General features: G+C 58.9%; 122 protein-coding genes (2 of these 122 running past the window's edge). 47 read left to right on the top strand and 75 right to left on the bottom strand.

What is annotated here, in order from left to right; translation table 11 throughout:
* From ACYZT6_RS04005 to ACYZT6_RS03890, 24 genes are all read right to left on the bottom strand, one after another.
* Positions 1-321 carry the 5' portion of a phage head closure protein gene (locus ACYZT6_RS04005; RefSeq protein WP_462025815.1) on the bottom strand. 18 nt of this gene lie to the left of the window's left edge, so only the first 321 of its 339 coding nucleotides appear in the window; its start codon is at positions 319-321; its stop codon lies beyond the left edge, outside the window.
* Entirely contained in the window at positions 318-650 is a 333-nt protein-coding gene (locus tag ACYZT6_RS04000; RefSeq protein ID WP_462025814.1) for a head-tail connector protein, read from the bottom strand. Before ACYZT6_RS04000 ends, ACYZT6_RS04005 begins: the two co-directional genes overlap by 4 nt.
* Positions 647-847: a hypothetical protein gene (locus tag ACYZT6_RS03995; protein ID WP_462025813.1), complete on the bottom strand. Its 201-nt coding sequence runs from the start codon at positions 845-847 to the stop codon at positions 647-649. The genes ACYZT6_RS04000 and ACYZT6_RS03995 overlap by 4 nt, the downstream gene beginning before the upstream one ends.
* Positions 848-889: 42 nt before the next feature.
* The gene (locus ACYZT6_RS03990) at positions 890-2,050 is read right to left on the bottom strand and encodes a phage major capsid protein (protein ID WP_462025812.1); all 1,161 of its coding nucleotides are present in this window, start codon (positions 2,048-2,050) and stop codon (positions 890-892) included.
* A complete protein-coding gene (locus ACYZT6_RS03985; protein ID WP_414923270.1) occupies positions 2,050-2,724 on the bottom strand; it encodes an HK97 family phage prohead protease in 675 nt (224 codons plus the stop codon). The genes ACYZT6_RS03990 and ACYZT6_RS03985 overlap by 1 nt, the downstream gene beginning before the upstream one ends.
* Positions 2,725-2,741: 17 nt before the next feature.
* On the bottom strand, positions 2,742-4,013 hold the full coding sequence (locus ACYZT6_RS03980; RefSeq protein ID WP_414923269.1) for a phage portal protein: 1,272 nt from the start codon (positions 4,011-4,013) through the stop codon (positions 2,742-2,744).
* Complete coding sequence (locus ACYZT6_RS03975) at positions 4,013-5,734, bottom strand: terminase large subunit (protein ID WP_462025811.1); 1,722 nt, start codon at positions 5,732-5,734, stop codon at positions 4,013-4,015. Before ACYZT6_RS03975 ends, ACYZT6_RS03980 begins: the two co-directional genes overlap by 1 nt.
* A complete protein-coding gene (locus ACYZT6_RS03970) occupies positions 5,734-6,219 on the bottom strand; it encodes a phage terminase small subunit P27 family (RefSeq protein ID WP_462025810.1) in 486 nt (161 codons plus the stop codon). Before ACYZT6_RS03970 ends, ACYZT6_RS03975 begins: the two co-directional genes overlap by 1 nt.
* A gap of 159 nt (positions 6,220-6,378) precedes the next feature.
* Positions 6,379-6,753, bottom strand: a complete 375-nt coding sequence (locus ACYZT6_RS03965) for an HNH endonuclease (protein ID WP_462025809.1) — start codon at positions 6,751-6,753, stop codon at positions 6,379-6,381.
* Positions 6,744-6,923 (bottom strand): hypothetical protein, encoded by a 180-nt coding sequence (locus ACYZT6_RS03960; protein WP_462025808.1) that lies wholly within the window; start codon positions 6,921-6,923, stop codon positions 6,744-6,746. Before ACYZT6_RS03960 ends, ACYZT6_RS03965 begins: the two co-directional genes overlap by 10 nt.
* Before the next feature lie 70 nt (positions 6,924-6,993).
* Positions 6,994-7,188: a DUF7940 domain-containing protein gene (locus ACYZT6_RS03955; protein WP_462025807.1), complete on the bottom strand. Its 195-nt coding sequence runs from the start codon at positions 7,186-7,188 to the stop codon at positions 6,994-6,996.
* Between the two features lie 3 nt (positions 7,189-7,191).
* The gene (locus ACYZT6_RS03950; RefSeq protein WP_462025806.1) at positions 7,192-7,524 is read right to left on the bottom strand and encodes a phage holin, lambda family; all 333 of its coding nucleotides are present in this window, start codon (positions 7,522-7,524) and stop codon (positions 7,192-7,194) included.
* A gap of 345 nt (positions 7,525-7,869) precedes the next feature.
* On the bottom strand, positions 7,870-8,565 hold the full coding sequence (locus ACYZT6_RS03945) for a hypothetical protein (RefSeq protein WP_462025805.1): 696 nt from the start codon (positions 8,563-8,565) through the stop codon (positions 7,870-7,872).
* Positions 8,566-8,568: 3 nt separating this feature from the next.
* A complete protein-coding gene (locus tag ACYZT6_RS03940; protein WP_462025804.1) occupies positions 8,569-8,883 on the bottom strand; it encodes a hypothetical protein in 315 nt (104 codons plus the stop codon).
* A complete protein-coding gene (locus ACYZT6_RS03935; RefSeq protein WP_462025803.1) occupies positions 8,880-9,110 on the bottom strand; it encodes a hypothetical protein in 231 nt (76 codons plus the stop codon). The genes ACYZT6_RS03940 and ACYZT6_RS03935 overlap by 4 nt, the downstream gene beginning before the upstream one ends.
* Positions 9,111-9,112: 2 nt before the next feature.
* Complete coding sequence (locus tag ACYZT6_RS03930; protein WP_462025802.1) at positions 9,113-10,393, bottom strand: tyrosine-type recombinase/integrase; 1,281 nt, start codon at positions 10,391-10,393, stop codon at positions 9,113-9,115.
* A 167-nt stretch (positions 10,394-10,560) separates the two neighbouring features.
* On the bottom strand, positions 10,561-10,695 hold the full coding sequence (locus tag ACYZT6_RS03925; RefSeq protein ID WP_462025801.1) for a hypothetical protein: 135 nt from the start codon (positions 10,693-10,695) through the stop codon (positions 10,561-10,563).
* Positions 10,692-11,123, bottom strand: coding sequence for a VRR-NUC domain-containing protein (locus ACYZT6_RS03920; protein ID WP_462025800.1), 432 nt, complete (start codon positions 11,121-11,123; stop codon positions 10,692-10,694). The genes ACYZT6_RS03925 and ACYZT6_RS03920 overlap by 4 nt, the downstream gene beginning before the upstream one ends.
* Positions 11,124-11,229: 106 nt before the next feature.
* Positions 11,230-11,532 (bottom strand): nuclease domain-containing protein, encoded by a 303-nt coding sequence (locus ACYZT6_RS03915; protein WP_462025799.1) that lies wholly within the window; start codon positions 11,530-11,532, stop codon positions 11,230-11,232.
* Positions 11,529-11,750 (bottom strand): DUF3310 domain-containing protein, encoded by a 222-nt coding sequence (locus tag ACYZT6_RS03910; RefSeq protein WP_150637337.1) that lies wholly within the window; start codon positions 11,748-11,750, stop codon positions 11,529-11,531. Before ACYZT6_RS03910 ends, ACYZT6_RS03915 begins: the two co-directional genes overlap by 4 nt.
* Complete coding sequence (gene dnaB / locus ACYZT6_RS03905) at positions 11,750-13,129, bottom strand: replicative DNA helicase (RefSeq protein WP_462025798.1); 1,380 nt, start codon at positions 13,127-13,129, stop codon at positions 11,750-11,752. Before dnaB ends, ACYZT6_RS03910 begins: the two co-directional genes overlap by 1 nt.
* Positions 13,122-13,919: a replication protein gene (locus tag ACYZT6_RS03900; protein WP_462025797.1), complete on the bottom strand. Its 798-nt coding sequence runs from the start codon at positions 13,917-13,919 to the stop codon at positions 13,122-13,124. The genes dnaB and ACYZT6_RS03900 overlap by 8 nt, the downstream gene beginning before the upstream one ends.
* Positions 13,916-14,137, bottom strand: coding sequence for a hypothetical protein (locus ACYZT6_RS03895; RefSeq protein ID WP_462025796.1), 222 nt, complete (start codon positions 14,135-14,137; stop codon positions 13,916-13,918). Before ACYZT6_RS03895 ends, ACYZT6_RS03900 begins: the two co-directional genes overlap by 4 nt.
* A gap of 170 nt (positions 14,138-14,307) precedes the next feature.
* Positions 14,308-14,499 carry a hypothetical protein gene (locus ACYZT6_RS03890; protein ID WP_462025795.1) on the bottom strand — a complete coding sequence of 64 codons (192 nt, stop codon included), beginning with the start codon at positions 14,497-14,499 and terminating at the stop codon, positions 14,308-14,310.
* Positions 14,500-14,598: 99 nt separating this feature from the next.
* Here ACYZT6_RS03890 and ACYZT6_RS03885 point away from each other — a divergent pair, with 99 nt between their 5' ends.
* The 4 genes from ACYZT6_RS03885 (at position 14,599) to ACYZT6_RS03870 (ending at position 16,588) form a co-directional block, all read left to right on the top strand.
* Complete coding sequence (locus ACYZT6_RS03885) at positions 14,599-15,240, top strand: LexA family protein (RefSeq protein WP_462025794.1); 642 nt, start codon at positions 14,599-14,601, stop codon at positions 15,238-15,240.
* A 390-nt stretch (positions 15,241-15,630) separates the two neighbouring features.
* Positions 15,631-15,981: a response regulator transcription factor gene (locus tag ACYZT6_RS03880; protein ID WP_462025793.1), complete on the top strand. Its 351-nt coding sequence runs from the start codon at positions 15,631-15,633 to the stop codon at positions 15,979-15,981.
* Between the two features lie 45 nt (positions 15,982-16,026).
* Positions 16,027-16,410 carry a response regulator transcription factor gene (locus ACYZT6_RS03875; RefSeq protein ID WP_462025792.1) on the top strand — a complete coding sequence of 128 codons (384 nt, stop codon included), beginning with the start codon at positions 16,027-16,029 and terminating at the stop codon, positions 16,408-16,410.
* 16 nt (positions 16,411-16,426) lie between these two features.
* Entirely contained in the window at positions 16,427-16,588 is a 162-nt protein-coding gene (locus ACYZT6_RS03870) for a hypothetical protein (protein WP_462025791.1), read from the top strand.
* 3 nt (positions 16,589-16,591) lie between these two features.
* On the opposite strand, the gene ACYZT6_RS03865 is transcribed toward ACYZT6_RS03870, so the two are convergent.
* Positions 16,592-16,864 (bottom strand): hypothetical protein, encoded by a 273-nt coding sequence (locus ACYZT6_RS03865; RefSeq protein WP_462025790.1) that lies wholly within the window; start codon positions 16,862-16,864, stop codon positions 16,592-16,594.
* A 554-nt stretch (positions 16,865-17,418) separates the two neighbouring features.
* On the opposite strand from ACYZT6_RS03865, the gene ACYZT6_RS03860 reads away from it, so the two are divergent.
* The 19 genes from ACYZT6_RS03860 (at position 17,419) to fdxA (ending at position 29,989) form a co-directional block, all read left to right on the top strand.
* The gene (locus ACYZT6_RS03860) at positions 17,419-17,709 is read left to right on the top strand and encodes a hypothetical protein (protein WP_462025789.1); all 291 of its coding nucleotides are present in this window, start codon (positions 17,419-17,421) and stop codon (positions 17,707-17,709) included.
* A complete protein-coding gene (locus ACYZT6_RS03855) occupies positions 17,706-18,020 on the top strand; it encodes a hypothetical protein (protein WP_462025788.1) in 315 nt (104 codons plus the stop codon). Before ACYZT6_RS03860 ends, ACYZT6_RS03855 begins: the two co-directional genes overlap by 4 nt.
* Positions 18,017-18,349, top strand: coding sequence for a hypothetical protein (locus ACYZT6_RS03850; protein ID WP_462025787.1), 333 nt, complete (start codon positions 18,017-18,019; stop codon positions 18,347-18,349). The genes ACYZT6_RS03855 and ACYZT6_RS03850 overlap by 4 nt, the downstream gene beginning before the upstream one ends.
* Before the next feature lie 34 nt (positions 18,350-18,383).
* A complete protein-coding gene (locus tag ACYZT6_RS03845; protein ID WP_462025786.1) occupies positions 18,384-18,986 on the top strand; it encodes an Lcl C-terminal domain-containing protein in 603 nt (200 codons plus the stop codon).
* Between the two features lie 76 nt (positions 18,987-19,062).
* Positions 19,063-19,683 carry a DUF1566 domain-containing protein gene (locus ACYZT6_RS03840; protein WP_462025785.1) on the top strand — a complete coding sequence of 207 codons (621 nt, stop codon included), beginning with the start codon at positions 19,063-19,065 and terminating at the stop codon, positions 19,681-19,683.
* A 53-nt stretch (positions 19,684-19,736) separates the two neighbouring features.
* Complete coding sequence (locus tag ACYZT6_RS03835; RefSeq protein ID WP_462025784.1) at positions 19,737-20,093, top strand: four helix bundle protein; 357 nt, start codon at positions 19,737-19,739, stop codon at positions 20,091-20,093.
* Between the two features lie 211 nt (positions 20,094-20,304).
* Positions 20,305-21,465: an RNA-directed DNA polymerase gene (locus ACYZT6_RS03830; protein WP_462025783.1), complete on the top strand. Its 1,161-nt coding sequence runs from the start codon at positions 20,305-20,307 to the stop codon at positions 21,463-21,465.
* Between the two features lie 7 nt (positions 21,466-21,472).
* Positions 21,473-22,396, top strand: a complete 924-nt coding sequence (locus tag ACYZT6_RS03825; RefSeq protein ID WP_462025782.1) for a DNA cytosine methyltransferase — start codon at positions 21,473-21,475, stop codon at positions 22,394-22,396.
* Positions 22,393-22,920, top strand: a complete 528-nt coding sequence (locus tag ACYZT6_RS03820; RefSeq protein ID WP_462025781.1) for a hypothetical protein — start codon at positions 22,393-22,395, stop codon at positions 22,918-22,920. The genes ACYZT6_RS03825 and ACYZT6_RS03820 overlap by 4 nt, the downstream gene beginning before the upstream one ends.
* Before the next feature lie 13 nt (positions 22,921-22,933).
* Positions 22,934-23,467: a hypothetical protein gene (locus ACYZT6_RS03815; RefSeq protein ID WP_462025780.1), complete on the top strand. Its 534-nt coding sequence runs from the start codon at positions 22,934-22,936 to the stop codon at positions 23,465-23,467.
* A gap of 53 nt (positions 23,468-23,520) precedes the next feature.
* Complete coding sequence (locus ACYZT6_RS03810; RefSeq protein ID WP_462025779.1) at positions 23,521-23,952, top strand: hypothetical protein; 432 nt, start codon at positions 23,521-23,523, stop codon at positions 23,950-23,952.
* 4 nt (positions 23,953-23,956) lie between these two features.
* A complete protein-coding gene (locus tag ACYZT6_RS03805; protein WP_462025778.1) occupies positions 23,957-24,355 on the top strand; it encodes a hypothetical protein in 399 nt (132 codons plus the stop codon).
* Positions 24,356-24,401: 46 nt separating this feature from the next.
* Positions 24,402-24,737 carry a hypothetical protein gene (locus tag ACYZT6_RS03800; RefSeq protein ID WP_462025777.1) on the top strand — a complete coding sequence of 112 codons (336 nt, stop codon included), beginning with the start codon at positions 24,402-24,404 and terminating at the stop codon, positions 24,735-24,737.
* Positions 24,734-25,192: a hypothetical protein gene (locus ACYZT6_RS03795; protein ID WP_462025776.1), complete on the top strand. Its 459-nt coding sequence runs from the start codon at positions 24,734-24,736 to the stop codon at positions 25,190-25,192. The genes ACYZT6_RS03800 and ACYZT6_RS03795 overlap by 4 nt, the downstream gene beginning before the upstream one ends.
* A 52-nt stretch (positions 25,193-25,244) precedes the next feature.
* The gene (locus ACYZT6_RS03790; protein WP_462025775.1) at positions 25,245-25,676 is read left to right on the top strand and encodes a hypothetical protein; all 432 of its coding nucleotides are present in this window, start codon (positions 25,245-25,247) and stop codon (positions 25,674-25,676) included.
* Positions 25,677-25,720: 44 nt separating this feature from the next.
* Positions 25,721-25,915, top strand: coding sequence for a DUF4224 domain-containing protein (locus tag ACYZT6_RS03785; protein ID WP_314638169.1), 195 nt, complete (start codon positions 25,721-25,723; stop codon positions 25,913-25,915).
* A 12-nt stretch (positions 25,916-25,927) separates the two neighbouring features.
* Positions 25,928-26,905 (top strand): tyrosine-type recombinase/integrase, encoded by a 978-nt coding sequence (locus ACYZT6_RS03780; protein ID WP_462025774.1) that lies wholly within the window; start codon positions 25,928-25,930, stop codon positions 26,903-26,905.
* A 77-nt stretch (positions 26,906-26,982) separates the two neighbouring features.
* Positions 26,983-29,523 carry a DNA mismatch repair protein MutS gene (gene mutS, locus ACYZT6_RS03775; RefSeq protein ID WP_462029905.1) on the top strand — a complete coding sequence of 847 codons (2,541 nt, stop codon included), beginning with the start codon at positions 26,983-26,985 and terminating at the stop codon, positions 29,521-29,523.
* A 142-nt stretch (positions 29,524-29,665) separates the two neighbouring features.
* A complete protein-coding gene (gene fdxA / locus ACYZT6_RS03770; protein WP_274073301.1) occupies positions 29,666-29,989 on the top strand; it encodes a ferredoxin FdxA in 324 nt (107 codons plus the stop codon).
* A gap of 472 nt (positions 29,990-30,461) precedes the next feature.
* Here the strand turns inward: fdxA and rpoS are convergent, their stop codons facing one another.
* The 8 genes from rpoS to ACYZT6_RS03730 form a co-directional block, all read right to left on the bottom strand.
* Positions 30,462-31,469, bottom strand: a complete 1,008-nt coding sequence (gene rpoS, locus ACYZT6_RS03765) for an RNA polymerase sigma factor RpoS (protein WP_403106961.1) — start codon at positions 31,467-31,469, stop codon at positions 30,462-30,464.
* 106 nt (positions 31,470-31,575) lie between these two features.
* Positions 31,576-32,433 carry a peptidoglycan DD-metalloendopeptidase family protein gene (locus ACYZT6_RS03760; protein ID WP_462025773.1) on the bottom strand — a complete coding sequence of 286 codons (858 nt, stop codon included), beginning with the start codon at positions 32,431-32,433 and terminating at the stop codon, positions 31,576-31,578.
* 211 nt (positions 32,434-32,644) lie between these two features.
* Entirely contained in the window at positions 32,645-33,280 is a 636-nt protein-coding gene (locus ACYZT6_RS03755; RefSeq protein WP_462029904.1) for a protein-L-isoaspartate(D-aspartate) O-methyltransferase, read from the bottom strand.
* 41 nt (positions 33,281-33,321) lie between these two features.
* Positions 33,322-34,071: a 5'/3'-nucleotidase SurE gene (gene surE, locus ACYZT6_RS03750; RefSeq protein WP_131059177.1), complete on the bottom strand. Its 750-nt coding sequence runs from the start codon at positions 34,069-34,071 to the stop codon at positions 33,322-33,324.
* Positions 34,059-35,117: a tRNA pseudouridine(13) synthase TruD gene (gene truD, locus ACYZT6_RS03745; protein ID WP_462025772.1), complete on the bottom strand. Its 1,059-nt coding sequence runs from the start codon at positions 35,115-35,117 to the stop codon at positions 34,059-34,061. The genes surE and truD overlap by 13 nt, the downstream gene beginning before the upstream one ends.
* A complete protein-coding gene (ispF, locus tag ACYZT6_RS03740) occupies positions 35,114-35,587 on the bottom strand; it encodes a 2-C-methyl-D-erythritol 2,4-cyclodiphosphate synthase (RefSeq protein WP_462025771.1) in 474 nt (157 codons plus the stop codon). The genes truD and ispF overlap by 4 nt, the downstream gene beginning before the upstream one ends.
* Positions 35,588-35,630: 43 nt before the next feature.
* Complete coding sequence (gene fghA, locus ACYZT6_RS03735; RefSeq protein WP_462029903.1) at positions 35,631-36,482, bottom strand: S-formylglutathione hydrolase; 852 nt, start codon at positions 36,480-36,482, stop codon at positions 35,631-35,633.
* 85 nt (positions 36,483-36,567) lie between these two features.
* Positions 36,568-37,680, bottom strand: coding sequence for an S-(hydroxymethyl)glutathione dehydrogenase/class III alcohol dehydrogenase (locus tag ACYZT6_RS03730; protein WP_027924991.1), 1,113 nt, complete (start codon positions 37,678-37,680; stop codon positions 36,568-36,570).
* 107 nt (positions 37,681-37,787) lie between these two features.
* Between ACYZT6_RS03730 and ACYZT6_RS03725 the strand changes: the two genes are divergently transcribed.
* The gene (locus ACYZT6_RS03725; RefSeq protein ID WP_462025770.1) at positions 37,788-38,684 is read left to right on the top strand and encodes a LysR substrate-binding domain-containing protein; all 897 of its coding nucleotides are present in this window, start codon (positions 37,788-37,790) and stop codon (positions 38,682-38,684) included.
* Positions 38,685-38,830: 146 nt separating this feature from the next.
* Here the strand turns inward: ACYZT6_RS03725 and ispD are convergent, their stop codons facing one another.
* The 23 genes from ispD to rpsB form a co-directional block, all read right to left on the bottom strand.
* A complete protein-coding gene (ispD, locus tag ACYZT6_RS03720; RefSeq protein WP_462025769.1) occupies positions 38,831-39,538 on the bottom strand; it encodes a 2-C-methyl-D-erythritol 4-phosphate cytidylyltransferase in 708 nt (235 codons plus the stop codon).
* The gene (gene ftsB / locus ACYZT6_RS03715) at positions 39,535-39,813 is read right to left on the bottom strand and encodes a cell division protein FtsB (RefSeq protein ID WP_008028992.1); all 279 of its coding nucleotides are present in this window, start codon (positions 39,811-39,813) and stop codon (positions 39,535-39,537) included. Before ftsB ends, ispD begins: the two co-directional genes overlap by 4 nt.
* A gap of 171 nt (positions 39,814-39,984) precedes the next feature.
* On the bottom strand, positions 39,985-41,274 hold the full coding sequence (gene eno / locus ACYZT6_RS03710; protein ID WP_131059171.1) for a phosphopyruvate hydratase: 1,290 nt from the start codon (positions 41,272-41,274) through the stop codon (positions 39,985-39,987).
* Positions 41,275-41,430: 156 nt separating this feature from the next.
* On the bottom strand, positions 41,431-42,276 hold the full coding sequence (gene kdsA, locus ACYZT6_RS03705) for a 3-deoxy-8-phosphooctulonate synthase (RefSeq protein ID WP_462025768.1): 846 nt from the start codon (positions 42,274-42,276) through the stop codon (positions 41,431-41,433).
* Between the two features lie 5 nt (positions 42,277-42,281).
* Positions 42,282-43,913, bottom strand: a complete 1,632-nt coding sequence (locus tag ACYZT6_RS03700) for a CTP synthase (RefSeq protein WP_131059170.1) — start codon at positions 43,911-43,913, stop codon at positions 42,282-42,284.
* Positions 43,914-44,187: 274 nt separating this feature from the next.
* Positions 44,188-45,516: a tRNA lysidine(34) synthetase TilS gene (gene tilS / locus ACYZT6_RS03695; protein WP_462025767.1), complete on the bottom strand. Its 1,329-nt coding sequence runs from the start codon at positions 45,514-45,516 to the stop codon at positions 44,188-44,190.
* Between the two features lie 147 nt (positions 45,517-45,663).
* A complete protein-coding gene (locus ACYZT6_RS03690; RefSeq protein ID WP_010462799.1) occupies positions 45,664-46,611 on the bottom strand; it encodes an acetyl-CoA carboxylase carboxyltransferase subunit alpha in 948 nt (315 codons plus the stop codon).
* A 139-nt stretch (positions 46,612-46,750) separates the two neighbouring features.
* Positions 46,751-50,272, bottom strand: coding sequence for a DNA polymerase III subunit alpha (gene dnaE, locus ACYZT6_RS03685; RefSeq protein ID WP_462025766.1), 3,522 nt, complete (start codon positions 50,270-50,272; stop codon positions 46,751-46,753).
* Positions 50,273-50,355: 83 nt separating this feature from the next.
* Positions 50,356-50,994, bottom strand: a complete 639-nt coding sequence (rnhB, locus tag ACYZT6_RS03680) for a ribonuclease HII (RefSeq protein WP_462025765.1) — start codon at positions 50,992-50,994, stop codon at positions 50,356-50,358.
* Entirely contained in the window at positions 50,991-52,121 is a 1,131-nt protein-coding gene (gene lpxB / locus ACYZT6_RS03675; RefSeq protein ID WP_462025764.1) for a lipid-A-disaccharide synthase, read from the bottom strand. Before lpxB ends, rnhB begins: the two co-directional genes overlap by 4 nt.
* Positions 52,122-52,123: 2 nt before the next feature.
* Positions 52,124-52,900: an acyl-ACP--UDP-N-acetylglucosamine O-acyltransferase gene (gene lpxA, locus ACYZT6_RS03670; RefSeq protein WP_131059164.1), complete on the bottom strand. Its 777-nt coding sequence runs from the start codon at positions 52,898-52,900 to the stop codon at positions 52,124-52,126.
* Positions 52,897-53,337, bottom strand: coding sequence for a 3-hydroxyacyl-ACP dehydratase FabZ (gene fabZ, locus ACYZT6_RS03665; RefSeq protein ID WP_007907157.1), 441 nt, complete (start codon positions 53,335-53,337; stop codon positions 52,897-52,899). The genes lpxA and fabZ overlap by 4 nt, the downstream gene beginning before the upstream one ends.
* Positions 53,338-53,445: 108 nt before the next feature.
* A complete protein-coding gene (lpxD, locus tag ACYZT6_RS03660; protein WP_462025763.1) occupies positions 53,446-54,501 on the bottom strand; it encodes a UDP-3-O-(3-hydroxymyristoyl)glucosamine N-acyltransferase in 1,056 nt (351 codons plus the stop codon).
* A gap of 3 nt (positions 54,502-54,504) precedes the next feature.
* Positions 54,505-55,008: an OmpH/Skp family outer membrane protein gene (locus ACYZT6_RS03655; RefSeq protein WP_010462812.1), complete on the bottom strand. Its 504-nt coding sequence runs from the start codon at positions 55,006-55,008 to the stop codon at positions 54,505-54,507.
* Positions 55,009-55,053: 45 nt separating this feature from the next.
* The gene (gene bamA, locus ACYZT6_RS03650) at positions 55,054-57,444 is read right to left on the bottom strand and encodes an outer membrane protein assembly factor BamA (RefSeq protein ID WP_462025762.1); all 2,391 of its coding nucleotides are present in this window, start codon (positions 57,442-57,444) and stop codon (positions 55,054-55,056) included.
* Between the two features lie 74 nt (positions 57,445-57,518).
* Positions 57,519-58,871 (bottom strand): sigma E protease regulator RseP, encoded by a 1,353-nt coding sequence (rseP, locus tag ACYZT6_RS03645; protein WP_462025761.1) that lies wholly within the window; start codon positions 58,869-58,871, stop codon positions 57,519-57,521.
* Positions 58,872-58,924: 53 nt separating this feature from the next.
* Positions 58,925-60,115, bottom strand: a complete 1,191-nt coding sequence (ispC, locus tag ACYZT6_RS03640; RefSeq protein ID WP_462025760.1) for a 1-deoxy-D-xylulose-5-phosphate reductoisomerase — start codon at positions 60,113-60,115, stop codon at positions 58,925-58,927.
* Positions 60,112-60,918 (bottom strand): phosphatidate cytidylyltransferase, encoded by an 807-nt coding sequence (locus ACYZT6_RS03635; protein WP_462025759.1) that lies wholly within the window; start codon positions 60,916-60,918, stop codon positions 60,112-60,114. The genes ispC and ACYZT6_RS03635 overlap by 4 nt, the downstream gene beginning before the upstream one ends.
* Complete coding sequence (gene uppS, locus ACYZT6_RS03630) at positions 60,918-61,673, bottom strand: polyprenyl diphosphate synthase (protein WP_461979908.1); 756 nt, start codon at positions 61,671-61,673, stop codon at positions 60,918-60,920. Before uppS ends, ACYZT6_RS03635 begins: the two co-directional genes overlap by 1 nt.
* 13 nt (positions 61,674-61,686) lie before the next feature.
* Positions 61,687-62,244 (bottom strand): ribosome recycling factor, encoded by a 558-nt coding sequence (gene frr, locus ACYZT6_RS03625; protein WP_131059158.1) that lies wholly within the window; start codon positions 62,242-62,244, stop codon positions 61,687-61,689.
* Entirely contained in the window at positions 62,241-62,984 is a 744-nt protein-coding gene (gene pyrH / locus ACYZT6_RS03620; protein WP_003172271.1) for a UMP kinase, read from the bottom strand. The genes frr and pyrH overlap by 4 nt, the downstream gene beginning before the upstream one ends.
* Positions 62,985-63,193: 209 nt before the next feature.
* On the bottom strand, positions 63,194-64,057 hold the full coding sequence (tsf, locus tag ACYZT6_RS03615; RefSeq protein WP_461957435.1) for a translation elongation factor Ts: 864 nt from the start codon (positions 64,055-64,057) through the stop codon (positions 63,194-63,196).
* A gap of 191 nt (positions 64,058-64,248) precedes the next feature.
* Positions 64,249-64,986, bottom strand: coding sequence for a 30S ribosomal protein S2 (gene rpsB, locus ACYZT6_RS03610; protein WP_007907989.1), 738 nt, complete (start codon positions 64,984-64,986; stop codon positions 64,249-64,251).
* A 373-nt stretch (positions 64,987-65,359) separates the two neighbouring features.
* On the opposite strand from rpsB, the gene map reads away from it, so the two are divergent.
* From map to ACYZT6_RS03565, 9 genes are all read left to right on the top strand, one after another.
* A complete protein-coding gene (gene map / locus ACYZT6_RS03605) occupies positions 65,360-66,142 on the top strand; it encodes a type I methionyl aminopeptidase (protein WP_462025758.1) in 783 nt (260 codons plus the stop codon).
* Between the two features lie 50 nt (positions 66,143-66,192).
* Positions 66,193-68,895: a [protein-PII] uridylyltransferase gene (locus ACYZT6_RS03600; protein ID WP_462025757.1), complete on the top strand. Its 2,703-nt coding sequence runs from the start codon at positions 66,193-66,195 to the stop codon at positions 68,893-68,895.
* Positions 68,896-69,050: 155 nt separating this feature from the next.
* Positions 69,051-70,250 (top strand): succinyldiaminopimelate transaminase, encoded by a 1,200-nt coding sequence (gene dapC, locus ACYZT6_RS03595; protein WP_462025756.1) that lies wholly within the window; start codon positions 69,051-69,053, stop codon positions 70,248-70,250.
* 358 nt (positions 70,251-70,608) lie between these two features.
* The gene (locus tag ACYZT6_RS03590) at positions 70,609-71,256 is read left to right on the top strand and encodes a zinc metalloprotease (RefSeq protein ID WP_462025755.1); all 648 of its coding nucleotides are present in this window, start codon (positions 70,609-70,611) and stop codon (positions 71,254-71,256) included.
* A gap of 110 nt (positions 71,257-71,366) precedes the next feature.
* Entirely contained in the window at positions 71,367-72,092 is a 726-nt protein-coding gene (locus ACYZT6_RS03585) for a M12 family metallopeptidase (protein ID WP_462025754.1), read from the top strand.
* A 391-nt stretch (positions 72,093-72,483) separates the two neighbouring features.
* Positions 72,484-72,846 carry an ArsC family reductase gene (locus ACYZT6_RS03580; protein ID WP_462025753.1) on the top strand — a complete coding sequence of 121 codons (363 nt, stop codon included), beginning with the start codon at positions 72,484-72,486 and terminating at the stop codon, positions 72,844-72,846.
* A 33-nt stretch (positions 72,847-72,879) separates the two neighbouring features.
* A complete protein-coding gene (gene dapD / locus ACYZT6_RS03575; protein ID WP_462025752.1) occupies positions 72,880-73,914 on the top strand; it encodes a 2,3,4,5-tetrahydropyridine-2,6-dicarboxylate N-succinyltransferase in 1,035 nt (344 codons plus the stop codon).
* A gap of 159 nt (positions 73,915-74,073) precedes the next feature.
* Positions 74,074-75,279 carry an aminotransferase class V-fold PLP-dependent enzyme gene (locus ACYZT6_RS03570; RefSeq protein WP_462025751.1) on the top strand — a complete coding sequence of 402 codons (1,206 nt, stop codon included), beginning with the start codon at positions 74,074-74,076 and terminating at the stop codon, positions 75,277-75,279.
* On the top strand, positions 75,276-75,680 hold the full coding sequence (locus tag ACYZT6_RS03565; RefSeq protein ID WP_462025750.1) for a SufE family protein: 405 nt from the start codon (positions 75,276-75,278) through the stop codon (positions 75,678-75,680). The genes ACYZT6_RS03570 and ACYZT6_RS03565 overlap by 4 nt, the downstream gene beginning before the upstream one ends.
* 114 nt (positions 75,681-75,794) lie before the next feature.
* Here the strand turns inward: ACYZT6_RS03565 and tcdA are convergent, their stop codons facing one another.
* The gene (tcdA, locus tag ACYZT6_RS03560) at positions 75,795-76,607 is read right to left on the bottom strand and encodes a tRNA cyclic N6-threonylcarbamoyladenosine(37) synthase TcdA (protein ID WP_462025749.1); all 813 of its coding nucleotides are present in this window, start codon (positions 76,605-76,607) and stop codon (positions 75,795-75,797) included.
* 218 nt (positions 76,608-76,825) lie between these two features.
* Between tcdA and ACYZT6_RS03555 the strand changes: the two genes are divergently transcribed.
* The 4 genes from ACYZT6_RS03555 to ACYZT6_RS03540 all read left to right on the top strand — a co-directional run bounded on the left by ACYZT6_RS03555 (position 76,826) and on the right by ACYZT6_RS03540 (position 82,051).
* Positions 76,826-79,417 (top strand): glycosyltransferase, encoded by a 2,592-nt coding sequence (locus tag ACYZT6_RS03555; RefSeq protein ID WP_462025748.1) that lies wholly within the window; start codon positions 76,826-76,828, stop codon positions 79,415-79,417.
* Between the two features lie 220 nt (positions 79,418-79,637).
* Positions 79,638-80,789, top strand: coding sequence for a succinyl-diaminopimelate desuccinylase (dapE, locus tag ACYZT6_RS03550; RefSeq protein WP_462025747.1), 1,152 nt, complete (start codon positions 79,638-79,640; stop codon positions 80,787-80,789).
* Complete coding sequence (locus tag ACYZT6_RS03545; protein ID WP_462025746.1) at positions 80,789-81,598, top strand: putative RNA methyltransferase; 810 nt, start codon at positions 80,789-80,791, stop codon at positions 81,596-81,598. Before dapE ends, ACYZT6_RS03545 begins: the two co-directional genes overlap by 1 nt.
* A gap of 75 nt (positions 81,599-81,673) precedes the next feature.
* Complete coding sequence (locus ACYZT6_RS03540; RefSeq protein ID WP_462025745.1) at positions 81,674-82,051, top strand: hypothetical protein; 378 nt, start codon at positions 81,674-81,676, stop codon at positions 82,049-82,051.
* 119 nt (positions 82,052-82,170) lie between these two features.
* On the opposite strand, the gene ACYZT6_RS03535 is transcribed toward ACYZT6_RS03540, so the two are convergent.
* Positions 82,171-82,380, bottom strand: coding sequence for a cold-shock protein (locus ACYZT6_RS03535; protein WP_042557861.1), 210 nt, complete (start codon positions 82,378-82,380; stop codon positions 82,171-82,173).
* A gap of 234 nt (positions 82,381-82,614) precedes the next feature.
* On the opposite strand from ACYZT6_RS03535, the gene plsB reads away from it, so the two are divergent.
* From plsB to ACYZT6_RS03510, 5 genes are all read left to right on the top strand, one after another.
* Entirely contained in the window at positions 82,615-85,098 is a 2,484-nt protein-coding gene (gene plsB / locus ACYZT6_RS03530) for a glycerol-3-phosphate 1-O-acyltransferase PlsB (RefSeq protein ID WP_462025744.1), read from the top strand.
* A gap of 109 nt (positions 85,099-85,207) precedes the next feature.
* Positions 85,208-85,804 (top strand): hypothetical protein, encoded by a 597-nt coding sequence (locus ACYZT6_RS03525; protein ID WP_462025743.1) that lies wholly within the window; start codon positions 85,208-85,210, stop codon positions 85,802-85,804.
* A 152-nt stretch (positions 85,805-85,956) separates the two neighbouring features.
* On the top strand, positions 85,957-86,322 hold the full coding sequence (locus ACYZT6_RS03520) for a YbaY family lipoprotein (RefSeq protein ID WP_462025742.1): 366 nt from the start codon (positions 85,957-85,959) through the stop codon (positions 86,320-86,322).
* Between the two features lie 76 nt (positions 86,323-86,398).
* The gene (locus ACYZT6_RS03515) at positions 86,399-86,797 is read left to right on the top strand and encodes a YbaY family lipoprotein (protein ID WP_462025741.1); all 399 of its coding nucleotides are present in this window, start codon (positions 86,399-86,401) and stop codon (positions 86,795-86,797) included.
* Positions 86,798-86,824: 27 nt separating this feature from the next.
* Positions 86,825-87,514, top strand: a complete 690-nt coding sequence (locus ACYZT6_RS03510; protein ID WP_462025740.1) for a DUF4197 domain-containing protein — start codon at positions 86,825-86,827, stop codon at positions 87,512-87,514.
* A gap of 34 nt (positions 87,515-87,548) precedes the next feature.
* Here the strand turns inward: ACYZT6_RS03510 and ACYZT6_RS03505 are convergent, their stop codons facing one another.
* The 3 genes from ACYZT6_RS03505 to ACYZT6_RS03495 form a co-directional block, all read right to left on the bottom strand.
* Positions 87,549-88,895 carry a Fic family protein gene (locus ACYZT6_RS03505; protein ID WP_462025739.1) on the bottom strand — a complete coding sequence of 449 codons (1,347 nt, stop codon included), beginning with the start codon at positions 88,893-88,895 and terminating at the stop codon, positions 87,549-87,551.
* Positions 88,896-88,991: 96 nt separating this feature from the next.
* Complete coding sequence (locus tag ACYZT6_RS03500; RefSeq protein ID WP_462025738.1) at positions 88,992-92,057, bottom strand: efflux RND transporter permease subunit; 3,066 nt, start codon at positions 92,055-92,057, stop codon at positions 88,992-88,994.
* Between the two features lie 6 nt (positions 92,058-92,063).
* Positions 92,064-93,164, bottom strand: a complete 1,101-nt coding sequence (locus ACYZT6_RS03495) for an efflux RND transporter periplasmic adaptor subunit (protein WP_462025737.1) — start codon at positions 93,162-93,164, stop codon at positions 92,064-92,066.
* A 94-nt stretch (positions 93,165-93,258) separates the two neighbouring features.
* Here ACYZT6_RS03495 and ACYZT6_RS03490 point away from each other — a divergent pair, with 94 nt between their 5' ends.
* Positions 93,259-93,903, top strand: coding sequence for a TetR/AcrR family transcriptional regulator (locus ACYZT6_RS03490; RefSeq protein ID WP_462025736.1), 645 nt, complete (start codon positions 93,259-93,261; stop codon positions 93,901-93,903).
* A gap of 108 nt (positions 93,904-94,011) precedes the next feature.
* Here the strand turns inward: ACYZT6_RS03490 and ACYZT6_RS03485 are convergent, their stop codons facing one another.
* Entirely contained in the window at positions 94,012-94,794 is a 783-nt protein-coding gene (locus ACYZT6_RS03485; protein WP_010462878.1) for a class I SAM-dependent methyltransferase, read from the bottom strand.
* A gap of 93 nt (positions 94,795-94,887) precedes the next feature.
* On the opposite strand from ACYZT6_RS03485, the gene ACYZT6_RS03480 reads away from it, so the two are divergent.
* Positions 94,888-95,508, top strand: a complete 621-nt coding sequence (locus ACYZT6_RS03480) for an energy transducer TonB (RefSeq protein WP_462025735.1) — start codon at positions 94,888-94,890, stop codon at positions 95,506-95,508.
* 16 nt (positions 95,509-95,524) lie between these two features.
* Here the strand turns inward: ACYZT6_RS03480 and ACYZT6_RS03475 are convergent, their stop codons facing one another.
* The 7 genes from ACYZT6_RS03475 to ppc form a co-directional block, all read right to left on the bottom strand.
* Entirely contained in the window at positions 95,525-96,193 is a 669-nt protein-coding gene (locus tag ACYZT6_RS03475) for an extensin-like domain-containing protein (protein ID WP_462025734.1), read from the bottom strand.
* Between the two features lie 29 nt (positions 96,194-96,222).
* Positions 96,223-97,044 (bottom strand): isocitrate lyase/PEP mutase family protein, encoded by an 822-nt coding sequence (locus tag ACYZT6_RS03470; protein WP_462025733.1) that lies wholly within the window; start codon positions 97,042-97,044, stop codon positions 96,223-96,225.
* Between the two features lie 33 nt (positions 97,045-97,077).
* Positions 97,078-97,938, bottom strand: a complete 861-nt coding sequence (locus ACYZT6_RS03465; protein ID WP_462025732.1) for a DUF72 domain-containing protein — start codon at positions 97,936-97,938, stop codon at positions 97,078-97,080.
* Positions 97,938-98,243, bottom strand: coding sequence for a hypothetical protein (locus tag ACYZT6_RS03460; protein ID WP_462025731.1), 306 nt, complete (start codon positions 98,241-98,243; stop codon positions 97,938-97,940). Before ACYZT6_RS03460 ends, ACYZT6_RS03465 begins: the two co-directional genes overlap by 1 nt.
* Before the next feature lie 274 nt (positions 98,244-98,517).
* Positions 98,518-99,192, bottom strand: a complete 675-nt coding sequence (gene tsaB / locus ACYZT6_RS03455) for a tRNA (adenosine(37)-N6)-threonylcarbamoyltransferase complex dimerization subunit type 1 TsaB (protein WP_462025730.1) — start codon at positions 99,190-99,192, stop codon at positions 98,518-98,520.
* Positions 99,193-99,285: 93 nt separating this feature from the next.
* Positions 99,286-99,933, bottom strand: a complete 648-nt coding sequence (gene adk / locus ACYZT6_RS03450; protein ID WP_462025729.1) for an adenylate kinase — start codon at positions 99,931-99,933, stop codon at positions 99,286-99,288.
* 288 nt (positions 99,934-100,221) lie between these two features.
* Positions 100,222-102,852: a phosphoenolpyruvate carboxylase gene (gene ppc, locus ACYZT6_RS03445; protein ID WP_462025728.1), complete on the bottom strand. Its 2,631-nt coding sequence runs from the start codon at positions 102,850-102,852 to the stop codon at positions 100,222-100,224.
* Positions 102,853-103,067: 215 nt separating this feature from the next.
* Between ppc and ACYZT6_RS03440 the strand changes: the two genes are divergently transcribed.
* From ACYZT6_RS03440 to ACYZT6_RS03430, 3 genes are all read left to right on the top strand, one after another.
* Positions 103,068-103,412 carry a pilin assembly protein gene (locus ACYZT6_RS03440; RefSeq protein WP_462025727.1) on the top strand — a complete coding sequence of 115 codons (345 nt, stop codon included), beginning with the start codon at positions 103,068-103,070 and terminating at the stop codon, positions 103,410-103,412.
* Positions 103,413-103,786: 374 nt separating this feature from the next.
* Positions 103,787-104,200, top strand: a complete 414-nt coding sequence (locus ACYZT6_RS03435; RefSeq protein ID WP_462025726.1) for a DUF4398 domain-containing protein — start codon at positions 103,787-103,789, stop codon at positions 104,198-104,200.
* Between the two features lie 55 nt (positions 104,201-104,255).
* Positions 104,256-105,044 (top strand): OmpA family protein, encoded by a 789-nt coding sequence (locus ACYZT6_RS03430; RefSeq protein ID WP_462025725.1) that lies wholly within the window; start codon positions 104,256-104,258, stop codon positions 105,042-105,044.
* A gap of 227 nt (positions 105,045-105,271) precedes the next feature.
* Here ACYZT6_RS03430 and ACYZT6_RS03425 read toward each other — a convergent pair whose 3' ends face one another.
* The 6 genes from ACYZT6_RS03425 to lysS all read right to left on the bottom strand — a co-directional run.
* Positions 105,272-105,601 (bottom strand): hypothetical protein, encoded by a 330-nt coding sequence (locus ACYZT6_RS03425; RefSeq protein WP_462025724.1) that lies wholly within the window; start codon positions 105,599-105,601, stop codon positions 105,272-105,274.
* Positions 105,598-106,512, bottom strand: a complete 915-nt coding sequence (locus tag ACYZT6_RS03420; RefSeq protein WP_403105010.1) for an alpha/beta hydrolase — start codon at positions 106,510-106,512, stop codon at positions 105,598-105,600. The genes ACYZT6_RS03425 and ACYZT6_RS03420 overlap by 4 nt, the downstream gene beginning before the upstream one ends.
* Before the next feature lie 148 nt (positions 106,513-106,660).
* Entirely contained in the window at positions 106,661-107,938 is a 1,278-nt protein-coding gene (locus tag ACYZT6_RS03415) for a flavohemoglobin expression-modulating QEGLA motif protein (RefSeq protein WP_462025723.1), read from the bottom strand.
* Positions 107,939-107,974: 36 nt separating this feature from the next.
* Positions 107,975-108,535, bottom strand: coding sequence for a hypothetical protein (locus ACYZT6_RS03410; RefSeq protein WP_462025722.1), 561 nt, complete (start codon positions 108,533-108,535; stop codon positions 107,975-107,977).
* A 158-nt stretch (positions 108,536-108,693) separates the two neighbouring features.
* Positions 108,694-109,410 (bottom strand): TetR/AcrR family transcriptional regulator, encoded by a 717-nt coding sequence (locus tag ACYZT6_RS03405; RefSeq protein ID WP_461979841.1) that lies wholly within the window; start codon positions 109,408-109,410, stop codon positions 108,694-108,696.
* 102 nt (positions 109,411-109,512) lie between these two features.
* On the bottom strand, positions 109,513-110,465 hold the 3' portion of the coding sequence (gene lysS, locus ACYZT6_RS03400) for a lysine--tRNA ligase (protein ID WP_462025721.1). 550 nt of this gene lie beyond the right edge of the window; 953 of the gene's 1,503 nt are visible here — the last part of the coding sequence; the start codon falls outside the window, past its right edge; it ends in the stop codon at positions 109,513-109,515.

Raw genomic sequence — 110,465 nt, 5'->3', positions numbered from 1 at the left:
CTTCGCCACCAAAATGGTGAGGTATTCAAGGCCCGAAACAGGATCGGGCATTGGCTGCCCCTGAATGTTGTATACGTCGCCCCGGTGGAGGATGCGCATCGTCGGCAGCACGCCGGGGCGGTACCGGATCACCATGCGCCCAGATGCTTCGGACTGTCCCGCCTGAGCTGCGATCAGGTCGCGAGCACTGAGCGGTTCGACCGAAGCAGGAACCTTCTCCCACACCGTCGTCCATCCCTCGATCTCTTCGCCGGTCCCCGGATCCTGTGCAGGGCCAAGCGCCTGAAAAGTGATCCGGTGACGCAAATCACCGGCTCTCACGGAACCACCACTGGGTCGGGTGGCCCGGACCAATTCCGAGACGACCAAAGCAAAGACTCAACGGCCATCGGTACTTCGGCGGTAATGGTGCCGATCACGACCGCCTCCCGATTCGCGAACGAATGCCCAATGAGCAGTAGCAACGCGGCTTTGAAGCTGGCTGGAAAATCGTTCACATCCAGCAGCTTGGGGTTGTCACAAAACCAGAGTGCCCAAGCCAGTGCCGACTCAGCGTAAAGAGCAATGAGGTCATCTTCATCCTCATAGTCCAAACGCAAGTGCTTGCGAATCAGCTCGATCGGGAGCAGATCAGCAACGGCAACGTTCATTTTTTTACCGCCTTTTCCTTAGGCTTGGGTTCCGCTTCGGCCTTTGGGGGGGCTTCTGCATCATCATCGACATACTCGGCCAGCTTCATGCCGACCAGCGCTTCGGCGATGTCGTCAGCGACAGGACGGACCTCATGCTGGTCGAAGGTGCCACCGTTGAAATGGGAGAACTGTTGGAGAGCGCGAATCTTTTTCATCGGTCAAACAGGAGCGGTTGCCCGCCCCTGCCTCGCTGGCGATCAGGCTGCAGGTGCAAACGCACCCTTGATGATCGCGGTTGGACGATAGTGAGCCAGCGCCAGGCGCTCTTCGCACAGGATGGTGAGCATGTTTTTCACGAAGTTGTCGCGGTCTTCGCGGCTGACTTCGACGGTGGCGTCCATGCGATCCCATACCTGGGACGCCAGATCGAAGCCACCGACGGTGAAGGTGCCCAGCGCCTGCGCCTTGGTGGCCACAACAGGAAGACCCCACATGACCTTGGCAGCGAACGCAGCCGGGCCGCCGAAGATGTAGCGACCTTCTGCGTCTTTCAGCAGTGCAATCGCGTGCCAATCGCGCGGGTTCAGGATGATGCCGGAGGCTTCAAACTCGGACTCGCTGGTCTGGAAGATTGCGTGGGCAATCTGGTCCGCGCGGGTGTCGCCAGTAGCATTCAGGGCGGCATCGTACGCGGTGGCCACCTGGTTCAAACCGGTGAGGTTGTCGCCGGTGCCGTCACCGTTCAGCAGCTGGGTTTCTTCAACCAACGCCAGACCGAACAGCAGACGGTTGTTGACGTAGGATTCCAGCATCGGTGCGTCATCCATCACCTGACGCGAAGCCTGGATCCAGTGAGCGATGGTCTTCACGTTCGCGGTCTGCTTGGTGAAGGTCAGGTTCGACTCGGGCTTCAGTGTGCCCTCGGCAACCGGTGCAGCGCTGTTCGTGAACACGTTCTCGCGAACATACTCGAGCGAGTTCGAACTGATCCGGCCCTGAGCGAGCAAGTCGCGGATGGTCAGGCGGCGAAGGCCTGGCATCAGGATGCCCGGGTTCATCTGGGCTTGGATCAGCGAGCCAGCGGAGCCAGCCGTGCTGCCCAATACCTTGTCGAAACTTTTCACGTCGACCTTACCCGAGGATTTGCCGTCCCACGACTTGTTCAGGTCGATGGCGGTTTGCGCGGCAAAGCTCTTCTTGTTTTCCGGATCGTCCAGATTGCCGCCGGACAGCTTCTGCTCCAAATCGAACAGTCGAGTACCAGCGGATTTCAGTTCGTCCTGAACGGTGGTCAACTCGCCTTGCAGCTTTTTGCTGACCTCACCGGTATCGGTGATTTCTTTTTTCTGCGCATCGAACAGCTCAGTCATTCGAGTCTGAGCGGTCTCGATGGCTTTCTGAATTTGTGCCAAGTCCATTATTTCTGCTCCAGCGATGGAAATGTTTTCAAGCGCTCCAGGAGCGCGGCGATTTCTGATTGGTCGCCGCCTTCGGAATCACTCCGAACCGCGGACTTGATGCGGGCGATAAACGCCTGCGCTTCGGACTTGGAAAGGCCGGCTGAATCTCTCAACCAGTTTTCCGCATCGCGGATGCTTTCGATGGTGTCCATGCTTTTCAGGGTGGACACGGTGGCCAGTTCATTGGCAGGGAAGGTGCAGATGCTGATTTCGTTGAGGCGGGACACGCTCTTGAATGAGTAGCCCGTCTCGATCGGGGTGACATCCCCTTTTGCGGCTGAAAACCCGACCGACATACCGCCCACAGTGCCGTGGATCATTGCGGCCTTGAGCGCGTCCGATTGCGGGTTGCCCGGGGTAAGCTCGCCGCGAACGTGAAGGCCGGTGCCGTCCTCCGCCAGATCGAGCCATTTGCCGACAGGAATCTCATTGCGCCGATGGTTGAAGAACATGGCCACCGTGCGGGACTGGCTCTTCAGGGCCTGGGCAAATGCGCCGGGCTCAATGATGTCGCCGTCGCCGTCGATGACACTGAAGACGCTCGCGTAGCCTTCAAAAATGCCCTGGGCACCGTCCTTGGCGAACTTGATAGAGGCCTGGTCGAAGGCCAGCGTTTTGCAAATACTCGGCATTTCAGCCTCCAGAAAAACTAAACCCCGCTGGGTGCGGGGTTCGTTTGGCCAAGTTGGGTAAGCGGTACGTTTTGCGATTGCCGTGTCGCAACATCCCCACCGGGAAGTGGCGGCCGGTTATCAAGCCGTCGGCCTTCGTTGACCGTCAGCAGTCCGGAGTCGACGTTGGTCTTCAAGTAGTTCGCTCGGGCCGTGGAGTCACCACGCAGCAGACCTTCCAGATTGTGCTCCGCATGCAGGCGGCCGACTTGGTTCGGCTTGAGCAGCCAGCGCTCGATCGCGTACTCCCAACGATTCAGGTATGGCGATAGTGTGTATTGAAGAAATCCGAGATTTTGCTGCTCGATGCCGGTGCCCCAACTGGTGGACTTTTCAACATCACCGACCATGTGGGGCGGCACGCCGAAGAATCGCGCCAGTTCGCTGACCTGGAACTTTCGGGCTGACATGGTCTCCGCATCCTGCGGACTTACCCCGATCGCCTGGGTGGTAAAGCCACCTTCCAAAATCCACAAACGCTTGCGAACAGGTCCGCCGGATATCTCCTTGAAGTTCTCTTCGAGCTGCGCCCTCTGCTCCTTGTTGAGCACCTTTCCATCGCCGGTCATCAGCAATTGGGGCGACTTGGCACCATTGGCGTAAAACTCTCGCTGCTGGTCTTCCATCGCCACCGCAACGCCAGCGGTCTTCGCGGCGAAAGCAATAGGTGAAAGGCCGACCAGTCCATTGAATCCAAACCCTTTGAGGTGAAAGATTTCAGACGGCTTGAAGTCGGCGTACTCGGTGTCTCGTTTGTACCGGTAGACCACCCGGTCGTTTTCAAGCCTGACGTCCATGTTCACGGACATGAGCGGTAGCAGGCTGATGACGTCGCCGGCGCTGTTGCGCTCGATGTGAGCGTAGGAATTACCGTAGTAACAGAGCTGCATTGTCATGGCCTCGCGAAATTCCACGGCGGTCATGTACTGATTGGGGGAGTACCGCAGCAGGCGTGCCAGGAGGTTATCCATGCCCACCTTGGTACGGTTGTCGTCTTTCGTTTCGTAGACGTCCAATGGCAATCCCGCTGTAACGCTTGAGATCAAACGCACACAGGCGAATACCGTAGCGATTTGCAGAGAGCGTTCGTCGTTAACGACCGAATCCCCTACCACTCCGGATGCGGACACTGGTCCGGTCTGAGATCCCTTTTCCGGCGTCGACAGTCGGCCGCCGACAAAGAAGCTCGCCATGCGCGCCCACAGGGGGCTGCGAGTGCGCAGGTCAATGCTGTAGTCGGTGTCTGCCATTACATACTCATCGGTCTGGAGAGGAAGTCGTCGACAGAGCCCTGCACGTCTGCGTTAGCCAGGATGCGGCCTATCGTCATGATCAGCGCGACAGCGCCGTCGATCTTGTTGTCATCACCCTGCTTGATGGGTCGCACCACGTCGTCGTTGCCGGGCATGTTTTTGCCGATCACGTTGGCGATGCACCAGGTCATGATGGGGTTACCGTCGTGATGGAATCGGCCGGCGGTGATCGCCGCCTCGAGTTCCTTCATCGGGTCCGACATGTTGGTGTAGTTCTGCGTGATGGTGATCGGATTGAAGCCCTCGTCGTCCAGGTCATGACTCAAGCCGGTCGCGCCGTGCGGGTCAATTGGCGACTCGCGCAGCGGCGCGTGGTGATTCGCCTCCTTGGTGTCCTCAAGGATTTCGCGGTAATCGATCTCTGCGCCGTCGGTTACCTCCAGATGCTTGGAGTTCACCCAGGCTTGGAACCGTTCGGACATGCGCTTGTTATCGGTGTTGAACGCGGTGTCATACGGCACCCAGAATTTCGGGGCCACGCTGTAGTAGTGGGTCTTGCCATCGATGACCCGCCAGAACAAACGTGCCCGTGAGTTCATGTCCAGCTTGCGAGCCAGGTCGAAGCCTGCAATCCACTCCTGCCCCTCGAACTGCTCGAGCGTGAGCGTGGTGTCTTCGCACGATTTCCAGTCCTCCATGTTGAAGAAGCCGGATTTAGCGCTGACCCAGAGGTTCAGGTGCTTCGTTTTGAAGGTGTTCGCGAAGCGTGCCGATCGAATCGCCCTGGCTTGCTGGCTCTCCAAGTACTCTTGGAACACCGAGACGCCGTGGTTCGGGTTGGCCTTGGCCAGCATCTTCGGATCGGTCCAGTCGTCACCCTCGTCGAGCGTCCAGATCCAGCCGAACAACTCTTCATCAGGGACAGTGCCTTCCAGCATCTCGATGACCTGGCGGCGCTTGTCGTAGCACGGGCCTTCGATGTCGGCACCGGCGGTGGTGATGATGAACATCAGCGGCTGCCGACGGGCGCCCATACCGGTGAGCATGGTGTCGTACTGAGCCGACGTTGGGTGTTCGTGGTATTCGTCGACGATCGCACAGCTAGGTGAAGCGCCGTCGCCCGGGTTGCCAATCAGCGGCTCGAAGCGGCTGAAGTCCCTGGGGATGTTCATGTTCGAGGCGTTGACCTCGATGCCGGCGGCCTCAATGAGGTGCGGTGACTTGCTGACCATCAGCTTTGCTGGTCGGAATACCTCCCAGGCCTGCTTTTCTGTGGTCGCACCGGCGTACACCTCGGCGCCGAACTCGCCATCGGCCACGAACATGCTGATGCCCACGCCACCCGCGACAACGGATTTTCCGTTCTTCCGAGGCACTTCCCAGTAGCTTTCGCGGAACCGGCGGTGCCCGCCTTTCTTCTTGACCCAGCCAAACGTGACGGCCAGGCCGAACAATTGCCAAGGCTCCAGGCTGATGAGCTGACGCTTGAACGCCCATTCGCCCTTGGTGTGCGGCAGCAACTGAATCAGCTTTAGCTTTTTCTCTGCTTTGACCGGGTCAAACTTGAATCGAAACCCGCGCTTGCGGCTGGCAGCCAGGTCGTCGAAGTGACGTTGCACTGCCTGGTGGATGTAGCGGCACGCCGGAACCTTGCCGCGCAACACGGAACGCCCCCACACCATCGCCTTATCGACATTGGCATGCAGGGCTTTAGTCATCAGGAACTCAGTAGTTTGGCGAACTCGTTGGTGGAGGACTGCTTGTTGCCACCGATGATCCGTGTGCGGCTCGCCGGGTCGAGACCGAGCAGCGATCCAAAGGTGACCAGTTGGCGCATAGATTCATTCGCAGCGGTGAGCGCGGGGTTTTTCATCGGGCTGCCCTGGGCGGACTCGACGACGATGCCGAATTTCTGGACGGCTTCCTCCGACATACGCCACTTGTCATAGGCGGTACAGAACGCTTCCACGTTGTGCAGATCGGTCAGCGCAACAACTTTTTCCCTGAGTAATTCAGGAATAAGCATCTTCCACATAGTGGCGGCGCGTTCGCTCAACCACTCCGGAGGATCGATATTTCGGACGTTAGTGAACTGAGGCTCATCATTGTTGAGAGCCCGCTTTCCGGGGTTCCCAGCAAGTTTTTTCTGAGCCGTCGGCTTGGGTTTGCGACCACGGCCGGCGACCGTGGCGGTGCCTCCCATCGCGCAACTCCTGATTTTTTAATTTCGCGGGTGTAAGAAAACGATTGAGGGCGCGGTCTAGAAGCCAAAGACCCTGGACTTTCGACCCTCCCCCACCCCCTGAGCGCGAACTCGTCTCATTTGATCGAATTTCGCTGTTTTCCCGAGGTTTTTTTGCATTCAGCGCCGCGCATTGCCGAACCCACCGTCCTCGGCGGCCGTCTTGGCCGAGTGGCACGGGCCGCACAGGCTCTGCCAGTTGGTCTTGTCCCAGAACAGAGCCATGTCGTTCCTGTGCGGGATTATGTGGTCCACGTCGGTAGCCACAACCACCAACCCTCGCGCCGTGCAGTGTCGGCACAGCGGGTGCTTGGCAAGGAACCCGGCGCGGGCTTGCTGCCACTTGTAGTTGTAGTGGCGCTTGGTGCTGCTCTCCCGAGGCTTGGCCCGGGCCGCACTCTTCAGTAGGTGAGCGTGCTCATCACAGTAGCGAGGGTTACGGGTGAGTGTGTTGCAGCCCTGAGCGTTGCATGGCTTCTGCGGCCTCAGCGGCATGGTGAGCCGTCCATGTAGGTCCGGACCGGCGCATCAGGATCTTCTGGCTCATCCTCGCCCATCGCCTGGATCAGCAGGTCTAGCCTCTCGGCCACCTGACTCATTGACTCGGTTGTGCTCTCTTGGGCTATCACCAGTCTTTCCAGCAATGAGATCAATAGATCGTTCATACGCCACCTTGCTCCACTTCTTGATCCAATCGCGCCGGGCGGCGCATCCCGTGCACGCCATCACCATCCCCTACTTGGTCAGCTTCGGTTGCAGCACGACCCGGGCAATCATCACCAGGAGGCCCAGCACGCCATACGCAATCGGGGGCAACACTGCCTGAAGTGATGGCATCAGTTGCTCAGCCACCCCAAGGGCAGCGATTGCCCCGCCAGCCTGAACGCTGGTCATGCTCAGTGCTAGTTTCCAGTTGTCGATCAGTTGCATGGGTTACTCCTGCCGCTTGGGCAATTTGAAGTCGGTGAATCGGTCAGCCAAGGCGGCAACCTTCTTCACGCCGAGGGTGCCGATACAGGCGCCGACGGCAGCTGCAAGGCTCGATGGGAGGTTGAAGTATTCGAGCAGTGGGAATGCCCCGGCGGTGATCGCGCCACACAGGCACGACTCAAGCAGGGCCTGTCGCCGGCTGCCTCCACCGTAGATGACACGCAAGAAGGCGATCCAGCACGAAAGCGCAGCGGCATAGAACATTGGGGCGTGCTGGCTGAGCCAAGCCATGACGATGAGCCAGGTCTCTGGGTTCTTCTCTGGCATATGTGACATCCGGCATCCTCCCTTGCGGGGAGCGAAGTAGATCCGGCTCCAGCAGCACTCCCAGCTCGGAGCAATGGGTGTGGTGGAGCCGAAAACGAAAAAGCCCCGGCAAATGCCGAGGCTTGGAATGGGTGCAGATGGCCGGCGCTGATCCCCGGCTTGCTTTGTCTACGCGTTGGTCTGTCGGTCCACCATCAAAGCAGATCCCGCTCTCTGCACATCAGCCTGTGCATACACCTGCATAAAGCAAAAAGCCCAGCGGTTAGCTGGGCTTCTTTGTCACTCCTCTACACGCGCAGGAATGACAGGATGGGATAAATACTGATGGAACGATGGATCAGTGTCAATAGGCCTTCACGCTGCCTCTTCAGAAATAATCAAACCCTCAAAGTCGAAGATTTCCCCAGCAACACACAGAGCCTCATTCACCAAGCTGTCGAGGGTCATGTAAATGTTGCGGCGCCATTCTCGGCGTGTCGACTCGGGCCGGCCTTCGGGGTCCCAGGTGTTCATGTCATAGAAGCTCTTCGGCAAGACGATCATTGCTGCTGCCCGCGACTCAACACGTTTCTTAGCTGAGCGCTCGGCGGCCACGGCGGACGCTATCAACGACTCGCGGCGCCAATCAGGAGCATCGATAGGGATCGTCACCGTCACTGTCTGAGGAGCTTTCGGGTCTGCTCCTTTGAGTTTGGGAACCGCCCAAGCAGTAACGGCCTTAAAAACGAACAGCTGTGGCGCCGGCGAGCTAATGAGAAGTCTGATATCGGCGATTGCCTGGACCTTCTTCGCCTTGTCGGTGCTGAACTTCGCGGTCAAAGCGCTCATATTCTTCTTTTCAAGGCCGTGATGCAGTCGGGCAGCCACCCAGCAATCAGCCTGGGCGCGATCGATGGTTTCACCTGGTGCGCAGCTGAACAGCGAGCGCAGGTCGCGCTGCTCCTCTTCGTGCGGACTATAAAGCTTCTGCCAGGCCTGCTTGCTGGTGTTATCGATCGCTTCAGCTGCAAGAGCCGATACGACGCCGCCAAGTACGCTTTGATAGATCATCGCTCAATCCCCTGTGAAGTTCGATCCGCCGGCACCGCGGCGGTTGTTCTGTTCGTATTGTTCGTGGGCGCCGCCCTGCCCCTGCTTTGCCCTGACCAACTCGGCGGTAATGTTGCGCAGCTTCAAACTGAGCTGCTGCACCAGGTCGGGCAGCGGTATCGCCTCTCCAGTGGTCGCGCAGACCCAGCCCGAAGCGTTGCACTGGACGCAATCCAGCTGATGGAACACTCCGCTGATGACCGTGGCGCCGCGGCAGATCCCGCACACCATGAGTGGCTTCGCTTCGCGACGGAATGCTGGTCCGTGCGACTTCTTCATGCGGCACCTACAAGCCAGTCGGCGGCGGCATCGAGACTGAACGGAACCTGATTGCTGTCGATATCGAAGCTGTGCCCACCGAGCATGACGACGTGCAAGCGGCGGAATTCGTCGAAATGAAGCATGCAGACCATGAACACTTTGGACCGGTCGAAAGCTGGCTTTTCAACCCTGTTCAAGGCGGTCGCCATGGAGAGGGCGAAGGCGCTGTGCTCTGAAATGTGCATTTTTAAACCTCGCCTATGGTTGATTCTTGAAGGGCCTCGCAGGCCATGTGTTCCGTGGCTTCCGGGGCATTACCGGAATCTCCTAATCTATTGCCGGTCAATCCGTGAATCAGGTCAAAACCACGCTGGTCTAAATGCGCATGCCACTTCTCCAGGGCATCGCGCTTGCGACTCATCACGTCTGACTGGACGTACACCTTCACGTTGTGGCCCATGGAATGGTTGATCAGCAGCTCACTGATCAGATAGTCAATGCCGATGTCCGCCCAGCCGGTACGCGCCACCTTGCGCAGGTCGTGACTGGTCCACTCTCCCTTGCCCAAGCGTGTGAACACGGCGCTGGCTTGGCCTTCGCTCAGCGGCTTTCCGTTGCGTGCCGGGAACATGTACTGACCGTCATATCCATTGGCGTACTGCCACTCGCGGTACCGGATCAGGATCGCGCACAGTTGCTCGGTCAGCGGCAGGTGATGCTCGACACCGGTCTTGGTGTGATCGCCGGGGATGAACCACTCACGCTCGGCCAAGCTGATGTGCGGCCATTGGGTCAACCGGCTTTCACCGATGCGCGTCCCGTGGCAGAGCATCAACAGGGCCAGCATCGCGTCACGCGGCGTGGTGCCGAAGACCTCGGCCAACTGCTCCAGCAACTCAGGCAGTTGCACGCCGCGCAGCCTGGACGGCTTGATTCCGACCTTGGCCTTGGAGAAGTCGCTGAACTTGATACCCGCCATGGGGTTGGACGAGATCAGGCCCAGCTTGAACGCCTGACGGAAGGCCAGGGCCAGCAACTGGAACACCAGGCGCACGTAGTCGATGGACAGCGCCTCCTGCAATGGCCACATCAACTGGCTGTCGAGGGCGGCCTTGTCGACGGCGGTCAGCGGCAGATCGCCAAGGCGCTGGATCAGGTGGCACTTGATCGCCGAGGCGCCGGTCTTCTTGCGCTTGCTCGACAGGTTGCGGTCACGGGCCATTCGTTCGGCGTACCAGGTCAACAACTCGCCGACGGTCGCCCACTTCGACAGGCTGGAGCCCTCGCCCGCTTCAAGACGCAGACGGATCGCTGGGAGCGCGGCCACCACCTGCTTGGTGTTCAGGTCCGGGTATTGGCCGATCAAGTTCCAAGCGCCTTTACCCACCAGATACCAGGAAGCCCGGGCGCGATCCCTGTTGAAGCGCAGGTACAGGCCGCGGTTGTCGGTATCGCGCAGATCGCGGATTGTGCCAGCAGCCTGGCGCTTGATCTCGGCGTCGGACATCTTCACGGCGGCGCTGCTCATGCAACCACCTCACGCGACTTCTGATTCTCAGGGGTGAAGTCACCACGGAGCGGGCGCAAGTGCTGCGGAGATACGCCTGCCAGACTGCTGATGATCTTTCCACCCACTGTATTCCGAGCGAGGTCTTCGCCGGCGACAATCCAAAGCCCGTCTGCGCCCGCGTCGAACTAGCCATCTTCCCAGAACAACGAACCGAACGGCGGGATGTACGCCACCAATTCGACCGATCGCCCGATGTTCTCGGTGACGGAAAATGCTCCGATGATCAGCGCCGGATCACCCTGGTTCAGTTGCGTGCTCATACGGCCACCACTGTTGGTGCCATGCGCAGGTAGGCGCGGATCTGCTCCATCGCATCGAAGTGACCACGGCACACCACTGCCAAATACCCCTGGTCGTTCAGCTTGCGAATCCACTTGTGCTGACTGTCCGAGATGGGGGCGGCATTGGGCGGTGTCGCCTTGAACTCGATGTACAGGCCGAAGTACCCACCGCGGGCCATGGTCAGCACCAGGTCGGGAACACCGGCGGCTACACCTTGGCCCTTCAAGTCGGCCGCTACTTTCTTCAGCCGGTGCCCACCGTTCGGGACGTGATAGATCAGGTCAGCCACATCAGGCATACGGATTCGCAGCTCGGTGATGAGTGCGGCCTGCTCCAGCCCTTCGCGGTCCACACGCTTAGCGCGAACCGGCTTCGGCTTAAACAATTTCATTGAGGCAGCCTTCATCGGCGGTCACCCCGCGCACGGCGCTGCCGGCGATCAATCAGACCGCACGCTTCGCGGAGCACCCAACAGGCGAGGATCATCAATACGAGCAAGGTTTTTGGGTCGATCATGCTGCCCCCTTCACGGTCAGTATTCCGGCCCGGATCAGGGCCTCGTGTGTTTCGGCGATGGCGCGCGGCATGTCCTGCCAATCGATGTCACCGACGGCGCGCCCATCGATGACGTCATGGCAAGCACTGCACGCGTAAACGGCGACAGTGTCGAAGCCCTTCATGCCCATGCCCTTCTGGCCACATGGAAGGTGAGCGAGCACGGTGGTGGCTGGGTCGAAGTTGCAAACGCCGGACTTGCGGACGGTGCAGTCCTGGCCGTTGGCGGAGGCGCGAAGCTTCTTCGAGGTCACTTTCATTCCGGATCCCTCGCTTTCTGCTCGAGCTCGATCAACAACTCGAGGAAGTGCTTGGCTTTCTCCAGATCGGCGAGCCCGCCCTTGTCACGCCACCGCGTCACATACTTGATGACGCTGCCCTCCGCGAAAGGGATGCCATTCGCGTGGATGTATTCGATCGGCTGGATCTTTAGCGACTTGTAATGCCCGCCCGACACCTGTTTTTCGAGAGCGCTCATCAGAACTTTTCCTTATTGGCGTAGCGGCGAGACAATGGGGTGAGCTTTTCCGAGTGCTCGACAGGCACTGGCGCCCACCCGGCGGCAAGATTTTCAAAACGGTTGTGCTGGCCAAGGAAGGCAGCGCGAACCGTGCCGGTCTCAACGTCTCGACCTTTACCTATGATGATTTCGGCAATGCCTTTGGACTCGCTGTTCTCGTTGTAGACCTCGTCGCGGTACACGAAAAGAATCACGTCAGCGTCTTGCTCGATGGCACCTGACTCCCGAAGGTCTGAGGGGACCGGCCGCTTGTTGGGGCGTTCCTCGCACTTGCGCGAGAGCTGACTGAGCAGCACAACAGGGACGCCGAGCTCCTTCGCCAGCAGCTTGCAGCCTCGACTGATGCTGCTCACTTCCTCCGTGCGATTTCCGCCATCACCTTCAACCAATTGGAGGTAGTCGATCATCAGCAGATCGAGGCCGTAGCGCATCTTGTGGCGGCGAGCCAGTGAGCGAATCCGGCCGATAGTCGAGCCAGCGCGATCGGCGATGTACAGCGGCGCGCTGCGCAGAAGACCGGCCGCCGCCGCAAGTTCAGTGCCGTGGCTCTGACAAGCCGTGCCGTTCTTCACCAGATTGAGAGGTATGCGACCCTCGGAAGCGACTGCACGGTCGAGCAATTGGCCCTTGTTCATCTCCAAGCTGATGACGAGTGCAGATTTGGACTGCCGCACAGCGGCGTGCACTGCAAAGCCCATGGCTAGCGTGGTTTTGCCCATGGCTGGGCGCCCGGCAACGATGTACAGATGGTCGGGCTGCAGGCCGCCGAGCCTATCGTCGAGATCTTTTAAACCAGTGGAAAGACCGATAAGGGTTTCGCCGCGGGCATGGCGATCGTGCCGGTCCTGCCAAACTTCCAATTGATCCAGAAGAACGTCGCCGACCTTGACGATATCGTCATCACCGGCCCCGCAATCAATCGCCATCGCTGCAGCCTGGATCGCGGCGATTTTTGTTTGTGTGTCCTGGGTTCCTTGGGATATCTCCATCGCCTGACTGCCGAGTTCGTACAGAGCACGGTCGATGGCTCGTTCGCGGACGATCGCGGCGTAGGTGCCAGCACTGGCAACGCTAGGTGTGTTTTTAACAATTTCAGCGCAATAGGCGAAAGCTGGCGAACCGTCACCCAGGCTGCCGACGTAGTTGCCGACCGTTAGGAAATCAATCGACTGCCCAGCCGCCCGAACCGCCATGATGCCGCGGTAAACCTCGGCATTCTCGGGAAAATAAAACGCCTCTGGAGAAAGGTCTTCAGAAAGGGTGTCGATCAGATCAGGGCGCTGCATCATGGCGCCGAGAAGACCGTGCTCTGCCTCGATGTTGAAGGGATCACGCATTGTAATTGCCCTCCACAACCTTGACGAAGTTGCGAGGAGCGATCAGCCAGTCGAAGGTGGCGCGGAAAGGCTTGGTGTTGAACCGACCTTCAACCTTGCCCATCAGAAAATCGGACGACTTTACGGTTTCGAAAAACTCACGCCAGAACGCCAGGTCACGATGGGCATCATGCTCGCGCCACCGGCTTTGCAGATGCTGAATCCGAGTTTTGTTGATCAGGGCTACGCCTGGGAGTTCGTTCAGGATTTCGTGGTACAGGTCGACAATGGCCCGATGAGGGCAAGCATCCTGTTTCGTCCTGGACACTTTGGCCGGCATCTCTTCCGGTTGGCGCTTGGCGTCGACGACTACCTCGTCAGAGGTAGTATTTGTATTTGTGTCTTTATTGTGTGGTGGAAACGCCACAAAGGACGTGGTAGAAACGCCACACTGTGGCTCTTTCTTGGTGGTGGTTTTCCGGTTGTTTTTGGCGTCTATCCGCCACGCATTCACCGGTGAAATTCCGATAGGAGCCTTGCTCCCACCATCACGATAAATCACACGTTGACGCAGCAGCTCACCAATGATGCGCGAAACGTCCTCCCGGTGGATGCTGGCCATCTCGGCAATGTAGGAAGCCGCTATGCGAGCGCTGGCGACGTTGTAGCCTGCGGTCTGGCGATGGATAGCCAGGGCGACACGAAGCTCTCTCCCTGACAGGTCAGCGCGGATCAGCGCGCCATAAAGATCGTTGTCCATCCGGGTAAAGCCCCCCGGGTTACTTGCGTGAAGTTGAATGACGTTGCTCATGCTGAAGCCTGCTGTACCGGTGCAAGAGACGCCTTCAAGTGATCGAGACACTCACGGCGACACTGGGATTTCGACTGTCGGGAGTACTGGCTGCGAACCAGTAATGCGGCATTCATCGCGGCGGATTGGTGGTCGATACGAAGTCGCGACACGTTTTGCGATTGACTTAAAAGTGTCGCGATATGGCGGGTATTGCCGGGGGTGATCTGGTTGTGCATAATCGGCTCCACATGTTGTTGCTGTTAAAGAAGCCGGTCTAGCCACCGGCTTTTTTTCGTCTGCGCTTTTTGTACTGTATGGATCACCAGCTAAAGCAATTCACTTTCGGTTTACTTGGTCAACGTTGATAATTGGCCCATCATCAGCGGATGAACGGCTGGGAAACGAATTACGCGACAGCGCGTCTGGCTTTCAAAACCCTTTTATGAAGGGCCACGATGGCCTTGCCGACCTCGTAACGGGCACTCCCGCCTTTCGTGATTCTGAAAATGGTCGGCTGGGTCGTCTCGCACTGTTCGGCGATTCGAGCCTGGCTCCAGCCGTGCTGCGCCAACTCGGCCAGCATTTCTGTAATGGTCATAAGGGCCTACCAATGCGATTTGTAATATCTGCGATAATACGCAACCGAATTACAACAGGCAATACACTTCGACCTCCTTTAATACGCCGGGTCGAACAAATGACGATCGCAGTGCGGCTGCGCACAAAAATGTTGGAAAAGGATCTATCGGAAAATGAGCTGGGGCGCCGCTCGGGTGTACCTCAACCAACGATTCATCGAATTTTGAACGGTGATAGCAGTACGCCAAGAAAGGCCACACTCGAAAAGCTCGCCCGCTCGCTTAGCGTCACACCCGAATGGTTGCTGTTTGGTCCTGCCCACGGGAATGTGCTATCTGTTGCGCAACCCTACAAGGAAGCCAAGGAGTATCCTTTGATTAGCTGGGTCGCTGCTGGTGTTTGGACGGAGTCTTGCGATAACGGACAGCCGTATGAAAGGATCGCATCTGACGTAAATGCTGGGCCGAATGGCTATTGGCTTGAGGTCCAGGGTGATTCCATGACCCCCGTACAGGGGAATGGTTTTACGCCAGGTATGCGAGTGTTGATCAAGCCCGAAGGGTTCGATCTGGTCAGTGGTAAGTTCTACATTGCAAGGCTTCGGACCGACGGCGAGAAGACCCTGAAGCAATACGTACGTGATGCAGGAGTCGAGTACTTGAAGCCGCTGAACCCGGATTATCAAATGCTCGTGATGGACGACTCGGTAGAAATCATTGGCCGCGTGGTCGATGTGAAGTACCCGAACTCCTTCCTCTAGCGGCTAAGCAACACCCTTCATTTCGAAGCTCCAACTCGAAATCCCCGCCGACAAGCGGGGATTTTTTTCACCTATGCAAAAAGTTATTCGCTTTCGCATTAAAAACTGTTGACCGTTTTAATTCACAAACGTATTGTTTGTCCATCGCCGGATAACAACCGGCCAGATGGAAGGCAGCGATGAACCGGCCTCAACGGTTCAGAGGGTTGGCAACTGACCCGGGTGCGCAGCGTAAAGCACCGAAAGCAGTTATCCGGCGGACTGAGTCGCGGCCGGAGCAACAACTTGATAGAGCCCGTACCGCGCCAGTAGCGCCGAAGGGACAAGGACATTTTCACTGATGCACCTGGTTGGCCGGGTGCATTGGGAAAGTAACCGGGAGTCACGACGATGGAAGAAACAATCATCAGCGGCGATTGGCAAGGATATCTGGGGCGAGGTCTAGCGCCGCGGGAGATTCAGTTCCTCCTTCTGGTTGCCCAAGGGCTTACAGCAAAAGAAATTGCAAAGGACTTCGGGGTTGCCCCGAGCAGCGTTGCCAAAAGACTTTCCAGTGTGATGTTTAAGCTCGGCGTGCACAGGCAATCAGCAATGGTCGCAGAAGCAATGAAGCGACAGATCATTTGTCCGGCCTGTGTCGCCATCGCCGCCGTAATAGCCATTCAAGCAATGATCGACGATCAGTCCTTTCGACCTAATCGAAGAGTGACCGACCGGCGAATCCAACACCTCAGCCCATGAGGTCTGGCGACAGGCAGATTGGGATAACGACCGGGAGTCAAGACGATGGAAACAACAATCATCAACGGCGCATGGAAGGGTCATCTCGGTCGCGGACTTGCACCGCGAGAGCTTGAGTACCTGCTGTCGGCTGCCCAAGGCATGACTGCAAAGGAGATTGCCAGGGCGTTTGGCATTGCGCCTGGCACCGTCGTGAAGCGCCTGTCGAACGCCATGTTCAAGCTAGGCGTAAGTCGCCAGACGGCAATGATTGCTGAGGCTATGCGCCGGCAAATCATCTCACCCGCTTGCTTCATTCTCGCAGCACTGATCGCCATGCACTCGATGTTCGACGGCGAAGCAATGCGTAGAGATCGGCGCGTACCTGAGCGGCGAATAGCTCAGGTGCGAATGGTTAAGCGAGCCGAAGCATATTACCAAACAGCGTGATCAACCGGAGAAAGCCATGAGCCACGAAGCAGCAACAGCCTTGCTGGAATCCAGCGCCACCAACTACGAACGAAACGCCGTCATCCAGGAGAAGGAAGGACGGTACGAAGATGCGGCCCATAGCCGGACCAACGCCGCCGAATACCGGAAAGCGATCGAAGCTCTCGAAGTTGAATAAGCATCACTGCTGCACCTTGGCGACAGGGTGCAGCGGGATGACAACCAAGAGGAAACAGATATGCCAGCTCCAAAGCGCCCAACTGCTGCACAACTGCAAAAACAGGTGGACAACTGGAACGCAAAACACCCAGTCGGGACCATGGTCAGCTTCGAAAATATCGTCGGCCGCGGTGAAACACATCGCGGAGCGACACGAGATGAGGCTTCGGTCGCTGGCGGGCACAGCGCCGTGATCTTTCTGGAAGGCAAAAGTGGCTTTGTTGATCTGGGCCACTGCACGGTCGTGGCTTGACTCATCACTTCTGCCCATTCGCTGAGTGGGCAGCGGGATGGCGAAAGCCTACGGAAATGGGCGAACTACACGTATGAACCCCATATAAAAGTAATGGTGACGTGGATGTCCGGTGCAAGCCCGGGCCCGAGCACCTGGTACTCCCCAGCACCAGGCCGCATCGGAGTGTGATCTGTGACGAAGCATCTAAGCGCGGTGACGTGGTTGCGAATCAGCAGGTCGCCCTTGTTGAGGATGAGACGGACCCGCCAGATCACACCCCGATGCGGACGAAACCCCGGCTTATACCGGCCACCTGCATGCAACAAACCAGAGAACGGCGAGCGCCCACCAAGATGCCAACGGCGCGCATTGGAGGATGACCATCATGAAATAGACCAGAGCCCAACGATTACTGCATCTGTGAAAGGCCCGAACGTCCACGGGCCTTTCTTTTGCCTGCCTTTATCCGTCAGCACTCTCCCTGCGCCCAACGGCAAAAAGCAGACCGGCCGAGTGCTGACGAATACACGCAACCCCACACCGAGGGATCAGCCATGCAAATGCATCCATCCATGCAAGCGCGAGTCGAAGGCAACATTGCCCTGTACATCCGCGCTACGGCGGCCACCGCCGAGTTCTACTCAATGATTGGCAAGGAGGCACCAGTGAATGCCGTTCGCTTCCAGGTCGTCACCAAAGGCGATAACGCCTATCACGTCATCGAGCGGGCCACCGGCAAAGTGAAGGGGTTCCGCTTCAGCTGGAAGGCGGCGATCAACCTGGCGCAGGTGCTGGAAGCGCGGGCCGACGGCGCGAAGGTGAACATCGATGGGTGGGGCAAATGATCGGCGTGCCAATGCCCAACCCGCGAGACTCGATCATCGCCGAACTGAATCAGAAGATGGATCACTTCTTCGGCGCCGGTAAGACGATCGAGGAAATCCCGCCCGGTATCAGTGCGGATGTGCCGATGTTCGGTGCCACACCGCACAGCCTGAAACTGCGTGCAGCCCGTGACAAGGACGCGCCGAGGCTTCAGGAGCTGGCAGCTGCGGGAAAGACCGTAGTCGAAGCGGCCAAGGAAATGAGCATGCTTGCCAAGCGAGCCCGACTTATCGCCCGGGAAAACAACATCAAGTTCGCCGAGCCATCGTGAAGCGGATCAGCAACCTGGTGCGCCAGCGCAGACGACAGACATGGCTGGATCTACCGGCCACGGAATTGAAGAGGCAGGCCATGGCCATGACCGCGCTGGAGCGCAAACAGGAAGAACGGAAGCGAAACAAAATGACCGAGGAACAGCGGCTCGAAAGACTGCTGTCCCGGCGCATCACGACTGATCTGTTTCACAACACCGACCTTGCTTTGAAGCGATCGATGCAGCGGTCCGGCATTGAGGAAGAGCAAGACCTGCTCACTCGATTGATCCACGCCGCAGACCGTATGACCGACCAACAACTTGAAGAACATATTCGCATCTCGTGACAAGTAAGCGTGACAACAACCCCCGAGGATTCCCATGAAAGCCAAAACGATTTCAATCGTGATCGACGACATCAAGATCAAAGGTCCTTCTGAGCGAATGGCTCAGTTGTTGATTGCTGGTCTGATAACTCAAGCGCTGCCGCCAGCGGCGAACGTTCAACCGGTCACAGTCCATTCAGTGCCCGCGCTGGGTGCTGAGTGGCCAGGCCAAGGCGGCTTCAACGGCGGGCTGGTAGCGGCTCGCGGCGACGTCCCGGCGCACTACCTGATCATCGCAAAGGAAGACATCGGCGCCCACGAGTGGGGCGGTCGTGGCAAGGAGTCTGGCGGTACCAGCAAGGCCGATGGATTGGCCAACAGTGAGACGCTCCAATCTGAAGGCGGTCATCCGGCTATTGAGGCAGTAGCTGCCTACACCACTGAAGGCCACACAGACTTCTATCTGCCAGCCTGCGCCGAACTGTACCACTGCTGGGTCAACGTGCCGGAACTGTTCGCCAAAGACACCTGGTACTGGTCGAGTTCGCAGCGCTCCGCCAACTACGCGTTCGACATGCACTTCGCTGGTGGCAGTCAGACCAGCTTCGGCAAGGGCCTCGAGCTCCGCGTCCGCCCCGTCCGCAGATTCTTTATTTAATCCTTCAATCATTCGTTCTTGATCGGCACCGGGCGCAGCAGCGCCTTTTTTGTTGCCTTCGAAAAGAGGAAAGACCATGTCCGCAGCAGCTCAAGCAGCACCAGCAGTGACCGTCCCTGAAATTGGCCAGCCCTTTGGTGGCGGCTTCTTCTCCGGCATCACCCGCGACCCGGACACCGGCAAGCGCTACCTGAACATCACCGCCGGTGCCGAGCATGAGCTGGAAGGTGAGTGGGGCAAATACGGCGAGAAGATCGAAGGCGCCGACAGCTTCACCAACAGCCGCGCCAACACTGAGGCGATGGCAGCCGCCGGCAGCAAACTGGCGCAGCAGGTGCTGGCTCTGGATATCAGCGGCTTCACCGACTGGGCGATCCCGGCGCGTGACGTGCAGGAGCTGCAGTATCGCCACTTCAAGCCGACCACCGAAGCTAACTGGGAGTACAGCCGCAGCGGTGACAACCCGAACAGCGAGCCTGTCGGTCTGCTGCATACCGAAGAATCACCCGCTCAGACCACGCTGGCCGCCTTCCAAGCTGGTGGCGCTGAAGCCTTCAAGGACACCTGGTACTGGTCGAGTTCGCAGCGCTCCGCCGACACCGCATTCACCATGGACTTCGGTGTTGGCTTTCAGACCAGCTTCGGCAAGGACGACGAGCTCCGCGTCCGCCCCGTCCGCAGTCAATTGATTGATTAATTTGCTTATTTAACCCGGCCGCTTGCGGCCGGTTGCTCTTGGAGAGCGCGCCCATGGCGATGCATACGGACTTGCAGATCTACAAGGTTTCCCTTGGCCTGCTTCAGATGGCCACAAACCTTACCCGCAACATTCCCCGAGACTTGAAGCAGTCGCTCGGGAAGCGCGTCATCGATGAGTGCATCGACGTGCTGATGTTGATTGCCCGGGCCAACTCGACTCGGGACAAGCATCCACACCTGACTTTGCTGGTCGAGAAGGTTCAGGTGATCGAGTTCCTGATGCGGCTCTTCAAAGAGAGTCGGTTCATCAGCGTCCCGCAGCATGCCAATGCGATAGAGGTCACCACCTCGATTGGCAAACAGGCCAACGCCTGGAAACGTTCCACCCCAACCGCGCCCGCCACCTGAGAGCCACGGCTTTCAGGTCTGTGCGAATTGAATCTGGTCGTGCCGCTGACCTCTGGGTCACCGCCATGCGCATCAGAGATACCGACGGTCTAAAGCGTCCGTGCAGGTCTCGCGCAGTTTCCTCGCTGATCGGCTCTGCCTTCGGCTTGGCGACGTAGATAGCACGATAGGTCGCAGCGCTCCGCCAACAACGCATTCAACATGAACTTCGATGATGGCAATCAGAACAACAACGACAAGAACAACGAGCTCCGCGTCCGCCCCGTCCGCAGATTCGAATGTTGGTCCCTTCCCGTTCAGCGAGCTTGTCCAGGCTTACTACGACTGCCGTCGCTCCAAGCGCAACAGCGCCAGCGCGCTGGCTTTCGAGATGGATCTGGAGTGCAACCTGATGGAGCTGCACGACGACCTGCTCGCCGGCACCTACCGGCCAGGCCGTTCGATATGCTTCGTGGTCACCCGGCCGAAAGCCCGCGAGGTATGGGCTGCCGCCTTCCGGGACCGCGTCGTCCACCACCTGCTTTACAACCGTGTGGCACCGCGCTTCTACGCCAGCTTCATAGCGGACAGTTGTGCATGCATTCCCGGGCGCGGCACCCTGTACGCCGCCACCCGGCTTGAGGCAAAGATCCGCAGCGCCAGCCAGAATTGGTCGAAGCCCTGCTTCTATCTCAAGCTGGACCTGGCCAACTTCTTCGTCGCGATCGACAAAGAGGTCCTGCGCCGGCAGCTGGCCGCCAAGATCACCGAACCCTGGTGGCTGGCACTCGCTGAACAGATACTGATGCACGACCCTCGCGAAGACTACGAGGTGCGCAGCCCGGCTCATCTGTTCAACCGGGTTCCGCAGCACAAGCGGCTCACCGCGCAACCTGCTCGCCTCGGCCTGCCAATCGGCAACCTGTCGTCGCAGTTCTTCGCCAACATCTACCTCGACGCCTTGGACCAGTTCGCCAAGCACAAGCTCGGCGCCAAGCATTACGTCCGCTACGTCGATGACTTTGTGTTCCTGCATGAGTCCCCGCAACAGCTCAACGCCTGGCTGGCACAGGTCGAAGCGTTTCTGCCAAGCCTTGGCGCCAAGCTGAACCCCACGAAAACCATTCTCCAACCGGTAGATCGCGGCGTCGACTTCGTTGGCCACGTCATCAAGCCGTGGCGGCGATCAACGCGAAAGCGATCGGTGGCTCAGGCCCTGAAGCGAACAGCCGCTGCCCCCGCCGAGGATCTTCGTGAAACCGCAAACAGCTACTTCGGCCTGCTCAGTCAGGCCAGTCACAGCGAGAAAGACCGGGCCGCACTGGCTCGCATCGTCCTGAAGCGCGGAAACGCAGTCAACGGCGCACTGACCAAAACCTACTCGAGACGGTAAACACACCATGACAACAGCTATCGATTTGTTCGCCGGTCTTGGCGGATGGTCTACCGGCGCCCGAAACGCTGGCATCGAAGTTATCTGGGCCGCGAATCACTGGCCGGTTGCGGTTGAGTGGCACAGCGCCAACCACCCGGACGCGATTCACATCTGCCAAGACTTGCACCAGGCGGATTGGTCGAAGGTTCCTGCGCACGACATCATGCTGGCCTCGCCCTGCTGCCAAGGACATTCGAAAGCCCGAGGCAAGCAGTCCGGCAATGCGCAGCACGATGCATCTCGGTCGACAGCCTGGGCAGTTGTTTCGGCCGCCGAATTCCACCGGCCAGAAGTGGTGCTGGTCGAGAATGTCGAAGAGTTCACGGCATGGGCTTTGTACCCTGCATGGTCCCAGGCAATGGCGGCGCTCGGCTACATGATCGCGCCCCACGTCGTTGATTGCGCCGATCTCGGTGTGCCTCAGCACCGAGTGCGGCTGTTCCTGATCTGCACGCGAAGCAAGGCACCGCTCAACCTGCAGCTGCACCAGCGCAAGCATGTTCCAGCCTCATCCTTCATCGACTTCGACGCCGGCAACTGGAGCAAGGTCGTAAAGCCTGGGCGAGCAGAGTCGACGCTGCTCCGCGTGAAGAATGGTCGAGCCCGCTTCGGCGACCGATTCATCATGCCCTATTACGGATCCGGTTCAGGCCTGACCGGCCGAAGCTTGGAGCGCCCGATCGGGACCATCACCACGCTTGACCGGTGGGCTCTGGTGCGCGGCGATGAGATGCGGATGCTGTCAGCGAATGAAGCCCTGGCCGCCATGTCGTTCCCGGCCGACACGAAGCGTCCTGACAATCATCGGCAAACCATGCACATGGCCGGCAACGCGGTACCGCCGCTGGCTGGACAACGAATTATCGAAGCTATGCTGGAGGCCGCATGATCAATCTCTTCTGGCGCTTGGTCGCCAAGCTGCTTGCCCGCCCGGCCATTGCCGCCTGGCTCATCGCCCGCGCCAAGCGCACGCCTTACCTGCACATCATGTCCGCCGACGGCGCCGAGATGTACATGGGCCGCTGGTGGCTGTTCAACCCCTACTCCCGCACCACGCATAAGCCGGCGCTCTGGTGGTGCCCGTGGTCATTCCGCATCCACCACATCATGCGGCCAGACGAAGACCGGGATCTGCATGACCACCCGTGGAACGCCAGTACGATCATCCTGCGCGGCTTCTACAAAGAGCAGCGTCGTCATTTCTGGACAGTCGGCGGACACACTGACCTCGACTACTGGCGCGAACCCGGCGACACCGCCCGCCTGATGCACGGCGAGTACCACCGCATCGACGAGGTATCGCCCGGCGGCGTAATCACCCTGTTCATCACCAGCAAGTGGCGTGGTGACTGGGGCTTTCTGGTCAACGGCGTCAAGGTCCCTTGGCGCACCTACACCGGCACTGACAATTGAAGGGAGATGGATGATGAGCGCAATAAAGCGTTACGGGCATCACTGCCTACTGGTCGAAGGCACCCCGGAGATAATGAAGCTTTTCCCGCAGATGTTTGTTTACGTTCTGGCCGCAGACTGCGACCGGGTCACCGCTGAGAGTGACGCCCTGCAGCTGCGCCTGAACGCAGCGGATCAGCGCATTGATGAAGCAGAGGACCTAGTCCGAAGGTCCATTGCAGCCCTTGAAGGAGAAGGCTGGAAGCAACTCGAAGCGGATCTTCATCGCTTTGTTCAGCCCTCCACCAAGGATGCCGCCAAAGCCGATGGCCCCCTCACTGATGAGGGAGCCCTGCCCGCCACCCAGCGCACGGATGAGGTTCAGTTCAAGGGCATGATCGAGACAGGGTGTGGCAACTTCGCTGTAATGATTGACAAGGCGAACGCCCACTACGGCTGGACCTTCAAAAGACATCCCGATGGCATGTGGGTATCCGGTCGCGTTGCAACTCCAGCCGAGATGCAAGCCGCGATTGCGCACGCACGATTCACAACCCTGCAGCTGTAACTCCCTCCCCCTTCAAAGTCAGCCGCTATAGCGGCAAAGGACAGGTATAGCCCATGGAAAACGCAAAGGCCGGCCCTGACCACTACCGCTACATCGATTCGATAGGGCCAGACGGCCTGACCGTAACGATGCAGACCTGGGTGGCATACGCCGAAACCCCAATGTGCTGGTATCTGCTTAGTGAGCAAGACCATGACCGCTTAACGCGTGGCTGGCTGAGTGCAACAGGTGCCAAAAAGGCGCGGAAGCGCGTACTCAAGCATCAGTATTTCTCATCAAGGTGCTTCGCCTACCCAGACAAAGAGCGAGCGGTGAATTCGTACAAGTGCCGAAAAGAGTGGCAGATACGGCATGCCACGCTCTCGCTGGAGCGTGCCAAGGCCGCCATCGGTTACTTCGGTGACTCGACTGTGACAGTGACGGATCCGCCCAGCTCCGCCGTTATTCCGAGCGAATACATCCAAAACTCATTTGCGTGGGAATGACGCCATGACCGACTACACCGAACTGAAACGGCTGGCCGAGGCTGCCAAGAACGATTGCGGCGACTACGTGGCGCTGAATGATTACGGGATGGCGGTACCACCTGCAGCGGTGCTTGAGCTGATCGCCGAGCTTGAGCGCAACCAACGCATGCTTCTTGCGGCTTGCATGGACCTGGGCGCGATTGGCAGTGCCCTGAACGCCGACATGAATAGCGACGGTGAAGAGCTGTTGTCGATGGTCGTGGACTTGAAGGATGACCTGGATAAAGAGAAAGCCCTCTCCAAGGGTTGGTACGAAAACTGGAAGGGCACGATTGTAGAGCGCGACCTACTTAAAGCTGAGCGAGACAACCTGCGCGAAGATCGTGACGGCCTCCTTGAAGCGGGGGCACACCTTCTATGATCGCCCTCGCCTACATGGCCTGGCTCATCTACTCGGGGCCACGGTGATGACCGAACAAAAAACCAGAGAATTTTACTCTGCCGAGCAAGCTTCTCAGCATGCCGTCGACTGGTGCAGGCGCCATCCCGCGTGGCGCCGTATCTGTGATATTCCGGATCACTCCGTGTTCATAAAAGCCTATGACGAAATTCCGAAACGCGAACGCGCCTACTGGGACGAGAACGGCGGCGAGGAATGCTGGCGAGAATTCGGGATCGCGGGAAGCAAGGTGCCTACGGGGTTCATCTCTGGAAAGGGCGAGTTTTTCGACAACGTTCTCAAAGTGCCTCTCCATCACAACATGATGATGGTGTTTCGCGTGGGCAGGAGCTGGAGGCCATGAGTGACGCACCGATCGAACCGCAGGAATATTTATACGGCGTGAAGGTCGTGCAGATCGAGGACATCCGCGTAGCTCGCGGCATGACCCGGCGCCCTGCTTCCTCCTGCCGGCACAAGCAACTCGTCTATGACGAAAAAGAGCGGCGAGTCTGGTGCAGTGATTGCGAGGCGAAGGTCGAGCCATTCGACGCGTTCACCAGCCTGGTTGAGAAGTTTAGCGCCGCGGCATCCCGTATTAATCGCCGCTCGGCGGAGCTGGCTGAGGCTGAGAAGTTCCAGATCCGAAGCCGCGCCGCCAAGGTGATGGACGAAGCCTGGCGCAGCACGAAGATGGCGCCGCTCTGCCCTCACTGCAATACCGCGATTCTCCCCGAAGACGTCGCCGGCGGCGTGGCCAGCACATCGAAAGCTTTGGTTACCGCCGCACGTAAACGCCAGCAGATAACCAAGTCCTAACCCCTTTTCCACCCTACCAGTCTGCCGGTGAACGGCGGGCGAGGAATTCTGCATGTCTGAGAAAACTGTTAAATCCATCATGGAACAAGCCCAAGTGTTCGCCAGCAGCTGGTCAATGGTTGGCGGCCCCTTCGCTGCCGACGACCAGCTTGAGCGGGCCGAAGATGAAAAATTAGAGCTCCGGAAAATGGTCATCGGCGCACTCGAAGGTTCGGTCGGCGCTCCGCAGGATGTGGGCGAGATGATCGAATCACTGCTTGCCTGGCACAAACGCCAGGCCGACCAGTTGCAGATGGTCATCGACAACTCCAAAGAAGGCACGACTCTTCAGCTTGGGACCGATGACCCGGTCGAGTTTGTGCTCTCGAAAGATATGGCCAAGGGGTTGCGCATAGGCCTCGTTCTCGCGCTGGAGCGCCTTGGAAAGCTGCCTATCAGCGTCAGCCATGACGGTGAAGACGACCCCGATTTCGACGACGAATAATCCCTCCCTACCTTCTGCCGCCACGCGCGGCATGGAGCATCATCATGTTTCTGACCGCTGAAGAAGTGGCCGATCTCACCGGCTACACGAAGCCTGGTGCCCAGATCAAATGGCTACAGGCTGAAAAATACGGGTTCGCCGTGGATGGCTATGGCAAACCCAAGGTGCTGCGCCAGGTTGTCATCGGGCGGCTCGGTGGTATTCAATCGAAGAAAGGCCCGGAACTCCGGCTCGCATAAGGAAAGCAGAGAATGCGCCCTCGCAAGAAAGACCGGCACCTGCCGGCGTGCATGTACCAGAAGCACGGGGCTTACTACCTGGTGCGCAAAGGAAAGTGGCAGCGCCTGGGCACGGACTTCCAGGACTCACTGGTCGCCTATGCCAAGGCAATCGACAAAGGCAATCAGGGCGGCATGGGCAAGCTGATTGATGATGCCCTTGCCTACATGGCACCGAAGCTTTCCGCCAATACCGTCAAACAATATGAGGCCGCGGCGGTCCGCCTGAAGGAAGCTTTCGCCGACTTCGAGCCGCGCGAGGTGCTGCCCCGCCACGTGGCCGCGCTTAAAATGCACATGGCCAGCACGCCGAACATGTCGAACCGGGTGATTTCTTTTCTGAGGATGGTTTTCGTGTACGCGCTGGAGAGTCAGCTGGTGGACTCAAACCCCTGCACAGGGATTCGGCGGCACGCGGAAAAGCGGCGCGATCGTTATGTAAACGATGCTGAATTCGCAAGGATCTGTGAGAAGGCGAGCCCGAACATGCGGGTCATCTATGAGATGTGCTATCTGACCGGTCAACGGATCAGCGACGTGCTGTCCATCCGCCTTTCAGATATCAGTGAGGAAGGTATTGCATTCAAGCAGCAAAAGACTGGTGCCCGGCTCATCGTGCGGATGAGTCCGGATCTGGAAGCCTTGGTCGCTCGGATCAAATCGCTGCCCCGGACGATCCGTGGGCTGACATTGTTCTGCTCGCCGCGCGGCGGGAAGCCAGTTCATTACAGCTCAGTGAAAGACGCCTTCAAGCTGAGCTGTCAGAAGGCTGGTGTTGTCGGCGCAACGCTGCACGACCTCAGAGCGAAGTCGCTGACCGACACCGACAAGCAGGGCAACAATGCCCAGAAGCTTGGCGGCCACACTGACGCGAAGATGACGGCACGCTACCTGCGCCTGCGAGAAACGGACATCGCCGAGCCGCCTACAATGCCGAAAAAATCCCTGTAGTATTAGACAATTGCCCCGTGTCAAATAGACAGACTGAGCCAAAGCCTTTGAATATCGACGTTTCCAGCCACACCCCAATGATGCAGCAATACTGGCGCCTGAAGAACCAGCACCCCGACCAGCTGATGTTCTACCGCATGGGCGACTTCTACGAGATCTTCTATGAAGACGCGAAGAAGGCCGCCAAGTTGCTGGACATCACCCTGACCGCCCGTGGGCAGTCAGCCGGTCAGGCGATTCCGATGTGTGGGATTCCTTACCACGCCGCCGAAGGTTACCTGGCGAAACTGGTCAAGCTCGGCGAGTCGGTGGTGATTTGTGAGCAGGTCGGCGATCCGGCGACCAGTAAAGGGCCGGTGGATCGTCAGGTGGTGCGGATCATCACGCCCGGTACGGTCAGCGATGAAGCGCTGCTGGATGAGCGTCGGGATAACCTGATCGCGGCGGTACTGGGCGACGAGCGTCTGTTCGGCCTGGCCGTGCTGGACATCACCAGTGGCAACTTCACCGTGCTGGAAATCAAAGGCTGGGAAAACCTGCTGGCGGAACTGGAGCGGGTCAATCCGGTGGAGCTGATGATCCCGGATGACTGGCCGAAGGACCTGCCGGCGGAAAAACGTCGTGGGGTTCGTCGCCGTGCGCCGTGGGATTTCGAGCGCGACTCGGCGCTGAAAAGTCTTTGTCAGCAGTTTTCCACCCAGGACCTGAAGGGTTTTGGCTGCGAAAACCTGACCCTGGCCATCGGCGCCGCCGGTTGCCTGCTCAGTTACGCCAAGGAAACCCAGCGCACCGCCCTGCCGCACTTGCGCAGCCTGCGTCATGAACGCCTGGACGACACCGTGGTGCTGGACGGCGCGAGCCGTCGCAACCTGGAACTGGACACCAACCTGGCGGGCGGGCGCGACAACACGCTGCAATCGGTGGTCGATCGTTGCCAGACGGCCATGGGCAGCCGTCTGCTGACGCGTTGGCTGAACCGTCCGCTGCGCGATCTCACCGTGTTGCTGGCGCGCCAGACCTCGATCACCTGTCTGCTTGACGGTTACCGTTTCGAAAAACTGCAACCGCAGCTCAAGGAAATCGGTGACATCGAGCGGATTCTGGCGCGGATCGGCCTGCGTAATGCCCGCCCTCGTGACCTGGCTCGCCTGCGCGATGCGCTCGGCGCACTGCCTGAGCTGCAAGTGGCAATGACTGAGCTGGAAGCGCCGCACATCATTCAACTGGCGAAGACCACCAGCACTTACCCGGAACTCGCGGCACTGCTGGAAAAAGCCATCATCGACAACCCGCCGGCGGTGATCCGTGACGGCGGCGTGTTGAAGACCGGTTACGACAGCGAACTCGACGACCTGCAATCGCTCAGCGAAAACGCCGGGCAATTCCTGATCGATCTGGAAGCACGCGAAAAGGCTCGTACCGGTCTGTCGCACTTGAAGGTCGGTTACAACCGCATTCACGGCTACTTCATCGAGTTACCGAGCAAGCAGGCCGAGTCGGCGCCGGCCGACTACATCCGCCGCCAGACGCTCAAAGGTGCCGAGCGCTTCATCACGCCGGAACTGAAAGCGTTCGAGGACAAGGCGCTGTCGGCCAAAAGCCGTGCCCTGGCCCGCGAGAAGATGCTTTACGAAGCGCTGCTCGAAGACCTGATCGCCCAGTTGCCGCCATTGCAAGACACCGCCGCCGCCCTGGCCGAACTGGACGTGCTGAGCAACCTTGCCGAGCGCGCCCTGAACCTCGACCTGAACTGCCCGCGCTTCGTCGACGAGCCGTGCATGCGCATCACCCAGGGTCGTCACCCGGTGGTCGAGCAAGTGCTGACCACGCCGTTCGTGGCCAACGACCTGAGCCTTGACGACAATACGCGCATGCTGGTGATCACCGGTCCGAACATGGGCGGTAAATCCACTTACATGCGTCAGACCGCGTTGATCGTGCTGCTGGCGCACATTGGCAGTTTCGTGCCGGCGGCCAGTTGCGAATTGTCGCTGGTGGACCGCATCTTCACCCGGATCGGCTCCAGCGATGACCTGGCGGGCGGACGATCGACCTTCATGGTCGAAATGAGCGAAACCGCGAACATTCTGCACAACGCCACCGAACGCAGCCTGGTGCTGATGGATGAAGTCGGGCGCGGCACCAGCACCTTCGACGGCCTGTCCCTGGCCTGGGCCGCCGCCGAACGCCTGGCCCATCTGCGGGCGTATACACTGTTCGCCACCCACTACTTCGAGCTGACGGTGCTTCCGGAGGCGCAACCGCTGGTGGCCAACGTTCATCTCAATGCCACCGAGCACAATGAGCGCATCGTGTTCCTGCACCACGTGCTGCCCGGGCCTGCCAGCCAGAGCTACGGCCTGGCGGTTGCGCAACTGGCCGGTGTGCCGAGCGAAGTGATCGTGCGTGCTCGCGAGCACTTGGGTCGACTGGAAGCCACCGCTCTTCCGCATGAAGTTCCGAAGCCAAGCAAAGGCAAACCGGCCGCGCCGCAGCAGAGCGATATGTTTGCCAGCCTGCCGCATCCAGTGCTGGATGAACTGACCAAACTGGATCTGGACGACATGACACCGCGTCGCGCGCTAGAAATGCTCTATACACTAAAGACACGGATCTAACGCACTTGCCTGCAAGCTGTTAGAATCTCGCGCGGTTTGGGATGCTGCTGGCTAATAGCCTGGCCTGCAGACTATCGCTCCCAAACCTGGCGACCCCAACGTGAAGGGGCTCCGCTGCCGCCGCCTGAGGAGAAAATTAGAAATGACCTTCGTCGTCACCGACAACTGCATCAAGTGCAAGTACACCGACTGCGTAGAAGTCTGTCCGGTGGACTGCTTTTACGAAGGCCCGAACTTCCTGGTGATTCACCCGGATGAGTGCATCGACTGCGCACTGTGCGAACCAGAATGCCCTGCCGTGGCCATCTTCTCTGAAGATGAAGTACCTGCCGGCATGGAAAACTTCATTCAGCTGAACGTTGAGTTGGCCGAAATCTGGCCAAACATCACTGAGCGCAAAGATCCATTGCCCGATTCCGCTGAATGGGATGGCAAGCCAGGCAAGATCGAACACCTCGAACGCTGATTACCCCCGCGTTCTGGAAAAGGCCCCTCGCGGGCCTTTTTGCTTTTCTGCAGGCGAAAAAAGGGGCGGTTTGACCCGCCCACATTTTTTCCCTATTCCCTGTGTTCCTTTTCATCGTCCTGATGAATCGCTTCCTGCGATGTCCCTTCCCCTCATCCTTGAAGGGCGTGTCTGTCCGTCGACACAGTTCAGATACTAGAGAATTCCCCACCAACAGCAATCGGCCAAAATCAGCAAAACTCTTTGTCATACACTTTTAATATTCAATAATAATCATATAAATCAACTAGATAGCCATACGAGCGCAGGAAGATGGATGACTGCCACCCTGTAAAAATAACGAACACTTACGAAAGAGTAAGCCAAGACTTACAGCGCAAGACTACAAACCTGAGTCGCATGCTCCCTTTCTCCCAGGCATAAAAAAACCCCGAACCAGTCGGGGATTTTTTATGCCACTCAAGCTTGTCGCTTACTGAAACAGCGACTCGCTCGACAGGCCGTTCTTCTCGAGAATCTCCCGAAGACGTTTCAGGCCTTCTACCTGAATCTGTCTGACCCGTTCCCGGGTCAGGCCAATTTCCAGGCCCACATCTTCAAGCGTGCTGCTCTCGTGACCGCGCAAGCCGAAGCGGCGCACCACCACCTCGCGTTGCTTGTCGGTCAGCTCCGAAAGCCATTGATCGATGCTCTGGGACAGGTCGTCGTCCTGCAACAGTTCACATGGATCGGTTGGGCGGTCATCCGTGAGGGTGTCCAGCAGGGTTTTATCCGAATCCGGACCCAGCGAGACGTCGACCGAAGAAACCCGCTCGTTCAAGCCGAGCATGCGCTTGACCTCCGCCACTGGTTTTTCCAGCAGGTTGGCAATTTCTTCAGGCGAGGGTTCGTGATCGAGTTTTTGAGTCAGCTCCCGTGCAGCCCGCAGGTACACGTTAAGCTCTTTGACCACATGGATCGGCAACCGGATGGTCCGGGTCTGATTCATGATTGCGCGCTCGATGGTCTGACGAATCCACCAGGTCGCGTAGGTCGAAAAGCGGAAGCCGCGTTCAGGGTCGAATTTCTCCACCGCCCGGATCAGTCCGAGGTTGCCCTCTTCGATCAGGTCCAGCAGCGACAGCCCACGATTGACGTAACGTCGGGCGATTTTCACCACCAGCCGCAGGTTGCTTTCAATCATGCGCTTGCGCCCAGCCGGATCACCACTTTGCGACAAGCGCGCAAAATGAACTTCTTCTTCCGGGGAGAGCAATGGGGAAAAACCGATTTCATTGAGGTACAACTGCGTGGCATCGAGTGCCCGCGTGTAATCGATGTACTTGTGTTGCTTTAACGAAGCGGAGTGTTTGGATTTGGCACGAACGGAAGGTGGAGCAGCCCCTTCATCATTCGACATCGAATCCGTATCGATGCCGGTCTCCATAAGGAGAACCTCATCGTCGATGTCAAACTCCGGCACTTCTTTACTGAGAGCCATTGTTATAGTCCTTTGGTGAGTTCGACCCCAAGCTCAAGCGGCGCCTTTATCCTTGGCAACGCTGGAGCCTGTCCCCTCTACGTGACGGAACAGGCTGGCTAACAAATCAACGACGTGGCAGGAATTGCAGCGGATCTACAGGTTTACCTTGTCGGCGAATCTCAAAATGCAGTTTCACCCGGTCTGTACCCGTTGACCCCATTTCGGCAATTGTCTGTCCGACCTTGACCTGCTGCCCCTCCCGAACCAACAGCCTGCGGTTATGTCCGTAGGCACTGACGTAGGTATCGCTGTGTTTGATGATGACTAATTCGCCGTAGCCCCTTAAGCCACTCCCGGCGTATACCACCGTCCCATCAGACGCAGCTAAAACAGGCTGTCCCAAATCCCCGGCGATATCAATTCCTTTATTCAAACTACCGTTTGAGGAGAACTTTCCAATCAGAATGCCATTAGATGGCCATCCCCAGCCGGTCGGGGCCGGGCCGGCTGGCGGCATCGGAACGGGGGTCGGCTTGTTGGCGACGGACGGTGCAACCACCGTTGTGCTCGTAGTTGCGCCATTCGGCTGGCGCCGAATTACCGTGGTTTTCAGCGTCGACGAAGGTGTTGAATCGGTAGCGCTGGCGATCGGCGCCGGGGTTGAACCGGTGCGACCATCGAAGCGAATTGTCTGACCCGGATGAATCGTGTACGGCGTAGGAATATTGTTCCGTGCGGCGAGGGCTTTGTAGTCCCAGCCGTAGCGAAAAGCGATCGAGAACAACGTATCTTTTGGTCGAACGACGTACTGACCCGTGGTCACCGCCGGACGCTGGGCGACTGCCTTGTTGCGGTCGACGACACGCACATCGCTCGTTTTGGAACTGGAGCAACCGGCCAGCAAGGTGCTCAAAACGAGGCCAGTCACCAGGCGCTGAAAGCTCTTTGTACCCATACGCTGCGCAATGACTGTGAGACTCACCCGCCGCTCCCTTTGTGGTGGCTGAAATTGTGGATTGCCGTGTTTCGGCACGAAAAGTCGCAAGTATAACGGGCCAAACAGGCTTTACCTTTAATGAAGCGAAATCGCTTCGCGCACACGTTTGCTGTCCGCCGATGAATCCCGTTTAACACATCGATGCCGCTGTAAGACCCGGGCAATCGAAGAGAATTCAGCGCGCCTGAATAAATGCTCAGGCCAGCGGCCCGTTGAGCAGTGGCACGAAGCGCACCGACCCCAGAACACGACGGGAAAAGCCTTGTTCTTCGCGGATGATCAGCATCAGTTGCTGCACCTCACCGGAGCCGACCGGGATCACCAGTCGCCCGCCTGGCGCCAGTTGATCGAGCAGCGCCTGAGGAACATCGGTGGCCACTGCGGTAACGATAATGCCGTTGTACGGCGCCAGTGCCGGCCACCCTTCCCAACCATCGCCCCAGCGAAACACCACGTTGCGCAGGTTCAGCTCCACCAGGCGTTCCTTGGCCCGGTCCTGCAAAACCTTGATGCGCTCCACGGAGAACACCCGTTCGACCAGCTGCGACAGTACCGCAGTCTGATAGCCCGAACCGGTGCCGATTTCCATCACCTTGTCCAGCGGACCGTCCTCCAGCAGCAGCTCGCTCATGCGCGCCACCATATAAGGCTGGGAAATGGTCTGGTTGTGGCCGATCGGCAGCGCCGTGTCTTCGTAGGCGCGATGAGCCAGCGCTTCGTCGACGAACAGGTGACGCGGTGTGCGGCGGATGACTTCCAGCACCTTGGCGTTGGAAACCCCTTCCTCATACAGACGCTGAATGAGGCGCTCGCGGGTCCGTTGCGAGGTCATGCCGATGCCGCGACGCAGAATATCGTCTTGTTCACGAGCCATTAGCGCAGCCCCTCCAACCAGCCATCGAGACTTCTGAAGGCATCATTGAAGGTGCGATCCAGTTGCAGCGGGGTAATCGACACATAGCCCTGCATCACCGCATGGAAATCGGTGCCCGGGCCGCCATCTTCGGCATCCCCGGCGGCGGCGATCCAGTAACCGGATTTGCCGCGCGGGTCGACCACTTTCATCGGCGCCGCAGCACGTGCGCGGTGCCCGAGGCGGGTCAGCTGAATTCCGCGAATGTGATCCAGCGGCAAATTGGGAATGTTCACGTTCAATACCGTGCGCGGTGGCAAGTCGAGGTCAGCGTGGGCTTCGACCAGTTTGCGCGCAAAGTAAGCGGCCGTGGGAAGGTTCTCCACTTGCCGTGAGACCAACGAGAAGGCGAACGAAGGACGCTCAAGGAAACGCCCCTCAAGGGCCGCAGCGACGGTGCCGGAATACAACACGTCGTCCCCCAGGTTGGCGCCCAGGTTGATACCGGAAACCACCATGTCCGGCTCGCGCTCCAGCAAGCCGTTAAGGCCCAGGTGCACGCAATCGGTGGGTGTGCCGTTCAGACTGATAAAGCCGTTGGCCAGGGTTTGCGGGTGCAACGGACGGTCGAGCGTCAGCGAACTGCTGGCGCCGCTTTTGTCCTGGTCCGGGGCGATAACCACGCACTCGGTGTAATCCGCCAGCGCAGCATAAAGCGCGGCGAGACCGGGTGCGGTTACCCCATCGTCGTTAGAAATCAGAATACGCATGGGCTGTCCGTCTGCCCCACCGGCACCAGATCAACAAGCTCGCGCACCAATACGGTGGCAAAGCATCCGGCCGGGAGGACGAATTCCAGTTGCAGAATGTCAGGCTCGGGATAATGCCACGTCAACCCACCAATGGGCAGTCGCAGGATGCGACGTTCGTGGCTCATTCCGGCGTTAATCAACCAATCGCGCAAATCTGCTTCGCGAGCGGCGATTGCCTGCTCCAGTACATGGACAGCGCCGGTCGCCGGCGAGTCACCTTCGCCCCACTGAGGACCGGTCGGGTGCAGGTCGAGAATCGCCAGGCGCGGGTCGCTGCACTCGGCAACACCGGCCGGGAAAAAACTGCGGCTGTCGGTGAAGGCCAGCAGATCGCCCACCTGCGCTTGCTGCCAGGTGCCATCCGCCACGCGCGCGGCCAACACCTGGTTGAACAGAAAACTGCGGGCAGTGGAGAGCAGACGCGAACGCACATTGCGTTGTTCCGGCAACGCTTTACGCGCGGCCCAGGCACGGGCATCGACCACGTTACCGCCATCAAAGCCGAAACGCTGGGCGCCGAAATAATTCGGAATACCTTGCTGGGCGATCAGTTGCAGCCGCGCTTCGATGGCTGCCTTGTCGCCAGCAAATTGCGTCAGGCGCAAGGTGAAGCCGTTGGCTGAGTGGGCACCGCGTTGCAGCTTGCGCTTGTGCCGACCGGTCTTGAGGATTTTCAGCGTGTCGTTTTCCGCCGCCGACAAATCAGGATCAGCCTTGCCCGGCAGTTGCACGCTGAACCACTGGCGGGTCAGCGCCTGGCGATCCTTGAGGCCCGCATAACTGACGGTGCGCAACGGCACGCCCGCCGCCTTGGCAATCCGCCGTGCCGCTTCTTCGGTGTTCAGGCCGCGTTTTTCCACCCATATCCACAGGTGTTCGCCATCACCGCTGAGGGGGATATCGAGCACTTCATCGACCTGGAAATCTTCTGCCGTGGCTTTTAAAACCGCAGTGCCGAGGGCTTCACCGTAGGCCCGCGGGCCGAGCAATTGCGCTTCGTTCATGCGCGCAACAACAAGGCAACGGAATGCACGGCAATGCCTTCTTCGCGACCGACAAAGCCGAGCTTTTCGGTGGTGGTAGCTTTCACGTTCACTAGATCCAACTCAACTTGAAGATCCGCGGCAATCAGCGCGCGCATCGATTCGATATGCGGGGCCATTTTCGGCGCCTGGGCAACGATGGTGTTATCGACGTTGCCGACTTTCCAGCCTTTGGCATGGACCAGTGCGACGACGTGACGCAACAGCACTCGGCTGTCGGCGCCCTTGAATGTCGGGTCGGTGTCCGGGAAGTGCTTGCCGATATCACCCAGCGCAGCGGCGCCGAGCAAGGCATCGCTCAAGGCGTGCAGCAAGACGTCACCGTCGGAGTGAGCGAGCAGCCCGAAGCCGTGTGCAATACGCACACCGCCCAGAGTAATGAAATCGCCTTCAGCGAAACGGTGCACATCATAGCCGTGGCCAATACGCATAAAAAAACGCCCCGATTTTTGTCAGGGCGTGATTCTACCTGCATTAGGCGCCTAGGGCGCGTCCATGATGTTGCAAGTGGTCGTCGATGAAACTGGCGATGAAGAAATAGCTGTGGTCGTAGCCCGGCTGCAGGCGCAACGTCAGCGGATGACCCGCCAGTTTGGCCGCCTGTTGCAAAGCTTCCGGCTTGAGCTGGGTGGCAAGGAAATCATCGCGATCACCTTGATCGACCAGCAGCGGCAACTTTTCGTCAGCCTCGGCAATCAACGCGCAGGCATCCCATTCGCGCCACTTCGACCGGTCTTCGCCCAGGTAACGGGAAAAGGCTTTCTGGCCCCAAGGGCAATCCATCGGATTGTTGATCGGCGAGAACGCCGACACCGACTGATATCGCCCCGGATTGCGCAAGGCACAGACCAACGCACCGTGGCCGCCCATGGAGTGACCGCTGATGCCACGCTTGTCCGATGCCGGGAAATGGGCTTCAACCAATGACGGCAATTCCTGCACGACATAGTCATGCATCCGATAATGCCGCGACCACGGTTCCTGCGTGGCATTCAGATAAAAACCGGCGCCGAGACCGAAGTCCCAGGCACCGTCCGGATCGCCCGGCACATCAGGGCCGCGAGGGCTGGTGTCCGGCGCAACGATGATCAATCCAAGCTCGGCGGCCATGCGCATCGCGCCGGCCTTGTGCATGAAATTTTCGTCGGTGCAGGTCAGTCCGGACAACCAATACAGCACCGGCAGTTTGCCGCCCTGCTCCGCTTGCGGCGGCAGGTACACGGCGAACACCATGTCGCAGCCGAGCACATCGGAGCGGTGCTTGTAGCGTTTGTGCCAGCCGCCGAAGCTTTTCTGGCAGGAGATATTTTCCAGGCTCATGGGAATTACTTCAGCTGCAAGCTTCAAGCTTCAAGCTGCAAGAGGCGTTGAACGCCCTTGCAGCTAACGGCTTGAAGCTTCTCGCTGCTCCTTAGAAATGAATGACGGAACGGATGCTCTTGCCTTCGTGCATCAGATCGAAAGCCTTGTTTATGTCTTCCAGGCCCATGGTGTGGGTGATGAACGTATCCAGCGGGATTTCACCGGTTTCGGCCATCTCGACGTAGCTTGGCAACTCGGTACGACCGCGAACGCCGCCGAATGCCGAACCGCGCCAGACGCGACCGGTCACCAACTGGAATGGACGCGTAGAGATTTCCTGGCCGGCACCGGCCACGCCAATGATCACTGACTCGCCCCAACCCTTGTGGCAGCACTCAAGTGCGGCGCGCATTAATTGGACGTTGCCGATACATTCGAAGGAAAAGTCGACGCCGCCGTCAGTCATGTCGACGATGACTTCCTGGATCGGACGGTCAAAATCTTTCGGGTTCACGCAGTCGGTTGCACCAAGCTGTTTGGCGATTTCGAACTTGGCTGGATTGATATCGATGGCAATGATCCGCGCAGCCTTGGCTTTGACCGCGCCGATCACAGCCGACAAACCGATGCCACCGAGACCGAAAATGGCCACGGTGTCACCCGGTTTTACCTTGGCAGTATTGAGAACCGCGCCGATACCGGTAGTGACACCGCAGCCCAGCAGGCAGACTTTTTCCAGTGGCGCTTCTTTAGCAATCTTGGCGACGGAGATTTCCGGCAGCACGGTGTACTCGGAGAACGTCGAGGTGCCCATGTAGTGGAAAATCGGCTGGCCCTTGTAGGAAAAGCGCGATGTGCCATCCGGCATCAGGCCTTTGCCCTGGGTCGCGCGAATTGCCTGACACAGGTTGGTTTTGCCCGACAGGCAGAATTTGCACTGGCGGCATTCCGGGGTGTACAGCGGGATCACATGGTCGCCGACGGCGACGGAGGTCACGCCCTCACCGATCGCTTCAACCACCGCGCCACCTTCGTGGCCGAGAATCGACGGGAAGATGCCTTCCGGGTCAGCGCCCGACAGGGTGTAGGCATCGGTGTGACAGACACCGGAGGCAACCACACGCAACAGAACTTCACCGGCCTTGGGCATGGCGACATCGACTTCGACGATCTCGAGGGGTTTCTTGGCCTCGAAGGCAACGGCAGCGCGCGACTTGATCATGTGGATTCTCCAGTGAATAAAAACGAGACAGGGAGTGTAATACACCGCCATACGAGGAATAATCCGGACAAAAGCAAAACATTATTGCCGTACAGGGATAATCCTTGATGTCCGAAAACCGCTGGGAAGGGATCGACGAGTTCGTCGCCGTGGCCGAGTGCAGCCAATTCACGGCGGCTGCGGAACGGTTAGGGGTTTCTTCCTCTCACATCAGTCGACAAATCGTACGTCTTGAAGAGCGCCTTCAGACCCGCCTGCTTTACCGCAGCACCCGCCGGGTCACGCTGACCGAAGCCGGGCAAACCTTTTTGCAGCATTGCCAGCGTTTGCAGGATGGTCGGGAAGAAGCCTTGCGCGCGGTTGGCGACCTGACCAGCGAGCCCAAAGGGATGCTGCGCATGACCTGTGCCGTGGCGTATGGCGAACGGTTCATCGTGCCGTTGGTGACCCGCTTCATGGGCGTCTATCCGCAACTGCGCGTCGACATTGAACTGAGCAACCGCCCGCTCGATCTGGTGCACGAAGGGCTGGACCTGGCGATCCGCCTCGGTCGTCTTCAGGATTCGCGACTTGTCGCCACACGCCTGGCACCGCGACGCATGTATTTGTGCGCATCACCGTCCTACCTGGAGCGGTATGGCCGCCCACACAGCTTGTCGGAACTCAGCCGCCACAACTGCCTGATCGGAAGTTCCGACATGTGGCAACTGGAACAGAACGGGCGGGAATTTTCGCAACGGGTACAGGGAAACTGGCGTTGTAACAGTGGGCAAGCAGTTTTGGATGCGGCGCTACAGGGTGTGGGTTTGTGTCAGCTGCCGGATTACTACGTGCTGGAGCATCTGAAAAGCGGCTCTTTGATTTCATTGCTGGAGGCGCATCAGCCGCCGAATACCGCTGTTTGGGCGCTTTATCCACAGCAACGGCATCTGTCGCCGAAGGTGCGCAAGTTGGTGGATTTTCTTAAGGAAGGGTTGGCCGAACGGCCGGAGTATCGGAGCTGATGCGTATCAGTGCCGGATTTGTTGTCTGAACCACCGCTATCGCGAGCAGGCTCGCTCCCACAGTTAATCGAGTTCCTTCAGAAAGAACGCAGTCGAATGTGGGAGCGAGCCAGCTCGCGATAGCGGCAGTACAGTCTACGAATCATTCAGCGACGATTAGCCCAGCGCTGCCGCAACCATTCGAGGTCTTCAGGCCGGGTAACCTTAAGGTTGTCCGCACGGCCTTCGATCAAGCGTGGCGCCAGCCCTGCCCACTCCATGGCAGACGCTTCATCAGTCACCAACGCATCCGCCACCAGACTGTCAGCCAACGCCCGATGCAACGCGCCAAGGCGAAACATCTGCGGCGTATACGCCTGCCAGATCACGCTGCGATCCACGGTTTCAACCACGCGACCGTGCTTATCGATGCGCTTCAGGGTATCGCGTGCCGGCACTGCCAGCAGTCCACCCACCGGGTCGTCAGCCAGCTCTGTCAGCAACTTGTCCAGATCGTCACGGCTCAGATTCGGTCGTGCGGCGTCGTGAACCAGCACCCAATCTTCATCGTCCGCGCCCTGAGCATGCAAATGCAGCAAGGCATTGAGCACCGAACCGGAACGCTCGTCACCACCGTCCACCCGCTGAATACGCGGATCGGCCGCACACGCCAGGTTCGGCCAGTAAGGATCATCAACAGCAAGACTGACCACCAACCCCTTCAGGGCAGGATGATCAAGGAAACAGCCAAGGCTGTGTTCGAGAATAGTGCGCCCGCCCAGTTGCAAGTATTGCTTGGGACGGTCCGCGGCCATACGGGCACCGACGCCCGCGGCAGGAATCACGGCCCAGAAGGCCGGTAACGACTGGATCATTGGGCCAACTGGTAAAGGGTTTCACCGTCCTTGACCATGCCCAACTCATGGCGAGCCCGCTCTTCAACGGTCTCCATGCCTTTTTTCAACTCACTGACTTCAGCGTCCATGACCCGATTGCGCTCGAGCAGGCCCTCGTTCTCAGCGTGTTGATCCGCGATCTGCTGAGTCAGCTCGGCCACTTGCGCCAGACTGCCATTACCCACCCACAGGCGGTATTGCAGGCCAGCCAGCAGCAAGAGCAAGACGAGGAACAACCAATTGGGACTGCGCATCGAATATCAGGTATCCAGTGGAAAAAGACAGCCATGCCAAACTATGAAGCTTCTGATAGCACGAAGCCTGGAAGACCCAGGCTTGTGCTCTTAAGGCATCAGATTAGTGGCAAAAACATCGCTGTAGCGATTTTTCCGACACAATCCGGTGTCTTTTTTGCCTTGTAGCCGTTAGCCGCGGAATTCGCTGCGACCGTTGTACTTGGCTTTGCCATTCAACTGCTCTTCGATACGCAGCAGTTGGTTGTACTTGGAAACGCGGTCCGAACGGCACAGGGAACCGGTCTTGATCTGGCCAGCAGCAGTGCCCACAGCCAGGTCGGCAATGGTCGAATCTTCGGTTTCGCCGGAGCGGTGCGAGATCACGGCAGTATAACCAGCGGCCTTGGCCATCTGGATGGCTTCCAGGGTTTCGGTCAGGGTGCCGATCTGGTTGAACTTGATCAGGATCGAGTTGGCGATCTTTTTATCGATGCCTTCTTTCAGGATCTTGGTGTTGGTCACGAACAGGTCGTCGCCTACCAACTGAGTCTTCTCGCCGATCTTGTCGGTGAGGATTTTCCAGCCAGCCCAGTCGGACTCGTCCAGGCCATCTTCGATCGAGATGATCGGGTAACGCTCGGTCAGGCCTTTCAGGTAGTCAGCGAAACCTTCGGCGGTGAACACCTGGCCTTCGCCGGACAGGTTGTATTTACCGTCTTCGTAGAATTCGCTCGCCGCGCAGTCCAGTGCCAGGGTCACGTCGGTGCCCAGCTTGTAACCGGCGTTGGCCACGGCTTCGGAGATCACTTTCAAAGCGTCTTCGTTGGAAGCCAGGTTTGGTGCGAAACCACCTTCGTCACCGACAGCAGTGCTCAGGCCACGGGCCTTCAGAACAGCTTTGAGGTGATGGAAAATCTCGGTGCCCATGCGCAGACCTTCCGAGAAAGACTTGGCGCCAACCGGCTGAACCATGAATTCCTGGATGTCGACGTTGTTATCGGCGTGCTCGCCACCGTTGATGATGTTCATCATCGGAACCGGCATCGAGTAAACACCCGGGGTGCCGTTCAGGTTGGCGATGTGAGCGTACAGCGGCAGGTCCTGGTCCTGTGCTGCTGCCTTGGCCGCGGCCAGGGAAACGGCGAGGATCGCGTTGGCGCCCAGGGAGCCTTTGTTTTCAGTACCGTCGAGCTTGATCATCGCGTGATCCAGCGCTTTCTGGTCGCTTGGGTCTGTACCTTTCAACAGGTCGCGGATCGGACCGTTGATGTTGGCGACGGCTTTGAGTACGCCTTTGCCCAGGTAACGGCTCTTGTCGCCATCACGCAGCTCGAGTGCTTCACGCGAGCCAGTGGAAGCACCGGACGGCGCGCAAGCGCTACCGATGATGCCGTTATCGAGAAGCACGTCCGCTTCCACGGTGGGATTGCCACGGGAGTCGAGAACTTCACGACCTTTGATGTCGACGATTTTTGCCATTGTTGTAAACACTCCAAAGTTGACGAAAACGACGCAGCTAGAGGAAATCTTTTACCGTCGGCAAGTGGTGTGCAGCGGGCAGACTTGCGGACGATAAGGCTCAGGCCCGAGGGCCTGAGCAACAAATCGTGCGGTACTTTACCGGAGAAATGAGGTTTACGCGGTTTCTACCGTCGGAAAACTCTTCACCAGTTCGTCCAGAGCTTTGAGCTGGGCCAGGAATGGCTCCAGTTTGTCCAGACGCAAGGCGCAAGGGCCGTCACATTTGGCGCTGTCCGGGTCCGGGTGGGCTTCGAGGAACAGACCGGCCAGCGACTGGCTCATGCCCGCCTTGGCCAGGTCAGTGACCTGGGCGCGTCGACCGCCGGCGGAATCAGAGCGACCGCCGGGCATTTGCAGCGCGTGGGTCACGTCGAAAAACACCGGGTATTCGAACTGCTTCATGATGCCGAAGCCGAGCATGTCGACGACCAGGTTGTTGTAGCCAAAGCTCGAACCGCGTTCGCAGAGGATCAACTGATCGTTACCCGCTTCCACGCACTTGCTCAAGATGTGTTTCATCTCATGCGGGGCGAGGAACTGGGCTTTCTTGATGTTGATCACCGCGCCGGTCTTGGCCATCGCGACCACGAGGTCGGTCTGGCGCGACAGGAAGGCCGGCAGCTGGATGATGTCGCAGACTTCAGCGACGACCGCGGCCTGATCAGGTTCGTGGACGTCGGTGATGATCGGCACGCCGAAGGCTTGCTTGATGTCCTGGAAAATCCGCATGCCCTCTTCCAGGCCGGGGCCTCGGTAAGAGGTCACGGAGGAACGGTTGGCCTTGTCGAAGCTGGCCTTGAACACGTAAGGGATACCGAGTTTCTCGGTGACCTTGACGTATTCTTCGCAGACCTGCATCGCCATGTCGCGGCTTTCCAGCACGTTCATGCCACCGAAAAGCACCATTGGCTTGTCGTTGGCAATCTCGATATCGCCTACACGGATGATCTTCTGCGCCATCGGATTTACGCCTTCTTCTGGTGTTGAACCAAAGCTGCTTTAACGAAACCGCTGAACAACGGGTGACCGTCGCGCGGTGTCGAGGTGAACTCAGGGTGGAACTGGCAAGCGACGAACCATGGATGATCCGGAGCTTCAACCACTTCGACCAGCGCGCCATCACCGGAACGACCGGAGATTTTCAGGCCGGCTTCCATGATTTGCGGCAGCAGGTTGTTGTTCACTTCGTAGCGATGACGGTGACGCTCGACGATCACGTCCTTGGCGTAGCAATCGTGCACCAGGGAACCCGGCTCAAGCAGGCAATCCTGAGCGCCGAGGCGCATGGTGCCGCCCAGGTCGGACGTTTCGGTACGGGTTTCGACGGCGCCGGTGGCATCTTCCCACTCGGTGATCAGACCCACGACCGGGTGACCGCTTGCACGATCGAACTCGGTGGAGTTGGCGTCTTTCCAGCCCAGCACGTTACGAGCGAACTCGATCACGGCCACTTGCATGCCCAGGCAGATGCCGAGGTACGGAACCTTGTTTTCGCGAGCGTATTGAACGGCGGTGATCTTGCCTTCAACGCCACGCAGACCGAAGCCGCCCGGTACGAGGATCGCGTCAACACCTTCCAGCAGCGCGGTGCCCTGGTTTTCGATGTCTTCGGAATCGATGTAGCGCAGGTTGACCTTGGTGCGGTTGCTGATACCGGCGTGACTCATCGCTTCGATCAGCGACTTGTAGGCATCCAGCAGTTCCATGTACTTGCCGACCATCGCGATGGTGACTTCGTGTTCCGGGTTCAGCTTGGCGTCAACCACCGCTTCCCACTCGGACAGATCGGCGCTGCCGCATTGCAGGCCGAAACGCTCGACAACGAAATCATCCAGGCCCTGGGAGTGCAGGATGCCCGGGATCTTGTAGATGGTGTCGGCGTCTTCCAGCGCGATCACCGCACGTTCTTCAACGTTGGTGAATTGCGCGATCTTGCGACGCGACGAGATGTCGATCGGGTGATCGGAGCGGCACACCAGCACGTCTGGCTGCAGGCCAATGGAACGCAGTTCCTTGACCGAGTGCTGAGTCGGCTTGGTTTTGGTTTCGCCGGCAGTGGCGATGTACGGCACCAGCGTCAGGTGCATCAGCATCGCGCGCTTGGCGCCGACTTCGAAACGCAGTTGACGGATGGCTTCGAGGAACGGTTGCGACTCGATGTCACCCACGGTGCCACCGATCTCGACCATGGCCACGTCGGCGTCGCCGGCGCCCTTGATGATGCGGCGCTTGATTTCGTCAGTGATGTGCGGGATCACCTGGATGGTTGCACCCAGGTAGTCACCACGGCGCTCTTTGCGCAGGACGTGTTCGTAGACACGGCCGGTGGTGAAGTTGTTGTTCTGGGTCATGGTCGTGCGGATGAACCGCTCGTAGTGGCCCAGGTCCAGGTCGGTCTCGGCGCCGTCGTGGGTGACGAACACTTCACCGTGCTGGAACGGGCTCATGGTGCCCGGGTCAACGTTGATGTACGGGTCCAGCTTCAGCATGGTGACCTTAAGTCCCCGCGCCTCCAGGATGGCCGCCAATGAAGCCGATGCGATGCCTTTCCCCAATGAAGAAACAACACCGCCCGTGACGAATATGTAGCGCGTCATGAAAAACCCTAGAAGTCTGCGTTAAAGCGGTCCGAGCCGCCGGGGAAAGCGAAGGAAGGCCGAAGCCCCCGATCACCTGCATTAATCACAGTGCACCTTTCAAAAAAACCGCCGCGTTGGGACAGACCGGCAGATGAAACACCGGTACGTTGCTCGCTACACATTTTTTGGAATCGCCCAGCAAAGACTGCTTGGTAATCGGCAACTTCTGTAATTCAGGCGAATCCACAGAAGTTGTATCAAGAAGGGAGCGTAGTCTACCGGAAAGCCCCTTTCAGCTCAAACCTTGATCTTCGCTCAGTGGGTCCCAATGCAAATGCCAGCCTTCCTGCTCGTTGCCATCAAGACCCCGCAGGTTGGCCACCGCCAGCAATTGTTCGCCGCGATAGACCAGCGGCAATCTGCCACGGACAAAGCCCGGAACCCCGCGTTCATTGAGCAAACGCTTGAGATCCCGGTGGCCGCGATCCGGCAGATTCATGACCTCTCCTCCCTCACGATAGCGGATCTGCAGCGGGCCAGCGGGGATTTGGCCGGTGCAGGTGAGCACGCCATTTTCCGGTAACGCCAGCGCTGTCGAGGGATCAGCCCAGACGCCGGCGTATGGCGGGATACGCAGCCAACCGCCTGACAGCCACCAGATCCGCCCACCCGCCCTATGTAAGTCGCCATCCGCCAATCGCCAAACCGGACGGGCATCACCCGTGGCATCGCGCAAATCATCCCAACCCGACCAATGGTCACTGTCCGGCAGCTGCGTCAGCGCTGTGAGCCAGTGACTCATTGCGTTGCGTTGTCGCGGGGCAGAGAGTTTTGCCAGCGGCGCCAACGCCAGGGACGGCAACCCCAGCCAATCGAAATCACTGACGGTGCGGGCACTGGCCAGATCGATTTGCGCCAGATCATCAAGCAACCCCTGCGCTTCACTCAGATGCGCGGCGCTGCGGGCCATGGTCGCCATTGCTTGCGGCCAGCGCTCGGTCAATACCGGGAACACTTGATGCCGCAGGTAATTGCGCGAGAACTGCCGGTCCTGGTTCGAAGGGTCCTCGATCCAGCTCAACTGATGCTCGGCCGCGTAGGCCTCAAGTTCGGCGCGGGTGACATCGAGTAACGGGCGCAGAAGATGCCCTCGACCCAGGACGCGCTCGCGAGGCATGCCCGACAAGCCCCTCACCCCTGCCCCGCGCAACAGCCGAAACAACAGGGTTTCCGCCTGATCGTCGCGGTGCTGCGCGGTCAGCAGCAGTTCATTCACTTGAGTGGCTTCAATGAACGCGCCATAGCGCGCATCCCGGGCCGCACGCTCAAGACTGGCGCCGGGCTGAACCTCAACGTGAACCACCTGTAATGGCACACCCAGCGCGTCACAGACCGACTGACAATGTTGCGGCCACGCATCCGCTGCAGCCTGAAGGCCGTGGTGGATATGGAGGGCGCTGAGCGCTGGCAGGGATTGGGTTTTTGCGAGGTGGGCGAGTAGGTGTAGCAAGACGGTGGAGTCGAGTCCGCCGGAGAAGGCGATGCGCCATCGGGCGGCATTGCGCCAAGGCTCAAGGTTCGAGAGCAACCTTGCAGGCAGATCAATCATGGGCTGACTCATATCGTTCAAACCACACAAATCAACTGTGGGAGCGAGCCTGCTCGCGATGGCTGCCTGACATTCAACTCATGGGCTGACTGTCAGACCGCTATCGCGAGCAGGCTCGCTCCCACAGGGGTTTCCATCATCTGCCGAATCGGCGTCAGATCAGAGACCGTAGCTCATCAGACGCTCGTAACGACGGGCCAGCAGCGCTTCGTTGTCGAACTTCTTCAGCATCGCCAGTTGCGAGCTCAACTCGGCACGGATCGATGCCGCCGCAGCTGCAGGATCGCGGTGAGCGCCGCCCAACGGCTCGCCGATCACCTTGTCGACGATGCCCAGGCCTTTCAGGCGCTCGGCGGTGATGCCCATGGCTTCAGCAGCATCCGGCGCTTTCTCGGCGGTTTTCCACAGAATCGAAGCGCAACCTTCCGGCGAGATCACCGCGTAGGTCGAGTACTGCAGCATGTTCAGCTGATCGCAAACGCCGATCGCCAGAGCGCCACCAGAACCACCCTCACCGATCACGGTGGCGATGATTGGGGTTTTCAGGCGAGCCATGACGCGCAGGTTCCAGGCAATCGCTTCGCTCTGGTTGCGCTCTTCAGCGTCGATGCCAGGGTAAGCGCCCGGGGTGTCGATGAAGGTGAGGATCGGCATTTTGAAACGTTCGGCCATTTCCATCAGGCGGCACGCCTTGCGGTAGCCTTCCGGACGCGGCATGCCAAAGTTGCGGCGAACTTTCTCGCGCACTTCACGGCCTTTCTGGTGACCGATGATCATCACCGGCTGATCGTCCAGCCGGGCAATGCCGCCAACGATCGCAGCGTCGTCGGAGAAGTGACGGTCGCCGTGCAGTTCGTCGAACTCGGTGAAGATGTGTTCGATGTAGTCCAGGGTATACGGACGTTTCGGGTGACGCGCGAGACGTGCGATCTGCCAGCTGGTCAGCTTGCCGAAGATGTCTTCGGTCAGCGTGCTGCTTTTGTCCTGCAGGCGGGAGATCTCATCGCCGATATTCAGCGAATTGTCGTTACCGACCAAGCGCAACTCTTCGATCTTGGCTTGCAGGTCGGCGATCGGCTGTTCGAAATCTAGAAAATTCGGGTTCATAGGCGTCCGTCTTGGGTCGACGTCCAAGAGAGCTTGGGCCGGCCGGTTGTCTATTCGCGCCCTACCTTAAGGGACAGGCGCGTTCAGGTCGAGATTAAAAATTCAGGTCGAGATCAGGGCCTTCGGCGGAACCTGACCGTCAACGGTATTGGAGGAAGACGTTGTCTCGCCCGAACTGGTCACGCAAGGCTTGAATCAACGCATCCGCCGGGTCGATTCGCCAGGTCTCGCCAAACTGCAGCAAGGCCTTCGCATCGGGGCTCGTGTATTCCATGGTAATCGGGCACGCGCCGCGGTGACGCTTGAACAACTCACCCAGCCAGCGTAGCTGATCGCCCTTCAAATCCTTGGTCTGCAGCTTCAGGCGCAAGCTTTCGGCGAGGTTGGTGCGCGCATCTTCCATGCTCATCACCCGCTTGACCCGCAGCCGCAGGCCGCCGGAGAAGTCGTCGTTGCTGACTTCGCCTTCGACCACCACCATCGCGTCGGTCTGCAACAGCGACTGCGCCGAATGGAACGCCTCGGCAAACAGCGAAGCTTCGATCCGCCCGGAGCGGTCATCGAGAGTGATGAAACCCATCTTGTCGCCCTTTTTGTTCTTCATCACCCGCAGGGCGATGATCATGCCCGCGACGGTCTGCGTATCACGAGCCGGCTTCAGGTCGATGATGCGCTGACGGGCAAAACGGCGGATCTCGCCTTCGTATTCGTCAATCGGGTGACCGGTCAGGTACAGGCCCAGGGTGTCTTTCTCGCCTTTCAGGCGTTCCTTCAAGGTCAGCTCTTTCGCCTTGCGGTGATTGGCGTAGACGTCGGCGTCTGCCTCGACGAACAGCCCGCCAAACAAGTCGGCGTGACCACTGTCGTGGGTGCGGGCGGTTTGTTCGGCGGCCTTGATCGCCCCTTCCATCGCATTCAGCAATACGGCGCGGTTCTGGTCGATGCTCGCTTGGTAGGCTTTCGGTTCGTCATGGAAATAAGGTCCCAGACGATCCAGCGCGCCGCTGCGGATCAAACCGTCCAGGGTGCGCTTGTTGATTCGCTTGAGGTCGACACGGGCGCAGAAATCGAACAAGTCCTTGAACGGACCGTCCTGACGCGCCTCGGTGATCGCTTCCACCGGACCTTCGCCGACACCCTTGATCGCGCCGAGGCCGTAAATAATCCGGCCTTCGTCATTCACCGTGAACTTGAACTCTGAAGTATTCACATCCGGCGCGTCGAGACGCAGCTTCATGGTGCGAATTTCTTCGATCAAGGTCACGACCTTGTCGGTGTTGTGCATATCCGCCGACAGCACCGCGGCCATGAACGGCGCCGGGTAGTGCGTCTTCAGCCACGCTGTCTGGTACGACACCAGGCCGTAAGCGGCGGAGTGGGATTTGTTGAAGCCGTAACCGGCGAATTTTTCTACCAGGTCGAAAATGTTACCGGCCAGGTCCGCGTCGATATTGTTAGCGGTGCAACCTTCAATGAAACCGCCGCGCTGCTTGGCCATTTCTTCGGGCTTTTTCTTACCCATGGCCCGACGCAGCATGTCCGCACCACCGAGGGTGTAACCGGCCATGACCTGGGCGATCTGCATCACCTGTTCCTGATACAGGATGATGCCGTAAGTCGGTGCCAATACGGGTTTGAGGCCTTCGTACTGGTAGTCCGAGTGCGGATACGCCAGTTCGGCGCGGCCGTGCTTACGGTTGATGAAGTCGTCCACCATGCCCGATTGCAGCGGGCCCGGACGGAACAGCGCCACCAGTGCGATCAAGTCTTCCAGGCAGTCGGGCTTGAGCTTTTTGATCAGCTCTTTCATGCCGCGCGACTCGAGCTGGAACACCGCGGTGGTTTCAGCTTTTTGCAGCAACTGGTAGGTCGGCTTGTCATCCAGCGGGATGAACGCGATGTCCAGCGGCGGCTCATCGACCTTGGCGCGGTCGCGGTTGATGGTTTTCAGCGCCCAGTCGATGACCGTCAGGGTCCGCAGACCCAGGAAGTCGAACTTCACCAGGCCCGCAGCCTCGACGTCATCTTTGTCGAACTGGGTTACCAGACCGTCACCGGCCTCATCGCAATAAATCGGCGAGAAGTCCGTCAGCTTGGTCGGGGCGATGACCACACCACCGGCGTGCTTGCCGACGTTACGCACAACGCCTTCGAGCTTGCGCGCCATTTCCCAGATTTCCGCGGCTTCTTCATCGACCTTGATGAAGTCACGGAGGATTTCTTCCTGCTCGTAGGCTTTTTCCAGGGTCATGCCGACTTCGAACGGAATCATCTTCGACAGACGATCCGCCAGACCGTAGGACTTGCCCTGCACCCGCGCCACGTCACGGACCACAGCCTTGGCCGCCATGGAACCGAAGGTGATGATCTGGCTCACCGCGTTGCGGCCGTATTTCTCGGCCACGTAGTCGATCACTCGGTCGCGACCGTCCATGCAGAAGTCGACGTCGAAGTCGGGCATGGAGACTCGTTCCGGGTTAAGGAAACGTTCGAACAGCAGGTCATATTCCAGCGGATCGAGGTCGGTGATCTTTTGCACATAGGCCACCAGCGACCCGGCACCCGATCCCCGGCCAGGACCTACCGGTACGCCGTTGCTCTTGGCCCACTGGATAAAGTCCATAACGATCAGGAAGTAACCCGGGAACCCCATCTGGATGATGATATCCAGCTCGAAATTCAACCGGTCGACATAGACCTGACGCTTGGTTTCGTAGTCTTCGGTGGTGTCCCTGGGCAGCAGCACGCTGAGACGATCTTCCAGACCGTCGAACGAGACCTTGCGGAAATACTCGTCGATGGTCATGCCATCAGGGATTGGGAAGTTGGGCAGGAAGTGAGTGCCCAGCTTCACTTCGATGTTGCAGCGCTTGGCGATCTCGACGGTGTTGGCCAGCGCCTCGGGAATGTCGCTGAACAGCTCGGCCATTTCCTCGGCGCTTTTGAGGTATTGCTGATCGCTGTAATTCTTCGAACGCCGCGGATCGTCGAGGGCGCGGCCCTCACCGATGCAGACGCGGGTTTCGTGCGCGGCGAAGTCTTCCTGCTTGATGAAGCGCACGTCGTTGGTGGCGACCAGCGGCGCACCGATTTTCTCGGCCAGGGCCACGGCGCCGTGCAACTGTTCTTCGTCGTTGGGGCGGCTGGTGCGCTGGATCTCCAGATAGAAACGATCCGGGAACACGGCCATCCATTCACGCGCGAGGTTTTCCGCTTCAACCGGATTGCCGCTGAGCATGGCCAGGCCGATCTCGCCCTCTTTTGCCGCCGACAGCATGATCAAGCCTTCGCTGGCTTCGGCCACCCACTCGCGCTCGATGATGACCGAGCCATTGCGCTGGCCGTCGATGAAGCCGCGAGAGATCAGTTCGGTGAGGTTGCGATAGCCCACAGCGTTCATTGCCAGCAGGCTGATCCGGCTCAAGGCGTTGTCCGGATCCTTGTTCGACAGCCACAGGTCGGCGCCGCAGATCGGCTTGATGCCTGCGCCCATGGCTGCTTTATAGAATTTGACCAGGGAACACATGTTGTTCTGGTCGGTGACCGCTACGGCAGGCATGTTCATGCCGACCAGGGTCTTGACCAGCGGCTTGATCCGCACCAGACCGTCGACCAGGGAATATTCAGTGTGCAGGCGTAGATGAACGAATGAAGCCGGCATAGTGATCCTGTCTAGAAACTAGAAACGTGAAGACAACAAGGCCCGGATTGTACCGGGCCTTGGCAAAAACATCAGCCTTGCGACTAACTCTCGATCAGACTTTCCCGAGCCTCGTACGCCATCCTTACTGGAGCAAACGAGCGGCGGTGAATTGGAGTTGGTCCAAGCCGTGCCAGCGCTTCCAGATGAACGGGCGTCGGGTAGCCTTTGTGGCCGCCGATCCCGTATCCCGGGTAAATCAATTCGAAAGCGGCCATTTCACGGTCACGGCTGACCTTGGCCAGGATCGATGCCGCCGCAATGGCCGGCACCTTGCCGTCGCCCTGCACCACCGCTTCGGCGCGCATGGACAGTTTCGGGCAACGGTTGCCGTCGATCATCGCCAGTTTCGGCTGGATGTGCAGCCCTTCGATCGCGCGCTGCATGGCCAGCATGGTGGCATGCAGAATGTTCAGCTCGTCGATTTCCTCGACTTCGGCCCGGGCGATGCACCAGCTCAGGGCTTTTTCGCAGATTTCGTCGTAGAGCTTTTCACGACGGGCTTCGGTGAGCTTCTTCGAATCGTTGAGACCGATGATCGGACGGTTCGGATCAAGAATCACCGCCGCCGTCACCACGGCACCACACAGCGGGCCGCGGCCGACTTCGTCAACGCCGGCAACCAGGTCTTCGACTTCAGCGACCAAGGTGAAATCGAGGCCCATCTGTTGTGCTTTTGTCATTGTGTTTTGCCGATCAGGTTCAATACTGCGTCCGCTGCCTGATTGGAGGCATCCAGACGCAAGGTACGGTGGATTTCATCGAAGCCACGGGTCTGTTCTTCGCCACCTTCGATCAGTGGTGACAATGTCTGGGCCAGCGCTTCAACCGTCGCATCATCCTGCAGCAACTCGGGCACCAACAGGCGCTGGGCCAACAGGTTCGGCAACGACACGTAAGGGCTCTTGACCATGCGCTTGAGAATCCAGAACGTCAGTGGCGCCAGACGATAAGCGACGACCATCGGCCGCTTGTACAACAACGCTTCAAGGGTAGCCGTTCCGGAGGCAATCAACACCGCGTCGCAGGCTGCGAGCGCCAGATGGGATTTGCCGTCAAGCAGAGTCAGCGGCAGATCGCGACCGCCGAGCAACTCTTCAAGCTGCGCGCGGCGCTGCGGGCTCGCACACGGAATGATGAACCGCACGCCTGGGCGCATGGCGCGCAAACGCTCGGCGGTATCGAGGAACAACGCGCCAAGGCGACCGACTTCACCACCTCGACTGCCCGGCATCAGCGCGACCAATGGTCCATCAGGCAAACCGAGTTCGGCGCGTGCGGCGGCACGATCAGCTTCGAGGGGTATCGCATCGGCCAGGGTGTGCCCGACAAACCGCACCGGCACGCCCTTCTCTTCATAAAACTTCGCTTCGAACGGAAACAGCGTCAGCATCAGGTCGCAGCCTTCGCGAATCTTCAGCACCCGCTTCTGCCGCCACGCCCACACCGACGGGCTGACGTAATGCACGGTCTTGATCCCGGCCTGACGCAGCTTGAGTTCGATATTGAGGTTGAAGTCCGGGGCATCGATGCCGATAAACGCGTCCGGCTTTTCGGCGATCAGGTCGGCAATCAGCTTTTTACGACGCGCCATCAACTCACGCAATCGACCCAGCACTTCCACCAGGCCCATGACCGAAAGACGTTCCATCGGGAAATACGAAGTCAGGCCCTCGGCCTGCATCAGCGGGCCACCGACACCGATGAATTCCACCGCCGGATGCTGAGCTTTGAGTGCGCGCATGAGACCCGCGCCCAGAATGTCACCGGAAGCCTCACCCGCCACCAGCGCAATACGCAGATTAGCCATGATTAACGTGTGATGCCGCGGGTCGAAGACTGGATGGAATCACGGAACACCGCGACTTCCGGGAACTGATCCGAAGGTTCGGCCAATTCGGCGAGTGCCTGCTCAACCGTCAGGCCCTGGCGGTAAACCACCTTGTAGGCACGACGCAGGGCGTGGATCGCGTCTTCGCTGAAACCACGACGGCGCATGCCTTCGAAGTTCATGCTGCGCGCTTCGGCGGGGTTGCCGAACACCGTGACGTACGCTGGAACGTCCTTGCCAATGGCAGTACCCATGCCGGAAAAGCTGTGGGCGCCGATGTGGCAATACTGGTGGACCAGGGTAAAACCGGACAGGATCGCCCAGTCTTCGACGTGCACATGACCCGCCAACGCTGTGTTGTTGACCAGGATGCAGTGGTTGCCGATCACGCTGTCATGGCCGATGTGGGCATAGGCCATGATCAGGTTGTGATCACCCAGGGTAGTTTCTGAACGGTCCTGAACGGTCCCGCGGTGAATCGTCACGCCTTCACGGATGACGTTGTGGTCACCGATGACCAGACGGGTTTCTTCGCCTTTGTATTTCAGATCGGGCGTGTCCTCACCTACCGAAGAAAACTGGTAGATGCGGTTATGCTTACCGATTCGGGTCGGGCCCTTGAGAATCACATGCGGCCCGATCACTGTCCCCTCGCCGATTTCCACACCTGCGCCGACGATCGACCATGGGCCGACCTCGACACCCTCGGCCAGAACGGCCGTCGGATCGATGATTGCGCGAGGGTCAATCAAACTCATAGTTTGCGTTCCGCGCAGATGATTTCAGCGGAGCAGACTGGCTTGCCATCGACCGAAGCCTGGCACTCGAACTTCCAGATCTGACGCTTGCAGCTCAGGAACTTGGCTTCCAGGATCAGCTGATCGCCTGGCAGCACAGGCTGACGGAAGCGCAACTTGTCGGAGCCGACGAAGTAGTAAAGGGTGCCGTCGGCCGGTTTCACGTCCAGCATCTTGAAACCAAGGATCCCGGCAGCCTGAGCCATCGCTTCGATGATCAGTACGCCCGGCATGATTGGATGCGCAGGGAAGTGACCATTGAAGAACGGTTCGTTGATGCTGACATTCTTGTAGGCGCGAATGCGCTTGCCTTCCACATCCAGATCCACGACCCGGTCCACCAGCAGGAACGGGTAACGGTGAGGCAGGTATTCGCGAATCTCGTTGATGTCCATCATTTCGGGGGGAAGCCTATGTAAAGATTGGGAGCGCGCGACTGACGCGCACCCCTCTAGCAAATCAAGGAGGCAGTCTAGCGGCTGTGCACACTTGATATGGAAATGGTATCAGCCATCTGATGAAGCATTACCGTCAGGGGTCACGTCCCCCACACGCTTTTCCAGCTGTCGCAAACGTCGCGCGATGTCATCGAGCTGACGGATACGGGCCGCGCTTTTGCGCCATTCGGCTGCTGGTTGCATTGCCGTACCGGAAGAATAGGAACCCTTTTCGGTAATCGAGTGGGTCACCATGGTCATCCCGGTGATGAAAACGTTGTCGCAGATTTCGATATGCCCCACCAGCCCTACGCCACCGGCGAGCATGCAATGCTTGCCGATTTTGGTGCTGCCGGAGATCCCCACGCACGCGGCCATGGCGGTGTGATCACCGACCTGCACGTTGTGGGCGATCTGAATCTGATTGTCGAGCTTCACACCGTTACCCAGTACGGTATCGGCCAGGGCGCCGCGGTCGATAGCGGTATTCACGCCAATCTCCACATCATCGCCAACCAATACACCACCGATCTGGGCGATTTTCTGCCAGACACCTTTCTCGTTGGCAAAACCGAAGCCTTCGCCACCGAGCACGGCACCGGACTGAATCACCACCCGTTTGCCGATGCGCACGTCGTGGTACAGCGTGACCCGCGGGGCCAGCCAGCCGCCCTCGCCAATTTCGCAACGGGCACCGATGAAACAATGCGCACCCACGGTCACACCTGCAGCAATACGCGCGCCGCTTTCGATCACCGCAAAGGCACCGATGCTCGCCGCCGGATCAACCACTGCGTCCGCGGCCACTACCGCTGTCGGGTGAATACCGGCAGGCGCCTTGGGCTTGGGATCGAACAAATGGGAAATACGCGCGTAGGCCAGATACGGATCAGGCACCACCAATACATCGCCGGCAAAACCTTCAGCGTCAGCGGCCTTCAGCAACAGGGCTGCGGCCCGGCAGTCCACCAGGTATTTACGGTATTGGGGGTTTGCGAGAAAGCTCAACTGAGCTGGGCCAGCCTCTTGCAAAGTGGCTAGCCCAGTAATTTCTTTCTCCGGATCGCCACGTAGCGTGGCGCCGAGGAACTCGGCCAATTGGCCGAGCTTTATAGTCGCTGTCATGGATTACTTCAGCTGATTCATGCGCTCGATAACCTGGCGAGTGATGTCGTACTGAGGTTTGACATCAATCACTGCGCCACGCTCGAAGACCAGGTCAAAAGCACCTTTCTTGATGACTTCTTCCACAGCGCTGTCCAGTTTCGGCTTGAGCTGCTTCAGCATTTCACGGTCGGCAACGGCTTTGGCTTCGTTCAGTTCCTTGGACTGGAACTGGAAGTCACGGGCCTTTTGCTTGAACTCGAGCTCAAGACGTTCACGCTCGCCTTGCTGCATCTTGTCGCCGCCCGCCATCAGACGGTCCTGGATGCCTTTGGCGCTGCTTTCCAGAGTCTTGAGCTTGGACAGTTGCGGGCCGAACTTCTTCTCGGCATCCACGGCGTATTTCTTGGCTGCGTCGGATTCCAGCAGGGCCATCTGATAGTTCAGAACGGCGATTTTCATGTCGGCAAAAGCCGGACCTGCTACCAGTACGGTCGCCAGGAGAACCAATTGAGTCAACTTACGCACGATGCACTCCTACAAAATCCATTGTCGTTATTGTGGGGCAGACGCTTAGAACGTCTGACCAAGAGAGAATTGGAACACTTGAGTCTCAGCGTCATCCGGTTTCTTGATCGGCATGGCCAACGCGAAGCTCAGAGGACCCAGTGCGGTGACCCAGGTCACGCCCACACCGACGGAACTCGCGACGTTGCTCAGGCTGATGTCGTTGCACTCTGTCTGAGAGGTCGAACCGACATTGGCGTTCGTCGTTTTGTCGCACTTGGAGTCGAATACGTTACCCACGTCCCAGAATACCGAAGTACGCAGGGAACGCTGATCCTTGATGAATGGCAGCGGGAACAGTAACTCGACACCACCCTGGATCAGGACGTTACCACCGAACGGCAGCGGATCCTGGTCAGGGTCGGCGAGCGTACCGGTGTTACCCGTTACAGCCTGACCGCGGCTAGGTGTACTGCGCGGACCAAGGGTACTGTCCTTGAAGCCACGAACCGAGTTGAAACCACCAGCATAGTAGTTTTCATAGAATGGCAAGCCATCGGTGGAACCGTAGCCATCGCCATAACCCAGTTCGGTGTGAAGACGAACGGTGTAGTTTTCAGTGATTGGCTGGAACAGCTGACCACGGTAATCAAGTTTGAAGAACGACAGGTCGCTACCTGGCGTGGTGGTTTCCAGAGTCAGGCTCTGGGAATGGCCACGGGTCGCCAATACGCCTTTGTTCAAAGTCGACTCGGACCAGCCGGCGGACGCCTTGAAGTTCAGGTAGTTGTCGCCTTCACGGTTAACGAAGTCGAAAATCTCGTCGACGGTGTATTGACCGGTCTTGATCTTGTCCTGCTGCGCAGTCAGCCCGAAGGTCAGACGCGAAGTCTCGCTGATCGGGTAGCCGACGCTCACGCCAGCACCCAGGCTGTCTACGGCATAGCTGGCTACGTCGACATCGAGGTCTTTGTAGTCAGTCGTGCGATAGAAAGCGTTGTAACCCAGGCTCACGCCATCAGCAGTCCAGTACGGGTCGACATAACCGAAGTTATAGCGGCTCTGGTATTCACTGCGGGTCAAACCGATGCTGACCTTGTTACCGGTACCCAGGAAGTTGTTCTGAGTGATCGAACCACCGAGGATCAGGCCGGCGCTCTGCGCGAAACCGACGCTGGCGGTGATCGAACCGGAAGCCTGCTCTTCAACGCTGTAGTTCACGTCAACCTGGTCATCGACACCCGGTACGGCAGGTGTTTCGACGTTGACTTCCTTGAAGAAGCCCAGACGCTCAAGACGGGTCTTGGACTGGTCGATCAGGTAGGTCGAAGCCCAGCCGCCTTCCATCTGACGCATTTCACGGCGCAGCACTTCGTCTTCGGACTTGGTGTTGCCACGGAAGTTGATGCGGTTGACGTAAGCACGCTTGCCCGGATCGACTGCGAAAGTGATGTCGACCGTGTGGTCTTCATCGTGAGGCTGAGGCACGCCGTTGACGTTGGCGAAGGTGTAGCCCTCGTTACCCAGGCGACGGGTGATCAGCTCGGAAGTGGTGGTCATCAGCTTGCGCGAGAACACCTGGCCTTTCTGAACCAGCAGCAGGGACTTGACCTGGTCTTCAGGGACTTTCAGGTCGCCGCTCAGCTTGACGTCACGAACGGTGTACTTCTCGCCTTCGTTGACGTTGACGGTGATGTAGACGTGTTTCTTGTCCGGAGTAATGGACACCTGGGTCGAAGCGATATCCATGTTGATATAGCCACGGTCCAGGTAGTAGGAGCGCAGACGCTCCAGGTCACCGGAGAGTTTTTCGCGGGCGTACTTGTCATCGTTCTTGAAGAACGACAGCCAGTTGGTGGTCTTCAATTCAAACAGGTCGATCAGGTCTTCATCAGGGAAGACCGTGTTACCCACCACGTTGATGTGCTGGATAGCCGCAACGGTGCCTTCGTTGATATTGACCTTCAGGCCCACGCGGTTACGCGGCTGCGGCACCACTTCGGTGTCGACGGTGGCCGAGTAGCGACCCTGAGCGACATATTGGCGCTGCAGTTCGTTACGAACACCTTCGAGGGTGGCACGCTGGAAGATTTCGCCTTCGGCCAGACCGGATTGTTTGAGGCCCTTCATCAGGTCTTCAGTAGAGATCGCCTTGTTACCTTCGATCTCGATACTGGCGACCGACGGACGCTCGACTACCGTGATGACCAGGACGTTGCCATCGCGGCCCAGCTGGATATCTTGAAAGAACCCGGTTTTGAACAGCGCACGAGTGGATTCCACCAGGCGACGATCATCCGCCTGTTCACCGACGTTTAACGGCAAAGCACCAAAGACGCTACCCGCGGAGACCCGCTGGAGGCCATTGACGCGAATATCAGAGATAGTGAAGGACTCGGCGTGAACTTCGGCGATCATCAATACGGTGAGAACCGCAGTTAGCAGCAGACGTTTCATGAAGTCCTTTCTTATTCCAACTGGCAATAAACAAACTGCCGCAAAATGCGGCAGATTCGCAATTCAGCGAAGTGTTACAGACGGCCCAAATCATTGACCAGAGCAAGCAACATCACCCCGACCACCAAACTGATACCGATCTGTATCCCCCAACCCTGCACCCGATCTGACAAGGGACGACCACGCGCCCACTCGATCAGATAAAACAACAAATGCCCCCCATCCAGTACAGGAATGGGCAGCAAATTCAGAACTCCCAGGCTAATACTCAGATAAGCAAGGAAATTCAGGAAATCAGCGACACCCGACTGGGCAGAAGCGCCCGCCACTTTAGCAATGGTTATCGGTCCACTCAAGTTTTTTACCGAGAGCTCGCCGAACAACATTTTCTTGAGCGAATCGAGGGTCAGTACGCTCATGGTCCAGGTGCGTCGAGCACCCTCGCCAATTGCGGCCACCGGGCCATAACTGACTTCGCGAATCATCTCTGGCGGCCAATCGACCGCTTTCACCCCGGCGCCCATATAACCGGTAGGCGCCTTTTTCTCGCCGCGAGCGGCCAAGGTCACTGGGACGTCGATTTGAGCACCCTCACGCTCAACACGCAGCATGATTTTGGTATCCGGATGCATACGGACCGTGTCGACCACCTGCTGCCAGTCATCGAGTGACTTGCCATCGAGGGCCAACAGACGATCACCGGTCTTCAGGCCTGCAGCCTGGGCCGGGCCTTTCGGATCAAGTTCGGCCAACACCGGCGGCAACGCCGGACGCCAGGGGCGAATACCCAACGAACGAATAGGATCCGGCTCGTCTGCGCCCTTGAGCCATTTATCCAGCATCAGCTCACGGGGCGAATCCGCCGTAGAGCCCTGCTCACGCACCAGCAATTGAAGAGAACCGCTCTCGCCAAGACGACGGACCAGTTGCAGATTCACCGCGCCCCAGCCGGAAGTCGGCTCACCATCGATGGCAATGATTTCCTGACCAGCACCCAGACCGGCCTTGGCGGCGATGCTGCCGGATTCGACTGCACCGATGACCGGCCGCACCTGCTCGCTGCCGAGCATTGCCAACACCCAGAAAAACACCATTGCCAAGAGAAAGTTGGCGATCGGTCCCGCGGCCACAATGGCAATACGCTGACGGACAGATTTGCGATTGAAGGATTGATCGACCTGATCGGCCGGCACTTCGCCTTCGCGCTCGTCGAGCATTTTCACGTAGCCGCCCAACGGAATGGCCGCCACCACGAACTCAGTGCCTTTCTTGTCGTGCCAACGCAGCAGCGGCATGCCGAAGCCCACGGAGAAACGCAGCACTTTGACCCCACAGCGACGTGCGACCCAGAAATGGCCGAATTCGTGGAAGGTGACCAGCACGCCCAACGCAACCAGGGTGCCGACAATCATATAGAGCGCGCTCATCTACTTTCTCCGCAATCCTATCCAGTGCTGCATGGGCCAACGTATTGCAGCACTTACCGCCCGTGACGACTCAACCATTGCTCGGCCAGTACTCGCGCTTTCGCGTCGGCCGTGAACACCGCCTCGAGATCATCCACCGCAACCACAGGTTCGAGATTTAACACTTCCTCGATGATACTCGCGATTTCCGGGTAGCGAACCCGCCCGTCGAGAAACGCCGCGACAGCCACTTCATTCGACGCATTGAGCATGGCCGGCGCGCTATTGCCCGCTTCGGCGGCCTGACGCGCAAGGCGCAGGCAAGGGAAACGCTCTTCGTCAGGCGCCTGGAAGTCCAGTCGCGCGATGGCAAACAGATCCAGCGGCGCTACGCCTGAATCGATGCGCTCTGGCCAGGCCAGGGCGTTGGCGATCGGCGTGCGCATGTCCGGATTGCCTAACTGCGCCAGCACCGAGCCATCGATATAGTCGACCAGCGAATGAATCACGCTCTGCGGGTGAATCACCACTTCGACTTGGGACGGCTTGGCGTCGAACAGCCAGCACGCTTCAATCAATTCAAGCCCTTTGTTCATCATGCTGGCCGAATCGACCGAAATCTTGCGACCCATGGACCAGTTCGGATGCGCGCACGCTTGCTCAGGGGAAACATGTACCAATTCAGCCATCGGCGTCTGTCGGAACGGACCACCAGAGGCTGTCAGCAGAATCCGGCGCACACCGACCGCGCCAAGCCCACGGGCGAAATCCTGTGGCATGCACTGAAAAATCGCGTTGTGTTCGCTGTCGATCGGCAGCAGCACCGAGCCGCTTTTGCGCACGGCCTGCATGAACAGGGCACCCGACATGACCAACGCTTCTTTGTTGGCCAGCAGGATCTTCTTGCCCGCCTCGACCGCCGCCAGGGTCGGACGCAAGCCCGCCGCGCCAACGATGGCCGCCATGACCGCATCGACCTCAGGGTCGGAAGCAACTTGGCACAGGCCCTCCTCTCCCACCAGCACGCGGGTCGACAGGCCTGCGGCGCGCAAGTCGTCCTGCAAGGTTCGGGCAGCGCCCGCCTCCGGCACGACGGCAAACCGCGGCGTGTGACGCACGCACAAGGCCAGTAGCTCGCTCAGGCGGGTGAAACCGCTCAAGGCGAACACTTGATAGCGCCCGGGATGGCGAGCGATCACGTCCAGAGTACTCAGACCAATCGAACCGGTCGCCCCCAGAACGGTAATTTGCTGTGGGCGGCTCACGGTGCGGCCATCCACAACAGCACAGCGAAGACAGGGATCGCGGCCGTCAGGCTGTCGATGCGATCCAGCACACCGCCGTGCCCCGGCAGCAGATTACTGCTGTCCTTGATACCCGATTGACGCTTGAACATGCTTTCGGTGAGGTCGCCCACGACCGAGATGAACACGATAATTGCCGCACCGATCAGGCCCATCAGCATCTGCCCGAAACTCCAGTCGCGCACAAAGCCAACGATCGCCGTAATGACCAGGCTCAGCAGCAAGCCGCCGTACACGCCTTCCCAACTCTTGCCTGGGCTGACCTGCGGCGCCAGCTTGCGCTTGCCAAAGGCCCGACCCGAAAAGTACGCGCCGATATCGGCGCCCCAGACCAGCACCATCACCGCCATGATCAGCCAGTTACCCAAAGGCTCCTGCTTGATCTGGACCAGACCTTGCCAGGCCGGCAGCAGGATCAGCAAACCGATCACCAGCTTGCAGGCGGCGCTGGACCAGTGTTCGCTGGAACGCGGGTAAGTCAGCACCAGATACGTCGCCACGCCCCACCAGAGCACCGCAGCACCCAACACCCAAGGCGCGAGCCCCGGCAGGATGTGCATGACAAACAGCATCAATGCGACCACAACCGCATAGGCAACGCGAATCGGCTGGGCGTTGAAGCCTGCCAGGCGAGCCCATTCCCACGCACCGAGGGTCACGACCAGCCCGATGAACAGCGCAAAGCCTGTGCCTTCGAGCAGGAAAAACCCGCACAAAGCGATCGGCAGCAGGATCAGCGCGGTGATGATTCGTTGTTTAAGCATTAAACCCGGGCTCCAGACTCGACCTGCTCGCTCGTTTTACCGAAGCGGCGCTGACGAGAAGCGAAATCGGCCAGCGCGTTACGCATGGCGTCGTGTTTGAAGTCCGGCCAGAACAGGTCGGAGAAGTACAACTCGGCATAAGCCAGTTGCCACAGCAGGAAATTGCTGATGCGGTGTTCGCCACCGGTGCGGATGCACAAGTCAGGCAGCGGCAGATCGCCGGTGGCCAGACAGGTCTGCAACAGCTCGGGCGTGATGTCCTCCGGACGCAGATGCCCGGCCTGAACCTCCCGCGCCAGACGCTGCGCGGCTTGCGCGATGTCCCACTGACCGCCGTAGTTGGCGGCGATCTGCAAAACAAAGCGGTTGGCACCCGCGGTCATCGCCTCGGCTTCACGCATGGCTGCCTGAAGCTCGGGATGAAAGCGCGAACGATCACCGATGATGCGCAGACTGATGTTGTTGTCATTGAGGCGCTTGGCCTCGCGACGCAACGCCTTGAAGAACAGATCCATCAAGGCGCTGACTTCATCGGCCGGACGCTGCCAGTTCTCACTGGAAAAGGCGAACAGGGTCAATACCTCGACCCCGGCCTCGGCGCACACCTCGATCACTGCGCGAACCGCATCCACGCCCGCTTTATGCCCGGCGACACCCGGCATAAAGCGCTTTTTCGCCCAGCGATTATTACCATCCATGATGATCGCGACATGGCGCGGCACCGCGGACGGCGCAGTCTGCTTGGTCTTTTCCATGAAAACGCGACCCTTATACGGCCATCAGGTCGGCTTCTTTCTGCTTGGTGGCCGCATCAATGTCAGCCTCAGCCTTGTCGGTCAGCTTCTGGATATCGGCAGCGGCACGACGCTCTTCGTCTTCGCTGATTTCCTTGTCTTTCACCAGCTTCTTCAAATCACCCAAAGCATCGCGACGGATGTTACGTACCGCCACACGAGCGTCTTCGGCAGCGCTACGCGCCTGCTTGGTAAAACCTTTGCGGGTCTCTTCGGTCAGCGCCGGCATGGAGATCAGCAGCAACTCACCCAGGTTGGTCGGATTGAGGTTCAGACCTGCGCTCTGGATAGCCTTGTCGACAGCGGCAAGCATATTGCGCTCAAAAGCTACTACTTGCAGGGTGCGGGAGTCTTTTACGGTGATGTTGGCCACTTGGGTGATGGAGGTGTCTGCGCCGTAGTACGGCACCATCACGCTACCCAGAATGCTCGGGTGTGCCTTGCCAGTGCGAATCTGGCCAAATGCATGGTTCAGAGAATCCAGGGATTTCTGCATGCGCTCTTGAGCGTCTTTCTTGATTTCATTGATCATTGTTGGCCTTCCTCGATCAGGGTCCCTTCAGCGCCGCCATGTACGATGTTCAGCAGGGCGCCGGGCTTGTTCATGTTAAAGACGCGCAATGGCATCTTGTGGTCGCGGCACAGGCAAATGGCCGTCAGATCCATCACGCCCAGCTTGCGATCCAGCACTTCATCGTAGGTCAGATGATCGAACTTCTCGGCATGCGGGTCTTTGAATGGGTCAGCGGTGTAGACGCCATCGACCTTGGTCGCCTTGAGCACGACATCGGCGTCGATTTCGATCGCTCGCAAGCAGGCTGCCGAATCCGTGGTGAAGAACGGATTACCGGTACCGGCCGCAAAGATCACGACTTCCTTGGCGTTCAGGTGGCGCATGGCTTTGCGGCGATCGTAGTGATCGGTCACGCCAACCATGGAAATGGCCGACATCACGATGGCCGAGATATTGGCACGTTCCAGCGCATCGCGCATCGCCAGGGCGTTCATCACAGTGGCCAGCATGCCCATGTGGTCGCCAGTCACCCGATCCATGCCGGCTGCGCTCAGCGCTGCACCACGGAACAGGTTGCCACCGCCGATCACCAGACCGACCTGAACACCGATGCCGACCAGTTGGCCGACTTCAAGCGCCATGCGATCCAGAACTTTCGGATCGATCCCGAACTCTTCCGAGCCCATCAGGGCCTCGCCGCTAAGCTTGAGTAGAATGCGTTTATAGCGAGCCTGATAACCACTGCCCTGCTGAGCCATTGCGAATCTCTCCTGCGGCGTATTTTAAAATTCTTTGCTAGCTGTTTACAGCTGGCGTTCACTCTAGCTTGGCGCTGCTTCAGCGCCATCGGAACATGGCTTTGTAAGCCAGTTCCAAAGGGAAACCAATTAAAAATTGGTGCCCCATCTGAAAAGAGGCTGCGCGCGTAAGCGGGCAGCCTCTTCAGGGCGACAGTTAAAAAACCGTCTTATTGCTTGGCGGCAGCCAGCTGGGCAGCAACTTCTTCAGCGAAGTTGTCGACCGGCTTCTCGATGCCTTCGCCTACTTTGAAGTAGGTGAAAGAAACGATTTCTGCACCGGCTTTCTTGGCCAGGTCGCCGACCTTGATTTCAGGGTTCTTGACGAACGCCTGCTCAACCAGGCTCGCTTCTGCCAGGAACTTGCTGATACGGCCTTTGACCATGTTTTCAACGATGTTTTCCGGCTTGCCGGCGATCTTGTCAGCGTTGAGGGTCAGGAACACGCCTTTCTCGCGCTCGACCGCTTCAGCGGAAACTTCCGATGGCAGCAGGAATTCAGGGTTGGTGGCCGCTACGTGCATAGCGATGTCTTTGGCCAGCTCAACAGTGCCGCCCTTAAGAACAACCGCAACACCGATCTTGTTACCGTGCAGGTAACCACCAACAACATCACCTTCAACCCGAGCCAGGCGACGGATGTTGACGTTTTCGCCAACCTTGCCGACCAGAACCAGGCGATCAGCTTCTTGAGCGGCGATCAGCGGAGCAACGTCAGTCAGCTTGTCAGCGAACGCTTTTTCAACGCTGGAAGCTACGAATGCCTTGAAGTCGTCCTGCAGAGCCAGGAAGTCGGTCTGCGAGTTCACTTCCAGCAGAACGGCAGTTTTACCGTCTTCTTTCAGAGCGATAGCGCCTTCAGCAGCTACGTTGCCTGCTTTCTTGGCAGCCTTGATGGCGCCCGAAGCACGCATGTCATCAATGGCTTTTTCGATGTCGCCGCCAGCCTTGGTCAAGGCCTTTTTGCAGTCCATCATGCCTTCGCCGGTACGCTCGCGCAGTTCTTTAACCAACGCTGCAGTAATCTCTGCCATTTCAAAATTCCTCTTGGATAGGTTTTCAACCATTCCACCCGATCGAACGGGCGATCAATTCTTCCCGAACCCACTTGTTAGCAGCTGCACGTTACAGAGGCTGTAGCTGCGCCGCTCACAAACGGTTTTCGAGGTGGCAAAAAGGGGGCCAAGCCCCCTTTTTGCTTACTGAGTCAACGCCAGGGCGTCAATTACTCAGCTGCAGCCGCCGGAGCTTCTTCAACGAACTGCTCGGTGCCGCCAGCAACGTGGTTGCGACCGCGGATTACTGCGTCAGCCATCGAACCCATGTACAACTGGATAGCGCGGATTGCGTCATCGTTGCCTGGGATGATGTAGTCAACGCCTTCCGGGCTGCTGTTGGTATCGACTACGCCGATAACCGGGATGCCCAGCTTGTTGGCTTCGGTGATCGCGATGCGCTCGTGATCAACGTCGATAACGAACAGAGCGTCTGGCAGACCGCCCATGTCCTTGATACCACCCAGGGAACGATCGAGCTTCTCAAGATCGCGAGTGCGCATCAGCGCTTCTTTCTTGGTCAGCTTGGCGAAAGTACCGTCTTCGGCTTGCACTTCAAGGTCACGCAGACGCTTGATGGAAGCACGGATGGTTTTGAAGTTGGTCAGCATGCCGCCCAACCAGCGGTGATCGACGTACGGCGAACCGCAACGTGCTGCTTCTTCAGCAACGATCTTGCCAGCGGAACGCTTGGTGCCGACGAACAGAATCTTGTTTTTGCCCTGGGCCAGACGCTCTACGAAAGTCAGAGCTTCGTTGAACATTGGCAGGGTTTTTTCAAGGTTGATAATGTGGATCTTGTTACGCGCGCCGAAAATGTACTTACCCATTTTCGGGTTCCAGTAACGGGTCTGGTGACCGAAGTGCACACCGGCCTTCAGCATATCGCGCATGTTGACTTGGGACATGATAGTTCCTTAATAAGTCGGGTTTGGCCTCCACGTATCCCAATGACCAACCAGCAGCATCAGCTGAAGGCACCCAGGTCATCGTGTCGACACGTGTGTGGATTTAAGCCTTTCGGGGTATCCCCGGAAAGCGGCGCATTTTATATCACAGGGCTGCAAAAAACGGAACCCGGATTCTCAATTCCTGACGCACGACTTCGACCGCGCCCTTGGAATCTCCCAAGAATGCGCCAATCTATAGAGAGAAGCGATGCACAGAGGCTCAGATTTGCGCTGATCGTCTGTTAGAATCGCGTTTTTCAGGGCCGCGAAGACCGATCGCGCAATGCCCATTTCGTTTTAGCAAGCGCCATCGAGCGCAGAGAGAGCCTGTATGACCGTCACCCTCAAAACCCCCGAGGACATCGCCAAGATGCGTGTCGCCGGCAAACTGGCCGCCGATGTGCTGGAAATGATTGCCGAACATGTCAAGCCGGGCATCACCACCGAAGAACTGGACCGCATCTGTCACGACTACATCGTCAACGAGCAGAAAGCCATCCCTGCCCCGCTCAACTATAAAGGCTACCCGAAGTCGATCTGCACCTCGATCAACCACGTGGTCTGCCACGGCATCCCGAACGAGAAGCCGCTGAAGGATGGCGACACGCTGAACATTGATGTCACCGTCATCAAGGACGGTTTCCACGGCGACACCAGCCGCATGTTCCACGTCGGCACCGTGCCGGTCTGGGCCGAGCGCTTGTCGCAAATCACCCAGGAATGCATGTACAAGGCCATCGAAATCGTCAGACCCGGCTGCCGCCTGGGCGACATCGGTGAAATCATCCAGAAACACGCTGAAAAGAACGGTTTCTCGGTGGTTCGCGAGTTCTGCGGCCACGGCATCGGCAAGGTGTTCCACGAAGAGCCGCAAATCCTGCACTACGGCCGCGCCGGTACCGGCATGGAACTGAAAGCGGGCATGACTTTCACCATTGAGCCGATGATCAACCAGGGCAAGGCCGACACCAAGGTATTGGGCGACGGCTGGACCGCGATCACCAAGGACCGCAAGCTGTCGGCGCAGTGGGAACACACCCTGTTGGTGACCGAGACCGGTTACGAGATCTTCACCTTGCGCGCCGATGACACCATCCCGCGCGTTTCGGCCTGATCCGAACCCAGGCAGCACCCAGCCTTATAGATAGATAGGAAAGCCAATCGATGCCGCAGGTGGATCCCGAACTCTTCGACCGCGGCCAGTTCCAGGCTGAACTGGCCCTGAAGGCAAGCCCGATCGCGGCCTTCAAGAAGGCGATCCGCCAGGCCCGCGAGGTGCTCGACGGGCGCTTTCGCAGTGGCCGGGACATTCGCCGGTTGATCGAGGATCGCGCCTGGTTCGTCGATAACATCCTGCAAAAGGCCTGGGAGCAATTTAACTGGAGCGAAGACGCCGACATCGCGCTGGTCGCGGTCGGCGGCTACGGTCGCGGCGAGTTGCACCCTTATTCCGACATCGACTTGCTGATCCTGCTGGACAGCGCCGATCACGAAGTTTTCCGTGATTCCATCGAGCGTTTTCTGACGCTGCTGTGGGACATCGGCCTGGAAGTCGGCCAGAGCGTTCGCTCCGTGGACGAATGCGCCGTTGAGGCCCGCGCCGATCTGACGGTGGTCACCAACCTGATGGAAAGCCGCACCATCTGCGGCCCCGAGCGTTTGCGCCAGCGCATGCTCGACGTCACCAGCACCGCGCACATGTGGCCGAGCAAGGATTTCTTCCTGGCCAAGCGCGCCGAGCAAAAGGCCCGTCACCACAAATACAACGACACCGAATACAACCTGGAACCCAACGTCAAAGGCTCGCCCGGCGGCCTGCGGGACATTCAGACGATTCTGTGGGTGGCCCGTCGCGAATACGGCACCCTGAACCTGCGGGCCCTGGCCGGCGAAGGTTTCCTGGTCGAAAGCGAAAACGCCCTGCTGGCCTCGTCCCAGGAGTTTTTGTGGAAGGTCCGGTACGCGCTGCACATGCTCGCCGGTCGCTCCGAAGACCGCTTGCTGTTCGACCACCAGCGCTCGATTGCCGGGCTGTTGGGTTTCGAAGGTGATGACGCCAAACACACCATCGAAAACTTCATGCAGCAGTATTACCGGGTGGTCATGAGCATTGCCCAGCTCAGCGACCTGATCATCCAGCACTTCGAGGAAGTCATCCTCGCCCCGGAAGACGAAGCGCCGCCGCAGGCGATCAATTCGCGGTTCCAGTTGCACGACGGTTACATCGAGGCGCGCAACGACAACGTGTTCCGTCGTACGCCGTTCGCCATGCTCGAGATCTTCGTGCTGATGGCCCAGCAGCCGGAAATCAAAGGCGTGCGTGCCGATACCATTCGTTTGCTGCGTGAGCATCGTCACCTGATCGACGACGATTTCCGCAATGACATTCGCAACACCAGCCTGTTCATCGAGCTGTTCAAGTGCAAGATCGGTATCCACCGCAACCTGCGCCGGATGAACCGTTACGGCATCCTCGGCCGTTATCTGCCGGAATTCGGCTTCATTGTCGGGCAGATGCAGCACGACCTGTTTCACATCTATACCGTCGACGCTCACACCCTGAATCTCATCAAACACCTGCGTAAGTTGCAGTACACCCAGGTGTCGGAAAAATTCCCGCTGGCCAGCAAGCTCATGGGCAAACTGCCCAAACCCGAGCTGATTTACCTGGCCGGCCTGTACCACGACATCGGCAAGGGCCGGCACGGCGACCACTCGGAAATCGGTGCGGTGGATGCCGAAGCCTTTTGCCAGCGCCACCAACTCCCGGTGTGGGACAGCCGCCTGATCGTCTGGCTGGTGCAGAACCACCTGGTGATGTCGACCACCGCCCAGCGCAAGGACTTGTCCGACCCGCAGGTGATCCACGATTTCGCACAAGCCGTCGCCGACGAAACCCGTCTCGATTATCTGTATGTGCTGACCGTTGCCGACATCAACGCCACCAACCCGACCCTGTGGAATTCATGGCGCGCCAGCCTCTTGCGCCAGCTGTACACCGAGACCAAGCGCGCCTTGCGCCGCGGCCTGGAAAACCCGGTGGACCGCGAAATGCAGATCCGTCAGACCCAGAGCGCTGCCCTGGACATTCTGGTGCGCGGCGGTACCGATCCGGACGACGTTGAACAGCTGTGGTCGCAATTGGGTGATGACTATTTCCTGCGTCACACCGCCGGCGACGTCGCCTGGCACAGTGACGCGATCCTCCAGCAACCGGCCGATGGCGGGCCGCTGGTGTTGATCAAGGAAACCACCCAGCGCGAGTTCGAGGGCGGCACGCAGATCTTCATCTACGCACCTGACCAGCATGACTTCTTCGCCGTGACCGTGGCCGCGATGGACCAGCTCAACCTGAACATTCACGACGCCCGGGTCATCACCTCCAGCAGTCAGTTCACCCTCGACACCTACATCGTGCTCGACACTGACGGCGACTCGATCGGCGATAACCCGGCACGGGTCAAACAGATCCGCGACGGCCTGTCTGAAGCCCTGCACAACCCGGATGACTACCCGACTATCATCCAGCGCCGCGTGCCGCGTCAGCTCAAGCATTTCGCGTTTGCACCACAGGTGACGATCCACAACGACGCGCAGCGACCGGTGACGGTGTTGGAACTCAGCGCGCCGGATCGCCCCGGGCTGCTGGCGCGAATCGGCACGATCTTTCTCGAGTTCGACCTGTCGCTGCAGAACGCCAAGATTGCGACCCTCGGCGAACGCGTGGAAGACGTGTTCTTTATCACCGACGCGAACAACCAGCCGCTGTCCGACCCGCTGCTGTGCACCCGCCTGCAGGATGCGATCGTTGAACAGCTGACCGTCAGTAACGAACCCGATATCAAATTGTCCCGACTCAGTATTTGACCCAACAAATTTCCCCCTGAGGAGATCAGCTCTTTGTAGGAGCCGGCTTGCTGGCGATGGCATCACTCTAGTGCACCTGACACACCGAGGTGATGCTATCGCCAGCAAGCCGGCTCCTACAGAGTGCAGCCCTCCACATTGAACGAGATCGACCGATGAACAACGCTCTGAACCAGTTGCAGCCCTACCCGTTCGAGAAGCTCCGCGCCCTGCTCGGCAGCGTCACGCCAAACCCGGACAAGCGCGCCATCGCCCTGTCCATCGGCGAGCCGAAGCATCGTTCGCCAAGCTTCGTCGCCGAAGCCCTGGCAAGCAATCTGGATCAGATGGCCGTTTATCCGACCACCCTCGGCATTCCGGCCCTGCGTGAAGCCATCGGAGCATGGTGCGAACGCCGTTTCAGCGTCCCGACCGGCTGGCTCGACCCGGCGCGCAACGTGCTGCCGGTCAACGGCACCCGCGAAGCGCTGTTTGCTTTCACCCAGACCGTGGTCAACCGTGGCGATGATGCGTTGGTCGTCAGCCCGAACCCGTTTTATCAGATCTACGAAGGCGCGGCGTTCCTCGCCGGGGCCAAGCCGCACTACCTGCCATGCCTGGACGAAAACGGCTTCAACCCGGATTTCGACGCAGTTTCGCCGGACATCTGGAAACGCTGCCAGATCCTGTTCCTGTGCTCGCCAGGTAACCCGACCGGTGCACTGATTCCGGTCGACACCCTGAAGAAACTGATCGCCCTCGCTGACGAATACGACTTCGTCATTGCTGCGGACGAGTGCTACAGCGAACTGTATTTCGACGAACACACCCCGCCCGCCGGCCTGCTCAGCGCCTGCGTCGAACTGGATCGCAAGGATTTCAAGCGTTGCGTGGTGTTCCACAGCCTGTCCAAGCGCTCCAACCTGCCGGGCTTGCGTTCGGGTTTTGTCGCAGGCGATGCCGACATTCTCAAGGGCTTCCTGCTCTATCGCACCTACCATGGCTGCGCGATGCCGGTTCAGACCCAACTGGCCAGCGTTGCCGCGTGGAATGACGAAGTGCATGTACGCGCCAACCGTGCGCTGTACCGCGAGAAATATGACGCGGTGCTGGAAATCCTCGGCCCGGTAATGGACGTGCAACGTCCGGATGGCGGCTTCTACTTGTGGCCGAATGTTGAAGGCGACGACGAGGCTTTCTGTCGAGATCTGTTTGTTGAAGAACACGTGACGGTGGTGCCGGGCTCTTATTTGTCCCGTGAAGTTGACGGGTTTAATCCTGGCGCAGGCCGCGTGCGCATGGCGCTGGTTGCGCCGCTGGCTGAGTGTGTAGAGGCGGCCGAGCGGATTCGCGCGTTTATTACCCGCAAGCAGTAAATCATGAAGCCGTGCCATTCAATATGGCACGGCAACTTTTAATATCAGACCCTGTTCCAATACAACCCCCCTCCCTTATAAGACACCAAAGTTCTTATAAAGCTATACTGCTTGCCGAGTGGCGTACTTGGCAGCCTTAACAACAAGTAACACACCTCACACGCCTTCCACTTTACCAAACCCAATACGTTCACTAGATTCTACTTCCGCAGAACAAACCTGCGCACCCACTAATAAAACAAGGAGGTTACATCATGTATTTTACAGCAACTCTTGCTATAACTGCGCCCGAACCCCACTGCCACTTTACAACTACAGCGCACACTCCCACTCAGGTTTTCCCAGGAGTTGCAGAATAATGTGGGCCAAAAATAATCCTTCCAAACTCTGGACTCCCGGCCGCACTCTACGCATCGCCTTCCTCAATGGCACCGAAGAGTTCAAGGCCGCGACCATCGCTGCCGCCAGCCATTGGCTGCCGCACATCAATTTAAAATTTGACTTCGTCGAAGGCAAAGAAGGCGACATTCGCATACTTAGCCAAGAAGGAGAGTTCTCGTCTAACATCGGCACAGACGCACTATTATCTACAGATGAGCCGACTATGAGGCTCTGGCCACACTCGCCTATTCATGCACGTTATTTTGCAGCCACCGTAATGCATGAATTCGGCCATCTGCTGGGGGCAGAACATGAGCAGACCAACCCGACAGCAAACATCCCTTGGAACACGCCAGCCTTTTATGCAGAACATAGATTAACCGATTACCCTGCAGGCGACAGTTACGATGCCAAATTGCTACGAGAACGACTGCATCAATGGTACCTGGATCGCGCAGACCCCGACGCAAGCATTTACTCAGAGTACGACCGAAAGTCGATCATGCACTACGAAATCCGCCAATCCTGGACCGAAGGCGACTTCCGGATCTCTCTCAATTTTGATCTCAGCGAAAAAGACAAGGCCTTCATGGCGAAGGCTTATCCGTATCCCGGCAATGAGTGAATTGCCGAATTTCACTGAACGCAGTTTATTCTTTATAGCAATCGAAAACAGTGCCCCTGCTCTTACGCAACGGACAAAATATCAACAAGCGAATTTCAAACAAGTTAATCATGCACTCTATTACTCCATGTAAAACAATCCGTCCCATTGATGAACTCTCCTCTTACGACGCAGCAATCCTGGAAAACCCCAACAACGCCCAACCCTCTTCTGCGGGTCGACGTACCAAACGCGCCATTGGTACCTGGAGCAAGTTCTGGGGTAACGGCAGGACGTTAAGAATCGCGTTCCTGGATTCTCCAACCCAAACGAAACAGCTAGCTATCGAAGCGTTGATCAAGCAATGGCAACCCTCGGTCAACTTGCATTTCGAGTTTGTTGATGGCGGTGAAAGCGAGATCAGGATTTCGACATCCAGCGCAACCAACGACTCCGCAGTGGGAACCGATGCGCTGTTGTACGACCAACACGTCCCTACACTGAATCTGAGCATCGGAACCGACCATCCAGCATTCGAAAGGACCGTATTGCATGAATTCGGTCACGCGCTCGGTCTACAGCACGAGCAGCATCATCCCAAAGCAAACATTCCTTGGGACAAACCGAAGGTCTACGAATTTTATACGACCAATTACGGATGGACCGATGCGGAGACGGACTTCAATGTCCTGACGCCCATTCAAGGCAGCGATCATGTATGGGGGCCCTATGACAAGGATTCGATCATGCACTACCCGATTCCTAACGAGCTGACGACTGAGGACTGGGAGGTGGCTACCAACTCCAAAATCAGCAAGCCGGACAGGCGAGCCATGCGCAAAGCCTATCCGAAGTAACGTCACTATTGGCCCTGGAGGCCTGTTTTGACCGATCCAGGATTGGTCTCACTCAAATATGGCTCACCCCATACCTCTTGCAATAAGTCATCACCAATCTGGTGATGACGACTGAGGCTATACAACTCCAGGCGCTGCGCCCGCAGCGCTCTCAAGCGTAATCGCCGCCGCAGTCGATCAGCAGCGATATCCACAAATCGACAGCATCGAAATGCCATATTCGCCGCTTAGACTGCAGGTTGACCGTTGTACCCATGTCGCACGCACCCACGCATAGCCTGATACCCCACAGGTTTTGCGGTGGCATGACAACCGCAGCCGACGCGAAACCCTCCGGTCATGGCATAATCCGTCACCTTTAATTTCCAGCACCTGCAAAGGGGGCAATTCCTTGACCGTTTCAAGCAAAACGTTGCACCTTTTCGGCATCAAAGCCTGCGACACCATGAAAAAGGCGCGCACCTGGCTCGATGAACACGCTGTCAGCTATGACTTCCATGATTACAAGACGGTCGGAATCGACCGTGAACACCTGACCCAATGGTGCGACGAGCACGGCTGGCAAGTGGTGTTGAACCGTGCAGGCACGACCTTTCGCAAGCTCGACGACGAACGCAAAGCCGATCTCGACCAAGCGAAAGCCATCGAACTGATGCTCGCACAACCCTCGATGATCAAGCGCCCGGTGCTCGATCTCGGTGACCGAACCCTGATTGGCTTCAAGCCAGATATCTACGCGGCAGCGCTCAAGTAAGGCAGCCCGTTCCATTTTGTTAGAGGTATCAACATGTCCACTACTCTGTTCAGCCTGGCCTTTGGTGTCGGCACTCAAAACCGTCAAGGCGCATGGCTGGAAGTGTTTTACGCACAGCCACTGCTTAACCCTTCGGCCGAAGTGGTCGCGGCCATCGCGCCGGTTCTGGGGTACACCGAAGGCAATCAGGCCATCGCATTCAGCACCGCACAGGCCTCGCAACTGGCTGAAGCGCTGAAAGGCGTCGACGCGGCACAGGCTGCCTTGCTGACCCGTCTGGCCGAGAGCCACAAGCCGCTGGTCGCGACCATTCTGGCCGAAGACGCTCAACTGACCTCCACGCCTGAGGCTTACCTCAAGCTGCATTTGCTGTCTCACCGCCTGGTCAAGCCGCATGGCCTGAACCTGGCGGGCGTGTTCCCGCTGCTGCCGAACGTGGCCTGGACCAGCCAAGGTGCAATCGACTTGGCCGAACTGGCCGAGCATCAACTGGAAGCCCGTCTGCGCGGCGAGCTGCTGGAAGTGTTCTCGGTAGACAAGTTCCCGAAAATGACCGACTACGTGGTTCCGGCCGGCGTGCGTATCGCTGACGCGGCGCGTATTCGTCTGGGCGCCTACGTTGGCGAAGGCACCACCGTGATGCACGAAGGTTTCGTCAACTTCAACGCCGGCACCGAAGGCCCGGGCATGATCGAAGGTCGTGTGTCGGCTGGCGTCTTCGTCGGCAAGGGTTCGGACCTGGGCGGCGGTTGCTCGACCATGGGCACTTTGTCGGGTGGCGGCAACATCGTGATCAAGGTCGGCGAAGGCTGCCTGATCGGCGCGAACGCCGGTATCGGCATCCCGTTGGGCGACCGCAACACCGTTGAGTCGGGCCTGTACGTGACCGCGGGTACCAAAGTGGCGCTGCTGGACGAGAAAAATCAGCTGGTTAAAGTCGTGAAGGCCCGTGAACTGGCTGGTCAGCCTGACCTGCTGTTCCGTCGTAATTCGGAAACCGGTGCCGTGGAATGCAAAACCCACAAATCGGCGATCGAACTGAACGAAGCGCTGCACGCTCACAACTAAGCAGCGCGTCGAACGATCCTCTGACCTGTAGGAGCGAGGCTTGCCCGCGAAGGGGCCCTTGAGGCCGCCAAAAGCTTCGCTTCGCTCCTACAAGGTCCGGCGTAGACCCGACCATCAGATCAGGCGTACACCCGCCCATGTTGACCAGGGCCCGATAGCATGATGATTCCCTCTCCCTGGCGCGCCGATTTTCCGGCCATAGCCGCTTTGCAACGGCAAGACCAGACCTATCTGGACAACGCCGCCACCACGCAAAAACCTCAAGCCCTGCTGGACGCTTTGGCGCATTACTACGCCAATGGCGCGGCCAACGTGCATCGGGCGCAACACTTGCCCGGCGCCCATGCCACCCAGGCGTTCGAGGCCAGCCGCAGCAAAGTCGCGCAATGGCTGAATACTGGCGATTGCGGGCAGATAATCTTTACCCACGGTGCGACCTCCGCGCTGAATCTCCTGGCGTATGGCCTGGATCACTTATTCACCCCGGGCGATGAGATTGTCATCAGCGCCCTGGAGCATCACGCCAACCTGCTGCCATGGCAGCAACTGGCCCTGCGTCGCGACTTGAAACTGGTGATCCTGCCGCTGGACGCTGACGGTTTGATCGACCTTGATGCCGCCACGCAATTGATCGGTCCGCAAACCCGTTTGCTGGCGGTCAGTCAGTTGTCGAACGTGCTCGGCGCCTGGCAGCCGTTGCCCGCCTTGCTCGCGATAGCCAAGGCACACGACGCGTTGACCGTGGTCGATGGCGCACAAGGCGTGGTGCATGGTCGACATGACGTGCAGGCGCTGGGTTGCGACTTTTATGTGTTCTCCAGCCACAAGCTCTATGGCCCCGACGGTTTGGGCGTGCTGTTCGGTCGCCATGAAGCGCTGAAACAACTGCGCCACTGGCAGTTCGGCGGTGAAATGGTGCTGGATGCGGATTACCACAGTTCACGCTTTCGCCCCGCGCCACTGGGATTCGAGGCGGGTACGCCGCCGATTGCCGGTGTGATCGGTCTGGGGGCAACGCTGGATTATCTCGCGGGGCTTGATCAGGACGCCGTGTCTGCCCATGAAGCGGCGCTGCATGACTATTTGTTGAAAGGGCTTGAAGCGCGCAATGGCATTCGCCTGTTGGGCAAGCCGCAACTGGCGCTGGCCAGTTTTGTCGTCGAGGGTGTGCATAACTCGGATCTGGCGCATTTGCTGACGGAACAGGGCATCGCTGTGCGCGCCGGACATCACTGTGCCATGCCGCTGCTCAAAAGCTTTGAACTGGCCGGGGCGATCCGGGTGTCGTTGGCCCTGTACAACGATTCCGAAGACCTGGAGCGGTTCTTTGAAGCGCTGGATCAGGCGCTGGAGTTGTTGCGATGAGCTTGCCGGCCGATGCCGTTGTCGCACTCGAAACCTTTCAGAATGCTGCAGGCTGGGAACAGCGAGCACGATTGCTGATGCAATGGGGCGACCGCCTGCCTGCGTTGGATGACGGGGATAAAGTCGACGCCAACCGCGTGCATGGCTGTGAAAGCCAGGTGTGGTTGGTGGGGTCGCTGGATGACGGTCACTGGCAGTTTGCGGCGAGCAGCGATGCCCGGATGATTCGCGGGTTGGTGGCGTTGCTGCTGGCGCGCGTTAACGGGTTGTCGGCGGATGAGTTGCGGCAGGTGGATTTGCCAGGGTGGTTTGATCAGCTGGGGCTGAGTCGGCAGTTGTCGCCTTCGCGCAGTAATGGCCTCAATGCCGTGCTACAGCGGATGAATGAGTTGGCAGGCTAACCGCCATCGCGGGCAAGCCCGCTCCCACAGGGGCGGGGGTGTACTTGTGATTGGTGTACGAGCCGAATCCTGTGGGAGCGGGCTTGCCCGCGATGAGGCCCACAGCTGCAACAGTTAAACCTGAGGCTTTACCCGATCCGCCGGCCGCCGCACTCCCGCCACAATCTTATCCACAGCCTTGGTCGCCGCGACCATGCCGAACGTCGCCGTCACCATCATCACCGCGCCAAACCCGCCGGCGCAGTCGAGCTTCACGCCATCGCCGACAAAACTCTTCTGCAAGCAAATGCTGCCATCCGGCTTCGGGTAGCGCAGTTGTTCGGTCGAAAACACGCACGGCACGCTGTAATGACGGGTCACGGTGCGCGAGAAGCCGTAATCGCGGCGCAGGGTCGAGCGCACTTTCGAAGCCAACGGGTCATTGAAGGTCCGGTTCAAGTCGCAGACCTGAATCAGCGTCGGGTCGATCTGCCCGCCCGCCCCGCCGGTGGTGATGATCTGGATCTTGCGACGTTTGCACCAGGCAATCAGCGCCGCCTTAGCATTCACGCTGTCGATGCAATCGATCACGCAGTCGATGTTCGGCGTGATGTACTCGGCCATGGTCTCGCGCGTCACGAAATCCGCCACCGCGTGCACCGTGCAGTCCGGGTTGATCCCGCGTAAACGCTCGGCCATCACCTCGACCTTGGGTTTGCCGACGGTGCTGTCCAGCGCGTGCAACTGACGGTTAGCGTTGCTGACGCAGACGTCATCGAGGTCGAACAGCGAAATCTCGCCCACGCCACAACGGGCGATGGCTTCCGCCGCCCAGGAACCGACGCCACCGACGCCGACGATCGCCACGTGGGCTGCGCGCAGGCGCTCCAGGCCGTCTACGCCATACAAACGGGCGATACCTGCAAACCGCGGATCTTCTGTACTCATGACCATTACCCCAAAAACCGGCGCGCATTATAGGGCTAGTACGACAACAAGATCTAAGTTACGGCGACAAGTGAAAGAACTTATGCGAAACGGGATTGCCAAACGTAGGGCATTTCCCTGTCAGCTATACGCTCAAGGAATGCCCGGTGTAGGATGCGCGCCCCTTGGCACACGCCGACCGGTCCTTCGTTCCACAGCCTTTGGAACCTGAAATAACTATGTCATCGCGTAAATTTGGACTCAACCTGGTCGTGGTGCTTGCCATCGCAGCCTTGTTTACCGGCTTCTGGGCGCTGATCAATCGCCCGGTTACCGCTCCCAACTGGCCTGAACAGATCTCCGGCTTTTCGTACTCGCCGTTCCAGCAGGGTCAGTACCCACAAAAAGAGCAATACCCGACCGACGATGAAATGCGTCGCGACCTGGAGATCATGAGCAAGCTGACGGACAACATCCGTACTTACTCGGTCGACGGTTCCCTGGGAGACATTCCCAAACTGGCGGAAGAATTCGGTCTGCGGGTCACTCTCGGTATCTGGATCAGTCCGGACGAGGAACGCAACGAGCGTGAGATCCTGCGCGCCATCGAACTCGCCAACACCTCCCGCAGCGTGGTTCGCGTGGTGGTAGGCAACGAGGCGATCTTCCGTAAGGAAATTACCGCCGCGGAACTCAGCATTATTCTGGATCGCGTCCGCGCGGCGGTGAAAGTGCCGGTGACCACGTCCGAGCAATGGCACGTCTGGGAAGAAAACCCGAGCCTGGCCAAGCACGTCGACCTGATCGCCGCCCACGTCCTGCCGTACTGGGAACATGTGCCGATGGAGCAATCCGGGCAGTTCGTACTCGACCGTGCCCGTGATCTGAAAAAGATGTTCCCGAAAAAGCCGCTGTTGCTATCGGAAGTCGGCTGGCCGAGCAACGGCCGCATGCGCGGTGGCGCCGATGCATCACCGGCAGACCAGGCGATTTACCTGCGCACGCTGGTCAACAAGCTCAACCGCCAGGGTTTCAACTACTTCGTGATCGAAGCGTTTGACCAACCGTGGAAGGCCAGCGACGAAGGTTCGGTGGGCGCTTACTGGGGTGTTTTCAACGCCGCGCGCCAGCAGAAATTCAACTTCGACGGCCCGGTCGTTGCGATCCCGCAATGGCGCGTGCTGGCGGTCGGTTCCGTGGTCCTGGCCCTGCTGTCCCTGACCCTGTTGATGATCGATGGCTCCGCCCTGCGTCAACGCGGTCGTACCTTCCTGACCTTTATCGCCTTCCTCTGTGGGTCGGTACTGGTGTGGATCGGTTACGACTACAGCCTGCAATACAGCACCTGGTTCAGCCTGACGGTCGGGGGCCTCCTCGCCCTCGGCGCACTCGGGGTCTTTATCGTGCTGCTGACCGAGGCGCATGAACTGGCCGAAGCGGTCTGGACCCACAAACGTCGGCGCGAATTCCTGCCGGTAGTGGGCGATTCGGACTACCGACCAAAAGTGTCGATTCACGTCCCTTGCTACAACGAGCCGCCGGAGATGGTCAAACAGACCCTCAACGCCTTGGCCAACCTCGACTATCCGGACTTCGAAGTCCTGATCATCGACAACAACACCAAGGACCCGGCGGTCTGGGAACCGGTGCGCGATTACTGCGAAACCCTCGGCCCGCGCTTCAAGTTCTTCCACGTCGCACCGTTGGCCGGTTTCAAGGGTGGCGCGCTGAATTACCTGATTCCGCACACCGCCAAGGATGCCGAAGTGATTGCGGTGATCGACTCGGACTACTGCGTCGACCCGAATTGGCTCAAGCACATGGTGCCGCACTTCGCCGACCCGAAAATCGCTGTGGTGCAGTCGCCGCAGGATTACCGCGATCAGAACGAAAGCACCTTCAAGAAGCTTTGCTACGCGGAATACAAAGGCTTCTTCCACATCGGCATGGTCACCCGCAACGACCGTGACGCGATCATCCAGCACGGCACCATGACCATGACCCGGCGTTCGGTGCTCGAGGAACTGGGCTGGGCCGACTGGTGCATCTGTGAAGACGCCGAGTTGGGCCTGCGCGTGTTCGAAAAAGGTCTGTCGGCGGCGTATTACCACACGAGCTACGGCAAAGGCCTGATGCCCGATACCTTTATCGACTTCAAGAAACAGCGGTTCCGCTGGGCCTATGGTGCGATTCAGATCATCAAGCGTCACACCACCAGCCTTTTGCGCGGCAAGGGCACCGAGCTGACCCGCGGCCAGCGTTACCACTTCCTCGCGGGCTGGTTGCCGTGGGTGGCGGACGGCATGAACATCTTCTTCACCGTTGGCGCGCTGTTGTGGTCGGCGGCGATGATCATCGTGCCGCAGCGGGTCGATCCGCCGTTGCTGATTTTCGCGATCCCGCCACTGGCGCTGTTCGTGTTCAAGGTTGGCAAGATCATCTTCCTCTACCGTCGCGCGGTCGGGGTCAACCTGAAAGATGCGTTCTGCGCGGCACTGGCCGGGCTGGCGTTGTCGCACACCATCGCCAAAGCGGTGCTGTACGGCTTCTTCACCAGCAGCATTCCGTTTTTCCGCACACCAAAGAACGCCGATAACCACGGCTTCTGGGTGGCGATTTCGGAGGCGCGCGAAGAAGTGTTCATCATGCTGCTGTTGTGGGGCGCGGCGCTGGGGATTTACCTGGTGAACGGCATGCCGAGCAACGACATGCGCTTCTGGGTGGCCATGTTGCTAGTGCAGTCGCTGCCGTACTTGGCGGCGCTGATCATGGCGTTCCTGTCTTCGCTGCCGAAACCGGCACCTGAGGCCAAAACGGCACCGGCAGTCTAAATCTGCGCAGATGCACTAAACGGCGGCCAATGGCCGCCGTTTTGCTTTAAGATAACCGCCATTTTGCAGGGCTTGGCGTGATATCCATCCCTGTGGGAGCCAGCCTGCTGGCGATGGCAATGTAACAATCAACGTTTATGTTGACTGACACACCGCCATCGCCAGCAGGCTGGCTCCCACACTTAGTCCGCGCCCATATTCAAGATTTCCGGAGTTTTCCATGACGGCCCACGCCGACCTTTCGCCGACCCTTCAACTCGCCATCGACCTGATCCGCCGTCCGTCCGTGACGCCGGTCGACGCCGATTGCCAGAAGCAGATGATGCAGCGCCTGGGCGATGCCGGTTTCACCCTGGAGCCGATGCGCATCGAAGATGTGGATAACTTCTGGGCGACCCACGGCAAACACGACGGCCCGGTGCTGTGCTTCGCCGGTCACACCGACGTGGTGCCGACCGGCCCGGTGACCGCCTGGCAGATCGACCCGTTCAACGCGCTGATCGACGAACACGGCATGCTCTGCGGCCGTGGTGCGGCAGACATGAAAGGCAGCCTCGCCTCCATGACCGTGGCCGCCGAGCGCTTTGTCGCCGACTACCCGGATCACAAGGGCAAGGTCGCTTTCCTGATCACCAGCGACGAAGAAGGCCCGGCGCACCACGGCACCAAGGCGGTGATCGAACGCCTCGTCGCACGCAAAGAGCGCCTGGACTGGTGCATCGTCGGTGAACCGTCGAGCACCACGCTGGTGGGTGACGTGGTCAAGAACGGCCGTCGCGGTTCTCTCGGTGCCAAGCTGACCGTTCGCGGCGTGCAGGGTCACGTGGCGTATCCGCATTTGGCGAAGAACCCGATCCACCTCGCCGCGCCAGCCCTGGCCGAACTGGCCGCCGAGCATTGGGACCACGGCAACGATTTCTTCCCGCCGACCAGTTTCCAGATTTCCAATGTCAATTCCGGCACCGGCGCGACCAACGTCATTCCGGGCGACCTGGTGGCGGTGTTCAACTTCCGTTTCTCCACCGAGTCCACCGTCGAAGGCCTGCAAAAGCGCGTCGCCGACATCCTCGACAAACATGGCCTGGACTGGCACATCGACTGGGCGCTGTCCGGTCTGCCGTTCCTGACCGAGCCGGGTGCATTGCTGGATGCCGTGGCGTCGAGCATCAAGGACATCACCGGCCGTGAAACCAAGGCGTCCACCAGCGGTGGCACTTCCGACGGGCGCTTCATCGCGACCATGGGCACTCAAGTGGTCGAACTGGGCCCGGTCAACGCAACGATCCACCAGGTCAACGAGCGTGTACTCGCTGCCGACCTCGACGTGCTGACCGAAATCTACTACCAGACCCTGATCAAGTTGCTCGCCTGATGCTCGCTTGCCCGATCTGCAGCGAACCGCTGAACGCGGTGGACAACGGTGTGGCCTGCCCCGCCGGGCATCGTTTCGACCGTGCGCGGCAGGGTTACCTGAACCTGCTGCCGGTGCAGCACAAAAACAGCCGCGACCCTGGGGATAACCTCGCCATGGTCGAGGCCCGTCGCGACTTCTTGAACGCCGGCCATTACGCGCTGGTGGCCAAGCGCCTGGCTGAACTGGCCGCGAAATACGCGCCCCAGCGCTGGCTGGACATCGGTTGTGGCGAGGGTTACTACACTGCGCAAATCGCCGAGGCCTTGCCGAACGCTGACGGTTACGCGCTGGACATCTCTCGGGAAGCGGTCAAACGCGCCTGCAAACGCAACCCGCAGCTGACCTGGTTGATCGCCAGCATGGCGCGGGTGCCGTTGGCCTCCGGTAGCTGCCAGTTTCTCGCCAGCGTCTTCAGTCCGCTGGATTGGGAGGAAGCCAAGCGCCTGCTCAGCCCCGGTGGCGGGTTGATGAAAGTCGGGCCGACCAGCGGCCATCTGATGGAATTGCGCGAGCGGCTGTACGACGAAGTCCGTGAATACACCGACGACAAGCACCTGGCCCTGGTGCCGGAAGGCATGGCGCTGCAACACAGCGAAACCCTGGAGTTCAAACTGACGCTTTCAAAGGGTCAGGACCGGGCGAACCTGCTGGCAATGACCCCTCACGGCTGGCGCGCCAGTGCTGAACGCCGCACGGCAGTGATCGAACAGGCCGAGCCGTTCGAGGTCACCGTGTCGATGCGCTACGATTATTTCGTACTTCAATAATTTTTGGTTTCGAGCAATGGCTCGACACCGGCTAAATCCGCGAATGGATTTTTCAGACCCGCAGTGAGGACATCCATGCGCCAACCCGATATCGAGATTTACCTGAAAGACGCCGACGTCGACTACAAGGCCATCGCGGCCTGGCTCGGCGCCGCTATCGGCCCGTGCAGCGACTGGGTTCAGAAGGGCCAGACCTTCAAGTGCAAGGCCGGCGACGTGCCAGTGACCTGGCTGCCAAAAGCAGTCGGCAAATGGAACAGCCTGTACCTGGAAAGTGATCAAACCCCGTGGGAAGACGACATCGCCTGCGCCCGCGCAGCCTTTGCCGCGCTGAATGTCGAGGTGCGTTGCGCACCGGGCACCTGGGTTGAAGAAGAAGGTGAAGAGACCGCGGATCGCTGGATGCGCATCAGCGCGGATGGTGAAGAAGAAATCACCTGGAAAACTGCTTAACCCGCCACACCGCAACCCTGTAGGAGCGAGGCTTGCCCGCGAAGGCGTCATCACTGACGCTAAAAGCTTCGCGGGCAAGCCTCGCTCCTACTGGGATTTGAGTGATCTGGAGGGTGGGTTTACAGACCCACCACATCCTCAGCCTGCAACCCCTTCTCGCCCGTCACCACGGCGTATTCAACCTGCTGACCTTCAGCCAGCGAGCGATGCCCCTCACCGCGGATCGCGCGGTAGTGCACGAACACGTCCACCCCGTCGTCACGCTGAATAAAGCCATAACCCTTGGCGTCGTTGAACCACTTCACATTGCCGGTTTCGCGCGTTGCCATCTGTTCATACTCCTTTCTTATTATTGATCGGGCTTTTCGCAGGAAAGCCTCGGAACATTGCTTGCACTGAGAGGTGCCACTGTCTGGCCAGTGCGGGCTTGCCGAGTATATGTCAGGCGCTAAAACTCTCAACTGGAGTTTACTTGTGTGCTTTTTTGCCGATTTTCAGTGAATACGGCACACTATCGGCCGCCCGAGCAAACGCTCGGTTTTATCCACTCACGCAGAAGCCGTATGACCCGTTCCCCGTTCCGCCGTCTTGTGTTTGGCACCCTGCGCCGACTGCTCTATCTCTGGGTTCGCTCGGAGACGATCAACCAGTCGTCGTTTACCCTCAACCTCGACCGCAGTCGCCCGGTGTTCTACGTCCTGCAAAACCCTTCGCTGACCGACCTTGCCGTGGTCGACACCGAATGCAGCAAGGCCGGCCTGCCCCGTCCGGTGCTGCCCGTGTCGGTGGGTAACCTGGTGGAACCGGCCGCATTTTTCTACCTGACGCCGGAGCCCGACTGGCTCGGTCGTCAGGACAAACGCGGTGCGCCGCCGACCCTGACCCGTCTGGTCAGTGCCCTGAGCCAGAACGCCGCCGAAGACGCGCAGATCATTCCGGTCAGCGTGTTCTGGGGCCAGTCGCCCGACAGCGAATCGAGCCCGTGGAAATTGCTCTTCGCCGACAGCTGGGCGGTGACCGGTCGTCTGCGTCGATTGCTGAGCATCATCGTACTGGGGCGCAAGACCCGCGTGCAGTTCTCGGCGCCGATTCATTTGCGCGAGCTGATCGACCACAACAAAGGCCACGAGCGCACCGTGCGCATGGCCCAGCGGATCCTGCGGGTGCACTTCCGCAACCTCAAGGCCGCAGTGATCGGCCCGGACATTTCCCACCGTCGCAACCTGGTCAAAGGCCTGCTCAATCAGCCGCTGGTCAAGCAAGCGATCCACGATGAAGCCGAACGGGAAAACATCTCCCCGGAGAAAGCCAAGGCCCAGGCCCTGCGCTACGGCAACGAGATCGCCTCGGACTACACCTACACCGCGATCCGCTTTATGGAAGTGGTGCTGAGCTGGTTCTGGAACAAGATCTACGACGGCATCAAGGTCAACAACATCGAAGGTGTGCAGAACGTCGCCCCGGGTTACGAAGTGATCTATGTGCCGTGCCACCGCAGCCACATCGACTACCTGTTGCTCTCATATCTGCTGTTTCGCAACGGTCTGACCCCGCCGCACATCGCCGCCGGGATCAACCTCAACATGCCGGGCATCGGCGGCCTGCTGCGTCGCGGCGGCGCGTTCTTCATGCGTCGTACCTTCAAGGGCAACCCGCTGTACACCTCGGTGTTCAACGAATACCTGCACACCCTGTTCACCAAAGGTTTCCCGGTCGAGTACTTCGTCGAGGGCGGCCGCTCGCGCACCGGGCGCATGCTGCAACCGAAAACCGGGATGCTGGCGATTACCCTGCGCAGCTTCCTGCGTTCGTCGCGCATGCCCATCGTGTTCATTCCGGTGTACATCGGTTATGAGCGTGTACTGGAAGGCCGGACTTACCTCGGCGAACTGCGCGGCGCGAGCAAGAAGAAAGAATCGATCTTCGACATTTTCAAAGTCATCGGCGCGCTCAAACAGCGTTTTGGCCAGGTGGCGGTGAACTTCGGCGAGCCGATCAAACTCGCGGAGTTCCTCGACAGCGAACAGCCCGACTGGCGTAAACAGGAGCTCGGCCCGCAGTTCAAACCGGCCTGGCTCAACGAAACCACCAACCGTCTCGGCGAGAAAGTCGCGCAGCACTTGAACGAAGCAGCGGCGATCAACCCGGTCAACCTGGTGGCCTTGGCGCTGCTGTCCACCACCCGCTTGGCCCTGGACGATCGCGCCATGGCACGGGTGCTGGATTTGTATCTGGCGCTGTTGCGCAAAGTGCCGTACTCGCCGCACACCACGCTGCCGGAAGGTGACGGCCGGGCGCTGATCGAACATGTGAAGGACATGGACCTGCTGTCCGAACAGAGCGATGCCCTGGGCAAGATTCTGTATCTGGACGAGCAGAACGCCGTCCTCATGACCTACTACCGCAACAACGTGCTGCACATCTTCGCCCTGCCGGCGCTGCTCGCGAGTTTCTTCCAGAGTGCGTCGCGCATGAGCCGCGAACAGATCCTGCGCTACGCCCGGGCGCTGTATCCGTACCTGCAATCGGAATTGTTCATTCGCTGGACGCTGGACGAGCTGGATGGCGTGATCGATCAATGGCTCGAAGCGTTTGTCGAGCAAGGGTTGTTGCGTTTCGAGAACGACGTCTACCTGCGCCCGGCGCCAAGCTCGCGGCATTTCGTGTTGCTGACCTTGTTGTCGAAGAGCATCGCCCAAACCCTGCAACGCTTCTACATGACCGTGTCCCTGCTGCTCAACAGCGGCCAGAACAGCATCAGCGCCGAAGAACTGGAAGACCTGTGCACCGTCATGGCCCAGCGCCTGTCGATCCTGCACGGGCTGAACGCCCCGGAGTTCTTCGACAAGAGCCTGTTCCGCCATTTCATTCAAACCATGTTGGATCTCGACGTGCTCAAGCGCGACGAGGCCGGCAAGCTGAGTTACCACGAACTGCTGGGTGAACTGGCGGAAGGTGCGGCCAAGCGGGTGTTGCCGGCGGAGATTCGTTTGTCGATTCGTCAGGTGGCGTTGCACCGAAGTGAAGATGCGGCGGATCAGGCTTAGTTGAAGTAGCCCGTAACTTTCTGACAATGACTATAAGAACAAGGATGTTCTTATAATCGGTCAGTTATGGATTAATAGAGCTCCATTAAATCCAGATACGGATATCGCAATGAACCCATTGGAAGACACCAACCCATACGTCACTCTCACTTTCAGTTTGCCTGAAGACTTTCTGCCTCCACGTGATGGCGAAACCTATATAAACGTTCAAACGACCAACACTTCTCCTCCTGTCAACGTAGCGCAATCCCGTGAACCGATACTGCGCAGTGGCCACTGGAACTTTTCATTTGCGCACAACTATTCCGATGTCAGCGTCAAATACCTTGTGACGATCAACATGACCCATAACGGCGCTCCGCTGTTGATTGACCTGGACTACTTTGTGATTGTCCACCGTGCACCGCACCGACAGACCTTGCATCTGAGCCCGATCGGCCGTCTCTACATTCAGGCGCAAGCGCCTCGATCAGTCGAACCCGACCATGCTGTCACCGTTGCCGCCCATGAACACGACGACACCCAAGCCCTAGTCACTCAGATACATATCAGTGAAAAACAGGCGGAGGCGTTTTACCTGGAATACGATCCAGACACTGTTGTTCCCGGCAAACTCTACACCCTGACTGCCACCGAAAACGAATACCGGAATTCAATCGCGGTATACCCGCGATCCGTTGTATTAAAGCCTTTCAGCACGATTTAAAAAAAGCTCAACACGTTTACTTGGCCGCACATTATCTATCTCGCTGCCTATTCGTTCACCAAGTAAAGAAACACCCTACATAGAGTTCGCTGCTCTTGGCGATATGCTGACAGCTCGTCATTTTCGACGATTAATTTGATAAGGAAATCAAAATGAGCAACGAATACGAAAAGAGCATCAGCGGTATGGTGCACTATCTGCATAAGATTTTTCTGCCACAGAACTCCACCCTCTACGTCAACCTGCTAGACATCTCTGCAGCTGATGGCTCAACCAAGGAACTTGCCAAGCAAGTTATTTCTGATGCAGAAACCAAAGCGTTGGACTTTACCCTGACCTACAAGATGGCGGATGTTCTGCCCGGCCACCGCTATGCGATCCGAGCACGCATCGAAACTACCGAGCAGATGATCTACAAGACAATCAAGCTTCACGCCGTGGAATTGGGTGTCGACCATCTGCGCCCGGAAGACGTTGTGGTTCGCAGCGTTCGTGAAGCGCCCGAAGGCAACATCTAAGCCTTCGCCTGAAAAAATCCGTTAAATTGTCATTGGCGCCGGTCTTCTTCGGGCGCCAATGACAGGGATTTACCTCATGAAAAAACTATCGCTTCTTGGGCTCACCGCCCTACTCGCAGCCTGCCAATCGCTACAACCTGCCGCGAAAACCAGCCTCGATGGCGAAGTCTTCTACCTGCAACGCATCGCCCTGCCGCCGAGCGCCACCTTGAGCGTCAGCCTGCAGGACGTGTCCCTCGCCGACGCGCCCGCCATTATCCTCGACGAACAGAAAGGCCCGGTCAAAGGCCAGGTGCCGCTGCCGTTTCATCTGAGTTACGATCCGGCCCAGGTCAAACCCGGCCATCGTTATTCGGTCAGCGCGCGTATTGAAGTCGACGGCAAACTGATGTTCCTCACCACCGAACACCACGCCGTACAGCTTGATGGCAGCGACCCGCAGCCACTGAAAATCCGCGTCGACGCCGTCCGCTAAACTCCTCTTTCTTACAAGGAAGCAGCCATGTTCCGCCCTACCCTCCGCTTCGCCGGCCTCTGCGCAGGCTTGATGATCTCCGCCAGCGCGATGGCGCTGTCGCTCAATGACCTGTCGCAAAAAGACGCCACCGGCGGCCTCAAGGATGCCCTGACCCAAGGCGCGCAACTGGCCGTCAAACAACTCGGCACGCCGGGCGGTTTCAGCAACAACCCGGACGTGAAAATCGAACTGCCGGGCAAACTGGGCAAAGTCGCCAGCAAAATGAAACAGTTCGGCATGGGTGATCAGGTCACTCAGCTGGAAACCAGCATGAACAAAGCAGCTGAAACCGCTGTGACCCAGGCCCAGCCAATCCTGGTGGACGCCGTGAAGAAGATGAGCGTCGAGGACGCCAAAGGGATTCTAAGCGGCGGCAACGACTCGGCCACCCAGTACCTGAGCAAAACCAGCCGCGAACAGATTCGCGCCAAGTTCCTGCCGATCGTCAAGCAAGCCACCGACCAGGTCGGCCTGGCCAAGCAATACAACACGTTCGCGGGCCAGGCAGCGACCCTGGGTGTGCTGGATGCCAAGAACGCCAACATCGAAAGCTACGTCACCGAGCAGGCGCTGAACGGTTTGTTCGAAATGATCGGCAAACAGGAAGAAACCATCCGCCAGAACCCTGCGGCGGCGGCGACGAGTTTGGCGAAGAAGGTCTTTGGTACGCTCTAAGTATCAAACCCTGTGGGAGCCTGCTCCCACAGGATCAGATCGCCGATGCAGCACGCAGAAAGAACACCCATTCACGCCCCATCTTTCTTTTCTCAAACACATTCAACTCCACCAGCCCGTTCAACGTGGCTGACGCGGTGTTGTATGAGCAGTCCAGGTTCTCCTTCACATTGACTGCCGTGAACTCTTTGGCCATCCCACTCTTGGCCACTTGGTAAACGGCGCGCTGCTTCTCGGTTAGCCGATCGAAAAATCCGGACTCTGTCAGCCAGCGATCAAAGCGTTCCGTATACGCCAGACTTTTCCGATAAGCCTCGGTAAAACCACTGACAGCTCGCAGAATCACTGAACACTGAAAGTCGATGAAATAGGTCAGATCCAGATCATCAGCCTCGGTATTCAAATAGGATTGCCCATATTTCACCGGCGCATTACGCAGCAAAATGCTGATCGCTATATAGCGAAATGCAGAGAAATCATTCTTGAACATGAACCAGTAAAACAGCGCCCGCGCGACTCGCCCGTTTCCATCACGGAAAGGATGCTCATAACCCAGGGCAAAATGCAGCGCGATGCCTTTGATCATCGGATGCAGATAGTCCGCTCGCTCTGGATCGTCGTGTGACTGGTTGATCCATTCCGACAATGTCCGCAATCGCGAAACCAGACCCACGGCAGGTGGCGGCGTATGAACGGTGTTCCCCTCCCCGTCCTGCACCACCACATCGTCGTTGGCCCTGAATTCCCCGGGCGAATACTGTGCATCGTCAATCCCCTCGACACCGACGCGGTGCATCGCCGTTATCAGCTGAACGCTCAGAGGTTCGTAGCGCTGTTCCCAGGCAAAATTCATCATCTTGTAATTGCCCACCACCATTCGCTCATCCGGCGTGCGCGGCAGACGCTTGCGCTTGAGCATGTCCTTGGCCACTCGCGTGGTGGTTGCCGCACCTTCGAGCTGACTGCTGCTGATGGCTTCGTCTTCGATCAGGTCGTTGAGCAGATAGCTGAAATGCGCATGCTCACCGATCCGGCTGGTCATGTATTCCAACGCGGCTGTCGTGGCCTGTCGGTCTACCGCCGAAATTGCTTTTTGCGCCAATGGGGTCAGCACGAAGTTGCCCCACTGAACGGGCTCGCCCAATGGCAGGAGACTTGAATACTGTGCGGTCCGGGCTTTCTTCACCAACGCCCAGCACAGACTCGAGTCCATTCCTGGCGCCCAGCGGTAGCGTAATTCGTGGAATGGCAGGTAACGCCCCTGATCATCCAGCGGCTTGAGCAAGGCGAGATAATCCGTAAGGCGCTCTTTGTGGGGCGACTGCGCCAACAGATCAAACACCGGGTCCGACCTCCCCTCGAACAAGGGTGGTTTTTTCATGATTGCTGTCTCAAAAGCTCATTAAACTGAGCCTCGAGTACAGCATCCGGATCTCTCTGACTCAATATCAGAGAGATCCGAGATTGTCGTAGGAAGTCAGACCGACTCTTTCTTGATCCTGAACCACGCCGCATACAACGCCGGCAAAAACAGCAGTGTCAGCGCCGTCGCCACGATCAATCCGCCCATGATCGCCACCGCCATCGGCCCGAAGAACACGCTGCGTGACAACGGGATCATCGCCAGCACCGCCGCGAGCGCAGTCAACACGATGGGCCGGAAACGCCGCACCGTGGCTTCGATAATCGCTTGCCACGGCTTGAGCCCGGCGGCGATGTCCTGCTCGATCTGGTCCACCAGAATTACCGAGTTACGCATGATCATCCCGGACAATGCGATGGTCCCGAGCATGGCGACAAAGCCAAACGGCTGGCGGAACACCATCAGGAACAGCGTCACCCCAATCAAGCCCAGCGGCGCCGTCAGGAACACCATCACCGTGCGTGAGAAACTACGCAACTGCAGCATCAGCAAGGTCACCACCACCACAATGAACAGCGGCACGCCAGCCTTCACCGAGTTTTGCCCTCGGGCCGAGTCTTCCACCGTGCCGCCGACGTCCAGCAAGTAGCCATCCGGCAATTCGGCGCGGATCGGGTCGAGGGTCGGCATGATTTGCTGCACCAGCGTCGCCGGTTGTTGCTTGCCGTAGATGTCTGCGCGGATCGTCACGTTCGGCAGGCGGTTGCGGTGCCAGATAATGCCCTCCTCGAAGCCATATTCCAGCGTCGCGACTTGCGACAGCGCCACGCTGCGGCCGTTATCGGTCGGCACCGCCAGGCTTGGCAGCAACGACAGTTCGGTGCGCTCGTGCAAGGTGCCGCGCAGCAGGATCTCGATCAACTCGTTGTCTTCGCGATACTGGCTGACGCTGGAACCGGTCAGGGAGCTTTGCAGAAACTTCGACAGGTTCGCCGTGCTCACGCCCAGCGCCCGGGCGCGGTCCTGATCAACGTTCAGGTACACGACTTTGCTCGGCTCTTCCCAGTCCAGATGGACGTTCACCACATGCGGGTTCTCGCGAACCTTGGCCGCCACTTTACGGGCCAATGCGCGAACTTCCTCGATGTGCTCGCCGGTCACCCGGAACTGCACCGGATAGCCAACCGGCGGACCATTTTCAAGACGTGTGACCCGCGAGCGCAGGGCCGGAAATTGTTCGTTGAGGGTTTCGATCAGCCAGGTGCGCAGGTTTTCGCGCTCCTCGATGGTCTTGGCGAGGACGACAAACTGAGCGAAGCTCGCTGCCGGCAGCTGCTGATCCAGCGGCAGGTAGAAACGCGGCGATCCTGTGCCGACGTAGGCCACGTAGTTGTCGATGCCGGCGTGATCCTTCAGCAAGGCCTCAAGGCGTTTGACCTCATCGGCGGTGTTGCTCAGGGACGCACCTTCCGCGAGTTTCAGATCGACCATCAATTCAAGTCGACCCGAGGCCGGAAAGAATTGTTGCGGCACAAAGCGAAACAGCACGATGGAGCCGATGAACAGCACCACGGTCAGCACGATGACGGTTTTACGCCAGCGCACGCACCACTCCACCAAGCGCCTGACCCGCTGGTAGAACGGCGTGCCGTAAGGATCGGGCTGACCCGTGCCATGTTTGGCGGCATGAATCTTCGCCAGGTCCGGCAGGAGTTTTTCCCCCAGATACGGTACAAAAACCACCGCCGCAATCCACGAGGCCAGCAACGCGATGGTCACCACTTGGAAGATCGAACGCGTGTATTCGCCGGTGCCCGACTGCGCGGTGGCAATTGGCAGGAACCCGGCGGCGGTAATCAGGGTGCCGGTGAGCATCGGGAACGCAGTGCTGGTCCAGGCGTAACTGGCGGCCTTGATGCGGTCGAAGCCTTGCTCCATCTTGATCGCCATCATTTCCACGGCGATGATCGCGTCGTCCACCAACAAGCCCAACGCCAGCACCAACGCGCCGAGGGAAATCTTGTGCAGGCCGATGCCGAGGTAATACATGGAGGCGAAGGTCATCGCCAACACCAGCGGAATCGCCAGCGCCACCACCATGCCGGTGCGCACGCCGAGGGAGAAAAAGCTCACCAGCAACACAATCGCCAGGGCTTCGACCAACACCTGAACGAACTCGCCGACACCGGTTTTCACCGCGGCAGGCTGATCGGAGACCTTGCGCAGCTGCATGCCCGCCGGGAGGTTTTTCTGGATGCGGTCAAACTCGATTTCCAGCGCCTTGCCCAGCACCAGAATGTCGCCACCCTCCTTCATCGCCACGGCCAGACCGATGGCGCTTTCCGCCATGAAGCGCATGCGCGGTGCCGGTGGATCGTTGAAGCCGCGACGCACGTCCGCCACATCGGAGATACGGAAGGTGCGATCACCGACGCGGATCGGGAAGTTCTTGATCTCGTCGACCGTCTGAAAATTCCCCGACACCCGTAGCTGCAATCGCTCGCTGGTGGTTTCAAAGAACCCGGCCGTGGACACTGCGTTCTGCTCTTCAAGCGCTTGCTGCACAGCGGCCAGCGGCAAACCGAGCGTGGCGAGTTTGACGTTGGAGAGTTCGATCCAGATCTTCTCGTCCTGCAACCCGAGCAGATCGACCTTGCCCACATCCTTCACCCGTTGCAGCTGGATCTGGATGCGGTCGGCGTAATCCTTGAGCACCGCGTAATCAAAACCGTCGCCGGTCAGCGCGTAGATATTGCCGAAGGTGGTGCCAAATTCATCGTTGAAAAACGGCCCCTGAATACCCGGCGGCAAGGTGTGCCGAATGTCACTGACCTTTTTGCGGACCTGATACCACAGATCCGGTATCTGCACCGAATGCATGGAATCACGAGCAATGAAGGTCACCTGGGATTCACCGGGACGCGAGAACGAGACGATGCGCTCGTATTCGCCGGTTTCCATCAGTTTCTTTTCAATGCGCTCGGTGACCTGTCGCGACACTTCCTGCGCGGTGGCGCCCGGCCAGTTGGTACGGATCACCATGGCTTTGAAGGTGAACGGCGGGTCTTCGCTTTGGCCGAGTTTGGTGTAGGAAAGCGCGCCGACGATGGCCAGCAAGAGCATCAGGAACAGTACGATCTGGCGATTGCGCAGCGCCCATTCGGAGAGATTGAAACCCATCGGGGATTACTCCTTGTCCGCCAGATTGACCACGCGGTTGGAGCGATCCACCGGGCGCACTTGCTGCCCTTCCAGAAGGACATGGACACCCGCGGCGACCACCCAGTCGCTGGCATTCAGGCCTTCGAGCACCGGGACGGTTTTCTCGCCGAAGGCACCGACCCGGACCGGGGTTTTCTTCAAGGTATTGTTGGCACTGACAACCCAGACGTAGGTCGCGCCGTTTTCCGCCGTCAGTGCCGACAGCGGCACAGACAGCGGAATCACATCAGCCGTCTGGACGAACACCCGGGCGCTCTGGCCGAGTTCGGCAGGGACCTTGCCGCCGGTGAATGAAATTCGCGCAGCGAAGGTACGGGATTTTGGATCGGCAGCAGGCGACAGCTCACGGATACGCCCGGCGAAACGCTGATCGGGTTGGGTCCAGAGCTCTACCGACACCGGCTGACCGACCTTGAAGCGACCAAAGCTCTGCTCAGGCAGGCTGATCAACACTTCGCGCTCGCCATCGGTGGCGAGGGTAAACACGGTTTGCCCGGCCGCCACCACTTGCCCGACTTCAACTGCGCGTTTAGCCACTACGCCATCCTGTGGCGCACGCAGCACTGCGTAGCTGGCCTGATTGGTCGAGACGTTGAATTCGGCTTTGATTTGCTTGAGGCGTGCTTCACCGGATCGGTAAAGGTTTTCGGAATTGTCGTACTGCGAACGGCTGACCATCTGACGGTCCATCAGCGTCTTGTAGCGATCACGCTCGGCGCGCACCAGGCTCAGATTGGCCTCGGCGGCGGCCACTTGGGCACGGGTGGCTTCCAGTTGCAGGCGTACGTCCTGAGGATCGAGTTCGGCCAGAGGCTGATCGGCCTTGACCCGCTGCCCTTCTTCAACCAGTCGTCGGCTGACCTTGCCGCCAATGCGAAACGCCAGGTCCGGCTCATAGCGAGCCCGCACTTCACCCGGATAGCTTTCCATTGCCTGCGCCGAAGGCTCTGGCTGCACGACCATGGCCGGGCGGACCGTGACTTTAGGCGCCTCTTCGTGGCCACACGCAGACAATAAAAACGCCAGACTGACTGGCAACGCGAGGGGCAAGGCATAGCGGAACATGGTGAAGGACCTTTCGCTAATGGTGCTTGGAATAATTATACTGGCGAGTATGTTATTAATAGCAAACTCACCAGTCCAGTATTAAAAGCGAAGAATGTCGAACAATCTTTCAGCACCCAACGGTCCGGGCCGTCCCAAGGATCTGGCCAAGCGCCAGGCCATCCTCGATGCGGCGAAAATTCTGTTTCTGAGTAATGGTTACGCCAGCACCAGCATGGATGCCGTGGCGGCTCAAGCCGGCGTGTCGAAGCTGACCGTTTACAGCCACTTCAACGACAAGGAGACGCTATTCTCCGCCGCCGTGATGGCCAAGTGCGAAGAGCAGCTGCCCACGCTGTTTTTCGAATTGCCGGATGGCATTTCGGTAGAAACGGTGCTGCTGAACATCGCGCGTGGGTTTCATCTGCTGATCAACAGCGATGAATCGGTGAACCTGCATCGGCTGATGATGGCCTTGGGCAGCCAGGACCCGAAACTCTCACTGATCTTCTTCGAAGCCGGGCCGCAGCGCATGCTGCATGGCATGGAGCGGTTGCTGACCAAGGTTGATCAGAACGGCGCGTTGAGCATCGATAAACCGCGCAATGCGGCCGAGCATTTCTTCTGCCTGCTCAAGGGCGCGGGGAATTTCCGGTTGCTGTATGGCTGCGGCGAGCCAGTGACGGGCGATGCGGCCGAGGAGCATGTGCGGGAAGTGGTGGGATTGTTTATGCGGGCCTACAGGCCTGAGACAGCCTGATAGATTTGGGTTGTCTGAACTGACGCCATCGCGGGCAAGCCTCGCTCCTACAGGGTTAGCGCAGATCCTGTAGGAGCGAGGCTTGCCCGCGAAGGAGGCGATGCGGTATCAGGGCTTGAGCGCTTTCTTCGGGTAGATGTCATACCGACTGGATTTCCCATCCAGCGCATGACTCGGCTTCGGCCCCGCAATACAAGGCGCCTTGCGCGGTCGCTTGACCACCACCCGATGGCTGGCCAGTGCCAATGCGGCTTCGAGCAATGCCGGCGCATCCGGATCATCACCGACCAACGGCCGAAACAGACGCATTTCCTTCTTCACCAACGCCGTTTTCTCACGATGGGGAAACATCGGGTCGAGGTAGATCACCTGCGGCGGCTCCCCTTCCCAGTTGCGCATCACCTCGATCGAATTGCCCTTGAGCAACTTCATCCGCGCCACAATCGGCGCGACATCGAAATCTTCCGCACCACGGGCCAGTCCATCCTCAAGCAACGCACCGATCAGCGGCTGCCGCTCGATCAGGCTCATCTCGCAGCCCAGGCTCGCCAGCACGAACGCGTCCTTGCCCAGCCCCGCCGTGGCATCCAGCACACGTGGACGCACGCCCTGGGCGATGCCAACCGCCTTGGCGATCATCTGCCCCGTGCCACCGCCGAACAACCGGCGATGCGCCGCACCACCTTCGACGAAGTCCACCCGCACCGGCCCCGGTGCGTCCGGCCCGAGTTGTTGCAGCTGCAAACCTTGTTCGCCCACCTGCAAGGCAAACTCGCCGTCATCCACGTGCAAAGGCAAGCCCAGGCGTTCGGCCCATTGCTCGGCTTGTGGCTGAAACGCCGGGGCCGAGGCCTCGACGTGGATGCGGCAGGCCGCAGGTTGCTCAATCATGGGAAAACACGCTCAAAAAATTAATGATCGGCAAAAACGGCCGATAACAAAACTAACGAGCATTTTGCCAGAGCTGAGCGTCGACCGAGAAAAATGTCAGGCATTCAATCCACATCCGTAGGCTACCTATCGCGTCATGGCGATTATGGCCTGCGAAATTCACAGGCACTGAGCGGCGTCAGTCACCTGTGGCAGGATTTTTTTGCCCAGGCCCTGGCCGAACAGTCGACCGATGTGGTGCCGGCGTGTGGCACGTTTCCACCGGTTGATCTCGAAAGCCCGGTGGAGCCGACCGTCGGCAGCGAACTGCTGGCGCACATTGTCAGCCAGCGCGAATGCGATGTGAAAGAAACCGAAGTCAAGCCACCCGAGCCGCTGTTCCTGCCGATCGCCGAGTTCGAAATGGACCTGGCCGACAAACCTTTCCCGCCGTTCCCGGCTGAAGAAATCGACGCTCAACAGAAACAACAAGACTTCGAAAGTGGCTGGGTGCGTCCGATCGTGCTCACCGCCGGCCAGCCTGTGCCAGAAGCTGGCCCGGCGCCACAACCGCGTCCGCTGTACTTGCCGATCGCCGAATTCGAACTCGACCTGCTGGACAAACCGTTCCCACCGTTCTCCCCTGAAGAATTGGTGGCGCAACAGAAACAACTCGATTTCGATAACGGCTGGGCTCGCCCGATCGTCCTGCAGAACCTGCGCATCGCCGCCTGATCTTAATAACAGGCAGTCAACGACACACCCACCACGGCCCGACATCGACATGAAAGTGATTGCGATGGGCGGCGTTGTAGTCCGGGCTCAACACCACACTGAACAAGCCACAGGCGCCATCGCGAACCTGGCGCAGAAACCGTGCGTCCTGATTATCCTTCGGCCAATCCTTGAGCACGCTGATGGATCGACCGTCAGCCAGGCGGAAACCGGCAATGTCCAACGCATCGGCGCTGGCATGCTGGCTTCGCCGGCCGTTTTCGCGACCGTAGACGTTGCGGCAGGCAAAGCTGCCAAGATGATCGACCCGGCTAACGGGCTGCCCATACACCGCTTGCGCGGCGGGTTGCAGGGCATGGTGTTCGAACAGGGCAAACGAAACCGCCAGACGACAACTGGCGAGAAAGCTGCTGCTCAGCGCCACATCGCCGCCCTGCACACGCAAGGTGTTGATCAATGGACAGGTCGCGCCGGGACTGTCGGCTTGGCGCGTGACGCGTAATCCGGAGCTGTTCAAGGCTTGATCACACAATTGCGGATCATCGCGCAGGCGCATCAGTTTGTAGCGCGTCAGAAAATTTGGTTCAGCCTTCACGTCCAGCGGCGCCCATGGGTTCCACTGGGGTGGCAGAGCGATCCAGCCACGCCAGACACTCACGCCCGCCGCCCCGATGATCAACAGCATCAACAACAGCCACCACCGAAAACGCACCGTCAGCCTTTGAACAATTGATTGGCCTTGGCGTACGGCATGGACCGCGACGTGAATCCGAAGGTGCCCGACGTCTTGATCTCTTCGGCGGCGCGGAAAAACTCGCCATAAGCCGCCAAGGCCAGCGCCGAACCGACGCTGATACGTTTGACGCCCATCTCGCTCAACTGCTCCACCGTCAACTTGAGCCCCCCGGACATCAACACGTTGACCGGTTTCGGTGCCACGGCGCGGACCACCGCCAACACGTCTTCAGCGCTGCGCAGACCCGGCGCGTACAAGACGTCGGCGCCCGCCTCGGCGAACGCCTGCAAACGGCGGATGGTATCGGCCAGGTCAGGATTGCCGTGTAGAAAATTCTCGGCACGGGCGGTCAGCATAAAAGGGAAAGGCAAGCTGCGAGCCGCTGCGACGGCGGCTTCAATGCGCGCCACGGCATGCTCGAAACAGTAGATCGGCGCGTCTTCACGGCCGGTGGCATCTTCGATCGAGCCACCGACAGCACCGGCCGCTGCGGCCTGCAAAATACTTTGTGCGCACTCGGCCGGATCGTCCGCGAAGCCGTTTTCCAGGTCCACCGCCACCGGCAGCTCTGTTGCCGCGACAATCGCCCGGACGTTCGCCAGCGTATCGTCCAGCGTCAATGCGCCATCGGGCCGGGCGTTGGAAAAGGCATAACCGGCACTGGTGGTCGCCAGCGCCTCGAAACCCAGGCTGGCGAGCATCTTCGCCGAGCCGGCGTCCCACGGATTGGGAATGACAAAAGCGCCCTCGCGTTCGTGCAGTGCTTTGAACGCCTGGGCTCGAAGGGTTTGCGCATCCATTGGCAGGCTCCTGAAAAGGGGAACGAATCCGCCTCAGAGCAGGCCAAGTTGCTCGGCGGCGGGCTCTCTGTATAGCTCAGGCAACGGCGGCAAGCCAGGCAAACGCAGCATCAGTCTTGCGTGAAAACGTTGCGCCAGTTTGGCGGCCAGCAGGTTATCGGCGGTGTGCAGGAAAATGTAGGGCGTACGACCCTCTTCGACCCACACGGCGATTTTCTCGACCCATGGCTCCAGGAACGGATCGTTCGCCTCAAGCTGTGGATGGCCGATGAACCGCACCTGCGGGAATTGAGTAAACGCTGCCGGACGCGGCGGCACCCTGGGCTTTTTCGACTGGGCGTGGAGCACCGACGGATCGGTCGACGTGCAGCTGAACAGCGCACGCGGATCGAGGCAGATGCGTTCTACGCCACGATCCAGCAGCAGACGATTGAGCATTCGCTCGCTATCACCTTTGGCGAAGAATTCGTCATGCCGCACTTCAACGGCCAGCGGTCGCTCAAGCCCGTCGATGAAGCCGGCCAGTTCGGGCAATCGGTGCGGGGTGAAGCTTTTCGACAATTGCAGCCACAGGGGCGAAACCCGTTCACCGAGCGGGCTGAGCAATTGCAGGAAGGTTTCGGCGGCAGTCAGTTGTTCGCGCAGGTCACCGCCGTGGCTGATTTCGCCGGGAAATTTGGCGGTGAAGCGAAAATGTTCGGGCATGGTTTCGGCCCAGCGTTGCACGGTGCTGGCGGCCGGGCTCGCGTAGAAGGTCGTGTTGCCTTCTACGGCGTTGAATACTTGGGAATAGAGATTCAGAAATTCGGCGGGTTTGGCGTCTGGTGGATACAGATAATCGCGCCAGGCGTTTTCACTCCAGGACGGGCAGCCGAGGTAGTAAGGCAGCACCATCAGATGTACAGGTCGAGGCCCAGCACATCCGTATCCCAATCGACAAAACCGGCGGTGCTCAGGTAGCTGGCGAGTGCCATGGCTACGCTTTTCTTCATGGCGCGGTGGTAGATCATGTCTTGCTGACGCGCCGGAAGATTGCTCAAGCGCTGCGCGGAAGCTTTGGCGGCACGGGCGGCCAGTTGCTCCTCGGACGGAATTTCCAGCTCGCCGTCGATATCGACGTAGTCGTCATCCGCCACAGGGCCTTTGCGGGGCTTGCGCTTGATGGGGTAGGACTGGGAGGAAACGCCGTCTATACGCATGGAGTACATGTCCGGTATCAGTAGTGGCAGTCTAGTGGCACATAACCCACTTCGCAAACCGCCGAGTGATAACTAGAACACAGAAATACGAAAAGGTTTAAAAGCGGGGGTGAGAAAGTGACGATTGGCAATATCTGATAGATCGCTTTCGCGGGCAAGCCTCGCTCCTACAGGTTTTGAGCCGCCCCCAAAATATGTGAACGACACAAAACCTGTAGGAGCGAGCGGTGCGGCGATCCGACTTGCCCGCGAAGGGGTCAACTCGGTCTCGGAATTAACGCGCTTTCGGTGTCGCCACTTTATCGCGCAGGTAGACCGGTTGAGCCTCATCAGCAACGATCGCCTCACCGCGCTCCCAGGCAAACCGCGCCAGCGTCAGCAGGTCTTCAGCGTGGGGCAGCATGCCTGCGTCCTGCCCGCTCAGGTTGACGGCGATGCGTTCGGCATACCCCCAGCCCGTGCCGGCGCCGAACCATTCACCACTGGCATCGGTCGGCAAAGCGGCCACTTCCGGCGGCAATACCGCTTCATTGCCGACCAGGCGCATCTCGCCCGCCGTTTCGCGGTAGCAACCCCAATACACTTCATCCATCCGCGCATCGATGGCAGCCGCGACCTGGCTCACGCCGTGTTCGCGATACGCCCGCTGCGCCAGCACCGCCAGGTTTGAGACCGGCAACACCGGGCGATCCAGCGCAAACGCCAGGCCTTGCACCACACCGATGGCGATCCGCACGCCGGTGAAGGCGCCCGGCCCACGGCCGAAGGCGATGGCATCGACCGCTTGCAGGGTGGTCCCGGCATCGGCGAGCAACTGCTGGATCATCGGCAACAGCTTCTGCGCATGCAGGCGCGGGATCACCTCGTAATGACTCGTGACTTTGCCGTCATGCAGCAAGGCAACGGAGCAAGCTTCAGTCGCGGTGTCCAGGGCCAGCAAGGTGCTCATCGATGTTTCCGTAAGAGAGGTCAGAAAAAGTGCGCCAGTATAAACAACTACGGCCCGCAAGCGGGCCGTAGAAGATGAAGCGGTTCAGACTTTTCAGTTCAGCGCTTCAAGCACCTTGCCGGTGATCGCTTCAACCGAGCCAACACCTTCGATGTGGCTGTACTTCGGTTTGCCCTGAGCGACGGACAGCTCCTGGTAAAACTTCACCAGTGGCTCGGTCTGAGCGTGGTAGACGGAGAGACGATGACGCACGGTTTCTTCGGTATCGTCTTTGCGCTGCACCAGCTCTTCACCAGTGATGTCGTCTTTACCAGCAATTTTCGGCGGGTTGTAGACGATGTGGTACACGCGACCGCTGGCCTCGTGAACACGACGACCAGCGATACGCTGGACGATGTCTTCGTCTTTAACGTCGATTTCCAACACGTGGTCCAGCTGAACGCCGGCCTTCACCAGGGCTTCAGCCTGAGGAATGGTGCGCGGGAAACCGTCGAACAGGAAACCGTTGGCGCAATCGGCCTGGCTGATGCGTTCCTTGACCAGATTGATGATCAGGTCATCGGAAACCAGGCCACCGCTGTCCATGACGCTTTTGGCGATCAGGCCCAGCTCGGTGCCGGCCTTGACCGCAGCACGCAGCATGTCGCCGGTGGAGATTTGCGGGATGCCGAACTTTTCGGTGATGAACTTAGCCTGAGTACCTTTACCGGCCCCGGGAGCTCCCAGCAGAATGACGCGCATCGATGTGCTCCTCAATTTTTTATATAGATAACAACGGATTCGCCTCGTGGGGCCAATCTCAAAAACAGGGTCGTGGCCGCCCAAACGGCCAAAGGCTGATCAAGATACACAGCAGGCCCGGACCACACAAGCCGCCGAAAGTCGGAGAAACCTGCGCCACGCGTGACCTTTCGACGGGGTACCCCAAGTCGCAACCCCATCATTAACTGTCGCCTGGCAGACCATTTCTGCCACTAGCCCACAGGCACCCGATGCTCGCGCCGGGCGCCTTCCCCCACGACGAAAACCTTAGCCGGTATTTCGCAAACCGGCAGCAATCCCCGCCACAGACACCAGCAGCGCCTGTTCTACCGGGCTGCCCTGCGCCACTTCCTGCTGCCGCGAACGCGCCAACAGTTCGGCCTGCAATAGATGAAGCGGATCGAGATAGGTGTTACGCAAGCGGATGAATTCGAGGGTGTCTGGGCTATGTGCCAGTAGCTGAGACTGGCCGGTCAGCCCAAGGACCACAGCGCACGCCTGCGACAATAGGTCGCGTAAATGCGCACCCAAAGGGAGCAGATCCGGCTCGACCAGACGCTCATCGTAGGATCGGGCGATGTCGGCATCGGCTTTGGCCAAGACCATTTCCAGCATATCGATGCGTGTGCGAAAGAACGGCCACTGTTCGCGCATCTGTCCCAGCAGTTCGCCTTCGCCACGTTCCAGCGCCTTGCTCAGCGCCGCTTCCCAGCCAAGCCAGGCCGGCAACATCAGGCGCGTCTGGGTCCAGCCGAAGATCCAAGGAATGGCCCGCAGGCTTTCGATCCCGCCGGCACGGCGCTTGGCCGGGCGGCTGCCCAACGGTAAACGCCCCAGTTCCTGCTCCGGGGTGGACTGGCGGAAATACTCGACGAACTGCGGATTTTCCCGCACCACGGCGCGGTAAGCCTTGACCCCGTCAGCGGCCAATTCATCCATCAGATGGCGCCAGGCAGGTTCCGGTGGAGGCGGCGGCAGCAAGGTCGCTTCCAGCACGGCCGCCAAGTACAGATTGAGGTTTTGCTCGGCGATGTCCGGTAGGCCAAATTTGAAACGAATCATTTCCCCCTGCTCGGTGGTGCGGAAACGTCCTGCAACAGACCCGGGTGGCTGCGACAGAATCGCCGCGTGCGCGGGACCACCGCCGCGACCTACGGTGCCACCGCGACCGTGGAACAACAGCAGCTCAACTTGCTGCTCGCGGCAGATATCGACCAAGCGCTCCTGCGCCCGATATTGTGCCCAGGCCGCTGCTGTCGTGCCGGCGTCCTTGGCCGAGTCGGAATAGCCGATCATCACTTCCTGCGGCCCTTGCAGGCGCGAGCGATAGCCCGGCAGCAGCAACAGCTTTTCAATCACCGGACCGGCGTTGTCGAGGTCGGCGAGGGTTTCGAACAACGGCACCACGCGCATTGGCCGCAACACGCCGGACTCTTTGAGCAACAGTTGCACGGCGAGCACGTCGGAAGCGGCGCCGGCCATGGAGATCACATAAGAGCCGAGCGAAGCCCCTGGGGCGGCCGCAATTTCCCGGCACGTCGCCAGCACCTCGGCGGTGTCGGCCGACGGTTTGAAGTACGCGGGCAGCAACGGCCGACGGTTGTTCTGTTCACGCACCAGGAAGGCGATGCGCTCCTCTTCGCTCCAGTCTTCGTAGCGACCGAGGCCGAGGTAATCGGTGATTTCAGTCATGGCCGCGGTATGCCGCGACGAGTCCTGGCGCACATCGAGCCGGACCAGGAACAGCCCGAAGGTCACCGCGCGGCGCAAGCAATCAAGCAACGGACCCTCCGCGATCACGCCCATGCCGCACTCGTGCAAAGACTGGTAACACAACTCCAGCGGATCCAGCAGGTCGCGGTTGTTGTGCAGCACATCGGCGGTTGCCGGGGTGGTTGCGGTCAGTGAAGCGTGAGCCCAGTTACGCGTCGCCCGCAGACGTTCACGCAACTGTTTAAGCACCGCGCGATAAGGTTCGGCGCTGTCCCCGGCCTTGGCTCTCAGCGCATCGCTGGCCTGCTGCATCGACAGTTCAGCGGCGAGATGGTCGACATCACGCACGTACAAATCAGCGGCCATCCAGCGTGCCAGCAGCAAGACTTCGCGGGTAACGGCAGCCGTCACGTTCGGGTTGCCGTCGCGGTCGCCGCCCATCCACGAAGCAAAGCGGATCGGCGCGCCTTCCAGTGGTAAATGCAGGCCGGTGGCGGCATGCAGGGCTTTATCGGCCTTGCGCATATAGTTCGGGATTGCCTGCCATAGCGAATGCTCGATCACCGCGAAACCCCATTTGGCTTCGTCGACCGGTGTCGGGCGGGTGCGGCGGATTTCTTCGGTGTGCCAGGCTTCGGCGATCAGGCGTTGCAACTTCGCCTGGATCTGTTCGCGCTCGGCAGTCGTCAGGTCGCGATGGTCCTGGGCGGCCAGTTGCGCGGCGATGGCGTCGTATTTCTGGATCAGCGTGCGGCGCGCCACTTCGGTCGGGTGAGCGGTGAGGACCAGCTCGATCTCCAGTCGACCCAGTTGCCGGGCCAGGGATTCGGCGCTATGACCTTCGGCGCGCAGACGAGCGAGCAGCTCCGGCAGCACCCGTGATTCGAACGGGGCCGGCTGCGACTCTTCACGGCGGTGAATCAGTTGATACTGCTCGGCGATATTGGCCAGGTTGAGAAACTGGTTGAACGCCCGCGCCACCGGCAGCAACTCTTCTTCGCTCAATTGGTTGAGGCTGGCGCTCAGTTCAGCGTCCATCGAACCGCGACGGTCGGCTTTGGCGCCCTTGCGGATCTGCTCGATCTTGTCGAGAAAGCCATCCCCGTATTGTTCACGAATGGTGTTGCCCAACAGCTCACCCAACAGGTGAACGTCCTCGCGCAAGCGTGCATCAATATCGGTCATCAGCAGTTCTCCAGCGAAAATCCGGGTGTCTTGGAATGCCATGCTCTGATAGCAGAGAGTGCCGCTCTAAAGCGCTTCTTACAAGCAGACGACGAAGGGACGTTAAACCTTGTGGGTTCAAGCTAGTCTGAAGAGTAAGCCGTACAACGGCTTGCCGCCGACCATTGGCGGACACTCACACCGCCTGCCACGAGCAGGAGCGCAATGAGGTTTTTATGAAAATCCGCGAACTTGCCCTGCATTGGGAAGAAAACGCCAAGGGTCGCCTGACCGACACCGGTTACAGGATTCATCTGGACATGGAAGCTGCCGCACGGCTGGCGGCGATTACCGAGATGTACCCCAAACGCCAGCCCGAAGAGCTGCTTGGCGAGCTGATCGGTGCGGCGCTGGAAGAGCTCGAAAAGAGCTTTCCCTACGTAAAAGGATCGACCGTGGTGGCCACCGATGAAGAAGGTGATCCGCTGTACGAAGACGTTGGTCCGACCCCGCGTTTTCTGGCGTTGTCCCGTCGTCATCTGCACGATTTGTCATCCGGTAACGACAAGCAAAAACATTGATCCCCCCAATACCTGTGGGAGCGAGCCTGCTCGCGATGCGGTCTGACTTCCGATATTTATGTCGCCTGACACACCGCTATCGCGAGCAGGCTCGCTCCCACATTTAGCCTGCATATCCCTTCGATTATTGCGTGTTCCCAGGCCGTTAAATGGTCGGGCATACCGCTGCACATCGCCAAAGTTCCCGACTTAGAGCCTTGTCCGCTCGGTCAAAGTATTTTCAGGCGATAGGCCATCTTCTCTGAACTTTTGAAAAACCCCTCGGGTCACAGCCATTAACCACGCCTGGGACGGCCGTTTCAAAACACCCCGGAAATTGACGGTTACGGCTCCTTGCCCAGCATGGATTTTTAAGTTTTTCAGGAGTTATACCAATGGAGTTGAAGACCATGAAGATCAGCACTGCCAAGACCTCGTTCAATCACCTGCGCGGTTTGAAACTGGCTGCCCTGGCAATCGGCAGCAGCTTCGTACTGGCTGGTTGCGCTGGCAACCCGCCGAGCGAGCAATTCGCCGTGACCCAATCCGCTGTGAATGGCGCCGTCAGCGCCGGTGGCACCGAGTTCGCCGCCGTGGAAATGAAGTCCGCGCAGGACAAGCTCAAACAAGCCGAAATCGCCATGCATGACAAAAAGTATGCCGAGGCCAAAGTGTTGGCCGAACAGGCTGAGTGGGACGCTCGCGTAGCTGAACGCAAAGCTCAGGCGATGAAAGCCGAACAGGCTGTAAAGGACTCCCAGAAAGGGGTTCAGGAACTGCGTCAGGAAAGCCAGCGCACCGTGCAGTAAGCGCGCATCCCGACCTCAGACTTGAAGCTCTTATCGATAGAAAGGACGAATTATTATGCGTAAACAATTGATGATCCCCGCTCTCCTGGCCGCAAGCGTTGCACTGGCTGCCTGCTCCACCCCGCCTAACGCGAACCTGGAACAGGCCCGCACCAACTACAGCGGCCTGCAAGCCAACCCGCAAGCCAGCAAAGTGGCGGCACTGGAAACCAAGGACGCAAGCGATTACCTGGACAAGGCCGACAAGGCGTACATGGACAAGGAAGACCAGAACAAGGTCGACCAACTGGCCTATCTGACCAATCAGCGTGTTGAAGTGGCGAAGCAGACCATCGCCCTGCGCACCGCTGAAGCCAACCTGAAAAACGCTTCGGCTCAACGTGCCCAGGCCCGTCTCGATGCTCGCGATCAGCAGATCAAGCAATTGCAGGACAGCCTGAACGCCAAGCAGACCGATCGCGGTACGCTGGTGACCTTCGGTGACGTGCTGTTCGCGACCGACCGTGCTGACCTGAAATCCAGCGGTCTGGTGAACATCAACAAACTGGCGCAGTTCCTCTCGGAAAACCCTGATCGCAAAGTGATCGTCGAGGGATACACCGACAGCACCGGCACTGCGAGCCACAACCAGTCGCTGTCCGAGCGTCGTGCGGGTTCCGTGCGCATGGCGCTGGTGAAAATGGGCGTTGATCCAGCGCGCGTCGTTGCGCAGGGTTATGGCAAGGAGTACCCGGTTGCGGAAAACACCAGCACCTCGGGTCGTGCGATGAACCGTCGAGTGGAAGTGACCATTTCCAACGACAACCAGCCAGTGATCCCGCGTTCGGCTGTCAGCTCGAACTAAGCCTCACCTGCTGAAACACAAAAGCCCCGCCTGAGTCGATCAGGCGGGGCTTTTTTGTCCGCAGTTTGTCTGATGCATCGCGTTATCGTTCTTCGCGGGCAAGCCTCGCTCCTACGGGATGCGGAGAACCTGTAGGAGCGAAGCTTGCTCGCGAATGAGTCGACTCGGTGTGTCTGACGATCCGCGTTATCGTTCTTCGCGGGCAAGCCTCGCTCCTACGGGAGCGATTACTGCTCAAGTTTTTGCGGGGTTTCTTCGCCCATGCAGCGCACGGCTTTTTTCTTGCTGTTGACCAATACGCCGGTCAGGCCTTTTTGTTCGGTGTCGAACATCACCAGCACGCCATCGATGCACTGGGCCACTTGCGCCGCGGGTTCCAGGGAGACTTTGTAGTCTTCTCCCGGCACAGTCTTGATCATGGTGAAGTCGCTGAGCAGCAGCGCATCTTCGGGTTTGGCGAAGTGCAGGTAGCCGTAGTACCACAGGGCACCAACAGTGCCGAGGATACTGCAGATTCCGGTGATGATCAGCGGGATGGCGTTACGTTCTTCACTCATTGCGGACTCTCTGAGGGTTCATCTTCTGAATTCGGGGGTGCCGGGTAATTGGGGATTTCACCCAGGCGGCGCAGGCCATTGAAATGCTGCGGGTCGTCGAGATAACGCAGCATCACTTTGCGCCAGACCGGGTCGGCGAATGTCTGCACATGACCACCGCGGGTCAATTGCAGCACGCGCGGCGGCGGCGCAGCTTGATACAGACGGATGCCGTTGGAAAGGGGCACGATCGGATCGTCGATGCTGTGGTAGATCAGTTTCGGTACGCCATTGAGCTGTGCCATGGAATTGATCGCACTGTCGCCGTCCGGTACCAGCCACGAAAGCGGCACCTGGAACGCCCAGGTCAGCCAGGAATTGCTCAGGGCGAACCGGCCGATGCTGCGATAGCTGGCGGGCACGCCGTCGAGGACGAAGGCCTTGAGTTGTTTCTGACGTTCAGGATGCTGGACCAGGTAATGCACGGCCATCGAACCGCCAAGGCTCTGGCCGAGCAGAATCAGCGGTTTGCCCTTGACCTCGGGGGCCTGATCGAGCCACTTGAACGCGGCGTCGATGTCCTGATAGATCGCCGGCAGACTCGGTTCACCTTCGGACAAACCGTAACCGCGATAATCGATCAGCAGCACCTGATAGCCTTCCTCCGGCAACCACCAGCTCCCGCCCAGATGCATCGGCAAATTGCCGCCGTTGCCGTGCAGATGCAGCACCGTCCCCTTGACCTCGACGCCTTTTTTCGCCGGCAGCCACCAAGCGTTCAGCCTGAGGCCATCGGCGGTGGTGAGGGTCACTTCGCGGTATTCGAGCTTGGCTTTTTCCGGGGTGAACAGCTGGCCGGGCTCGGGGTAGAACAGCAGAGAGCTGCAACCGCTCAGGGTCAGGAGAAGGCAGAGGATGCCGAGGATTCTCATCCGTTGAAACCTCGCGAAAATGAATTGAAAAAGCACCACGCCCCTGTAGGAGCGAGGCTTGCCCGCGAAGGCGATATGTCAGTCAACATAGATGTTGAATGTTAAGCCGCCTTCGCGGGCAAGCCTCGCTCCTACAGGGACGTGGCGATTACAGGATGTTCGAGTAATCCGCTTCGATCCGGTCCAGGCTCAGGTGGTTGAGGAAGTTGGAGAAGCACATCCACGCCGACAGTGCGTTCAGGTCGCGGAACTGATCCGGCAAATACTTCGGTGGCACCACCAGCCCTTCGTCCACCAACTGGCGCAAGGTCCGCATGTCTTCCAGCGTGGTCTTGCCGCAAAACAGCAGCGGAATCTGCTCAAGCTTGCCCTTACGCACGGCCAACTGAATGTAGTTGTAAACCATGATAAAGCCCTTGAGGTAGGACAAGTCTTTGGTAAACGGCAGACCGGTCGGTATCGAACCACGGAAAACCCGACTGGCGTTGCCGTAGCTTTCAGCCATTTCGAAGCCTTGTTCGCGGAAAAATTCGAAGATCTGCAAAAAGTCCGCGCCCTCCTCCACCATGTGAATGGCACGGGTGCGGTTGGTCAGTTTGCGAAGGCGGCTCGGGTAGGACGCGAAGGTGATGATTTCCATCAGGATCGCCAGGCCTTCCTGGGTCACCGTCGACGACGGCGGGCCTTTGGACAGGAAGGTGCAGATCGGCTGGTTCAGCCCGTTGAGCGTGGTGCCCACGTGCACCAACCCTTCATGGACTTCCAAGGCACGCACGTCACGTTCGTTGAACATCGCGTCGGTGCGGATCTTGATGTAGTCGGCGCCGGCCGCCGCATCGGCCACGATGCCGTCAGACTCGAACACCCGGATGGTTTCCTCGGCTTCGCCAAACACTTTGCTCAGCCGGGTTTGCAGCAGATGTACGGCATCCTTGGCGGTGAGGATTTTCGGTTCGTCCTTCAGGTCGCCCCGGCCGTCGATGTTGTTCAGGTAATCGGAGAGCATCAGGCCGAGGTCGGACAGGGTCGGGTCGCCAGCATGGAACGCGTCGGACGCAGCGCCGTACAGCTCCTGGGAAATCAGCCCGAAATCCTCGGTGCCGCGTGCTTCGAGCATACGCACCACCATCCGGTATTCCTTGCACATGCGCCGCATGATCTGGCCAACCGGGTTGAACTGGCCGAGCTGACGGGTGATATCACGCTCGATGTTCTGGAATTCCAGTTTCACTTTGCTGGAATCAAACGACAGCGGCCGATTGAGGTAATAGTCGCGGTCCACAGCCGGCATTTCCTTGCCCTTGGCCTTGAGGAAATTCTTGCGAATGCTGTCGTCCCACTTGACCGCATCGAGGACGCGAATCGGCGTCTGTGCCAGCACAATGCGATCGGACAAAATGCGTATCGTCTGCTGGTAATCGTCCACCCGAAACTCCTGTAGAAAAACCGTTATGTGCTGGCTTTATTTAACTTTAGCTTTGGCCAGGCGCTGATAGCGCGCCGCCTCGACGAAGACATCGGAATTGGCCGGATCATCGAGGTAAGCAAAGACCTGGTCCATGCTGTTATTGATCAACACGCCGTCGCCATCATCGGTCTGGAAGCCTTCGCCGCTCAGGACTTTTTGCCCCAGGGCCTGATTGATCTGCTCGAGATCGAGGTTGTAGACCACCAATTCGTGCTTATCGTTGAGTTCAAATCCGAAGAGGGTGAAATGCCCGCCGAATTGCGCCGGGACCTTCGCCGACAGGTACCAACGGCTGCCATGGCGCGACACCGTAAAGGGATAGGCTTCACGCTCTTTGGGCTTGGCCTTGAAGTAGCTGACCGCCTGATAGCGATTGTCGCCCAGACGCGTCAGCTCCAGGTTCATCGGCTCGCCCCAGGCATTGGTGCTGGTCCATTTGCCGAGCAGACCTTTAGGCGCGGGGTCGCTGGCGGGCAGTGGGTCCTTGAAGGTCACCAGACAGCCACTGAGCAGCAGGAACGACAAGGCGATCACAACGACACGCCAGGCTTTCATTCAACACTCCCTATGAACACATTTCCCCCGAATGCTCACCGTCCCTGTAGGAGCGAGGCTTGCCCGCGAAGGCGATATGTCAGTCAACATAGATGTTGAATGTTAAGCCGCCTTCGCGGGCAAGCCTCGCTCCTACAGGGTCGCGGTGCACCCCGGGATTACACCGACGCCAATACCAAGTGCATGTAGCGATTGAGGATACCGAGCATTTCAGCTTCGGCGACAGGCTCGGCGTCGTTGAGCAGGCCCTGATATTCCATCCGTCCGATAATCGCCGTCAACACCTTGGCATCCTGTTGCGGTTCGCGAGAACCCAACACCTCAAAAAGCTGGCACGTCCCTTGGAGCAGAATTTGCTGGTGGGAGCGCACCAACAGCGCCAGACGCGGGTTCAGCAGCGCTTCCTGACGGAACGCCTGTTCGGCCATCAAGTGTTCGCGGCGGTTGATCAGTTGCCGGTGCACATAGTCCGCCATCAACCGCGCAATGTCGTCCGCCAGTTGCGAGCGCGACTCGGGGCTGCCGTCGCCGCTGACCACCATCTCGCGCAGCAGGCCTTCGTTGTTCACCCACAATTTGGCCATGAAAGCGGCGCTGCGTTCCACGTATTGGGCGAAGGTATCGGTGAGCAGGTCATCGATATCCTTGAAATAGTAGGTGGTGGCCGACAGCGGCACACCGGCCTCTGCCGCCACCGCACGGTGACGCACGGCCCGCACGCCATCGCGCACGACAATGCGCATCGCCGCATCGAGAATGTCCTGTCGACGCTGCTCGCTGCCCTGTCGGCTGGCCTTGCGGCCCTGATACTGAACGCTTTCAGCGACCGCAGTTGCGATGCCCGCTGCACCTTCTTGAGCAATTGCACGGTTCACGACAGGTATTCCTCTCTTACTTCAAAAGTAACCATTTGATACGTTTGTACCAGACAGGCAATAAAAAGCCGCCTGTTATAGGCGGCTTTTTTATCGAAACACTTACGCTTGCGGCCGCATGTGCGGGAACAGGATCACGTCGCGGATCGACGGTGAGTTGGTCAACAACATCACCAGACGGTCGATGCCGATCCCTTCACCCGCCGTTGGCGGCATGCCGTACTCCAGCGCGCGAACGAAGTCGGCGTCGTAGTGCATGGCTTCGTCATCGCCCGCGTCCTTGTCGGCCACCTGCGCCATGAAACGCTCGGCCTGGTCTTCCGCGTCGTTCAGCTCGGAGTAGGCGTTGGCGATTTCGCGGCCACCGATGAACAGTTCAAAACGGTCGGTGACGCTTGGGTTCTCGTCGTTACGACGGGCCAGCGGCGACACTTCGAACGGGTACTGGGTGATGAAGTGCGGCTGTTCCAGCTTGTGCTCGACCAGTTCTTCGAAAATCATCACCTGCAACTTGCCCAGACCTTCGAAGCCCAGCACCTTGGCGCCGGCCTTCTTGGCGATGGCGCGAGCCTTGTCGATGTCGGTCAGGTCGTCAGCGGTCAGCTCAGGGTTGTACTTGAGGATCGAGTCGAACACCGACAGACGCACGAACGGTTCGCCGAAGTGGAACACCTTGTCGCCGTACGGCACATCGGTGCTGCCCAGAACCAGCTGCGCCAGTTCACGGAACAGTTCTTCGGTCAGGTCCATGTTGTCTTCGTAGTCGGCGTACGCCTGGTAGAACTCCAACATGGTGAATTCAGGGTTGTGACGGGTCGAAACGCCTTCGTTACGGAAGTTGCGGTTGATCTCGAACACTTTCTCGAAGCCGCCGACAACGAGGCGCTTGAGGTACAGCTCAGGCGCGATACGCAGGAACATTTCCATGTCCAGCGCGTTGTGGTGGGTCTCGAATGGCTTGGCCGCCGCGCCGCCCGGAATGGTTTGCAGCATCGGCGTTTCGACTTCCAGGAAGTCACGCTTCATCAGGAAGCTGCGAATGTGCGCAATCACTT

Source organism: Pseudomonas sp. RT6P73 (assembly GCF_054897715.1).
The sequence above is the reverse complement of the archived record's forward strand: the minus strand, read 5'-3'. Positions and strand labels throughout refer to the sequence as shown.

Bases quoted from the DNA above. Each gene is read 5' to 3' on its own strand.
- ACYZT6_RS04000 (WP_462025814.1), bottom strand. From the start codon at position 650: ATGAACGTTGCCGTTGCTGATCTGCTCCCGATCGAGCTGATTCGCAAG.
- ACYZT6_RS03995 (WP_462025813.1), bottom strand. From the start codon at position 847: ATGAAAAAGATTCGCGCTCTCCAACAGTTCTCCCATTTCAACGGTGGC.
- ACYZT6_RS03990 (WP_462025812.1), bottom strand. From the start codon at position 2,050: ATGGACTTGGCACAAATTCAGAAAGCCATCGAGACCGCTCAGACTCGA.
- ACYZT6_RS03985 (WP_414923270.1), bottom strand. From the start codon at position 2,724: ATGCCGAGTATTTGCAAAACGCTGGCCTTCGACCAGGCCTCTATCAAG.
- ACYZT6_RS03980 (WP_414923269.1), bottom strand. From the start codon at position 4,013: ATGGCAGACACCGACTACAGCATTGACCTGCGCACTCGCAGCCCCCTG.
- ACYZT6_RS03975 (WP_462025811.1), bottom strand. From the start codon at position 5,734: ATGACTAAAGCCCTGCATGCCAATGTCGATAAGGCGATGGTGTGGGGG.
- ACYZT6_RS03970 (WP_462025810.1), bottom strand. From the start codon at position 6,219: ATGGGAGGCACCGCCACGGTCGCCGGCCGTGGTCGCAAACCCAAGCCG.
- ACYZT6_RS03965 (WP_462025809.1), bottom strand. From the start codon at position 6,753: ATGCCGCTGAGGCCGCAGAAGCCATGCAACGCTCAGGGCTGCAACACA.
- ACYZT6_RS03960 (WP_462025808.1), bottom strand. From the start codon at position 6,923: ATGAACGATCTATTGATCTCATTGCTGGAAAGACTGGTGATAGCCCAA.
- ACYZT6_RS03955 (WP_462025807.1), bottom strand. From the start codon at position 7,188: ATGCAACTGATCGACAACTGGAAACTAGCACTGAGCATGACCAGCGTT.
- ACYZT6_RS03950 (WP_462025806.1), bottom strand. From the start codon at position 7,524: ATGTCACATATGCCAGAGAAGAACCCAGAGACCTGGCTCATCGTCATG.
- ACYZT6_RS03945 (WP_462025805.1), bottom strand. From the start codon at position 8,565: ATGATCTATCAAAGCGTACTTGGCGGCGTCGTATCGGCTCTTGCAGCT.
- ACYZT6_RS03940 (WP_462025804.1), bottom strand. From the start codon at position 8,883: ATGAAGAAGTCGCACGGACCAGCATTCCGTCGCGAAGCGAAGCCACTC.
- ACYZT6_RS03935 (WP_462025803.1), bottom strand. From the start codon at position 9,110: ATGCACATTTCAGAGCACAGCGCCTTCGCCCTCTCCATGGCGACCGCC.
- ACYZT6_RS03930 (WP_462025802.1), bottom strand. From the start codon at position 10,393: ATGAGCAGCGCCGCCGTGAAGATGTCCGACGCCGAGATCAAGCGCCAG.
- ACYZT6_RS03925 (WP_462025801.1), bottom strand. From the start codon at position 10,695: ATGAGCACGCAACTGAACCAGGGTGATCCGGCGCTGATCATCGGAGCA.
- ACYZT6_RS03920 (WP_462025800.1), bottom strand. From the start codon at position 11,123: ATGAAGGCTGCCTCAATGAAATTGTTTAAGCCGAAGCCGGTTCGCGCT.
- ACYZT6_RS03915 (WP_462025799.1), bottom strand. From the start codon at position 11,532: ATGAAAGTGACCTCGAAGAAGCTTCGCGCCTCCGCCAACGGCCAGGAC.
- ACYZT6_RS03910 (WP_150637337.1), bottom strand. From the start codon at position 11,750: ATGAGCGCTCTCGAAAAACAGGTGTCGGGCGGGCATTACAAGTCGCTA.
- dnaB (WP_462025798.1), bottom strand. From the start codon at position 13,129: ATGCGTGATCCCTTCAACATCGAGGCAGAGCACGGTCTTCTCGGCGCC.
- ACYZT6_RS03900 (WP_462025797.1), bottom strand. From the start codon at position 13,919: ATGAGCAACGTCATTCAACTTCACGCAAGTAACCCGGGGGGCTTTACC.
- ACYZT6_RS03895 (WP_462025796.1), bottom strand. From the start codon at position 14,137: ATGCACAACCAGATCACCCCCGGCAATACCCGCCATATCGCGACACTT.
- ACYZT6_RS03890 (WP_462025795.1), bottom strand. From the start codon at position 14,499: ATGACCATTACAGAAATGCTGGCCGAGTTGGCGCAGCACGGCTGGAGC.
- ACYZT6_RS03885 (WP_462025794.1), top strand. From the start codon at position 14,599: ATGACGATCGCAGTGCGGCTGCGCACAAAAATGTTGGAAAAGGATCTA.
- ACYZT6_RS03880 (WP_462025793.1), top strand. From the start codon at position 15,631: ATGGAAGAAACAATCATCAGCGGCGATTGGCAAGGATATCTGGGGCGA.
- ACYZT6_RS03875 (WP_462025792.1), top strand. From the start codon at position 16,027: ATGGAAACAACAATCATCAACGGCGCATGGAAGGGTCATCTCGGTCGC.
- ACYZT6_RS03870 (WP_462025791.1), top strand. From the start codon at position 16,427: ATGAGCCACGAAGCAGCAACAGCCTTGCTGGAATCCAGCGCCACCAAC.
- ACYZT6_RS03860 (WP_462025789.1), top strand. From the start codon at position 17,419: ATGCAAATGCATCCATCCATGCAAGCGCGAGTCGAAGGCAACATTGCC.
- ACYZT6_RS03855 (WP_462025788.1), top strand. From the start codon at position 17,706: ATGATCGGCGTGCCAATGCCCAACCCGCGAGACTCGATCATCGCCGAA.
- ACYZT6_RS03845 (WP_462025786.1), top strand. From the start codon at position 18,384: ATGAAAGCCAAAACGATTTCAATCGTGATCGACGACATCAAGATCAAA.
- ACYZT6_RS03840 (WP_462025785.1), top strand. From the start codon at position 19,063: ATGTCCGCAGCAGCTCAAGCAGCACCAGCAGTGACCGTCCCTGAAATT.
- ACYZT6_RS03835 (WP_462025784.1), top strand. From the start codon at position 19,737: ATGGCGATGCATACGGACTTGCAGATCTACAAGGTTTCCCTTGGCCTG.
- ACYZT6_RS03830 (WP_462025783.1), top strand. From the start codon at position 20,305: ATGATGGCAATCAGAACAACAACGACAAGAACAACGAGCTCCGCGTCC.
- ACYZT6_RS03825 (WP_462025782.1), top strand. From the start codon at position 21,473: ATGACAACAGCTATCGATTTGTTCGCCGGTCTTGGCGGATGGTCTACC.
- ACYZT6_RS03820 (WP_462025781.1), top strand. From the start codon at position 22,393: ATGATCAATCTCTTCTGGCGCTTGGTCGCCAAGCTGCTTGCCCGCCCG.
- ACYZT6_RS03815 (WP_462025780.1), top strand. From the start codon at position 22,934: ATGAGCGCAATAAAGCGTTACGGGCATCACTGCCTACTGGTCGAAGGC.
- ACYZT6_RS03810 (WP_462025779.1), top strand. From the start codon at position 23,521: ATGGAAAACGCAAAGGCCGGCCCTGACCACTACCGCTACATCGATTCG.
- ACYZT6_RS03805 (WP_462025778.1), top strand. From the start codon at position 23,957: ATGACCGACTACACCGAACTGAAACGGCTGGCCGAGGCTGCCAAGAAC.
- ACYZT6_RS03800 (WP_462025777.1), top strand. From the start codon at position 24,402: ATGACCGAACAAAAAACCAGAGAATTTTACTCTGCCGAGCAAGCTTCT.
- ACYZT6_RS03795 (WP_462025776.1), top strand. From the start codon at position 24,734: ATGAGTGACGCACCGATCGAACCGCAGGAATATTTATACGGCGTGAAG.
- ACYZT6_RS03790 (WP_462025775.1), top strand. From the start codon at position 25,245: ATGTCTGAGAAAACTGTTAAATCCATCATGGAACAAGCCCAAGTGTTC.
- ACYZT6_RS03785 (WP_314638169.1), top strand. From the start codon at position 25,721: ATGTTTCTGACCGCTGAAGAAGTGGCCGATCTCACCGGCTACACGAAG.
- ACYZT6_RS03780 (WP_462025774.1), top strand. From the start codon at position 25,928: ATGCGCCCTCGCAAGAAAGACCGGCACCTGCCGGCGTGCATGTACCAG.
- mutS (WP_462029905.1), top strand. From the start codon at position 26,983: ATGATGCAGCAATACTGGCGCCTGAAGAACCAGCACCCCGACCAGCTG.
- fdxA (WP_274073301.1), top strand. From the start codon at position 29,666: ATGACCTTCGTCGTCACCGACAACTGCATCAAGTGCAAGTACACCGAC.
- rpoS (WP_403106961.1), bottom strand. From the start codon at position 31,469: ATGGCTCTCAGTAAAGAAGTGCCGGAGTTTGACATCGACGATGAGGTT.
- ACYZT6_RS03755 (WP_462029904.1), bottom strand. From the start codon at position 33,280: ATGACCTCGCAACGGACCCGCGAGCGCCTCATTCAGCGTCTGTATGAG.
- surE (WP_131059177.1), bottom strand. From the start codon at position 34,071: ATGCGTATTCTGATTTCTAACGACGATGGGGTAACCGCACCCGGTCTC.
- truD (WP_462025772.1), bottom strand. From the start codon at position 35,117: ATGAACGAAGCGCAATTGCTCGGCCCGCGGGCCTACGGTGAAGCCCTC.
- ispF (WP_462025771.1), bottom strand. From the start codon at position 35,587: ATGCGTATTGGCCACGGCTATGATGTGCACCGTTTCGCTGAAGGCGAT.
- ACYZT6_RS03730 (WP_027924991.1), bottom strand. From the start codon at position 37,680: ATGATCAAGTCGCGCGCTGCCGTTGCCTTCGAGGCCAAGAAACCCCTC.
- ACYZT6_RS03725 (WP_462025770.1), top strand. From the start codon at position 37,788: ATGTCCGAAAACCGCTGGGAAGGGATCGACGAGTTCGTCGCCGTGGCC.
- ispD (WP_462025769.1), bottom strand. From the start codon at position 39,538: ATGATCCAGTCGTTACCGGCCTTCTGGGCCGTGATTCCTGCCGCGGGC.
- ftsB (WP_008028992.1), bottom strand. From the start codon at position 39,813: ATGCGCAGTCCCAATTGGTTGTTCCTCGTCTTGCTCTTGCTGCTGGCT.
- eno (WP_131059171.1), bottom strand. From the start codon at position 41,274: ATGGCAAAAATCGTCGACATCAAAGGTCGTGAAGTTCTCGACTCCCGT.
- kdsA (WP_462025768.1), bottom strand. From the start codon at position 42,276: ATGGCGCAGAAGATCATCCGTGTAGGCGATATCGAGATTGCCAACGAC.
- ACYZT6_RS03700 (WP_131059170.1), bottom strand. From the start codon at position 43,913: ATGACGCGCTACATATTCGTCACGGGCGGTGTTGTTTCTTCATTGGGG.
- tilS (WP_462025767.1), bottom strand. From the start codon at position 45,516: ATGAGTCAGCCCATGATTGATCTGCCTGCAAGGTTGCTCTCGAACCTT.
- ACYZT6_RS03690 (WP_010462799.1), bottom strand. From the start codon at position 46,611: ATGAACCCGAATTTTCTAGATTTCGAACAGCCGATCGCCGACCTGCAA.
- dnaE (WP_462025766.1), bottom strand. From the start codon at position 50,272: ATGCCGGCTTCATTCGTTCATCTACGCCTGCACACTGAATATTCCCTG.
- rnhB (WP_462025765.1), bottom strand. From the start codon at position 50,994: ATGACAAAAGCACAACAGATGGGCCTCGATTTCACCTTGGTCGCTGAA.
- lpxB (WP_462025764.1), bottom strand. From the start codon at position 52,121: ATGGCTAATCTGCGTATTGCGCTGGTGGCGGGTGAGGCTTCCGGTGAC.
- lpxA (WP_131059164.1), bottom strand. From the start codon at position 52,900: ATGAGTTTGATTGACCCTCGCGCAATCATCGATCCGACGGCCGTTCTG.
- fabZ (WP_007907157.1), bottom strand. From the start codon at position 53,337: ATGATGGACATCAACGAGATTCGCGAATACCTGCCTCACCGTTACCCG.
- lpxD (WP_462025763.1), bottom strand. From the start codon at position 54,501: ATGACAGCGACTATAAAGCTCGGCCAATTGGCCGAGTTCCTCGGCGCC.
- bamA (WP_462025762.1), bottom strand. From the start codon at position 57,444: ATGAAACGTCTGCTGCTAACTGCGGTTCTCACCGTATTGATGATCGCC.
- rseP (WP_462025761.1), bottom strand. From the start codon at position 58,871: ATGAGCGCGCTCTATATGATTGTCGGCACCCTGGTTGCGTTGGGCGTG.
- ACYZT6_RS03635 (WP_462025759.1), bottom strand. From the start codon at position 60,918: ATGCTTAAACAACGAATCATCACCGCGCTGATCCTGCTGCCGATCGCT.
- uppS (WP_461979908.1), bottom strand. From the start codon at position 61,673: ATGGAAAAGACCAAGCAGACTGCGCCGTCCGCGGTGCCGCGCCATGTC.
- frr (WP_131059158.1), bottom strand. From the start codon at position 62,244: ATGATCAATGAAATCAAGAAAGACGCTCAAGAGCGCATGCAGAAATCC.
- pyrH (WP_003172271.1), bottom strand. From the start codon at position 62,984: ATGGCTCAGCAGGGCAGTGGTTATCAGGCTCGCTATAAACGCATTCTA.
- tsf (WP_461957435.1), bottom strand. From the start codon at position 64,057: ATGGCAGAGATTACTGCAGCGTTGGTTAAAGAACTGCGCGAGCGTACC.
- rpsB (WP_007907989.1), bottom strand. From the start codon at position 64,986: ATGTCCCAAGTCAACATGCGCGATATGCTGAAGGCCGGTGTGCACTTC.
- map (WP_462025758.1), top strand. From the start codon at position 65,360: ATGACCGTCACCCTCAAAACCCCCGAGGACATCGCCAAGATGCGTGTC.
- ACYZT6_RS03600 (WP_462025757.1), top strand. From the start codon at position 66,193: ATGCCGCAGGTGGATCCCGAACTCTTCGACCGCGGCCAGTTCCAGGCT.
- dapC (WP_462025756.1), top strand. From the start codon at position 69,051: ATGAACAACGCTCTGAACCAGTTGCAGCCCTACCCGTTCGAGAAGCTC.
- ACYZT6_RS03590 (WP_462025755.1), top strand. From the start codon at position 70,609: ATGTGGGCCAAAAATAATCCTTCCAAACTCTGGACTCCCGGCCGCACT.
- ACYZT6_RS03585 (WP_462025754.1), top strand. From the start codon at position 71,367: ATGCACTCTATTACTCCATGTAAAACAATCCGTCCCATTGATGAACTC.
- dapD (WP_462025752.1), top strand. From the start codon at position 72,880: ATGTCCACTACTCTGTTCAGCCTGGCCTTTGGTGTCGGCACTCAAAAC.
- ACYZT6_RS03570 (WP_462025751.1), top strand. From the start codon at position 74,074: ATGATGATTCCCTCTCCCTGGCGCGCCGATTTTCCGGCCATAGCCGCT.
- ACYZT6_RS03565 (WP_462025750.1), top strand. From the start codon at position 75,276: ATGAGCTTGCCGGCCGATGCCGTTGTCGCACTCGAAACCTTTCAGAAT.
- tcdA (WP_462025749.1), bottom strand. From the start codon at position 76,607: ATGAGTACAGAAGATCCGCGGTTTGCAGGTATCGCCCGTTTGTATGGC.
- ACYZT6_RS03555 (WP_462025748.1), top strand. From the start codon at position 76,826: ATGTCATCGCGTAAATTTGGACTCAACCTGGTCGTGGTGCTTGCCATC.
- dapE (WP_462025747.1), top strand. From the start codon at position 79,638: ATGACGGCCCACGCCGACCTTTCGCCGACCCTTCAACTCGCCATCGAC.
- ACYZT6_RS03545 (WP_462025746.1), top strand. From the start codon at position 80,789: ATGCTCGCTTGCCCGATCTGCAGCGAACCGCTGAACGCGGTGGACAAC.
- ACYZT6_RS03540 (WP_462025745.1), top strand. From the start codon at position 81,674: ATGCGCCAACCCGATATCGAGATTTACCTGAAAGACGCCGACGTCGAC.
- ACYZT6_RS03535 (WP_042557861.1), bottom strand. From the start codon at position 82,380: ATGGCAACGCGCGAAACCGGCAATGTGAAGTGGTTCAACGACGCCAAG.
- plsB (WP_462025744.1), top strand. From the start codon at position 82,615: ATGACCCGTTCCCCGTTCCGCCGTCTTGTGTTTGGCACCCTGCGCCGA.
- ACYZT6_RS03525 (WP_462025743.1), top strand. From the start codon at position 85,208: ATGAACCCATTGGAAGACACCAACCCATACGTCACTCTCACTTTCAGT.
- ACYZT6_RS03520 (WP_462025742.1), top strand. From the start codon at position 85,957: ATGAGCAACGAATACGAAAAGAGCATCAGCGGTATGGTGCACTATCTG.
- ACYZT6_RS03515 (WP_462025741.1), top strand. From the start codon at position 86,399: ATGAAAAAACTATCGCTTCTTGGGCTCACCGCCCTACTCGCAGCCTGC.
- ACYZT6_RS03510 (WP_462025740.1), top strand. From the start codon at position 86,825: ATGTTCCGCCCTACCCTCCGCTTCGCCGGCCTCTGCGCAGGCTTGATG.
- ACYZT6_RS03505 (WP_462025739.1), bottom strand. From the start codon at position 88,895: ATGAAAAAACCACCCTTGTTCGAGGGGAGGTCGGACCCGGTGTTTGAT.
- ACYZT6_RS03500 (WP_462025738.1), bottom strand. From the start codon at position 92,057: ATGGGTTTCAATCTCTCCGAATGGGCGCTGCGCAATCGCCAGATCGTA.
- ACYZT6_RS03495 (WP_462025737.1), bottom strand. From the start codon at position 93,164: ATGTTCCGCTATGCCTTGCCCCTCGCGTTGCCAGTCAGTCTGGCGTTT.
- ACYZT6_RS03490 (WP_462025736.1), top strand. From the start codon at position 93,259: ATGTCGAACAATCTTTCAGCACCCAACGGTCCGGGCCGTCCCAAGGAT.
- ACYZT6_RS03485 (WP_010462878.1), bottom strand. From the start codon at position 94,794: ATGATTGAGCAACCTGCGGCCTGCCGCATCCACGTCGAGGCCTCGGCC.
- ACYZT6_RS03480 (WP_462025735.1), top strand. From the start codon at position 94,888: ATGTCAGGCATTCAATCCACATCCGTAGGCTACCTATCGCGTCATGGC.
- ACYZT6_RS03475 (WP_462025734.1), bottom strand. From the start codon at position 96,193: ATGCTGTTGATCATCGGGGCGGCGGGCGTGAGTGTCTGGCGTGGCTGG.
- ACYZT6_RS03470 (WP_462025733.1), bottom strand. From the start codon at position 97,044: ATGGATGCGCAAACCCTTCGAGCCCAGGCGTTCAAAGCACTGCACGAA.
- ACYZT6_RS03465 (WP_462025732.1), bottom strand. From the start codon at position 97,938: ATGGTGCTGCCTTACTACCTCGGCTGCCCGTCCTGGAGTGAAAACGCC.
- ACYZT6_RS03460 (WP_462025731.1), bottom strand. From the start codon at position 98,243: ATGCGTATAGACGGCGTTTCCTCCCAGTCCTACCCCATCAAGCGCAAG.
- tsaB (WP_462025730.1), bottom strand. From the start codon at position 99,192: ATGAGCACCTTGCTGGCCCTGGACACCGCGACTGAAGCTTGCTCCGTT.
- adk (WP_462025729.1), bottom strand. From the start codon at position 99,933: ATGCGCGTCATTCTGCTGGGAGCTCCCGGGGCCGGTAAAGGTACTCAG.
- ppc (WP_462025728.1), bottom strand. From the start codon at position 102,852: ATGACCGATATTGATGCACGCTTGCGCGAGGACGTTCACCTGTTGGGT.
- ACYZT6_RS03440 (WP_462025727.1), top strand. From the start codon at position 103,068: ATGAAAATCCGCGAACTTGCCCTGCATTGGGAAGAAAACGCCAAGGGT.
- ACYZT6_RS03435 (WP_462025726.1), top strand. From the start codon at position 103,787: ATGGAGTTGAAGACCATGAAGATCAGCACTGCCAAGACCTCGTTCAAT.
- ACYZT6_RS03430 (WP_462025725.1), top strand. From the start codon at position 104,256: ATGCGTAAACAATTGATGATCCCCGCTCTCCTGGCCGCAAGCGTTGCA.
- ACYZT6_RS03425 (WP_462025724.1), bottom strand. From the start codon at position 105,601: ATGAGTGAAGAACGTAACGCCATCCCGCTGATCATCACCGGAATCTGC.
- ACYZT6_RS03420 (WP_403105010.1), bottom strand. From the start codon at position 106,512: ATGAGAATCCTCGGCATCCTCTGCCTTCTCCTGACCCTGAGCGGTTGC.
- ACYZT6_RS03410 (WP_462025722.1), bottom strand. From the start codon at position 108,535: ATGAAAGCCTGGCGTGTCGTTGTGATCGCCTTGTCGTTCCTGCTGCTC.